The sequence below is a fragment of the Rossellomorea vietnamensis genome (assembly GCF_008180415.1).
In the GTDB taxonomy this organism is placed as follows: Bacteria; Bacillota; Bacilli; order Bacillales; family Bacillaceae_B; genus Rossellomorea; species Rossellomorea vietnamensis_C.
Genome location: NZ_VTEI01000003.1, coordinates 574,425 through 689,767, shown reverse-complemented (window position 1 = coordinate 689,767; position 115,343 = coordinate 574,425). Strand labels below are relative to the sequence as shown.

Annotated in this window: 113 protein-coding genes, 1 pseudogene and 4 riboswitches (2 of these 118 cut by a window edge); of the genes and pseudogenes, 64 read left to right on the top strand and 50 right to left on the bottom strand. The window is 43.6% G+C overall.

Features of this window, described 5'->3' with window-relative positions; all coding sequences use genetic code 11:
- A protein-coding gene (gene bglX / locus FZC78_RS09415) for a beta-glucosidase BglX (RefSeq protein ID WP_148939429.1) crosses the window boundary here: on the bottom strand, window positions 1–1,185 show its 5' portion. 981 nt of this gene lie to the left of the window's left edge; 1,185 of the gene's 2,166 nt are visible here — the first part of the coding sequence; it begins with the start codon at window positions 1,183–1,185; the stop codon falls past the left edge of the window.
- A gap of 320 nt (window positions 1,186–1,505) precedes the next feature.
- On the opposite strand from bglX, the gene FZC78_RS09410 reads away from it, so the two are divergent.
- The 5 genes from FZC78_RS09410 (at window position 1,506) to FZC78_RS09390 (ending at window position 6,395) form a co-directional block, all read left to right on the top strand.
- Complete coding sequence (locus tag FZC78_RS09410) at window positions 1,506–2,735, top strand: sugar ABC transporter substrate-binding protein (RefSeq protein WP_148939428.1); 1,230 nt, start codon at window positions 1,506–1,508, stop codon at window positions 2,733–2,735.
- A gap of 77 nt (window positions 2,736–2,812) precedes the next feature.
- On the top strand, window positions 2,813–3,700 hold the full coding sequence (locus FZC78_RS09405; protein ID WP_148939427.1) for a carbohydrate ABC transporter permease: 888 nt from the start codon (window positions 2,813–2,815) through the stop codon (window positions 3,698–3,700).
- A gap of 55 nt (window positions 3,701–3,755) precedes the next feature.
- Window positions 3,756–4,532, top strand: a complete 777-nt coding sequence (locus FZC78_RS09400; RefSeq protein WP_187444875.1) for a carbohydrate ABC transporter permease — start codon at window positions 3,756–3,758, stop codon at window positions 4,530–4,532.
- 69 nt (window positions 4,533–4,601) lie between these two features.
- A complete protein-coding gene (locus tag FZC78_RS09395; RefSeq protein WP_148939425.1) occupies window positions 4,602–5,387 on the top strand; it encodes an alpha/beta hydrolase in 786 nt (261 codons plus the stop codon).
- A gap of 24 nt (window positions 5,388–5,411) precedes the next feature.
- Entirely contained in the window at window positions 5,412–6,395 is a 984-nt protein-coding gene (locus FZC78_RS09390; RefSeq protein WP_148939424.1) for a LacI family DNA-binding transcriptional regulator, read from the top strand.
- Window positions 6,396–6,775: 380 nt separating this feature from the next.
- Here FZC78_RS09390 and FZC78_RS09385 read toward each other — a convergent pair whose 3' ends face one another.
- Entirely contained in the window at window positions 6,776–8,221 is a 1,446-nt protein-coding gene (locus tag FZC78_RS09385; protein WP_148939423.1) for a DEAD/DEAH box helicase, read from the bottom strand.
- A 243-nt stretch (window positions 8,222–8,464) separates the two neighbouring features.
- Here FZC78_RS09385 and FZC78_RS09380 point away from each other — a divergent pair, with 243 nt between their 5' ends.
- A complete protein-coding gene (locus tag FZC78_RS09380; RefSeq protein ID WP_148939422.1) occupies window positions 8,465–8,911 on the top strand; it encodes a DUF4385 domain-containing protein in 447 nt (148 codons plus the stop codon).
- A gap of 259 nt (window positions 8,912–9,170) precedes the next feature.
- Window positions 9,171–9,641: an inner membrane protein YiaA gene (yiaA, locus tag FZC78_RS09375; protein ID WP_148939421.1), complete on the top strand. Its 471-nt coding sequence runs from the start codon at window positions 9,171–9,173 to the stop codon at window positions 9,639–9,641.
- 404 nt (window positions 9,642–10,045) lie between these two features.
- Here the strand turns inward: yiaA and FZC78_RS09365 are convergent, their stop codons facing one another.
- From FZC78_RS09365 to FZC78_RS09355, 3 genes are all read right to left on the bottom strand, one after another.
- On the bottom strand, window positions 10,046–10,645 hold the full coding sequence (locus FZC78_RS09365; protein WP_148939419.1) for a glycosyltransferase family 2 protein: 600 nt from the start codon (window positions 10,643–10,645) through the stop codon (window positions 10,046–10,048).
- Between the two features lie 920 nt (window positions 10,646–11,565).
- On the bottom strand, window positions 11,566–12,039 hold the full coding sequence (locus tag FZC78_RS09360; protein ID WP_148939418.1) for a DUF4188 domain-containing protein: 474 nt from the start codon (window positions 12,037–12,039) through the stop codon (window positions 11,566–11,568).
- Window positions 12,039–12,596, bottom strand: coding sequence for a PadR family transcriptional regulator (locus tag FZC78_RS09355; protein ID WP_148939417.1), 558 nt, complete (start codon window positions 12,594–12,596; stop codon window positions 12,039–12,041). Before FZC78_RS09355 ends, FZC78_RS09360 begins: the two co-directional genes overlap by 1 nt.
- Window positions 12,597–13,077: 481 nt before the next feature.
- On the opposite strand from FZC78_RS09355, the gene FZC78_RS09350 reads away from it, so the two are divergent.
- Window positions 13,078–14,625, top strand: coding sequence for a malate:quinone oxidoreductase (locus FZC78_RS09350; protein WP_286365484.1), 1,548 nt, complete (start codon window positions 13,078–13,080; stop codon window positions 14,623–14,625).
- 227 nt (window positions 14,626–14,852) lie between these two features.
- The gene (locus tag FZC78_RS09345; RefSeq protein WP_148939415.1) at window positions 14,853–16,424 is read left to right on the top strand and encodes a histidine kinase N-terminal 7TM domain-containing diguanylate cyclase; all 1,572 of its coding nucleotides are present in this window, start codon (window positions 14,853–14,855) and stop codon (window positions 16,422–16,424) included.
- 73 nt (window positions 16,425–16,497) lie between these two features.
- Here FZC78_RS09345 and ahpF read toward each other — a convergent pair whose 3' ends face one another.
- The 3 genes from ahpF to FZC78_RS23600 all read right to left on the bottom strand — a co-directional run bounded on the left by ahpF (window position 16,498) and on the right by FZC78_RS23600 (window position 19,134).
- Window positions 16,498–18,027, bottom strand: coding sequence for an alkyl hydroperoxide reductase subunit F (ahpF, locus tag FZC78_RS09340; protein WP_148939414.1), 1,530 nt, complete (start codon window positions 18,025–18,027; stop codon window positions 16,498–16,500).
- 13 nt (window positions 18,028–18,040) lie between these two features.
- Entirely contained in the window at window positions 18,041–18,604 is a 564-nt protein-coding gene (ahpC, locus tag FZC78_RS09335; RefSeq protein ID WP_148939413.1) for an alkyl hydroperoxide reductase subunit C, read from the bottom strand.
- Window positions 18,605–18,996: 392 nt separating this feature from the next.
- A complete protein-coding gene (locus FZC78_RS23600) occupies window positions 18,997–19,134 on the bottom strand; it encodes a hypothetical protein (RefSeq protein WP_187444862.1) in 138 nt (45 codons plus the stop codon).
- Between the two features lie 568 nt (window positions 19,135–19,702).
- Here FZC78_RS23600 and FZC78_RS09330 point away from each other — a divergent pair.
- Window positions 19,703–20,476: a TerC family protein gene (locus tag FZC78_RS09330; RefSeq protein ID WP_148939412.1), complete on the top strand. Its 774-nt coding sequence runs from the start codon at window positions 19,703–19,705 to the stop codon at window positions 20,474–20,476.
- A gap of 415 nt (window positions 20,477–20,891) precedes the next feature.
- Window positions 20,892–20,981: riboswitch (cyclic di-GMP riboswitch) on the top strand.
- Between the two features lie 44 nt (window positions 20,982–21,025).
- Window positions 21,026–21,895, top strand: coding sequence for an amidase (locus tag FZC78_RS09325; RefSeq protein WP_148939411.1), 870 nt, complete (start codon window positions 21,026–21,028; stop codon window positions 21,893–21,895).
- A 210-nt stretch (window positions 21,896–22,105) separates the two neighbouring features.
- Here the strand turns inward: FZC78_RS09325 and FZC78_RS09320 are convergent, their stop codons facing one another.
- Window positions 22,106–22,861, bottom strand: coding sequence for a DUF1836 domain-containing protein (locus FZC78_RS09320; protein ID WP_148939410.1), 756 nt, complete (start codon window positions 22,859–22,861; stop codon window positions 22,106–22,108).
- Window positions 22,862–23,064: 203 nt separating this feature from the next.
- On the opposite strand from FZC78_RS09320, the gene htpX reads away from it, so the two are divergent.
- From htpX to FZC78_RS09310, 3 genes are all read left to right on the top strand, one after another.
- Window positions 23,065–23,946, top strand: coding sequence for a protease HtpX (gene htpX / locus FZC78_RS09315; RefSeq protein ID WP_148939409.1), 882 nt, complete (start codon window positions 23,065–23,067; stop codon window positions 23,944–23,946).
- Window positions 23,947–24,203: 257 nt separating this feature from the next.
- The gene (locus tag FZC78_RS24560; protein ID WP_286365483.1) at window positions 24,204–24,338 is read left to right on the top strand and encodes a hypothetical protein; all 135 of its coding nucleotides are present in this window, start codon (window positions 24,204–24,206) and stop codon (window positions 24,336–24,338) included.
- Between the two features lie 66 nt (window positions 24,339–24,404).
- The gene (locus FZC78_RS09310; protein ID WP_252183565.1) at window positions 24,405–24,884 is read left to right on the top strand and encodes a YdeI/OmpD-associated family protein; all 480 of its coding nucleotides are present in this window, start codon (window positions 24,405–24,407) and stop codon (window positions 24,882–24,884) included.
- A gap of 107 nt (window positions 24,885–24,991) precedes the next feature.
- Here the strand turns inward: FZC78_RS09310 and FZC78_RS09305 are convergent, their stop codons facing one another.
- From FZC78_RS09305 to FZC78_RS09260, 10 genes and pseudogenes are all read right to left on the bottom strand, one after another.
- Window positions 24,992–25,369 carry a VOC family protein gene (locus FZC78_RS09305; protein WP_148939408.1) on the bottom strand — a complete coding sequence of 126 codons (378 nt, stop codon included), beginning with the start codon at window positions 25,367–25,369 and terminating at the stop codon, window positions 24,992–24,994.
- A gap of 212 nt (window positions 25,370–25,581) precedes the next feature.
- A complete protein-coding gene (locus tag FZC78_RS09300) occupies window positions 25,582–27,072 on the bottom strand; it encodes a glycine betaine uptake BCCT transporter (protein ID WP_148939407.1) in 1,491 nt (496 codons plus the stop codon).
- 912 nt (window positions 27,073–27,984) lie between these two features.
- Window positions 27,985–28,767: an HAD-IIB family hydrolase gene (locus FZC78_RS09295; protein ID WP_148939406.1), complete on the bottom strand. Its 783-nt coding sequence runs from the start codon at window positions 28,765–28,767 to the stop codon at window positions 27,985–27,987.
- 288 nt (window positions 28,768–29,055) lie between these two features.
- Window positions 29,056–29,763, bottom strand: coding sequence for a 23S rRNA pseudouridine(2604) synthase RluF (gene rluF, locus FZC78_RS09290; protein ID WP_148939405.1), 708 nt, complete (start codon window positions 29,761–29,763; stop codon window positions 29,056–29,058).
- Window positions 29,764–29,904: 141 nt separating this feature from the next.
- A pseudogene (locus FZC78_RS09285) lies at window positions 29,905–31,540 on the bottom strand (L-lactate permease).
- A 247-nt stretch (window positions 31,541–31,787) separates the two neighbouring features.
- A complete protein-coding gene (locus FZC78_RS09280) occupies window positions 31,788–33,734 on the bottom strand; it encodes an FtsX-like permease family protein (RefSeq protein ID WP_148939404.1) in 1,947 nt (648 codons plus the stop codon).
- Window positions 33,721–34,485: an ABC transporter ATP-binding protein gene (locus tag FZC78_RS09275; RefSeq protein ID WP_148939403.1), complete on the bottom strand. Its 765-nt coding sequence runs from the start codon at window positions 34,483–34,485 to the stop codon at window positions 33,721–33,723. The genes FZC78_RS09280 and FZC78_RS09275 overlap by 14 nt, the downstream gene beginning before the upstream one ends.
- Window positions 34,486–34,585: 100 nt before the next feature.
- Window positions 34,586–35,590: a sensor histidine kinase gene (locus FZC78_RS09270; protein ID WP_148939402.1), complete on the bottom strand. Its 1,005-nt coding sequence runs from the start codon at window positions 35,588–35,590 to the stop codon at window positions 34,586–34,588.
- Window positions 35,587–36,276, bottom strand: a complete 690-nt coding sequence (locus FZC78_RS09265; protein ID WP_148939401.1) for a response regulator transcription factor — start codon at window positions 36,274–36,276, stop codon at window positions 35,587–35,589. The genes FZC78_RS09270 and FZC78_RS09265 overlap by 4 nt, the downstream gene beginning before the upstream one ends.
- 179 nt (window positions 36,277–36,455) lie before the next feature.
- Entirely contained in the window at window positions 36,456–37,313 is an 858-nt protein-coding gene (locus FZC78_RS09260) for a dimethylarginine dimethylaminohydrolase family protein (RefSeq protein WP_148939400.1), read from the bottom strand.
- A gap of 290 nt (window positions 37,314–37,603) precedes the next feature.
- Between FZC78_RS09260 and folE the strand changes: the two genes are divergently transcribed.
- Window positions 37,604–38,218: a GTP cyclohydrolase I FolE gene (gene folE / locus FZC78_RS09255; protein WP_426898246.1), complete on the top strand. Its 615-nt coding sequence runs from the start codon at window positions 37,604–37,606 to the stop codon at window positions 38,216–38,218.
- Between the two features lie 48 nt (window positions 38,219–38,266).
- Window positions 38,267–39,037, top strand: a complete 771-nt coding sequence (locus FZC78_RS09250) for an SDR family oxidoreductase (RefSeq protein WP_148939398.1) — start codon at window positions 38,267–38,269, stop codon at window positions 39,035–39,037.
- Window positions 39,038–39,487: 450 nt separating this feature from the next.
- On the opposite strand, the gene FZC78_RS09245 is transcribed toward FZC78_RS09250, so the two are convergent.
- Both FZC78_RS09245 and FZC78_RS24260 read right to left on the bottom strand, forming a co-directional pair.
- Complete coding sequence (locus tag FZC78_RS09245) at window positions 39,488–40,084, bottom strand: vanadium-dependent haloperoxidase (protein WP_252183562.1); 597 nt, start codon at window positions 40,082–40,084, stop codon at window positions 39,488–39,490.
- 54 nt (window positions 40,085–40,138) lie between these two features.
- A complete protein-coding gene (locus FZC78_RS24260; RefSeq protein ID WP_252183561.1) occupies window positions 40,139–40,384 on the bottom strand; it encodes a hypothetical protein in 246 nt (81 codons plus the stop codon).
- A gap of 159 nt (window positions 40,385–40,543) precedes the next feature.
- On the opposite strand from FZC78_RS24260, the gene FZC78_RS09240 reads away from it, so the two are divergent.
- The gene (locus FZC78_RS09240; RefSeq protein WP_148939397.1) at window positions 40,544–41,248 is read left to right on the top strand and encodes a Dps family protein; all 705 of its coding nucleotides are present in this window, start codon (window positions 40,544–40,546) and stop codon (window positions 41,246–41,248) included.
- 225 nt (window positions 41,249–41,473) lie between these two features.
- On the opposite strand, the gene FZC78_RS09235 is transcribed toward FZC78_RS09240, so the two are convergent.
- From FZC78_RS09235 to FZC78_RS09200, 6 genes are all read right to left on the bottom strand, one after another.
- The gene (locus FZC78_RS09235) at window positions 41,474–42,937 is read right to left on the bottom strand and encodes a M20 family peptidase (protein WP_148939396.1); all 1,464 of its coding nucleotides are present in this window, start codon (window positions 42,935–42,937) and stop codon (window positions 41,474–41,476) included.
- A 945-nt stretch (window positions 42,938–43,882) separates the two neighbouring features.
- Window positions 43,883–45,373 carry a peptide MFS transporter gene (locus tag FZC78_RS09225; RefSeq protein WP_148939394.1) on the bottom strand — a complete coding sequence of 497 codons (1,491 nt, stop codon included), beginning with the start codon at window positions 45,371–45,373 and terminating at the stop codon, window positions 43,883–43,885.
- Window positions 45,374–45,717: 344 nt separating this feature from the next.
- Window positions 45,718–46,329 carry a hypothetical protein gene (locus FZC78_RS09220; RefSeq protein WP_148939393.1) on the bottom strand — a complete coding sequence of 204 codons (612 nt, stop codon included), beginning with the start codon at window positions 46,327–46,329 and terminating at the stop codon, window positions 45,718–45,720.
- Window positions 46,323–47,363: an ABC transporter permease subunit gene (locus FZC78_RS09215; protein ID WP_148939392.1), complete on the bottom strand. Its 1,041-nt coding sequence runs from the start codon at window positions 47,361–47,363 to the stop codon at window positions 46,323–46,325. Before FZC78_RS09215 ends, FZC78_RS09220 begins: the two co-directional genes overlap by 7 nt.
- Window positions 47,360–48,241, bottom strand: coding sequence for an ABC transporter permease subunit (locus FZC78_RS09210; RefSeq protein WP_148939391.1), 882 nt, complete (start codon window positions 48,239–48,241; stop codon window positions 47,360–47,362). Before FZC78_RS09210 ends, FZC78_RS09215 begins: the two co-directional genes overlap by 4 nt.
- A 275-nt stretch (window positions 48,242–48,516) precedes the next feature.
- Entirely contained in the window at window positions 48,517–48,708 is a 192-nt protein-coding gene (locus FZC78_RS09200; protein ID WP_148939390.1) for a hypothetical protein, read from the bottom strand.
- A gap of 190 nt (window positions 48,709–48,898) precedes the next feature.
- On the opposite strand from FZC78_RS09200, the gene FZC78_RS09195 reads away from it, so the two are divergent.
- From FZC78_RS09195 to msrB, 3 genes are read left to right on the top strand one after another with little or no spacing between them, the layout of a single operon-like run.
- Window positions 48,899–49,723: an aminoglycoside N(3)-acetyltransferase gene (locus tag FZC78_RS09195; RefSeq protein ID WP_148939389.1), complete on the top strand. Its 825-nt coding sequence runs from the start codon at window positions 48,899–48,901 to the stop codon at window positions 49,721–49,723.
- The gene (locus FZC78_RS09190; RefSeq protein WP_148939388.1) at window positions 49,723–50,139 is read left to right on the top strand and encodes a VOC family protein; all 417 of its coding nucleotides are present in this window, start codon (window positions 49,723–49,725) and stop codon (window positions 50,137–50,139) included. The genes FZC78_RS09195 and FZC78_RS09190 overlap by 1 nt, the downstream gene beginning before the upstream one ends.
- 37 nt (window positions 50,140–50,176) lie before the next feature.
- Entirely contained in the window at window positions 50,177–51,139 is a 963-nt protein-coding gene (msrB, locus tag FZC78_RS09185) for a peptide-methionine (R)-S-oxide reductase MsrB (protein ID WP_148939387.1), read from the top strand.
- A gap of 1,189 nt (window positions 51,140–52,328) precedes the next feature.
- Here msrB and FZC78_RS09180 read toward each other — a convergent pair.
- From FZC78_RS09180 to FZC78_RS09170, 4 genes are all read right to left on the bottom strand, one after another.
- The gene (locus tag FZC78_RS09180; protein WP_148939529.1) at window positions 52,329–53,615 is read right to left on the bottom strand and encodes an MFS transporter; all 1,287 of its coding nucleotides are present in this window, start codon (window positions 53,613–53,615) and stop codon (window positions 52,329–52,331) included.
- Between the two features lie 85 nt (window positions 53,616–53,700).
- Window positions 53,701–55,008 carry an ectonucleotide pyrophosphatase/phosphodiesterase gene (locus tag FZC78_RS09175; protein ID WP_148939386.1) on the bottom strand — a complete coding sequence of 436 codons (1,308 nt, stop codon included), beginning with the start codon at window positions 55,006–55,008 and terminating at the stop codon, window positions 53,701–53,703.
- A gap of 108 nt (window positions 55,009–55,116) precedes the next feature.
- The gene (locus FZC78_RS23595; RefSeq protein ID WP_187444861.1) at window positions 55,117–55,278 is read right to left on the bottom strand and encodes a hypothetical protein; all 162 of its coding nucleotides are present in this window, start codon (window positions 55,276–55,278) and stop codon (window positions 55,117–55,119) included.
- Window positions 55,279–55,546: 268 nt separating this feature from the next.
- Window positions 55,547–57,067, bottom strand: coding sequence for a UDP-N-acetylmuramoyl-L-alanyl-D-glutamate--2,6-diaminopimelate ligase (locus tag FZC78_RS09170; protein ID WP_148939385.1), 1,521 nt, complete (start codon window positions 57,065–57,067; stop codon window positions 55,547–55,549).
- An 812-nt stretch (window positions 57,068–57,879) separates the two neighbouring features.
- Between FZC78_RS09170 and FZC78_RS09165 the strand changes: the two genes are divergently transcribed.
- Together FZC78_RS09165 and FZC78_RS09160 are read left to right on the top strand one after the other, a co-directional pair.
- The gene (locus FZC78_RS09165) at window positions 57,880–58,881 is read left to right on the top strand and encodes a Gfo/Idh/MocA family protein (RefSeq protein ID WP_148939384.1); all 1,002 of its coding nucleotides are present in this window, start codon (window positions 57,880–57,882) and stop codon (window positions 58,879–58,881) included.
- 273 nt (window positions 58,882–59,154) lie between these two features.
- Window positions 59,155–59,352 carry a DUF378 domain-containing protein gene (locus FZC78_RS09160; protein ID WP_148939383.1) on the top strand — a complete coding sequence of 66 codons (198 nt, stop codon included), beginning with the start codon at window positions 59,155–59,157 and terminating at the stop codon, window positions 59,350–59,352.
- Between the two features lie 251 nt (window positions 59,353–59,603).
- On the opposite strand, the gene FZC78_RS09155 is transcribed toward FZC78_RS09160, so the two are convergent.
- Complete coding sequence (locus tag FZC78_RS09155; RefSeq protein WP_187444860.1) at window positions 59,604–60,104, bottom strand: DinB family protein; 501 nt, start codon at window positions 60,102–60,104, stop codon at window positions 59,604–59,606.
- Between the two features lie 334 nt (window positions 60,105–60,438).
- Here FZC78_RS09155 and FZC78_RS09150 point away from each other — a divergent pair, with 334 nt between their 5' ends.
- From FZC78_RS09150 to FZC78_RS24555, 7 genes are all read left to right on the top strand, one after another.
- On the top strand, window positions 60,439–60,948 hold the full coding sequence (locus tag FZC78_RS09150) for a DUF4178 domain-containing protein (protein WP_148939381.1): 510 nt from the start codon (window positions 60,439–60,441) through the stop codon (window positions 60,946–60,948).
- A 16-nt stretch (window positions 60,949–60,964) separates the two neighbouring features.
- Entirely contained in the window at window positions 60,965–61,636 is a 672-nt protein-coding gene (locus FZC78_RS09145; RefSeq protein ID WP_148939380.1) for a PspA/IM30 family protein, read from the top strand.
- A 202-nt stretch (window positions 61,637–61,838) separates the two neighbouring features.
- Window positions 61,839–62,441 (top strand): DUF4247 domain-containing protein, encoded by a 603-nt coding sequence (locus FZC78_RS09140; RefSeq protein ID WP_148939379.1) that lies wholly within the window; start codon window positions 61,839–61,841, stop codon window positions 62,439–62,441.
- Window positions 62,442–62,579: 138 nt separating this feature from the next.
- Complete coding sequence (locus FZC78_RS09135; RefSeq protein WP_148939378.1) at window positions 62,580–62,975, top strand: DUF350 domain-containing protein; 396 nt, start codon at window positions 62,580–62,582, stop codon at window positions 62,973–62,975.
- A gap of 84 nt (window positions 62,976–63,059) precedes the next feature.
- Window positions 63,060–64,610, top strand: a complete 1,551-nt coding sequence (locus tag FZC78_RS09130) for a polyamine aminopropyltransferase (RefSeq protein ID WP_148939377.1) — start codon at window positions 63,060–63,062, stop codon at window positions 64,608–64,610.
- Window positions 64,611–64,800: 190 nt separating this feature from the next.
- Window positions 64,801–65,271 carry a hypothetical protein gene (locus FZC78_RS09125; RefSeq protein WP_148939528.1) on the top strand — a complete coding sequence of 157 codons (471 nt, stop codon included), beginning with the start codon at window positions 64,801–64,803 and terminating at the stop codon, window positions 65,269–65,271.
- Window positions 65,272–65,317: 46 nt separating this feature from the next.
- A complete protein-coding gene (locus FZC78_RS24555) occupies window positions 65,318–65,452 on the top strand; it encodes a hypothetical protein (protein WP_262372167.1) in 135 nt (44 codons plus the stop codon).
- Between the two features lie 255 nt (window positions 65,453–65,707).
- Here the strand turns inward: FZC78_RS24555 and FZC78_RS09120 are convergent, their stop codons facing one another.
- Together FZC78_RS09120 and FZC78_RS09115 are read right to left on the bottom strand one after the other, a co-directional pair.
- Window positions 65,708–67,240, bottom strand: a complete 1,533-nt coding sequence (locus FZC78_RS09120) for an FAD-dependent oxidoreductase (protein WP_148939527.1) — start codon at window positions 67,238–67,240, stop codon at window positions 65,708–65,710.
- A 197-nt stretch (window positions 67,241–67,437) separates the two neighbouring features.
- On the bottom strand, window positions 67,438–68,283 hold the full coding sequence (locus tag FZC78_RS09115; protein ID WP_286365482.1) for a bifunctional 5,10-methylenetetrahydrofolate dehydrogenase/5,10-methenyltetrahydrofolate cyclohydrolase: 846 nt from the start codon (window positions 68,281–68,283) through the stop codon (window positions 67,438–67,440).
- Window positions 68,284–68,384: 101 nt separating this feature from the next.
- A riboswitch (ZMP/ZTP riboswitch) is annotated at window positions 68,385–68,473 on the bottom strand.
- Window positions 68,474–69,424: 951 nt separating this feature from the next.
- Here FZC78_RS09115 and FZC78_RS09110 point away from each other — a divergent pair.
- The 12 genes from FZC78_RS09110 to FZC78_RS09065 all read left to right on the top strand — a co-directional run bounded on the left by FZC78_RS09110 (window position 69,425) and on the right by FZC78_RS09065 (window position 77,898).
- Window positions 69,425–70,153, top strand: coding sequence for an SDR family NAD(P)-dependent oxidoreductase (locus tag FZC78_RS09110; protein WP_187444859.1), 729 nt, complete (start codon window positions 69,425–69,427; stop codon window positions 70,151–70,153).
- Window positions 70,153–71,184: an S-adenosylmethionine:tRNA ribosyltransferase-isomerase gene (locus FZC78_RS09105; protein ID WP_148939375.1), complete on the top strand. Its 1,032-nt coding sequence runs from the start codon at window positions 70,153–70,155 to the stop codon at window positions 71,182–71,184. The genes FZC78_RS09110 and FZC78_RS09105 overlap by 1 nt, the downstream gene beginning before the upstream one ends.
- Complete coding sequence (locus tag FZC78_RS09100; RefSeq protein WP_148939374.1) at window positions 71,181–71,543, top strand: VOC family protein; 363 nt, start codon at window positions 71,181–71,183, stop codon at window positions 71,541–71,543. Before FZC78_RS09105 ends, FZC78_RS09100 begins: the two co-directional genes overlap by 4 nt.
- Before the next feature lie 58 nt (window positions 71,544–71,601).
- Window positions 71,602–72,246: a YczE/YyaS/YitT family protein gene (locus tag FZC78_RS09095; RefSeq protein ID WP_148939373.1), complete on the top strand. Its 645-nt coding sequence runs from the start codon at window positions 71,602–71,604 to the stop codon at window positions 72,244–72,246.
- Between the two features lie 269 nt (window positions 72,247–72,515).
- Window positions 72,516–72,677, top strand: coding sequence for a hypothetical protein (locus tag FZC78_RS23590; RefSeq protein ID WP_187444877.1), 162 nt, complete (start codon window positions 72,516–72,518; stop codon window positions 72,675–72,677).
- A gap of 128 nt (window positions 72,678–72,805) precedes the next feature.
- A complete protein-coding gene (locus tag FZC78_RS09090; RefSeq protein WP_187444858.1) occupies window positions 72,806–73,285 on the top strand; it encodes a DinB family protein in 480 nt (159 codons plus the stop codon).
- A gap of 9 nt (window positions 73,286–73,294) precedes the next feature.
- Window positions 73,295–73,456, top strand: coding sequence for a hypothetical protein (locus tag FZC78_RS23585; RefSeq protein ID WP_187444857.1), 162 nt, complete (start codon window positions 73,295–73,297; stop codon window positions 73,454–73,456).
- Window positions 73,422–74,099 carry a DNA alkylation repair protein gene (locus tag FZC78_RS09085; RefSeq protein WP_252183560.1) on the top strand — a complete coding sequence of 226 codons (678 nt, stop codon included), beginning with the start codon at window positions 73,422–73,424 and terminating at the stop codon, window positions 74,097–74,099. The genes FZC78_RS23585 and FZC78_RS09085 overlap by 35 nt, the downstream gene beginning before the upstream one ends.
- Window positions 74,100–74,705: 606 nt before the next feature.
- A complete protein-coding gene (locus FZC78_RS09080; RefSeq protein ID WP_148939371.1) occupies window positions 74,706–75,803 on the top strand; it encodes a PRK06851 family protein in 1,098 nt (365 codons plus the stop codon).
- Window positions 75,804–75,907: 104 nt separating this feature from the next.
- Entirely contained in the window at window positions 75,908–77,089 is a 1,182-nt protein-coding gene (locus tag FZC78_RS09075) for a MalY/PatB family protein (RefSeq protein WP_148939370.1), read from the top strand.
- 177 nt (window positions 77,090–77,266) lie between these two features.
- The gene (locus FZC78_RS09070; protein WP_148939369.1) at window positions 77,267–77,488 is read left to right on the top strand and encodes an AbrB/MazE/SpoVT family DNA-binding domain-containing protein; all 222 of its coding nucleotides are present in this window, start codon (window positions 77,267–77,269) and stop codon (window positions 77,486–77,488) included.
- Window positions 77,489–77,520: 32 nt separating this feature from the next.
- The gene (locus FZC78_RS09065) at window positions 77,521–77,898 is read left to right on the top strand and encodes a type II toxin-antitoxin system death-on-curing family toxin (RefSeq protein WP_353733567.1); all 378 of its coding nucleotides are present in this window, start codon (window positions 77,521–77,523) and stop codon (window positions 77,896–77,898) included.
- Window positions 77,899–78,005: 107 nt separating this feature from the next.
- On the opposite strand, the gene FZC78_RS09060 is transcribed toward FZC78_RS09065, so the two are convergent.
- Window positions 78,006–79,388: a tetratricopeptide repeat protein gene (locus FZC78_RS09060; RefSeq protein WP_148939367.1), complete on the bottom strand. Its 1,383-nt coding sequence runs from the start codon at window positions 79,386–79,388 to the stop codon at window positions 78,006–78,008.
- Between the two features lie 149 nt (window positions 79,389–79,537).
- On the opposite strand from FZC78_RS09060, the gene FZC78_RS09055 reads away from it, so the two are divergent.
- From FZC78_RS09055 to FZC78_RS09045, 3 genes are all read left to right on the top strand, one after another.
- Window positions 79,538–80,566, top strand: a complete 1,029-nt coding sequence (locus FZC78_RS09055) for a TIGR00341 family protein (RefSeq protein WP_148939366.1) — start codon at window positions 79,538–79,540, stop codon at window positions 80,564–80,566.
- A 185-nt stretch (window positions 80,567–80,751) separates the two neighbouring features.
- Window positions 80,752–81,942, top strand: coding sequence for a glycine C-acetyltransferase (locus FZC78_RS09050; RefSeq protein ID WP_148939365.1), 1,191 nt, complete (start codon window positions 80,752–80,754; stop codon window positions 81,940–81,942).
- Window positions 81,943–82,023: 81 nt separating this feature from the next.
- Window positions 82,024–82,962, top strand: a complete 939-nt coding sequence (locus FZC78_RS09045; protein WP_148939364.1) for an L-threonine 3-dehydrogenase — start codon at window positions 82,024–82,026, stop codon at window positions 82,960–82,962.
- Window positions 82,963–83,252: 290 nt separating this feature from the next.
- Here the strand turns inward: FZC78_RS09045 and FZC78_RS09040 are convergent, their stop codons facing one another.
- Window positions 83,253–84,629: a YjiH family protein gene (locus tag FZC78_RS09040; protein WP_148939363.1), complete on the bottom strand. Its 1,377-nt coding sequence runs from the start codon at window positions 84,627–84,629 to the stop codon at window positions 83,253–83,255.
- A gap of 895 nt (window positions 84,630–85,524) precedes the next feature.
- On the opposite strand from FZC78_RS09040, the gene sda reads away from it, so the two are divergent.
- From sda to FZC78_RS09025, 3 genes are all read left to right on the top strand, one after another.
- Window positions 85,525–85,659 (top strand): sporulation histidine kinase inhibitor Sda, encoded by a 135-nt coding sequence (gene sda / locus FZC78_RS09035; RefSeq protein WP_187444856.1) that lies wholly within the window; start codon window positions 85,525–85,527, stop codon window positions 85,657–85,659.
- Between the two features lie 235 nt (window positions 85,660–85,894).
- Complete coding sequence (locus tag FZC78_RS09030; RefSeq protein WP_148939361.1) at window positions 85,895–86,770, top strand: HAD family hydrolase; 876 nt, start codon at window positions 85,895–85,897, stop codon at window positions 86,768–86,770.
- Window positions 86,771–86,996: 226 nt separating this feature from the next.
- Window positions 86,997–88,097, top strand: a complete 1,101-nt coding sequence (locus FZC78_RS09025) for a PQQ-dependent sugar dehydrogenase (RefSeq protein ID WP_148939360.1) — start codon at window positions 86,997–86,999, stop codon at window positions 88,095–88,097.
- 96 nt (window positions 88,098–88,193) lie between these two features.
- Here the strand turns inward: FZC78_RS09025 and FZC78_RS09020 are convergent, their stop codons facing one another.
- Both FZC78_RS09020 and FZC78_RS09015 read right to left on the bottom strand, forming a co-directional pair.
- Window positions 88,194–88,643: an SRPBCC family protein gene (locus tag FZC78_RS09020; RefSeq protein ID WP_148939359.1), complete on the bottom strand. Its 450-nt coding sequence runs from the start codon at window positions 88,641–88,643 to the stop codon at window positions 88,194–88,196.
- Window positions 88,640–88,984, bottom strand: a complete 345-nt coding sequence (locus FZC78_RS09015) for a MerR family transcriptional regulator (protein ID WP_148939358.1) — start codon at window positions 88,982–88,984, stop codon at window positions 88,640–88,642. The genes FZC78_RS09020 and FZC78_RS09015 overlap by 4 nt, the downstream gene beginning before the upstream one ends.
- 408 nt (window positions 88,985–89,392) lie before the next feature.
- A riboswitch (SAM riboswitch) is annotated at window positions 89,393–89,495 on the top strand.
- A 174-nt stretch (window positions 89,496–89,669) separates the two neighbouring features.
- Window positions 89,670–89,775: riboswitch (SAM riboswitch) on the top strand.
- Between the two features lie 90 nt (window positions 89,776–89,865).
- On the opposite strand from FZC78_RS09015, the gene FZC78_RS09010 reads away from it, so the two are divergent.
- The 6 genes from FZC78_RS09010 (at window position 89,866) to FZC78_RS08990 (ending at window position 95,264) form a co-directional block, all read left to right on the top strand.
- Window positions 89,866–90,897, top strand: coding sequence for a methionine ABC transporter ATP-binding protein (locus FZC78_RS09010; RefSeq protein WP_148939524.1), 1,032 nt, complete (start codon window positions 89,866–89,868; stop codon window positions 90,895–90,897).
- On the top strand, window positions 90,887–91,537 hold the full coding sequence (locus FZC78_RS09005) for a methionine ABC transporter permease (RefSeq protein ID WP_148939357.1): 651 nt from the start codon (window positions 90,887–90,889) through the stop codon (window positions 91,535–91,537). Before FZC78_RS09010 ends, FZC78_RS09005 begins: the two co-directional genes overlap by 11 nt.
- A 15-nt stretch (window positions 91,538–91,552) precedes the next feature.
- On the top strand, window positions 91,553–92,380 hold the full coding sequence (locus FZC78_RS09000) for a MetQ/NlpA family ABC transporter substrate-binding protein (protein ID WP_148939356.1): 828 nt from the start codon (window positions 91,553–91,555) through the stop codon (window positions 92,378–92,380).
- A 36-nt stretch (window positions 92,381–92,416) separates the two neighbouring features.
- The gene (locus FZC78_RS08995) at window positions 92,417–93,631 is read left to right on the top strand and encodes a M20 family metallopeptidase (protein ID WP_148939355.1); all 1,215 of its coding nucleotides are present in this window, start codon (window positions 92,417–92,419) and stop codon (window positions 93,629–93,631) included.
- A gap of 173 nt (window positions 93,632–93,804) precedes the next feature.
- Entirely contained in the window at window positions 93,805–94,215 is a 411-nt protein-coding gene (locus tag FZC78_RS24255) for a hypothetical protein (RefSeq protein ID WP_252183558.1), read from the top strand.
- A gap of 11 nt (window positions 94,216–94,226) precedes the next feature.
- The gene (locus FZC78_RS08990) at window positions 94,227–95,264 is read left to right on the top strand and encodes a glycoside hydrolase family 32 protein (protein ID WP_353733566.1); all 1,038 of its coding nucleotides are present in this window, start codon (window positions 94,227–94,229) and stop codon (window positions 95,262–95,264) included.
- 524 nt (window positions 95,265–95,788) lie between these two features.
- Here FZC78_RS08990 and FZC78_RS08985 read toward each other — a convergent pair.
- From FZC78_RS08985 to FZC78_RS08960, 6 genes are all read right to left on the bottom strand, one after another.
- Complete coding sequence (locus tag FZC78_RS08985; protein ID WP_148939354.1) at window positions 95,789–96,286, bottom strand: TetR/AcrR family transcriptional regulator; 498 nt, start codon at window positions 96,284–96,286, stop codon at window positions 95,789–95,791.
- A 292-nt stretch (window positions 96,287–96,578) separates the two neighbouring features.
- Window positions 96,579–97,262: a bacillithiol biosynthesis deacetylase BshB2 gene (bshB2, locus tag FZC78_RS08980; RefSeq protein ID WP_148939353.1), complete on the bottom strand. Its 684-nt coding sequence runs from the start codon at window positions 97,260–97,262 to the stop codon at window positions 96,579–96,581.
- 27 nt (window positions 97,263–97,289) lie between these two features.
- Window positions 97,290–97,637 (bottom strand): YojF family protein, encoded by a 348-nt coding sequence (locus FZC78_RS08975; protein ID WP_148939352.1) that lies wholly within the window; start codon window positions 97,635–97,637, stop codon window positions 97,290–97,292.
- 131 nt (window positions 97,638–97,768) lie between these two features.
- Window positions 97,769–98,287, bottom strand: a complete 519-nt coding sequence (locus tag FZC78_RS08970) for a CBO0543 family protein (protein WP_148939351.1) — start codon at window positions 98,285–98,287, stop codon at window positions 97,769–97,771.
- A 357-nt stretch (window positions 98,288–98,644) separates the two neighbouring features.
- Complete coding sequence (locus FZC78_RS08965; protein ID WP_148939350.1) at window positions 98,645–98,968, bottom strand: general stress protein; 324 nt, start codon at window positions 98,966–98,968, stop codon at window positions 98,645–98,647.
- A 75-nt stretch (window positions 98,969–99,043) separates the two neighbouring features.
- A complete protein-coding gene (locus tag FZC78_RS08960) occupies window positions 99,044–100,489 on the bottom strand; it encodes a phospholipase D family protein (RefSeq protein WP_148939349.1) in 1,446 nt (481 codons plus the stop codon).
- 108 nt (window positions 100,490–100,597) lie between these two features.
- Here FZC78_RS08960 and FZC78_RS08955 point away from each other — a divergent pair, with 108 nt between their 5' ends.
- Both FZC78_RS08955 and FZC78_RS08950 read left to right on the top strand, forming a co-directional pair.
- The gene (locus tag FZC78_RS08955; protein WP_252183557.1) at window positions 100,598–101,347 is read left to right on the top strand and encodes a DUF4230 domain-containing protein; all 750 of its coding nucleotides are present in this window, start codon (window positions 100,598–100,600) and stop codon (window positions 101,345–101,347) included.
- A 23-nt stretch (window positions 101,348–101,370) separates the two neighbouring features.
- Complete coding sequence (locus FZC78_RS08950) at window positions 101,371–102,042, top strand: uracil-DNA glycosylase (protein WP_148939348.1); 672 nt, start codon at window positions 101,371–101,373, stop codon at window positions 102,040–102,042.
- A gap of 470 nt (window positions 102,043–102,512) precedes the next feature.
- Here the strand turns inward: FZC78_RS08950 and FZC78_RS24865 are convergent, their stop codons facing one another.
- Window positions 102,513–102,665 carry a hypothetical protein gene (locus tag FZC78_RS24865; RefSeq protein ID WP_187444855.1) on the bottom strand — a complete coding sequence of 51 codons (153 nt, stop codon included), beginning with the start codon at window positions 102,663–102,665 and terminating at the stop codon, window positions 102,513–102,515.
- Window positions 102,666–102,788: 123 nt separating this feature from the next.
- On the opposite strand from FZC78_RS24865, the gene FZC78_RS08940 reads away from it, so the two are divergent.
- Together FZC78_RS08940 and FZC78_RS08935 are read left to right on the top strand one after the other, a co-directional pair.
- Window positions 102,789–103,085: a YwdI family protein gene (locus FZC78_RS08940; protein WP_148939346.1), complete on the top strand. Its 297-nt coding sequence runs from the start codon at window positions 102,789–102,791 to the stop codon at window positions 103,083–103,085.
- Between the two features lie 26 nt (window positions 103,086–103,111).
- Complete coding sequence (locus FZC78_RS08935; protein WP_148939345.1) at window positions 103,112–103,483, top strand: DUF423 domain-containing protein; 372 nt, start codon at window positions 103,112–103,114, stop codon at window positions 103,481–103,483.
- Between the two features lie 151 nt (window positions 103,484–103,634).
- Here the strand turns inward: FZC78_RS08935 and gerQ are convergent, their stop codons facing one another.
- On the bottom strand, window positions 103,635–104,084 hold the full coding sequence (gene gerQ, locus FZC78_RS08930) for a spore coat protein GerQ (RefSeq protein ID WP_148939344.1): 450 nt from the start codon (window positions 104,082–104,084) through the stop codon (window positions 103,635–103,637).
- Window positions 104,085–104,359: 275 nt separating this feature from the next.
- Here gerQ and FZC78_RS08925 point away from each other — a divergent pair, with 275 nt between their 5' ends.
- Window positions 104,360–104,590 carry a hypothetical protein gene (locus tag FZC78_RS08925; protein WP_148939343.1) on the top strand — a complete coding sequence of 77 codons (231 nt, stop codon included), beginning with the start codon at window positions 104,360–104,362 and terminating at the stop codon, window positions 104,588–104,590.
- Window positions 104,591–104,717: 127 nt separating this feature from the next.
- Here the strand turns inward: FZC78_RS08925 and hemQ are convergent, their stop codons facing one another.
- The gene (gene hemQ / locus FZC78_RS08920; RefSeq protein ID WP_148939342.1) at window positions 104,718–105,461 is read right to left on the bottom strand and encodes a hydrogen peroxide-dependent heme synthase; all 744 of its coding nucleotides are present in this window, start codon (window positions 105,459–105,461) and stop codon (window positions 104,718–104,720) included.
- 726 nt (window positions 105,462–106,187) lie between these two features.
- Here hemQ and pta point away from each other — a divergent pair.
- From pta to FZC78_RS08900, 3 genes are all read left to right on the top strand, one after another.
- A complete protein-coding gene (gene pta, locus FZC78_RS08915) occupies window positions 106,188–107,159 on the top strand; it encodes a phosphate acetyltransferase (protein WP_148939341.1) in 972 nt (323 codons plus the stop codon).
- A gap of 132 nt (window positions 107,160–107,291) precedes the next feature.
- On the top strand, window positions 107,292–108,677 hold the full coding sequence (locus FZC78_RS08910; RefSeq protein WP_148939340.1) for an N-acetylmuramoyl-L-alanine amidase: 1,386 nt from the start codon (window positions 107,292–107,294) through the stop codon (window positions 108,675–108,677).
- A gap of 1,040 nt (window positions 108,678–109,717) precedes the next feature.
- A complete protein-coding gene (locus FZC78_RS08900; RefSeq protein WP_148939339.1) occupies window positions 109,718–110,563 on the top strand; it encodes a lipoate--protein ligase family protein in 846 nt (281 codons plus the stop codon).
- A gap of 158 nt (window positions 110,564–110,721) precedes the next feature.
- Here FZC78_RS08900 and FZC78_RS08895 read toward each other — a convergent pair whose 3' ends face one another.
- Window positions 110,722–110,904: a hypothetical protein gene (locus FZC78_RS08895; protein ID WP_148939338.1), complete on the bottom strand. Its 183-nt coding sequence runs from the start codon at window positions 110,902–110,904 to the stop codon at window positions 110,722–110,724.
- Between the two features lie 391 nt (window positions 110,905–111,295).
- Window positions 111,296–112,090, bottom strand: a complete 795-nt coding sequence (locus FZC78_RS08890; protein WP_148939337.1) for an RsfA family transcriptional regulator — start codon at window positions 112,088–112,090, stop codon at window positions 111,296–111,298.
- 297 nt (window positions 112,091–112,387) lie between these two features.
- On the opposite strand from FZC78_RS08890, the gene FZC78_RS08885 reads away from it, so the two are divergent.
- Together FZC78_RS08885 and FZC78_RS08880 are read left to right on the top strand one after the other, a co-directional pair.
- Window positions 112,388–113,689, top strand: a complete 1,302-nt coding sequence (locus FZC78_RS08885) for an HD domain-containing protein (protein ID WP_148939336.1) — start codon at window positions 112,388–112,390, stop codon at window positions 113,687–113,689.
- 133 nt (window positions 113,690–113,822) lie between these two features.
- Window positions 113,823–114,329 (top strand): YwgA family protein, encoded by a 507-nt coding sequence (locus FZC78_RS08880; protein ID WP_148939335.1) that lies wholly within the window; start codon window positions 113,823–113,825, stop codon window positions 114,327–114,329.
- Window positions 114,330–114,736: 407 nt separating this feature from the next.
- Here the strand turns inward: FZC78_RS08880 and FZC78_RS08875 are convergent, their stop codons facing one another.
- Complete coding sequence (locus tag FZC78_RS08875; protein ID WP_148939334.1) at window positions 114,737–114,925, bottom strand: 2-hydroxymuconate tautomerase; 189 nt, start codon at window positions 114,923–114,925, stop codon at window positions 114,737–114,739.
- A gap of 179 nt (window positions 114,926–115,104) precedes the next feature.
- Here FZC78_RS08875 and FZC78_RS08870 point away from each other — a divergent pair, with 179 nt between their 5' ends.
- Window positions 115,105–115,343 carry the start of a site-2 protease family protein gene (locus FZC78_RS08870; protein WP_148939333.1) on the top strand. The gene runs 424 nt beyond the window's last position, so the window shows 239 of its 663 coding nt (coding positions 1–239); its start codon is at window positions 115,105–115,107; its stop codon lies off the right edge, out of view.

Here is a 115,343-nt window from a genome sequence, read left to right as displayed (position 1 = left end):
AGGTCCTATAAGGGAAATTTTTTGGTGGTGATTAAGAGGAAGGACATTCTTTTCGTTCTTTAATAACACAAGTGATTTTGTTGCAAGCTCGCGGGAAGCTGCCCGATGCTCAGCCGACATGACCACCTCATTTTCTAGTCGTTCATCTGCTCCGCGATAGGGGTTTTCGAATAATCCCAGTTTTTTCTTTAGCTTAAGTATACGAAGGACAGCTTCGTCTACCAATGATTCTGTGAGATTCCTCATTTCAATTTGCTCTTTTAAATGATCAACATAACAAGTGGTCATCATTTCAATGTCGATTCCTGCCTCCAGCGCTTTAAATGCGGCCTCAGCCTCATCCTCTGCAACTCCGTGGGGAATCAATTCCTTTACAGCTCCCCAATCAGAAATAAGGATTCCTTCAAATTCCATTTCTTTGCGCAGGATTTTTCTCATTAAGTACTTACTCCCTGTAGCAGGTATCCCATCAACTGTATTAAAAGCTGACATGACCATTTCAACACCGGCGTCTATTGCTGCTTTATAGGCAGGCAGATATTGTTCATACATTTCCCGTTCAGACATATTGACCGTGTTATAGTCGCGTCCGCCCTCGGGAGCACCATAAGCTGCAAAGTGTTTCACACAAGCAGCTACTCTATTAAAGTCCTTTGTCAAATTGCTGCCTTGGAAGCCTTTGACTTGAGCCTTTGAGAATTCACCATTTAAATAGGGATCTTCTCCAGTAGTTTCCATTACTCGGCCCCATCTCGGATCACGAACAAGATCTACCATGGGTGCAAAAGTCACGTGCACACCTGATACTGCAGCTTCTTTTGCGGCTATTTCCGCACTTTTTTCAGCAAGAGATAAATCCCAAGAGCAACCCATTGCTAATGGAATAGGAAAGATAGTTTCATATCCATGTACGATGTCAGACATGAACAGCAAGGGAATGCCTAACCTATTATTCTTTAGGTGCTCCTCTTGAATAGACTTTGTTTGCTGTGCTCCGGAAGCACCTAATACAGAACCTGCATTCTCAATCACCTTTTGTGTAATTCCCATTTCTTTCATTGGACCCGTTATTTCTCCTTGATCTTTAGAACCTTTGAAGAAAGGGGTCGCCAATTGAGTCAATTGAGCAATTTTTTCATCCAATGTCATTTTGCTGAGTAATTCAGTTAAGTTAACGTCTTGCATGGATTCTCCTCCTTTAAATGATATTAGACTGTTTTATTTAGTGGTTTCTTCGTTTTCATGAGGGATTGTATTCGCTTTCTTACATAACTATAATAGATTTGGTGAAACGTTTCAATAACTCCAGAGCAATTTTTGTTCATTATTTAGTCTTAATAGCACCAAACTCTCTGAAAAATAAAATAAAAAAGTAGTTGAAACCGATTACAATATAAATTATAATAAATTCATTGAAACGTTTCACTAATTCTTCGGCAAGCAAAATCGAGTTCAATAGTTTTTCCATTATGTTACTTTATATTTTTCGAAGGGGTGTTAGAAGGATGAATAAATTGTTTAAATGGAAGCCAATTAGTATTATCTTAAGCCTTACTTTATTATTGGGTGCTTGTTCTTCAGGTGAAAGTTCTGGAGGGGAAAGTGATGACACTCTGAATGTTTGGACGATGTCAGGGGCCTTAGATGAATTTGTCACAGAATTTGAAGATGAAAATGGAGTAACTGTAAAAGTTCAGACTATCCCTTGGGCAAATGCTCATGATAAACTGCTGACCGCAGTAGCTTCCGGGAAAGGTCCGGATGTTTTACAAATAGGAACTACTTGGGTAGCGGAATTTGCAGAAGCAGGGACTTTCCTTGATTTAACAGAACATCTAGATGACTATGAGAATCTAAATCCTGAAAATTTCTATGAAGGTGCCATTGGAACAACAACATTTGAAGAAGAAACCATCGCTATTCCGTGGTATGTCGATACCCGGTTATTATTCTATCGTACAGATCTTCTTGGAGAAGTCGGTTACCCGGAAGGACCGGATACTTGGGATGAAATGACAGATGCTTCAAGGCAGCTGGCTGCTCGTGGTGAAGGGCAGTACGCAATCGATATGCCTAAAAGTGATCCACAATTCCCGTTTATGCTGGCTTGGCAGCAAGGATGGGACTATGAAGTTGGTAAAGGTTCTGAAAACTTCAATAGTGCTGAATTTAAAGAAGCAATAGAGTTACACCACCTATATTATGAAGAAGAATTGTCGCAAATGGAAAAAGGAAAGGAATTCTTCCAAGCATTTGCTGATGGATCAAAACCAATGTTCTTCAGTGGTCCCTGGGATATTGGGACGATCAAGGATAGAGCACCGGAAATTGAAGGACAATGGGATGTACACGTAATGCCTGAAGCTGAAAATAATAAGTCGATGATGGGCGGAGCGCATCTTGCTGTGTTTAATAATACGGAGAAAGTTGATCTGGCACTAGATTTCATTAATTGGATGGCTGACGCCGAGACACAAGTAGAGTGGTATAAAGCAAATAGCGAGCTGCCTGCAAATATGGCTGCTTGGGAAGACCCTGTTTTGGCCGATGATCCAATGGTCAGCACATTTGGAGAACAACTAGAGTCCACGCAGCCTCTTCCATTAATACCTGAGTTTGAAAGATTAGGACAAGAGTTATTAAGCCAGCTAGAGGAGATCAACCGTGGCGGTAAAGATATTGAAGAAGCCATTGCAGATTACAAAGATACTGCCGCTAATGTATTATCAGAATAGAAAAACACAATATGAGAAGTGGGTGCATGAGTACTTGCACCCCTTTTTATCATAGAGGCTAGGAGGGAAGGACCTCGATGAATAAAATGAAAACAAAGCTTACACCCATGTTTTTCATTGGACCAGCTGTATTATTATTAATGCTATTTGCTTTCTTGCCAATCATTATTGCCTTCAGCATAAGTTTTACAGATATGAATTTAGCGGGCTTGGCGAACTGGTCCAATATTGAGTTTATTGGGTTAGGAAACTTTATTAACTTATTTGGAGATAAAGTGTTTCTTCAGTCTATTGGAAATACATTTATTTACGTTATTATCGGTGTGCCGCTCGCCGTGGGAAGTTCTTTTATTATAGCTTTCTTTCTTAATCTGATCGGAAGTTGGTTAGCCTCAACCTTTAGAGTGATATATTACATGCCTTCGATTACAAATATAGTAGCTGTTGCCGTGGTGTGGGGCTTTCTATATAACCAGGAATATGGCTTGTTTAATTTTATACTGAATTCTTTAAATCTAGCTTCTGTACCTTGGTTGGAAGATCCGTTTATTGCGAAGCTTTCACTGATTCTTTTGGCAGTATGGAAGAGTAATGGGGTCAGCATGCTGATCTTCTTAGCTGCCTTACAATCCATACCGAGGACTTATTACGAAGCGGCTGATATAGATGGTGCAAATCGTTGGCAGAAACTGATTTATATTACCCTCCCATCAATGAGTTTTGCGACATTCTTTGTAACAGTGACTACATTGATTGGATGGCTGCAATTTTTCGAGGAGCCTTTTGTTATGACAGAGGGCGGACCGTTGAACGGAACGAATTCTATTGCCTTGTTCATTTACCAGGAAGGCTTCCAATATAGTGAATTTGGATATGGGGCTGCAGCTTCATTTGTTCTATTCGTTATTGTAATTGCCGCCACACTGGTTCAATTTAAATTTAGAAAGTCAGATCAAACGATGTGAGGTGACTGCTGTGTTACTGAAAAATAAAGTGGAGAAATCAATTGTCATCACAATTATGTTAATTGGCGGGCTGCTTGTCGCTCTGCCGTTTATCTGGATGATTCTGAGTTCATTTAAAAATGAAACAGAAGTACTTGCTATACCTCCAACCGTTCTTCCCAATGACCCGACATTTAGCCATTACATCGAGCTTTTCCAAAACCTGAACTTTGATGTTTATTTGGTTAACACTTTGATTATTGTATTCTTTTCGATGATTGGATTGCTGCTTAATACGATGGCGGGATACGGGTTTGGAAAATTTCATTTTAGAGGAAAAGAAATCTGGTTTATGGTTGTCCTGATCACCATGATGCTTCCTGGACAGGTTACGATGATCCCAACTTACCTGATACTAAATGAGATGGGATTAACAAACACAATGACCGGAATTATTCTGCCAGGATTAATTTCCGCATTTAATATCTTCTTGATTAGACAGTTCATGGTAACTATACCTGATGATTTAATAGAAGCTGCAAGACTTGATGGTGCAGGAGAATTTTACATCTTCATGAGATTAATTATCCCGCTTGCTAAACCAATTCTGGCCGTTCAAGTCATCTTGACCTTCATTGCATCTTGGAACAGTTTCTTATGGCCGCTGATTATTGCCAACGATCAGTCTCTTTACACTTTATCTGTCGGACTCTCATTATTGCAAGATGAGAATGTAACTAACTATGGTCTGCAAATGGCCGGTTCAGCATTAATGGTTATTCCTGTTATTATCATCTTCACTATTTTCCAGAAATATATTATTGAAGGATTCAATGTCTCTGGAATTAAATAAAAGGGTAAATGTACGATGGATAATATGTACAGCTTTTCGTAATTTTAATACAAGTAAGGAGTGTTGAATATGCCTCGTATAGAATGCAGCTTTTATTCAGAAGTGCTGTCAAAGGTCGTTTCAATGAGTGTTCTTCTTCCGCAGGAGACTGTGGAATCTTTAAAGCAGAATAGGGAAGTGAAGTATCCTACCCTGTTCCTGCTTCATGGATTCAGCGACCATCATAACACTTGGATTGATAGCACTTCTCTACAGCGGTATGTTGAGGGACGTGGACTAGCTGTTGTAATGCCTGCCGTTGACAATAGCTATTATACTGATATGGTATATGGTGGAGACTATTGGAAGTTCCTAACTGAAGAATTCCTGCTGAAAGCCCGCACGATGTTTCCTCTTTCGGATAAGAGAGAAGATACCTTTGTTGCCGGCCACTCAATGGGTGGATTTGGGGCACTTAAATGGGGATTGAACAAACCAGAAGAATTTGGGGCAATAGCTTCCATGTCAGGAGTCACCGATATGGTGTTCCATCTGGAAAATGTCCGAAAACAAGAGGACGATAAAAAAAGAGCGCTGACTCTTGTATTTGGAGAGGATGACATATCCCGTACAGAAAATGATATTCTTTGGAAACTGGAAGAACTTGGTCTTTCAGCAGAAAAAAAACCCATGATCTATCAAACATGCGGGACGGAAGATTTTTTATACGAACATAATGTAAGATTTCATAATAAAAGTAAAGAATTAAACTTATCAACTACCACTGAGTTCTTATCAGGTGACCATACTTGGGAATTCTGGGATGCTGCCATCCAGAGGGTTCTGACCTGGCTGCCGATTAAAAATTCAAGGTAGATTGTTGTACGGAGGCAAATTGGAATGGCAACTATAAAAGATGTAGCAAAGTTAGCTGGAGTAGCAGTATCGACTGTTTCATATGCCTTAAATAATAGTGAAAAGATCAGTTTAAAGACAAAACAGAAAGTAGAAGCAGCAGCAAAAGCTCTAAATTATCAAAAGAATGGCATAGCATCTGATTTAAAAAGAGATAAAACCAATACAATCGCACTTATATTGAGTGATTTGTCTGGACCATATTATTCTGAATTAATAAAGGGAGTCCAGGATGTTGCTTCTTCAAATGGGTATGATTTGATTGCCTGCAGCTCTGTAGGGGGATCGCAATCTACGGCCGTTAAGTTCTTAAAGGAAAAACGGGTTGATGGTGCTATCATTTTAGCCCACAATATTAGTGACGACATCACTTTGGAATCAGCACGGGAATGCTTCCCGTTGATTGTCTTGGATCGGAATGTAACAAGTGAAAATATTTATCAAGTCGAAGTCGATAATGAGCATGGAGGGTTTATAGCAACAGAGCACTTGATTCAGAGAGGTTCTAAAGAAGTAGCTTTTGTAAGCGGTCCGGCAAACTCATTTGATAATAACAGGCGTTTTGAAGGATATATGAGAGCTTTGAAGCATTATGGGATCGGTTATCATTCCAAGTGGAAAATTTCCGGTGATTTCACAAGGGAGGGGGGATATCGCGCTACCCAATTGCTTATTGCTCAACAGAATCTGCCGCAGTCCATTTTTTACGCTAATGATGAAATGGCAATCGGGGGATTGAAGGCCTTACAAGAGCATAATATTAAGGTGCCCGCAGATATCTCTATAATAGGTTTCGATGATATTCAAATATCCGAATATGTATCTCCTCCACTAACTACAATCACGCAGCCAAAGTATGAAGTGGGAGCCTTGGCTGTACATCTTATTTTTCAAGTTCTTGCCGGCGAAAAAGTGAATCACCATTACACGTTGCCAACAAAACTAGTGGTTAGAAATTCTGTGAAATAGTGATATGTGACCCTAACCGATAATATTGAACTGAGGAAGTCTCTTCCTAAAGCGAGCACCCTCCATTTGCTTATACTCGAGGTATTCAGCAGAGAAGTATAGTGCTGCTCACTACCTGCATTATTGCTCTTCACCATTTTAGTGGTGGAGAGTTTTATTGTGTCCACTGAAAGTTGGGGTGAAATATAGACTTGACTTCTGATGTCACTATTTTTAATGCAAAATGGTATGAATGCCCCGCTGGAAAAGGCTGTTTACATTGAAGCTCGAAGACCATAGAAATGTTTAATCTCACCACCAAAAAGAGTATTGCACTTAGTGCAATACTCTTTTCATTACCTGAAGCCAGTAGCCTATTTAGTTGGATTTAAGATGCTATTTTATTTAATCGCCTTACTAACCTTTAACTTCTTCCCTTTGACAGTCTCATGTTCCATGGCTTGCAGAACCAGTGAGCCCTTACCATTCAGTATATCAACGTAGGACATTTGATCATGGATGGTGATAATGCCGATATCATCTGCAGTGACGCCGGGAATTTTAGCGATTGTTCCGACGAAATCAACGGCGCGGATCTTCTTCTTTTTCCCGCCGGTGAAGTGAAGTTTCATAATATCTTGATTGATGCGGGCGGTCTTGTTATTTCTTACAACGCGCCTGCCGCTGAGTTTTTCTTCGAATGCAGCTTTTCCGGCTGCGACTTCCGGATAGCTTGGAGCTTCTAATTCCGGCAGTTCAAAGCCGATATATCTTTCAATTGCTTTGATGAACTTTGCTTCATAAGGAGTTGAAAACGTTATTGCTTTCCCTTTATTTCCAGCACGGCCGGTTCTTCCGGTACGGTGCACATAGCTCTCTTTTTCCATAGGCACGTCATAGTTGATGACCAGTGTTACGTTATCAATATCAATCCCTCTTGCAGCAACATCAGTGGCTACCAGATAGCGGAAGTTCCCCAATTTGAAGCCTTCCATGACAGAGAACCTGTCCTCTTGTTCCAGACCGCCATGGAGTCGCTCACATGGATATCCAGCTTTATCGAGTTCTGAGTAAACAGTATCGACGTGTTCTTTGGTACGGCAGAAAATCAGGCAGCTGTCAGGATTTTCTACGACCGTTATGTCTTTAAGAAGTGAGATCTTTTCTTCTTCTTTCACTTCAATCAAGGAATGTTCAATCGTATCAGCCGTGACTCCGGTTGATTCAATCTCAATCTGAAGAGGGTTTTTCATATATTTATGGCAAAGGTTTTCAACGTCTTTAGGCAGGGTAGCCGAAAAGACCATCGTTACTCGATCGGAAGGCAGCTTATTGATAATTGCTTCCACTTCCTCGATAAAACCTCGATTAAGCATTTCATCCGCTTCATCAATGATAAGATACTTGATTTTCTCCAGATCCAGCGTTTCTCGTTCAATATGGTCCATGACCCGGCCTGGCGTACCCACGACTACATGAGTTTTTTGTTTCAGTTCTTCCCTTTGTTTTGAAAAAGGTTCTTTACCATAGACGGCCACTGCTTTAATACGCTTAAACCTTCCGATATTGGTTATATCTTCGCGAACTTGGACCGCGAGCTCCCTGGTTGGTGTAAGGATTAATGCCTGAGGCTTTTTCTCCTCCCATTCAATCAGGTCGGAAACAGGGATTCCAAAAGAGGCGGTCTTCCCGCTTCCTGTTTGGGCTTTGACGACCAGATCCTGGCTTTCCATTGCAGCTGGAATTACTTTACTTTGCACTTCTGTTGGCGTTTCATATTTTAAGACAGCTAATGCTCGTTGGATGTCATCACTTACTCTATAATCTGCAAAACCTTTTTTAGTCATTTTATAACCTCAATTTTTTGTTTTTTCATCATATGTATAGAATTCTCTTCAAGAATTATTATATGCATATCTGAATATGGTTCATTATACTTGAAAAGTCGAGGAAATATCGGCTTTTACCCCAAATTAATAAAAGCAATGGCTGTAAGCTGCCAAGGGCAGGGACTCGTATTCACTAAATCATTTTTCTGTGCATACCAAAAGGGTGCCTGGGGTAAATCTCCATTAAAAAGGGTGACAGCGATGGCTTTCGATTATAATTTAGATTTTGATAACATCGATTTCCGCAAGAATCCTGAACTGTACAGGGTTGGGAGGGGAGAACAAGGGGTGCTGATGGTGGAACCTTATAAAAGTGAAATCCTGCAGCATTGGCGATTTAAGACCCCGGAAATCGCAAAAGAGTCCTCTGATAAGATCTATGAGATGTTTCTTGATTATAAGGAAAAAGAAGATTTTGTCGGCATGGATATGGCGAGGAAATTCCTGCAGATGGGCTATACACGTGCCCGCCGGTATACGAATTACAAAGGCGGAAAAAAATATGACGAGAACGGTGATGTAAAGAAAAGGCAGAATGATCCGGAGAAGGCAGAATCAGCGTCCATCTTTATGGAGAAATGGAAGCTGGCCCGCGAGGATAAAGGTTATCTTAAGTGTAAAAAAGAGCATCAGAAGAAGTATGGCTAGGGGAGAAGCAAGGAGGCCCCAAGAGTTTACTTCAGACCTAATAAGGATAAAATGAATTGTTGTCTTTAGCTGCAGCCTTTTATCAGGGGTTATTAAATAACGGATGAGCTGGGAAGTGCGAGTTAAGATATCGTGCTTCTTTTTTATGAAATTTATTAAATGGAAAAATTAACAAACAGACCCGTCAAAAATTGCTATAATAATTCTTAGCAGCAGTGTTGAAACTTGCATTTTTATAGAGAGCGAAGGGGAGCGGAAAATGGCTGAAGTTAATGAAAGTCCATTGGTTTTGAAAGACGAGAAGAAGCCAAAGATCAAGATGGAAAGAAAAGAAGGGGAACCCACTGCCGCTTTCAAAGGAGCAAGCTGGGCAGCATTGACGGCAGGTGTATCTGCCTACTTGATTGGCCTGTTCAATGCAGGGATGGAACTGAATGAGAAAGGGTATTACTTTGCTGTATTAGTATTTGGACTGTATGCAGCTGTTTCACTGCAGAAAGCAGTAAGGGACAAGGAAGAGGATATCCCTGTTTCAGGTATTTATTACGGCCTCAGTTGGTTTGCTGTAATTATAGCCATTTCCTTGATGGCGATCGGGCTTTATAACGCCGGAAGTATCATTTTAAGTGAAAAAGGATTTTATGGCATGTCATTTGTTCTGAGTCTGTTTGCGGCCATCACTATTCAAAAAAATATCCGGGATACGCAAATGGCAAAGGATAGAGATTAATCATTTAGGAAAAGAAAATTTGGAAAACCCCACCTTTTTTAGGCTGGGGTTTTCTGTTACTTATAAAATTATAAAATCAATCTTTGGGTGCAAATTCTAATAATGTTATCCACGTCCAGCTGCAGCGCCTAGCCCCTCGGGGTCAAATAACCCAAAGAGAATAAAAGGGAAGCCCGCCTTTTTTTCTCTTTGGAACATTTGCCTGTCGGGGCTGGACAAGGCGCTTCCGCATTTGATACGTCCAGCTGTAGCGCCTAGCCCCTCGGGGTCAAATAACCCAAAGAGAATAAAAGGGAAGCCCGCCTTTTTTCTCTTTGGAACATTTGCCTGTCGGGGCGGATCGGGGGCTTTGCGCTTTGTTCTGTGGTGACAAACAGCAAATTGCCAAAAGGCTGTGGATGGTGTTATTTTAATCCTCTTAGATGAAGAAAAGATTCCGAGTTTTCCCGAGGATAGTTATACCAATAGGCAAATAGATTGGTGTATTTGCATTTAGGTTTCTTGTCGACCAAAGCTCTGTTGAAATCCCAGTCACCAGCATGTTCCTTTTTTACTGTGAAGTGTGCGTCTCCTATAAAGCTTCTTCTGATGATTTTAAATTGGCCGGACCAACTATAACCATCCGTCTCTCTCTTGATAATCGGATGGCCATCTTTTCTAAGCATATTGTAATAATAAATATCATATTCACCGTCCACTTGCCTCAACACATCTTTAATTGTAGGAAGATACATATCATCACTGTCGATTATTGCTACATAATCCCCGGCTGCTTCCGCTATCAATCGGTTATATGAATGGCTTGCCCCTTTGTTTTCTTCATTGATCAAGATCTTTAATTGAGGGCACCCCTTCCGATATTCTTCTAGTATTTCTAGTGTATTATCAGTAGAACCATCATCACAAATTAGAATTTCAAAGGCATAGTCCTTAGGAATACTATCCAGCATGGTCTTAATCCACTGAGCGCTGTTATAAGCAGGACTTAAAAAGCTGATATTCAATGAAGAATCTCTCCTTTTTTGTTATTTTCAATATTGGCCCTATGAAAAGGTAAGAGACTAAGGAAAATATTAAGCGGCTACCTTCTTCACTAATATATGCATGTCTTAAATCAGGTGTTCACATTCTGTTGGCCTAGTCACGATGAGTATCAAAAGCTCCGAAGAAAGCGGTGTGCAGGGACTCAGATAACAAGAACAAAACCTAGTATTAGGGGATTAGACTATAGAAACAATAGAAAACGGGTCAATTAAAGGGAGGGCACTGAAAATCTACCGGATTTTAGAATTTACATTTTATTTACACAGAAAAAGCCGGTTGACTATCCTTCCTAAATTGGAAGAAAAGTTGGCTTTTTTTCTGAAAAGCAATGAATATGTTGCTCTCTTTACTACATAGCTTTAGAATCCTTTTATCTTTTTTGAACTTTTGCCAGTAGGGGTTGGAAAGGATCTTCCTCAATTAGCGATGTAAAGATGCTGATTTATGGCAGTGACCGGTGGCGCTTATCTATGCGGTTCAGTATGTTGGATAGTAATTAGAGGAAAAAAGTTCCCCTATTTACTAAAAAACATTGAAAAAGGCTAAAATAGGGGAATAAATTTCCCTTATTTAACTTACTACACAAAAAAAAGTACTTTTCGGTTCAAATAAGAGAAAAAGTTTCCTCTATTTATCCCAAAATGATCTTGAATTTAAAATTAAAGGAAAAAGTTCCCTTATTCTTACCGCTGGGCACTTAATTAAGGAACTAACAGGCGCTTTCCCTAAGATTAGGCACCCGCCCAGAGGAGCCGGGTATTTTTGAATGGAAACCAACACTCTTTCATAATACCGGAGAAGGAAGAGGTACATTGCTGCAATTTTAAATCTTTGTTGGGCTTTCCAGAGAACTCATCAATGGACCGGTTCCCTGATTTCCCTAAGAACCTATCCGCTCCCTGGCAGTATTCTTACCAGCTCCAACAGGAGAATGATCCATAGCCTTTCCTAAGCCATAATGAGGCATATTCCCGAAAATAGATTCATAGTTTCCTTTCTTTACTTGGTAGGTTTCATGATAAATACCAACAGCTCCATTGCTTCCAATCTTTTTATTGAATTTTTTCCATGCAGTCAGGTGTTTGTCATTATGGGCATAGGCCAGGAGGTCGTCCATCGAACGCCAGTATTGAATCATAGCAGTGGTCCTTAGTCCGAAGTAGCTTTCCATGGATAAAAAACCGAGTTCATCTTTGTTGGAATAAAGCTCCTGAATCATACCGGGCATTGCTTTTACTACAGGAGCCCATTTATGAATCGCCAAGGGTTTATTGATTCGCATCCCTATTATGAATACAACAATGTCCTCACTGTTATCGGCCGTATAGCGTCCATTGAATATCGGCTTTCCCATTAAAAGTCCTCCATTTCTTCAATCTTCCTCAAAGTAGATTCACACCATTCCACCCCAGCTTTTGTGACCCTCTTGCCGTAATCCAGTGTAAACAGCCAATAGGCTGCATCTCCATCAAGGGAATGGTTGGCGGTAATGGATTGTTCAATAGTTATATAGGTTTGGTAACGTTTTTCTAAATCCCGCATATAATTGTGCAGGAGTACGAGGGTCTTTTCTTTTGACTGGTGCTTGCCGAAAAATAACTTAAGCAAAATTCCGTTTCTTTCAACGGGCAATTGTTCAATTGGTTCCTCCAGCCAGTTCTTTAAGGTTTCTTTGCCTTTCTGAGTAAGGTAGTATTGATTTTTGTCTCTTTTCCCCTGTGTTGAAGTCTCTTTGATTTCCGCCAGGCCTTCTTCAACAATGAGCTTCAGTGCAGGATAGATCTGGCCATAACTGATCTTCCAGAAATGGCTCAAGCTGTTATCAATCAGCTGCTTAATGGCATACCCCGATTTACACTCTGTCGTCAGAATTCCTAAAATAGCGTAGGTCGTATCATTGTATTTTTTCATAAGAATCCACCTATCTAAAAGATATATATATCTTTTAGATATACAGTACAGAAAAGATACTTGAAATGCAAATTGAATTTTAGAATAATAAACTTATATGAGCTGTCTAGTTAAGAATTGCTCAAAAAATCTAGAAGATTATTTGATTCTGGAAAGTGGTCTGACAATTATTCTGGGAAATTTAAACTGTACTTCGCTGAACGGTCGCTTCCGCTTTTGCTTTACCGCCCGCCCCGCAGAGTCGTGCGCCTGGAAAGGAAACATCATTTTCAACAGCCGAGATTCTTGTCAAACCACTCTTTCCTCTCCATCTATAAAGATACAGCTTTTTACAATCGCGTCGGAATAGTCTATAATTATCAGATAACCACTGTTATTTTAATTCTGGAAATTATTTAAATATACTATAAATAAAGTTATAATTGATCTAAAGACTTCCAAGCAGGAATGCCTGCTCTACTATACAAATATAGGGATAAGGATGGGTATTATGAGCAACCTACAGACGAAAACAGACGTTATTTTGATTGGTGCCGGAGTCATGAGTGCAACTTTGGGTTCTATATTGAAAGAATTAGCTCCCCAATGGAATATCAAGGTGTTTGAGAAGCTGGATAGTGCGGGGGAAGAAAGCTCAAATGAATGGAATAATGCCGGGACAGGCCATGCGGCATTGTGTGAGCTGAACTATACGACTGAAAAGCCGGACGGCTCTATCGATATCACAAAGGCAGTCAAGGTCAATGAGCAGTTTCAGGTTTCAAGGCAGTTTTGGTCTTTTCTTGTGAACAATAACCTCATTAGCAATCCTGAAGATTTCATCATGCCGATTCCTCATATGAGCATGGTTCAAGGGGAAAGTAACATCAATTTTTTAAAAAATCGAGTTAAAGCGCTTTCAACTAATCCGTTATTCGAGGGGATGGAATTCTCTGAAGATCCAGAAAAACTTAAGGAGTGGATTCCACTTATCATGAACGGCCGTACGCCGGGTGAGCCGATTGCGGCGACCAAGATTGATTCAGGAACGGATGTGAACTTCGGGGCGCTGACCCGCATGCTGTTTGATCACTTAAAGACAAAAGATGTGGAGATCAATTACAAGCATAGTGTGGAGGATATTAAGCGTACTGGCGACGGTTCTTGGGAAGTGAAAGTACACGATATCGATAACAAGAAGATTGAGTACCATAACGCCAAATTTGTTTTCATCGGCGGAGGAGGCGGAAGTTTGCCATTGCTTCAAAAGACAGGCATTCCTGAGTCCAAGCAGATTGGCGGCTTTCCTGTAAGCGGGCTGTTCCTGGTTTGCAATAAGCCGGAAATCGCAGCGCTGCATCATGGAAAGGTCTACGGAAAGGCAAAAGTAGGGGCTCCTCCTATGTCAGTGCCGCATTTGGACACACGCTATATTGATAACAAAAAATCCCTGCTATTTGGACCGTTTGCCGGCTTCTCGCCAAAGTTTTTGAAAACGGGTTCAAATATGGATTTAATTAGTTCTGTTAAGCCGAATAACGTCCTTACGATGCTGGCAGCCGGAGCGAAAGAGATGTCATTGACAAAATATCTGATTCAGCAGGTCATGTTGTCTCATGAAAAGCGTATGGATGAGTTGCGTGAGTTCATTCCGAATGCAAAGTCCGAGGATTGGGATATCGTCGTCGCAGGGCAGCGGGTGCAGGTAATCAAGGATACCGACACAGGCAAAGGAACTCTTCAATTTGGTACGGAAGTTGTCAGCGCGGCAGATGGTTCAATCGCAGCATTGCTGGGTGCATCTCCGGGTGCTTCCACGGCCGTCACCGTCATGCTTGAGTTATTGGGCAGATGCTTCCCGCAGCATATGAAAAAGTGGGAGCCGAAAATTAAAGAGATGATTCCTTCTTATGGACTGCTGCTTTCTGAAAACCCTGAGCTTTTCCGGAAAATTCATGAGTCTACTGCGGAGACACTTGGTCTTAACAACAAAAAAAGCTCTTTAGTTAAATCCTTGGATAAAGAGACTATTGAAAAAGTGACAAGTTGATTGAATAGAGGCGGGAACCTTCAAGCTGCAGGAGAGCTGAAGGTTCCTTTTTTGCAGGCTTCTCCAGGAGACATGTGCCTATAGGGGATAAAAGCGGCGATTGGGGTTTTGTAACTGTACTGTCGATTATAGGCTCTTGGTCCTCAGAATATATAAAATACAGCACACTTTCATTCCCATATGTGCTAAATTAAAATAAAAAAGCTTTAAAAATGAGGTCCTCGACAGTGAATTCTGAAGTAACAGCTTATATTACTTTGATTTGTACTTCCAGTGTACTTAGCCTATATTTAAGTTTCTTTGTATATTCCAGGCGCCTTCACTATAAAAATATTGCACCTTTATTTATTCTTCACACCATGTTCAACTTTATTTATTGCGTAGGGTCAGCCTTCGTTCTGCTATCTTCCTCGCTTCCAGAAATCAAGTTTTGGACTATTGTTTTATATGCAGGGATGCCTTTTTCTCCTGCTCTCGGGCTGATGTTTATCATGCGCTATTTGGGGATGAAGCTGACTGCTGCAAGGTGGGCGGCACTTCTTACAATCCCTTTTATTAGCTTAATCATGGTCGCCACAAACGATTTTCATCACCTTCATTACAAAATATATGAAATTGATGCTGAATTGGGAGCACCTTTTGTGCACCAGGAAATCGGGCAATGGTATGTAATTCACGGGCTGTACACATTTGGCAGCCTATTTGCGGCTTTGCTCCTGTTACTTTCCCGCTGGAAGGAAACAGCTAAAGCTTACCGGCCGCAATTGATTTCACTTATATTCGCTCAACTTGTTCCGATTATTACTGCTTTTATTTATTTAATCGGCATCACCCCAACGGGCATTGACCCCGTGCCAATGGTCCTGTGGGTGACGTCCCTTTGCTATTTTTGGTCTATTAGTACATCCCGGATGTTTACACTTATGCCAATTGCGAAAGATGCCATCTTTCAAAGTATTAATGATGGAGTAGTGGTGCTGGATGAATCTCAAAGATTAATCGAGTTCAATCAGGCTTCACAAGAAATGTTTCCCGGCTTGTCTAAAGATATGCTTGGAATCGAATTCTTAAGAATTTGGGAAAATTTTTCGGGACAAGCCTTTCCATATGAATTTAATACAGGCTCTTTTCAACAAGAATTACAGTTTACAGTTGATGGCCCCTTGGACCGGGCCTTCCAAGTGCGAGTTTCCCAGCTTCATCAGGCTCATCAGAAGAATGGCATCTTAATCATTTTTACTGATATTACGGAGGTTAAGCAGCTGCAGATGAAGTTAGAGCACCTGGCTTATCATGATGAGCTCACTCAAGTGTATAACCGCCGTGCATTCTTCACACAATGTAAACGAGCATATAAGGAGTCACAGAAGGACTCTTCCCCGTTTACCGTGATTATCATGGATATTGATCATTTTAAAAGCGTAAATGATACTTATGGCCATAATGTTGGAGATCAATTGCTGGTACATGTCGTCAAAGCCTGTCAATCACAGTTGAAGAAAGAAGATCTATTTGCCCGCTATGGCGGTGAGGAATTTGTTCTTGCGCTTAAAGGATATACTTGCTGGGAATCGGCGTCGCTGGCTGAGCGGATCAGGCTTTATCTGGAGACTAAACCGCTCATGGTAAATGATATTAATATTGTGGCCACGATGAGTTTTGGGGTGGCGGAAGCAGAGGCGGAAAATGCGGAAACACTTTTTGATCTTCTGAATAAAGCAGATAAAGCTTTATATTCTGCTAAAGCCGCAGGGCGAAACCAGGTCAAGGTCTACCATGAAGAAGAAATCCTCACTTGAGGAAAAAAGGGAAGGGCCCGGACTAAAAACCCAGATAAAAACCGCTTCCAGGATGCTGGAAGCGGTTTTTGTATTAATTACGGATAAGGTAGTCAAACGCACCCAATGCGGCCGTTGCTCCTGATCCCATAGAGATAATGATTTGTTTATAGGCACTGTCTGTACAGTCTCCTGCTGCAAACACTCCAGGAAGAGTAGTAGCACCCTGCTTATCGATGACGATCTCGCCCATACGGTTACGGTCAAGGACATTGCCTAACCAATCCGTGTTAGGCACAAGGCCGATCTGAACGAATACACCTTCAAGGTTGATATGCTGTTCGGTTTCTGTATCACGTTCCATATAAGTGATTCCGTTCACCTTATCGGTACCGGTAATCTCTTTTGTTTGAGCGTTTTTGATTACCGTGACATTAGGAAGGCTGTATAGACGGTCCTGTAAGACAGCGTCTGCTTTCAGTTCATCATTGAACTCAAGGACCGTTACGTGCTTAACAATCCCGGCAAGATCAATGGCAGCTTCCACACCGGAGTTGCCTCCGCCGATAACGGCTACATGTTTACCTTCAAATAAAGGTCCGTCACAGTGAGGGCAGTAAGCCACTCCTTTATTCTTGAATTCATCTTCACCTGGAACACCGACTTTTCGCCAGCGTGCACCAGTCGATAGAATAAGAGACTTACTTTTCAGTACAGCACCATTTTCAAGCTCAAGCTCGATAAGTTCTTTCTTTTCAAGACGGCTTGCACGCTGCAGGTTCATGACATCGATGCCATAATCCTTCACATGCTCTTCCAAGCTTGCGACAAGCTTAGGACCTTCCGTTTTCTTGACACTAATAAAGTTTTCGATTCCAAGTGTATCCATGACTTGTCCGCCGAAACGCTCCGCAACGATACCCGTGCGGATTCCTTTACGGGCAGCATAAATGGCAGCACTGGCTCCAGCAGGGCCGCCCCCGACGACAAGAACATCATAAGGGTCCTTGCCGGAAAGCTCAGAAGCATCAGGACCGCCTCCCACCTTGCCAAGAATCTCTTCAAGGGACATACGCCCGCTTCCGAATTCTTCGCCATTCAGGAATACAGTCGGCACAGCCATGATTTCCTTGCTCTCTACTTCATCTTTGAAAGCAGCGCCGTCAATCATGGTATGAGTGACGCCTTCATTGAAGATACTCATCAGGTTAAGTGCCTGTACGACATCAGGGCAGTTGTGGCAGCTCAAGCTGATATAAGACTCAAAATGGTACTCGCCCTTAAGGTTCTTGACTTGATCAAGAACACTCTGATCTACTTTTGGAGCTCTTCCGCTTACTTGCAGAAGGGCAAGGACCAACGAAGTGAACTCATGACCGAGAGGGATACCGGCAAAGGTTACGCCGGTATCTTCTCCGATGCGGTTCACACTAAAGCTTGGTGTGCGATCCAGTTCAGTGTTTTCCACTTTAATGTGAGATGACATTGTAGCCAGTTCATCTACTAAAACAAGCATGTCGCGGGATACTTCATCATCGCCCGCACTCACTTTAAGCAGAATGTCGCCCTCAAGCAATTCAAGATATTGGGCTAACTGTGCTTTGATATCTGCATCAAGTAACATTTATTCCAACTCCTTAGATTTTGCCTACAAGGTCAAGGCTTGGCTTAAGTGTGTCAGAACCTTCCTGCCATTTTGCAGGGCAAACTTCGCCTGGGTTCTTTCTTACATACTGTGCTGCCTTCACTTTGCTTACTAGGATATCTGCATCACGGCCGATGCCGCCAGCGTTGATTTCAACTGTTTGGATGACGCCGTCTGGATCGATAATGAATGTACCACGGTCAGCAAGGCCATCTTCTTCGTTTAATACTTCAAAATTGCGAGTGATTCTTTGAGAAGGGTCACCGATCATCGCATACTTGATTTTACCGATAGTTTCTGAGCTGTCGTGCCAGCCTTTATGTGTAAAGTGAGTATCAGTAGAAACAGAATATACTTCAACACCTAGAGATTTAAGCTCCTCGTAGTTGTTTTGAAGATCTTCAAGCTCAGTTGGGCAAACGAAAGTGAAATCTGCAGGGTAGAAGCAGAAAATGCTCCATTGGCCTTTTAGGCTTTCTTCTGTTACTTCGATGAACTCCCCATCTTTAAATGCTTGTGCTTTAAATGGTTTTACTTCAGATCCGATAAGAGACATAGTATGTCGTCCTCCTTCAATATGGTTAATTTTTATAATAATTCTAATCTAATATATATTATTATATAGAATCTATTATACGTCAAGGATAAAACTTAAATAGATTTCAAGATTAGAATTTTTTAAATGATAGATACTTAAACAGTGAACTGTTTAAGAGCTGTTTAGCTGAGAGCTATTATCAGCTAAATTAAAATTAACAGAAAACGGCAGGATTCTCAAAAGAGATGCCTTCAAATGAGAAGGTTTTTTAATTAGTCCTGAAAGTCCACTATTATGCCTAGTAATCTTCATCCATTCCTTATCTCTGGGAAGCCAGTTCTTAATCCGGCTCATTCAATAGGGGCAGGGCGTTTAAATCAAAAAGACTAAAGGCTCTTTATAATCACATATCAATTCAATTTGCTATGCCGCAGCTCTTCCTTCATCTGTTCTTCCTGTTCCTCAACCGTAATCCTGTTAATTTGTTCAACCAAAAAGTGGTTAAGATAATCTTGTTCCTCGCAGCCAGGTTCATTATCTTTTCTCATGGGGATGCTCCTTTTGCGAAACTTTTTTCTTTTGTGAGCCCTTCAAAATTGTTTAATGGAGATATCATTAAGCACGATTTTTTAAATGGATCCACAGCAGGTTCTATCAGATATTCTTCCCAGAACTGCCGGCTGTATTCCAGGAAGCGGCGATTTATTTGTGTTTGGTGGTAACTAGATGAAGTTTGGAAGAAAGATTCTTCCTATCCATATCCTGCATGGAAGTTTCCTGCTCCACGAGGCAGATTGATGCCTGCGGAGTGTAAGGCTGTATGGAACTGCTATTTAAAAATCACCTTTTGAGATTGTTTAACAACGATTGGGAGAAGGAATATATACTTTAGCTGAAGGTAAAGATAAGCGGAGAAAAAACTATCTATAAAAATGACTAATAAGGGAGAAGTTCTTTGACTTTTTTCCTATTTATAAGCATTATATAAAAGTAAAGGGGAGTAGCTGTACAAATAAAGTCGTCAGCACGAGGGTTACCTCCGGCTTTATTGGCAATTCACATTGTTAGCCAGACCTTTACTGCAAATACTTTGTTTTTATAGGAAGGAGAGGTATTTTGGAGTCGATCTGGCTGGAATATGGTTGGGCATTATTAATCTTAATTGGACTGGAAGGTTTGCTGTCGGCAGATAACGCGCTTGTATTAGCCGTCATTGCAAAACATTTACCGGATGACCAAAAGAAAAAGGCAATCAGTTACGGAATCCTGATGGCATTCTTTTTCAGGTTCGGTGCTCTTTTCGCTATCTCATTCATCGCCAATGTATGGCAGGTGCAGGCAATCGGTGCTGCCTACCTTATTTACTTGGGAGGTAAACACTTAATTACCGCCAAGTTTGGTAAAGAGAATGAGAATATAGAAGAGGAAATTGAAAAAGAAGCAAAGGGGAAAGGCTTTTGGCCGACTGTTGGTAAAATCGGATTAGCCGATCTTGCTTTTGCGATCGATTCGATTCTTGCGGCTGTTGCCCTTGCTCTTGGTTTGCCTGATTCAGGCCTCGGCCAATTCGGAGGTATGGATGCTGGTAAGTTCATAGTGGTTGTTCTTGGCGGAATCGCCGGACTGATTTTGATTAAGTATGCTGCAACTTGGTTTGTACAGTTACTTGCCAAACGCCCGGCATTGGAAACAACAGCATATGCAATAGTAGCGTGGGTAGGTGTGAAGCTTGCTGTTATCACCCTTGCCCATGAGGATATTGGTGTACTTGATCACCATTTCCCTCACAGCACAGGATGGACGATCACATTCTACGGAATTCTAGTAGGGATCGCTTTGTTCGGCTGGTTCGCACCTGAGAAGAAGGAATCTTCACAGGGCGGGCATTAATAATAGGATAAATAATTACGGACTCTTTCATTAGAGTCCGTTTTTTGTATTTCAGCTATCCGCATGCAGCTTCAGTGCCAAAGGTTTTGCAACCACTGGACTGGGCTGTGCCCTAAAAGTTAAAAACCAAAGACAATAAAAGGAAAGACCGCTTTTTTCTCTTCGATATATTTTTCTGTCGGGGCTGGCCAAGGCGCTTACGCTTTTGTTTCATCCAGCTTCAGCGCCTAGCCCCTCGGGGTCAAATAACCCTCAGAGAATAAAAGGGAAGAGCACCTTTTATTCTCTGAGGAACATTTGCCTGTCGGGGCTGACCAAGGCGCTTACGCTTTTGTTTCATAAAATTGTTTCACGTGAAACATCCTCAATTGGAATAGACACCAAAAAGGGGAAGGGATATAATAAGAGCAAAATAATCTGAAAAAGGCAAACTTCTCCGAAAGGGAAGGACGCAAAGCCATGAGCCTGTCCGCTTTCAATAGCGTATGGTTGTCAGGCTGCCAGGTGCCTCTTTCTGAGGGCCGCGGCCTCGGAATGGAGGATAATCGGTTGAAAAAATGGATAATGGTGATACTGCTTTTCACTGCTTTAGCAGGAGGGACGGAGGATGGGGTGAATGCATCAATAACTTACGATCACGCAACATGGCTTTGGAATCCTTGGATGATCGTCAATGATGAAGAAGGCATTCTCGACTTTTTGGAGAGTAAAGAGCTTAACAAGGTGTACCTCCAGATTGATAGAAATATCTCAGCATCTATATACCAGAGTTTTATTGAAAAGTCCTCTGCAAAAGGCATGGAAATATATGCACTGGACGGTGCACCGGGGTGGGCAGCACCTAAAGGATACGTCAACCAGGACCAGATGATGGCATGGCTCGGCAGCTATCAAGAAGAGGCTTCACCTCAACAAAAGTTTTCAGGAGTGCATCTTGATGTAGAGCCGTACCTTTACAGCGGATGGAATTCCAAGCGGGCCGCCACAGTAAAATCCTATCAGGCACTATTGTTGAGGGCGAAAAACAGTGCAGAGAATTTAAATCTCCCTCTTGAAGCAGATATGCCATTTTGGTTCGATGAAATTTCTTATAATAATATATATGGCAAAGGATTGCTGGCTGAATGGGTCATAGCAGGAACCGATGGAGTAACCATCATGGCCTACAGGGACAGCGCTGCTTTAATTACGGATTTTGTCAGCAGAGAAATAGAGTGGGCAGGAAGATACTCAAAAAGATTGGTGGTAGGTGTAGAAACCGGGGAGACCAGTGAAGGAGACGCGATTTCTTTCTTTGAAGAGGGAGAAACCTACATGAATGATCAACTTGGTAAAGTGAAAGCGTATTATGAGAACCAAGCCGGATTTCACGGGACAGCGGTTCACCATGTGGGCAGCTGGATGATGATCAGACCTTGATATCATCCCTTATGGGCAATTGTTTTCAGGGCCAGTAGGCTTCCGCTTGATACAAATAAAAAGGATCTTTTCGCTGATTCACTAGTTGAAGAAGCGAAAAGATCCTTTTTTAAAAGGCTGTTTTCTCTAAGATTGTGGCTGGGAAAAAGTAATGGATTTCCACTCCAGCTGCACGACTCCGCAGGACCGATCAGGCCGCTACCGCTTTTTTTACATACCTTTCAGAAATAAGGCGGCACTGGCATACCTGCTGGCCAATGATTGATAATATGCTGCTTGCACGGTAAGAGAAGAGGATATCAGGACATTTAACACAATGTCCAGGTTCTCTTTGCCTACACCATTAAATACAGGCAGGGAGGTCTGGCATTCCTCCTTTATTATTGCAGCGACACACCCATTCATGGAGGATGCGTTATGCAAAGAAGGGGCTGTATGATGGTGGATTTTATCAAAAACCGAAGCGTAGGCAGAATATAAATCAACGGGATTGACCAAATCATCTGTTCGGTCTTCAGGATTATTAAAAATCATGGTAAGAACTTTCCTGATGGATTCAAAGTCGAGAGCCGCCTTCAGATCCTCTACGATGAAGAGGATAGCTGCCTGGTCGACTGTATATTTTCTTCCTATTTGCGGTGAACCTATAAGCTCTTTCACATCTCTCTTAACCCAGTTTTGGACTGCGCTTGGAGAGAGATTCGTAAATTCAATCTGGTTTCCAAGAGACACAATTTCATTGATGGAAAAACCAATTTCTTCACTTTCAGTCTTTATAAATTTTTCGAAAATGGCTGGCATTTCTGTAGAGAGGAACGCATTTAATGTCGTTCCATTTTTTATTTTATCCTCGTGTGACGAGGTCCAGGCATCCTGCAGCACCATTAATGGTGATTGTTCCGTTGCATTGCTCAATGAAAGTAGTAAATCAGCCATATTTTTTCTGGATAGTTTGAAGGCTTCCATGTCCATCACCCCTGATTCTTCCAATTTTGCTCCATATATTCTTTAATCCTAATTGTTGATACCCATACAGTCAATCCTTAACGGGACTGACGCTACAAAGAAGCGTTATTTGGTAATAAAATTAGATTGATATTAAAGCGGAAAGATCATATAATAAGTTCATATACAGGTTCATTTGAACTTGAAAAAGAGAGGGAGATAAAATGGGTAAACGTATTCTATATTTTCTTTTAACGAATATTCTCGTATTGCTGACGATTAGTATTATTTTCTCCATAACTGGAGCAGGTAATTATATTAATAGACAAGGCGGCATCGATTTTGGAGCTTTGCTGATATTCAGTGCGATGATCGGTTTCTCGGGATCCTTCATCTCGCTGGCAATGTCACGCTGGATAGCGAAAAAGATGATGAACGTCCGAGTGTTGGATCCGAACCAGCCCCTGTCTGCGATGGAGCGAGAAGTGGTGGAAAAGGTTCATCGCCTGTCCAAAGCTGCTGGATTAATGCACATGCCTGAAGTCGGTATTTATGATTCCCCTGAAGTCAATGCATTTGCTACTGGCCCGTCCAAGAAACGTTCCTTGGTTGCTGTTTCAACAGGCCTGCTGCGCGAAATGGATGATGATGCCGTAGAAGGTGTCATTGCCCATGAAGTGGCCCACATCGCCAATGGTGACATGGTCACTATGACGCTGCTGCAAGGTGTCGTCAATACGTTCGTCGTGTTCCTGGCAAGGATTGCTGCTTGGATCGCATCACGTTTCGTCAGAGAAGATATGGCTCCAATCGTCCATTTCATCGCCGTAATCGTATTCCAGATAGTCTTCTCCATATTGGGAAGCTTAGTCGTTTTCGCGTTTTCGCGATACAGAGAGTTTCATGCCGACCGAGGTGGAGCAGACCTTGCCGGCAAGGATAAAATGGTCCACGCCCTCCGCATGCTTAAAGCCTATTCTAACCGTGTAGTAGAGGAGCAAGACACATCTGTTGCCACTTTGAAAATCAGCGGCAAGCGAAAATCGCCGCTCTTCTCGACGCACCCTGATTTAGATGATCGAATCAACAGGCTTGAGGAAAGATAAGAATTTATTATAAAGATGATAGAAGGACACACCTTGTAAACTGGTGTGTTCTTCTTTTTTTAGCGAACACTCTAATTCATCTTCCTTTATAACAGGATCTTTTCCGTGGAAATTGGATCAAAGAGTAATTGACTAAATTTTTGCTATAATATCGTAGAAAAGTAAGAGGATACCATGCAAATTAACAGCAGCATTGAAAAATGCACAACAGTCACCCTTCGTTTTCTTCAACCCAAACACTAAGAAAGGAGCCATTAATGAACACTAATTCGCAGAAAAGCATTATTGAGAAGTTGAATTTACAGAAGTTTTCTTCAAGGGCAGTCCTTAACCTTCCTAATAAATTTCAGGATTTCAAGGACCTGGCCTATGACAGCTCCATCAAGGAATAACAGTATGATTTGGTCTTTATTTTCATTTTCTCCCTGGAGGAATTCAGAAAACATTTGAAGGCTGCGGTGGAACAACAGCTGATAAAGGATAATGGCTATCTTTACTTCGCTTACCCTAAGAAAAATAATCGGGAGTATGACCAGTACATAGAGCGGGACAGCATTTATAATGAGGATTATTATAATGAAGAAGGTTTTGTTCACGACAGCAATCTAAAGTTCTCCAGGGTGGTCAGCTTAAATGAAACATATACAGTTGTCGGAATGAAAGCCCAGCCTCAGAAGAAGAAAGCTTCTGTAAAAAGAAGCCAGTGTGTGGATGACTATATCGAAAATATTGAGGAAGTAAGGGATTTCTTGAAGGGCAGCCAAGAGATCCTTGCTATTTATAACGGGCTGACATTTGGATATCAAAAGGATTGGGCCCGCTATGTCTACAGCGCCAAAAGAAAAGAGACACAGGAAAAGCACTTGAATCAGGTGGAAGAGGTATTATCAGCGGGATATAAGTCTATGGACTTGTATAGGAGAGATCAGAAGAAATAACAAAAGAGCGGCGGGTCCATGAGAGGATCCAGCCGCTTATTAAACAGATACCCTTATGACTGCAGAGTGGCAGTTGGCGGGCACATCTGCATTAATGAGTTCATGCTTCAAGCAAATACTTCACTCATCAGCGCATGAGTGTTATCCTCTGTGTCTTTGAAAAAGGTCATCCAAGTCTCTGTCTGCCCCATCTTAGCGACTACATGTGGTTCATCTGTAAAGATTACCCCTTTTTCTTTCAACTGTTGATAGGATGCCTTAATATCATTAACTTCAAAATAAATGACTGAACTCGCTTTGGCAAATTCCTCTTTTTCCGGCAGTGTCAGCATAAGCCGCAGCCCGCTGCATTGAAGAAAAGCCATGCTGTCAGTGTTAAAGAGAAGGGTCAAGCCCAGCTTTTCTTTATAGAATTCAACAGCGCGGTCGATGTTTTGTACAGGTATCCCAATTTGTCCAATCTTCTGTATAGAGTTCTCTTCCATTTTGTCATTTCTCCCTTCATTTTCATTTTTTATAAAGCAGAACAATGATCATACAGGTCATTTCATAGCCAGCTTTATCCGGCCAGCCACATTTAATGGTTTAAGTATTCTGATAACTTCATTATACCTTATTTTCATATGATAATAGAAAAGCACTGCTCCATTGAAGGAACAGTGCTTGTATTGGATACTCTTAGATTGAATTTCTTGATTCACTTCCGCTGGGATTTCACTTCTTTCTGTATGTCTTTTAAGAAAGAGAAGCACATGAGAATCATGACCACTGCAAACGGCAGGGCCGCAATGATCAGCATATTCTGCAGACCTTGTGTACCGCCAAAATAGACTACGACTGCAGCAATAGTGGATTGAATCAATCCCCAGCCAATTTTCACAGAGTTGCCAGGGTTCAGCTGTCCGTTTGTGCTCAGCATGCCCAGTACGAAGGTTGCCGAATCTGCAGAGGTAATGAAGAAAATCGCAATCACCACAATGGTCAGGATGGACATGAACATTCCCAAAGGATACTCTGCAAGCACTCCGAATGTAGAGGTTTCCAATGTGAGGTCAGAAATGGCTGCTGTACCAAGCTGCTCAAGGTTCAGGGCAGAAACCCCGAACACAGCGAAGAAGATGAAGCAGACCAGTGATGGAAGCAGGAGTACACCAAAAAGGAATTCCTTTACAGTCCGGCCTTTTGAAATACGGGCGATGAAGATGCCGACAAATGGTGCCCAGGAAATCCACCAAGCCCAGTAGAAGATGGTCCAGCCATCAATCCAGCTCCGGTTGTCTTCACTCAAAGGAGCAAGTCTCAGGCTCATATCAAAGAAGTCAGAGACATAGCTCCCCAGAGTATGAGTGAACATATTGAGGATATACATCGTCGGTCCCACAATAAACAGAGTGATCAGCAATAATATCGCGAGTCCCATATTGATATTACTTAAGTATTTGATGCCTTTTCCGATCCCGGACCAGGCGGACCAGATGAACAGCACGGTGGCAACCGCAAGTATGGTCAGCTGTACAGCAAAAGTGTCAGGAACACCAAATAGATAGGAGAGTCCTCCGGTAATTTGTGCAGAACCGAAACCCAGTGTGGCTGCTACGCCGATGACAGTCGCAAATACAGCCAGAACATCGACCATTTTTCCGAGCGGTCCCCTCATAAGTTCTTCTCCAAATAATGGAGTAAGAGTGGCACTAATTAATCCAGGTGCTCCTTTGTTAAATTTGAAATAGGCCAAAATCAATCCGACGATTGCGTATACGGCCCAGGCGTGGATGCCCCAGTGAAAGAAGGAATACTTCAGCGCTTCTTTTATTGCTTCATTCGATCCTTCTTCACTAGTAGGGCTGCTGATAAATGCGTGGGAAATAGGCTCAGCGGTTGTCCAAAAGACAAGGCCAATCCCCATTCCGGCACTGAAGAGCATAGCAAACCAAGAAGATCTGCTAAACTCGGGCTCGTCATCCTTCTTTCCCAGTTTTAACTTGCCAAATCGGGAAAACATCAGGAAAACACAGAAAAGAAGAATGGCGATAACAATCAGCAAGTAGAACCAGCCAAAGTCACTTAATATACGGCCGGTCAATTCAGAAGAAAAACTATTCAGATGTTCAGGAGCCACAGCTCCCCAAATGACGACTATCAATGAGATAGCCAGTGCAAACCAAAATACATGTGTCGCTTTTTTCATACTTCACCTCTCAAAAAAATTTTGAGAGTATCCAACTCTTTAATGATACCATAATTTAAAAATTAATGCTTTTCACCTAAAGAGCGGAAGCGCCTCGTACAGTCCCGGCAGGAGAATGTTCCCTGGAGAAAAAAGGCGGTTTTCCCTTTTATTCACCAGGGGTTATTTGACCCCGAGGGGCAGGGTGTTGAAGCTGGATTGGCTAAAAAGCGGAAGCGCCCCGTTCAGACCTGACAGGAGAATGTTACATGGAGAAAAAAGGGCACTGAAAAAGTTCAACAATATGTAAAAAGGCAGAATCGCTCACTTCAGAGAGTGATTCTGCCTTTTTCATAAACGCTTTATGAAAGAGTGCTGGTTTTTTGTAGAGGAGGCCCACTCCGTTTGGTTGAATAATGGAATGGGCTTTAGAGAGAAATCGTTCAGTCATTCCCTTAATTGGGTACTAATCCGTAAATAAGGGAACTTTTTTCCCTTATCTGCAATTTCAAGCTTATTAAGGGGAAAATAGAGGAACTTTTTTCCGTTATATGATAAAAAGTACAGTTTTTCTAGCGTATTAAGCTAATTAAGGGAAATTTATTCCCCTATTTTAGCTTTTCTTAGAGTTTTCTAAGAAATAAGGGAATCTCTTTCCTCTATTTACTATCCAAAACACTGAACTACATAGTTAAGCACCACCGGTCACTAGCTTTAATTAGCACCCTTCTATCTTTTCAGCGGTGGCAGGCAAATAAAGAATACCAAAGGATGCTAACGCTGATGCAGGATAGAGAGCAAGAAAAAAGTCAACCTTTCTTCCTCTTTAAGGAAGGATAGTTGACTTTTTCTCAGGTTAAAGCAAGTAGACTATAAAATTTCGGTAGATTTTTAGTCCCCTCGTCTTTAGGCAGAGGACCTTGTTTATACCCGCTAGATATGATTGTTCAGCACTTCGAGAGTACCCCTGGCATAGTTCCTGTTTGAACTTTGAATGGTGATATGATCATCCTGGCTTTCAGGAGCTTCTCCGTCTCCTACCCAAAAGAAGGTAACATTTTCAGCTCCGCATTGGCGGGCCGTTTCGGCCATGATGAAATCCCCATGGCTGTCGCCGAACACATAGACGGGTTTTCCTTCTGCAGAAGCTTGGCCGAAAACCCACTCGGCACCGACCTTTTTGGAAAGATCAGGAGGTATAACGTCCACTCCGTAGGTAGAGACAACAACCTTTTTATCATATTTATCCGCTACTTCTTTGGCTTCTTCGGAATAAGCCTTTAACGCCTTTTGTGTTTCCTTGAGGTGTTCCTTGTCACCTGGATCTCCATGAACTGATTCTACTGTTCCCATAGACTCCTTTGTTTCATCCCATTCAATCAAACCATCATAATTCTGCTTTTGGCTGATTTTGAGCAGTTCCTCTTTAACCTCGTCGGGCACAACAAAGTCTTTATCAAGTTCCCATTTGTCAATATCCGGCCCTTTCCCTTTAATGGCTCCGTGTTCCGCGACACAGAAAAGACCGGACCAATCTTCATCCTGATTCAAGGAAGAGAAGATATGATCAGCAAGCCACTTCCTCGAGCGGCCGGTGATGAACGCCAGCTGCTCGTTCTGTTTGTGCAGTTTCTCGATTGTATGTAAAACCTCTTCACTGGGACGTGCGTGTTCATCCGTCAAAACACCGTCCACATCAAATATATAGAATGTCATAATAGCCTCCTTTTATAGTAATATGTATACCCTTTATTCGTGAAAATACAGTGGATTTAGTTTAAAAGAACTTGTTTTTTATGATGTACCTCGAAAGGTCAGCGGAGTACATCAAAATCAAAAAAACCAAAGATGATGTCCCTCGAAGCAAAAGCAAGGGACATCATCAGTGAAACATATCTAATTAAGCCTTTCGTACAGAAACGTATCTCATACTGAAATAAGCTCAGAAACCGCCGCTTCCCAATGCTGGCAGACAATCACTCAGTCTTTTTTACAAACCACTGCTTACCATTCCTTCGGTTCGTAATCAAGATCACTGAACAACTGCTTTTTCTCTTTTTTGGAAAGGTCGCGCCACTGCCCTACAGGGAGATTTCCTAAGTGAATATTCATGATCCGCACTCTTTGGAGCCGCAGCACATCGTAACCTAGAGCTTCACACATACGGCGGATCTGCCTGTTAAGCCCTTGTGTCAGGGTGATTTTAAAATCAAACTTGGAGAGCTGTTCTACTTTACAAGGAAGAGTCTTGGTCCCCAATATCTTCACGCCTTCAGACATTTGCTGTAAAAACTCGGGAGTTATGGGCTTGTCGACCGAAACGTTATATTCTTTTTCATGCTCATTTTCAGCACGGAGGATTTCATTGACGATGTCTCCGTCGTTGGTCAGCAGAATCAATCCATCCGAATCTTTATCAAGACGTCCGATATTGAAGATTCTTAATGGATGATTAACGAGGTCGACGATGTTGCCTTTCACATTTTTTTCGGTGGTACTGGTGATCCCTATCGGTTTATTCAGTGCAATATAGACATTGTTACGGGCAACGCGCAGCTGCTGGCCGCTTACCCTGATATCGTCACCTGGTTCAACCTGATCACCGATTTTGGCTTTTTTACCGTTGATGGTAACCCGGCCTTCTTCAATCAGTCTGTCAGCTCCCCGCCGCGATGCTTTGCCGGCTTCACTGATAAATTTATTTATACGCAATTCGAACACACACCTTCATCTGGGTCATTGTAGCTTAAGAATACCCAATTACAGCCTTGTTTTCAAGAAACGCCTCATGCGGTACCTAGTAACAACCATTAATAAAAAGGCTCCCTTCCGATAGGAGAGAGCCTGAAGACGTTACATCAGAAGCAGAAACCCAATGATACCGGCAAGTAAAGCATAGAAGAGCATGGGAATGAGTGTCATCCGAATAATGGTGCCCTCCTTGCCGCCGAGGTTCACAACAGAAGCAGCTGCAACCACATTAAGGACGCAGATCATATTGCCGGAGTTCGCGCCAAGTACTTGCAGGGCAAGCACCGCTTCTGTGTTTGCTCCGATACTATCCGCAACACTGAATTGGAACAAGGAGAACATCATGTTACTGAAGGTGGCGCTTCCTGAGATGAAAGATCCAAGGGCCCCTATGATGGGTGCAGCCAGCGGCCAGTTGCCGCCGATCACTTCGGAAACCATTGCCGCCAGTTCCATTGGCATGCTGCCCAAGTCAGCCAGGTTTACACCAGAATTGATGAAAATCCTGACCATCGGCACAGCAGTTCCAAGGGCAATGATGCTTCCCCCCATAGTTTTAGCAGACTGACTGAATGTTTTTCTAACGAGAGAAGCATTCATTTTATAAAGGAGGATTGTCAGAACCACCACAAGGATAAAAATAGATCCCGGGAGGTACAAGGGTTCAAAGAAGGTACTGATTTCTGTGCCGAGAATGGACGCCCATCCAACTTTCACTTTCCTGAGCCATCCTTTCAGAGGAAGGATATCCAGTCGTGTTAAGACCAGGAATACCGCAACCAGCAGATAGGGTAGCCACGCGAGCCATAGAGGCATTTTTTTATTTCCGGTCACGGGTTGAGCGATTACCGATGGAGTCTCAGAGAAATTCCAAGGCTTGTCAGGCAGCAGGAATCCTCTTTTAGCAGCAGGCACTACAATCGCCATTCCAACCAGTCCCCCTATGATGGAAGGGAATTCCGGGCCGAGAAGGGTCGCTACGAGAAAGGCAGGAATGGTGAAACTCAAACCTGCAAAAATAGCAAACGGGAATAATTCGAACCCCTCTTTCCAAGACCGGTTTTCACCGAAGAATCTGGTCAGCATCACTACTAGAATCAAAGGGATGAACGTACCTATGAACAGATCAATGAATACTGCGGTGCTGGCCACTTCCTGCAGAAACTGGCTGATGGACATACTTCCCAGACTATTCTCTACAATTTGAGCCAACACCCTCGTTAAGTCCCTGTTTGACCCCTACGATCATGGGGGTTCCAACGGCTCCGAATGAAACGGCTGAACTATCCGCTATCAAAGCCAGGGAAACGGCTGCCAAAGGAGGAAATCCCAATGCCACAAGCAATGGCGCCCCTATCGCAGCAGGTGTACCAAAGCCTGCTGCGCCTTCAATGAAAGACCCGAAAAGCCAGGCAATGATGATGAGCTGGACACGCCTGTCCGCCGAGATCTGTGTAAAACCGTTACGGATGGAGTCGAGGGCATCGCTGTTGGCAAGAGTGTTCAGCAGTAATATTGCGCCGAAAACAATCCATAAGATAGAAACAGAGATTAAGATTCCCTCAATTGCTGCAGCCGTAATCTGGACAGCCGGCACCTTCCAAATAAAGAAAGCCAACAGTGCTGTAGCAGCCAAGCTGACCGGCATTGCCCGGGAAGCTGGCATGCGCAAAATGACAAGAAATATGAATACAGCTAAAACCGGAGTCAATGCGGTAAGAAGTTCAAATATATTCATAGTTGTTCATCCCTTTTTTGAGGTGATTTATTATATCTCTAGTATACGATGGGGCGGTAGAAAAGTATGTGAAGTAATTGTGAAATATTTCACAAACTATAAAGTGATTATAATAGAACTATTCCCGAGGTGCTTAATAAAAGAAAAATGATGATTTTCTCTTCCTTTTTACAGTGGTGTTGCATCCCTTTTTGCCGAGCTTATGTTACAAACTAAAAGCCCCAGTCAAAAAGACTGGGGCTGCAGTTTATAAGGATTCTTTTATTACTTTTTTATAGTACAAAACAGACAAGATCCCAAATATCGAATAGAGTGCCGTGTAGAGGCCCATCACGAGGAGCATGGGTGTCCATAATTCCGTTCCGAATAAAAACCAGCCTGATTTGATGGCAAAATAGCTGTGAAGCAGTCCTGTAACAAGGGGGATACCGAAATTGTACATCTGCTTCAGCTGGATGCCCTTAAGGAGGTCGCCTTGAGTGTAGCCGAGTTTTCTTAGAATCGTATAGTGTTGGCGCTCACTTTCGCTTTCGTCCATTTGCTTGAAGTAGAGGATGCACCCGGATGTAATCAGGAAGGTTAATCCCAAGAATCCGACAATAAACATGGTGACACCCATAGTTTGTTTCTGTGAGGTACTCATCGCCAGTTGAGAATCATTACCGCCATTTTCAGCTAAATCGGTTTCGCTGAAAAGCTCGTTTGCCTTCTCTAGCTGCGCTTCATCTTTAATATTGACTCCGATGTAAAGAGAAGAAGGCTTCTGGATTTCTGGATCAAGCTCGTTTTTTAGGCGTTCAAAGATGGATTCATCCACCACGGCTACAGGAACCCCGCCGGCTGTGAAATACCATGAGATGTAATACTCTTTTTCTATTCCTAGATATTTTTGCGGAATCTCACTGGAATTGCTGAGTAAGGTCACCCTTCCTGAATCTTTTAAGGAAAGGAAGGACTGGAACATATCATTATATCCAGTAAACATAAGCTCATCTTCCTCAAGCTCGATTCCTTCTGCCGATCTTTCACTAATGACAGAGAATGTCACTCTCTCCGGATTCATATTCACCTGATCCATCTTAGTCTCCATAATGTCAGAGGCATCCAGGTTAACTTGGAGAACCTCGATCTTTTCCTCTGTAAAAGAAATTCCATTCTCCGCCATCAGGTCTTTAAACTGCTGAGCCTCCTCTCCAGTTGTAAAAGTAAAGTCTTCCGGCACACTGTTTTGAGCTGATTTTTCTGCAGAATAATACGAGATATAACTCAGTGAAAGAAGACCGATGGCGAGCGCAGATACAGTGGTGATGATTGTCAGAAGAAGAGCGTTTGATTTCATCTGGAACATGATGGAGGAAAGAGACAGCACCTCATAGATGTTCAAATAACCGTTTTTTCTGTTTCTGATCAGGTTGGCTATGAACCGGACAGATCCTTTATAAAAGAAGTACGTTCCAATGATCACACTGGCCAAGATGAAGGCCATCGCAAAGAATAATTGATTGATTGTCGTGAAATCTCCACCGAATAACTTGGAAGAAGTATAGTAGCCAGCAAGAATCAACAGCAGACCTAGAACACCCATGAGCACTTCCCATATGGAGATTTTCTTTACCCGCTCTTCTGTCGAGGAGGTCACTCTGAATAACGAAAGAATGCTCTGCCTCTTGATGAAGATATAGTTCATCAGCATAATCAGCAGATAGATCCCCGCAAACACGATCAAGGTCTGGATCAGCGCTCGTTGAGAAAAGTGAAGGGTGGCGATGGCATCGACTCCGGTCACTTTGAACAAAACCATGATGATCAGCTTTGAAAAAGAAAAGCCTATGAAGACGCCCGCAATAATGGAGCCGAAATAAAGGATAAAATTTTCAGCGCTGAGGAGGCGGAAAATCCGTCCCTTTGTCATCCCGATCAGTTGGAAAAGGCCGATCTCTTTGCTGCGCCTTTTGATAAAGATGTTATTGGCATAAAGCAGAAAAATGGAAACGATGGCCACAAGTAAAATGGATGCTGTCCGGACTGCTGCTGCGCCTTTTATCGTCCCTTTTGTTTCATCCATCGAAGGATCGAACTGCAATGTGACGAACGCAAAGTATAAGGCAACACTGAAAATCAAGGCGAAAACATACAGATAATAGTTCTTTAGATTTTTCTTCAGGTTGCGGAAGATAAGATCATTCATGCTCATACTGAACACCGCCTAGTACCGCCTGGGTCTTGATGATATCTTTGAAAAAGCTTTGCCGGGACTGTTCCCCTTTAATGAGCTGGGTATAAATCTGTCCGTCTTTTATGAAAATGACTCTGCTGCAGAAGCTTGCGGCAGTCGGGTCATGAGTGACCATTGCGATAGTTGCTTTTCTTTTCTGATTAAGATCGGAAAGCTTATTAAGGAGGTCGGAAGCGGACTTGGAATCCAGTGCCCCGGTCGGTTCATCGGCAAAAATGATGCTGGGTTCATGGATGAAGGCCCGTGCAGCTGATGTGCGCTGCTTTTGTCCGCCTGAAATTTCATTTGGATACTTATCCTTAATATCGTAGATTCCAAGCTCTTCCCCTAAAGCTTTGAATCTTTGCTCGGCTTCCTTCCGTGGTGTTTTTGTGATGGAAAGAGGCAGCAAAATGTTTTCTTTAACGGTCAGGGTATCGAGCAAATTATACTCTTGGAAGATGAACCCTAAGTGATTCTTCCGGAACTGAGCAAGCTGCTTTTCCTTGAGGGAGGTCATTTCATTGCCGTTGATGGTAATGCTGCCGCCGCTGACTGTATCGATGGATGACAAGACATTGAGCAGCGTTGTTTTTCCAGAACCAGAAGCGCCCATGATGCCGACAAATTCTCCTTCCCCGATGGAAAGGTCGATTCCTTTCAATACTTCTTGTTTATTGAATTTATTTCCGTAGCTTTTATGAACTTTGGCTGCTTCTAAAATATTCATCGCTTCAAACTCCTTTTGGTTGATACCTTCATTATAGAAAGGGGGAAGAGGAAATTCCTTCGAATCATCTAACAATAAGCAAAAGCATGTGACAGTTTTGTCACATGCTCCTGATGGTGGTGAAATCATTTTCCTTTGGGAAGGTGAGAGTGAAAGTGGTCCCCGCCCCTGGTGCTGATTTCACATGCAAATCTAAATGGAGCGGCTCGGCTGCCTTTTTGGCAAGGTAAAGTCCCATTCCGGTCGAAGCACTGTCTTGATGGTCAGTCGTAGAGGTAAACCCTTTATCATAAATCCTTGGAAGGTCTTTTGGATTGATCCCCCTACCTAAGTCCTGAATGCTCAGAATGATAGTGCCGTTTTCAAGATGACTATTAATCCTGATGTCTTCTTGATCACTGTATTTTACGGAATTGGATAAAATCTGCCTCAGGATGAAAGCAAGCCATTTGGCGTCACTTAACACTTCGCAAGCCTTTAAATCGATGTCAAACCCGATTCCTTTTTGAATGCACCAAGATTGAAGCATCTTGATTTCTCCATAGAGAAGTTCTTCAAGATCGGTCTTTTCTATGTAGAGATCATTTTCAATAAAGGAAATTCTTTTTTGATGAAGCTGCTGATCGAGAAGCATGTGGATCCGAAGCCATTCGTACGTCAAAGCGGATTTCAGGGGCTGATCCCCGACCCTGCCAATGATCAGATGCATGGCGGTAAGAGGTGTTTTCACTTCATGTATCCATGACAGGAGATCATCTTTTTCCTGTTCAAGCGTTAAATGGTTTTGAGAGGCTGATTTTCGCAGCGTTTCGCTTTGTCCAGCCAAGCTTTCTTCGACGATTTTTTCAAATGGGCTGCTGCCATTGACAAGGGTGGAAGGATCGAGGTCGTCCTCACGATCAATCAATTCTTTATAAAACTTGGTTTCTTTGTTGAATCGGATAACAAGAAAGATAGAAAAAATGAGCAGAGCCAGGAAAGTGAAATACATAATGGGCTGGAGCGGAATGGACGGGTCAATATAAGAGACAAAGATAAGGAATAGCAGGAAAAATAGATAGAGGAAAATCCAGCTGAGCCTTTCTCTTAGAAACAGCCGGATCATCTGTTATCCTCTTCCTTAGCAATATAGCCCTGGCCTACCTTCGTTTGAATGAAGCTTCCCAGCCCGATTTCCTGCAGGCGCTTCCGGAGACGGTTGACATTGACGGTGAGGGTGTTATCACTGATGAAGCGTTTATCATCCCATAGGCTTTCCATTAACTTTTCCCTGCTGACAATTTTATTTTTTTCTTCAATCAGAAGTTTCAGGATGAAGATTTCGTTCTTGGTCAGTTCTATGGCTCCCGACTCATTGGACACCATGTTTTTTTCATAATCCACTGTTGCTCCGTTCCATGTCTTAAGGTGGACGCTATCCGTATTATAGTTATACACCCGCCGCAGAGTAGCCTGGATCTTGGCAACCAATACTTCAAAATGAAAGGGTTTTTGGATGAAATCATCTGCTCCGAGCTGCATGGACATGACCATGTCTGTGGGATGGTCGCGGGAAGATAAAAAGATGATCGGCACATTGGAATGCGACCTTATCAGGCGGCACCAGTGAAAGCCGTCAAACTTGGGAAGCTGGATATCAATGATGACCAAGTCGGGTTTAAGTTCAGTGAATTCCTGGAGGACCATTGCAAAATCGCCGATACCATGAACTTCATAAGACCATTGAGACAAACGTTCTTTGATTTCTTGAAATAAGGTTAAATCGTCTTCGATAACGAGAATGTTAAACAATGTTTACACCACACAGTCGCCCGGATTTTACATTGATTATAACAAACTTTTCCGAGCAGCTATACATCAAATCAGGACCACGAAAAGCAGGGATGATGGGGGATCCCTGCTGATGGTTCGTGTTGAAAAGTTATGTGCCTGCCCAGAGTCCGAATATATTTCGTGGCAGAAGTGAGCAGTCAAATCTCTCTCAAAATCGGAAGTGAACAGCATCGGAAAGAACCGCCTGATTTAATAATCTCGGTGATATCTACTTCTATTACATCAAAGCCTCGATCGCGGAGTTGTTTATTCACTTCTTTATTGACAGGCAAGCTGAGAATTTTTTTGCTGCCTATTGATAGTAAATTTGTTCCCAGGGTGAATTGTTCTTCTTTAGAAACCTCGATCAGTTCATATCGGGAACCGAAAAATTCGATGTCCTGTTCCGTCAAGGCTTCGCGGAAAATAAGTGCTTCTGTGGGTGAAATAACATTGAAGACACAATCTAAGTGCAGGTATTCGGCTTTGAACTTGATTCCCTTCACTTCATAATGCGGCAGAATGCTCTGCAGGTGATCAACCGAACTTTGCGTAGTTCTGTCGCTGAGGCCTACATAAACGGTACCTTGATCAATGACAACATCTCCGCCTTCGATTCTGTCTTCTGCAAGATTGTAATAAGAAAGATCCTCATCCTCAAGCCATTGCTTCAATACAGTTTCTTCGCCTCTCCGGATATCACTGGCCATTCTGGCGACGAATACTGTCTGTCCCAAGGTGAACCCGATGTCACGGGTGAAAACCTGCTCATGGTATTTTTTATGATAAGGAAGAAGAGCCACTTCAACGCCATTATCTCTCAGGGTTTTAACAAACTGGCCGTGCTGTTCGACGGCTTTGTCAATATGTATCCCCTCATCCTTGAATTTCCTCTGAGTCTCATTGATGACATCACGGATTGTCATATAATGAGGCTCGCATAGAATGACCCGCTTTAATGTATCATACTCACTGCCGCAGTATGTTCTGTATTTCTCTTGAGAATCTGTACTCATAAGAACTCTCCTCATAAATGAATTTACCCTTAGGATAGACTGAACAGGGAGATAATATTTATCCTTTTTTGGCATTCCAACACACTACAGCACTAAAAGGGACTGTCCCTCTAAGTGCTTTAACGTGCTAAAATGTTTGGTAATGTTTTTCAAGAGTATACTGATTATCAAAGGTTGCAGGAATTTGTGATATAGTATGTATAACATGAAACCGTAAGTTTGATGCTTAAGGTTTTATTTCATAATAGAGAGTGGAGAGATTTATTATGTTGATGACCGAAGATCAATTCATGCTTCAAAAACTCCAGGATTTGTTTAAAGGCACTTCTGGGGATATAGATAGAGATATAATTAAGGCGCAGCAATATATGGATGGAATCAAGAATTTGATTGAGATATGCGGTGATGATCCGGATCGTGATGGTCTGCAGGAAACACCCTTCCGTGTACTAAAAGCATTCCTGGAGTATACAGAGGGCTATCGTGAAGACCCGAAAACGCATTTGGAAAAAGTGTTCGATGTTGACCATAAAGAATTAGTGATGGTAAAAGATATCGAGTTCCATTCGATGTGCGAGCATCATTTCGCTCCTTTCTTTGGTGTCGCCCACGTAGGCTATGTACCAGACAAAAAAATTACGGGCTTATCCAAAATCGGCCGCCTGGTTGAAGGGTATGCCAAGCGTTTTCAGGTACAGGAAAGACTGACGAATGAAATCGCTCAGGCGGTCGAGGAGGTTCTTGAGCCGCAAGGTGTGATGGTCGTGGTTGAAGCTAAACATATGTGCATGTGCGGCCGCGGCATCAAGAAGTCGACTGCTTCCACGACGACTACGGCGGTCAGGGGAATTTACTCAGAGAAGACGGAGAACAGGATGGAATTTCTATCCCTTTTGAATAGATAGCAGGGCCGATAAACCTAAATGATAATGTCGATAGTGCAGGTGAGAAAAATGAGACACGCAGTGATCACTGCCGGTTCCAAAGGGCTTGGGAAAAAAGTGACCGAGCAATTCCTTAAGCGGGGCTGCTCTGTGACGGTCAATTTCAGGAGCGATATTGAGAGGGTTGAACAGTTAAAACAAGAATGGGCTCCCTTTCTTGAGCAGCTTCAGTTTGTTCAAGGCGATATTACCAAAAAGGAAGATATCAAAAACATCATTGATCAAGCTATGGGCCGGTTTGGCCGCATTGATTATCTTGTCAATAACGCCGGTCCTTATATTTTTGAGCGCAAAAAACTGATTGATTATGAGGATCATGAGTGGGAAGAAATGATCAACGGGAATTTGACGGCCGTTTTTCATTTTCTGAAACTCGCTGTACCGATCATGAGAAGGCAAAAATTCGGCAGGATCGTCAATTATGGCTTCCAGGATGCCGAGCACTCACCTGGATGGATCTACCGTTCAGCCTTCAGTGCAGCAAAGGTGGGACTGGTTTCACTAACAAGATCCATTGCTTTGGAAGAAGCCGAGTATGGCATCACAGCTAATATGATATGCCCAGGCGACATCAGGGGTGAAATGAAAGAGTCTTCCATTGAATCTGCCAGGGGTCTGAAGGACGATCGGACGCCCATCGGCAGGTCTGGCACTGGGGAGGATATTTCACGTCTCGTCGGCTTCCTGTGTGATGAGAACTCTGACCTTATCACGGGAAGTGTCATCTCAGCCTCTGGAGGCATCAATGTTGTCAGCCGCAATGGGCTGCTGCATTCCTGAATTGTAAAAATCCCGCACTCTAACTTGTGCGGGATTTTTTGGTATGGAGCGAGGTACATCTGAAGCTGAAAAATGAAAGGTAATGTACCTCGCCCGGCAAGCGAGGTACATCAAATCGGGAAAACCAAAAGATAATGTACTTCGCCCGGGAAGCGAGGTACATCAAATCGGGAAAACCGAAAGATAATGTACTTTGCTCGGCAAGCGAGGTACATCAAAGTGGGAAAACCGAAAGAAGATGTCCCTCGCTCGGCAAAAACAGCGCTCCCCCCAACAAACCACTGCCCGGTCTATCTCACACTACCCGGCTCAAGAAACAGGCGCGCTCCAATCCTCAAGTCAGGCCGCTATATTTCATGATTAGCCGAGGGTGATGAGGACACATCCATATACTTAGCGCCCAAGCATGAAGTGAACAAAAAAACCTTCCCGCGAGAAGGTTTAAAAAGCTTAACTCAGTTTCTTAAGAAAAGGCTTTGGTGCATCAAGATTCTGCAGCGGCTTCTTCCGTCGGCTATCTTCCTCTCCGATCACTAAAGATGAGCAGTCGAGTGGAAAATCATATGGAATGAATTGACGGTAATCTTCAGGAAGCAGGTTAGCGTTTTTATAGCTGTGAGATACCATATGCGGATCAAATCCAGGCTGGCGTTTAATATGGTTGATGACCACTTTGCCAATTGTCCTGCCTAACCGGAGGCCCTCGCTATTGTCTGAAGGAAAATGAACGCCTCCAAAGAGCCTGCTGTCGGCATCATCTTCTGCTACTTTATTCAACTTGCGTGCCTCTCGTGGGAAGAAATAACTTAAAACAGTTTCTGCGCATCCGGACATGACGGCATGCCCAGAAGGATAAGTTGGGAAACGCGGCGTACAAATCAATGTTTCCAGTGTTTGGTCATACTGATTGGGCCTCGCCACATCCCATTTATACTTCAGATCCCAGGTGACGACCATGGCATCATTAACAGCTCCGTGGATGTAACCCTGTATCTGGGCTGCAGCAGTAGGGGAGACGTTATAGGTGTCGATCAGCCGGTCTATCACGGGTGTCCATTGTTTAGTAGGAACTCCGCTTCCATAATAGACAGCGATTTTTTTTTACGTTTCAGTCAGTGTATTCAAGGTCTTCTTGACCACTTTGAGCTCTCTTTCAAAATCGATCATATTCGGATGTTTGAGAAACCGCTCAACTTCCTTTCCTTCGGGAGTAACAATGTCCCCATCCAGCTGCCGCTTCAAGAAAAGAAGGGGCCATGAACCAGCAGAGGGTGTAACGGGATTCCCAGGGGGCCCGCTTTCCCCGGCATAGGGGGTTTCAGACCATAGTAAATAAGGTTCTCTCATATAAATTCACCTCCTTTCCTTATAGTATGAAGTTGGAGGGGCTGGGGAGTAGGTGGGAGTAATGGGGTTGACGAAAGAGAGTGAAAAATCCTGAATAACTTACACAGAGTATATGGACAATAAAGAAGTAAAAATTCCCCCGAAAAGAGGTAACGACAAATGCAGACCCATGATAATCAAGGATTCTCCCATGACGAATTCAAGCTATCGAAGTCAGGGTTTGACCCGAACATGCCCGGCCACATGAACCAGCATTCAAATGAAATGATCCTAAGACAGGAGCCTCGAACAGCCAGAAAGGAAGGAAGCGGAATAAGCCTTCCTTATGAAACCAGGCTGGAGATGGGATTGATGCTTGATGAACATTTGTGTGCTTTAAACGTGGCGTTACATCAATACACCAAGCATCATTGGCTCACAGAAGGTGCCGAATCATTTGGAAGTCTTCATCATATTCTGGATGAACATATCGATGTAACTGAGAAGCACATTGATATGGTAGGTGAGCGTGTTGCAAGGCTTGGTGTCGTGCCTACTGCCCATCCTGTTACACAGCATGAAATTTCCTATATTAAACACGAAGTGGAAGGCCGTTACACAATGAGGGATTACCTTCGCAATGATCTGGAACATGAGATCAAAATTCAGGGTATGATGAGAAAAACAATCAAGCGTGCGCACGAGCTAAATGACTTTGGTACAGTTCAGGTTTTGGAAGAAGTTCTTTTGAAAAGAGAAGACTTTGGATATCACCTCTGGAGCCTTCTTGAAGATGATACCCTGGTCCGCGGCATGACGCATCTTTTGGACGGCAAGGAGGATATCGCTAACAACCGCCATCTTAATGACAACCTTCCAAATTGACCTTGAATTGACAGGGTACTTTTCTTAACTCTTAGAACCCCTTTTGAAAAGGCTCTTTTCTTTGGTACTACTTCTGAAGAAATATCAATATTTGGAAATGGGAATCCTGATCTTGGGATTTTCCCGAAAGCAGCAATATACGAAAACAGGTTGTGAAAAGTGGTGACTCCCCATCACTTTATAAAAATCAAAAACCTGCTTCCTTGTCTGGAAGCAGGTTTTTATTTAGTATCGGTTGCTTTCTTTAACAAACTCCACATAAAATTTTACGGCATTAAGGTAATTCTCTGTGCTGACATGCTCATTGGTGCCGTGCATCCGGTTAAGGTCTTCGGAAGTGATCTGGACAGGGAGAAAGCGGTACGTATTATCGGCAACACTGTCATAATGTTTAGCATCCGATCCGGCAACCATCAGGTAGGGGGCGATGACAGCCTCGCTGTAAACATTCCTGGCTGCCTGCTGTATGGCATTGAACGGCTTGCCTTTCAATGAAGATACCTTTGTTGCTTCGCTCCCCGTCACTTCAACGGCTATGGCATCATCCTCAATAGTTTTTTCAATGAATTCTTTTACATCTTCCAAAGAGTCACCAGGCATGAGGCGGAGGTTGATGATGGCACTTGCTTCCTCAGGGAGGGCATTGTATTGTTCCCCGGCCTGGAAAATCGTTGGAGCGATTGTCGTTCTGATTAGTGCTGCAGAAGCAGGCTCATTTAATAAAACTTCCTCAATGATTGGTTCAAAAATAAATTTATTAGAAAATATATATTTCATCCCGAAATTCATTTCGGGGGCCGCATATTCAAATAAATCTTCTCCCGGCCCTTTAAGGTCCTCTGGGAACTGGGTTTCCTCCAATTTGGCTATGGCACCGGCAATTCTGCCGATATTGGTCTGGCTCTGCGGCTGGGAGGAATGTCCACCGCTGCCCTCGATTGAAAGTTTTGCAGTCGCCGATCCTTTTTCCGAAATGCCTACTACACCAACGGGAGCCTTGACACCCGGTACCATGTTTTCCACTATGGCACCTCCTTCATCGAGGACAAAATCAAACTGCACGCCTCTTTCCTTCAGTAACGCTGCAATGGCCATTGCCCCTTCTTCTCCGCCGATTTCTTCATCATGCCCGAACATGAAGTACATATCTCTTTCAGGCTGAAACCCTTCGTCTATCAGATGCTCAAGGGCTTGCAGAATTCCGATCACCCCGATTTTATCGTCGAGAGTGCCCCGTCCCCAGATCTTATCCCCCGAAACCGTGCCGCTGAAAGGGTCATGATCCCAGTTTTCCTCGGTACCTTGCAGGACAGGAACTACATCATAATGGCTGGTCAAGCCGATCGGTTTTTTCGAAGAATCATTGCCTTTCCAGGTATATAGGAGTGCATAATCATTGACTCTTTCCAGGTCCAATTCACGATGAACAGAGGGATAGGTGCGATCTAAAAAATCGATGAAGCGCTGGAACTCTTCAAGTTCAAATTTACTGCGGTCTTGATAAGAAATGGTTTTGTAGGTTATGGCCTCAGAGAGGTTTTTAATAGCTTTTTCTTCATCAAAGTTGATTTTTTCAGGATCTGGAACAGGTTGTTTAGATTGAATGGTAAAAAAGTTGAAAGCGGTTACAATCAGAAAAAGCGTAATGAGACTGCCAATAATTAAAGATGCTAGCTTCCAGATTTTCATTGGGGAACCTCCCTTTTAACTATAGTTTAATGCAGTTGCTGAGGATTGGAAATGGAATTCTGCAATAGAGTTTTCGACAGAGTTCTTTTTTAAAGGCTGTTTCCGCAAGGCTCTTTTCGTAAACATTGTTGCTATTTTAAATGAACACTGAAAAATAACACTATTATTTACAGGGAATATCCTGTGGTAAGCAAAAGTAAATGTTGCTTTAACGGAATTTCACCTTCAACTCTCTTTACGTATGAGGATCTTCGCTGCAGGCGGAAGATCTCATGCGGGACTAGCGGGCATCTATTTGCAGCGCCCAGCCCCTCGGGGTCAAATAACCCGCATCGAAAAAAAGGAAAGACCGCCTTTTTTTCGATACGGAACATTTACTTCCCTGACTCCTCCTTGCGATAAGTCATCATCGAATCGCTGTCGCTCTCCGTGATTCCTTTATCTCATGCGAGTGTCCTAAAATCTGTACGCCGCTGAGCGGGGCCTTTCCCCTTTATATAGATAAGTCATCTAGATCATTTCCTTACAAATTGAGAGGCAGTTATGAGAAAAAGTCGGGTTCTGGACTTTTTCTGTGCTTAATTGAATTCCAATTTAAATCGCTATTTTTAATTATAGGGAAATGATCATCGAATCGCTAACGCTCTTCGTGATTTCTTTATCTCATACGAGAGCCCATAAATCTGTACGTCGCTGAACGGCCGCTTCCTCTTTTGCTTCACCGCCCGCCCGGAGCGGAAATCCATTACCTATCATTTGCAGCAATCTTTGCGGAAACAGCCTTCCGCAAAGATTGAGCCTATTTTAAAATAATGGATTTCTGCTCCAATCTTTCTACTGGAAATGGGGAGGAGGATAAAGTAGCATTCAAAAGCAACAATCCCTTAGAAAAGTGCCTTTATAATAGAAAAAAGCCTGAGGAATCCTCAAGCTTTCTAATTTGTACTATTTAATGCCCCTCATAAACTTTTGGATAATAGGGGCGATGACGAACAAAATGATACCCAGCAGTATGGCTGCGCCTCCGATGGACCCAAAGTAAAGGGTTTCGTTAGCGGGGGTATAGAACTTAACAAGCTGTGCGTTCAATGCTTGTGCCGCAGCGCTTGCCAGGAACCAGACGCTCATTGTCTGAGCTGAGAAGGCGACGGGCGCAAGTTTAGTGGTTGCAGAAAGTCCCACTGGTGAAATAAGAAGTTCACCCAACACAACGATAAAGTAGCTGAGAACCAGCCATAAAGGACTTACAAGTGCATCTCCGCTGATGTAGCCCGGGATAAGGATGACTAGGAAAGAAAGCCCGGCAAACAATAATCCCATAGAGAATTTTTGCGGAATATTTGGCTGGCGGTCACCCAGTTTCACCCACATCCAAGCAAAGACAGGTGCCAGAATGATGATGAATAGGGGGTTCAAAGATTGAAACCATGCTGGAGAAATCGTGATTCCTGCAAATTCAAGATCCGTTCTTTTATCAGCATAGCTGGCCAGGATGGTTGAGCCCTGTTCCTGGATTGCCCAGAACATCACAGCTGCAATGAACAACGGGATATAGGCGATGACCCGTGAGCGCTCTACTTCCGTTGTTTTTGGGCTGAAGTACATAGCTAGGAAATAAAGAGTCGGAATCAAGATCCCTAAGAATCCAATCAGGTTAATAAACATATTGACCGTGAACAAACCGTTTGGAATCAAGTACGCCAGCAGTCCACCCACAAGAATAACCGTTATGGCAATGATAGTGGAGTACTTTTTCTTCTCAGAAGATGTCAGCGGGTTTCCGACATACGTTCCTGCCAACCCTAAGTTTTTCTTCTTTGTAATAACAAAAACGATTAATCCCAGCAGCATTCCGACTGCTGCAGCTCCAAAGCCCCAGTGAAAGCCGTAGGAATCTGAAAGGGCCCCTGTAATCAGCGGAGACAGGAAGGCCCCAAGGTTGATCCCCATATAGAAAAGGCTGAACCCGGCGTCGCGCCGGCTGTCGCTTTCTGGATACATTTCACCGACGACACTGGACACGTTTGGCTTTAACAGGCCTGTACCAATGACAATGAACACCATTGACACAAAAAACATGGAAAGGCTTCCAGGGATCGCTAAAGCAATATGACCGAACATGATCAATATTCCACCGTAGAATATTGCCTTAGATGTGCCGAATACCCGGTCAGCCAGCCAGCCTCCGATGACACCGGACATATAAACCAAAGCACCATAGATGGACATAATGGAAAGGGCAAGGTTTTCATCCAATCCAAGGCCGCCTTCTGATACCTCATAATACATGTAGAATACAAGAATGGCTCTCATGCCATAGTAAGAAAATCTCTCCCAGAACTCTGTGAAAAATAACGTGAAGAGTCCTTTAGGGTGCCCGAAGAATCCTTTTTGCGGGACACTCTCGACAATCTTCTGTTTATCTGATTTAGACATATGTGTACCTCCTCTGAAAATACTTTACTATAATAATTACTTTTTTTGTCATTGTCAAAATACTTAAAAGTATGACTAGTGAAAGTATTGAGAATAAAAGAAAATTATAGGTAATTGATCATAGTTCTCTTCTGTTATTTGATAATTATTATTATTTTTAAATAATGATTCAGGGGAGTATACACCTATATATTCATAAGGGAAAATCAGAATAAATCAAAAGATCCCTGGTCCTAAGCCGGCCAGGGATCTTCTGAAAATTATTCTATTTTAGATAAAATGCTTCTTTTGTAGGTTTTTTAATCGTTACTAAAAATGACCTTACATAACAGTACTTATTAACCTCACCAAAAGGGCTTTGCCTTGGAAGGGTCAGAATTAAGCTTCATCTTACCGCTATAGAAGCCGTGATCGGAAGGCATAGGTATTGGTGCAAATCTGATGATGCCTGTATAGGTCTTTCCGTCTTTATCGTATTGGTAAGCACCATCACTGTCCCCGATATTTTGCCCGTATATGCCGTATTTCTCTTGAACGGCGGGCGGCTGTAAATCTGCAGGAAATTCAACGATGAGCTGATACCTTTTTTCAGTATCTCCTCTTTTGAGAACGATTAAGAAGGTACCGTCCTCTCCAACTTCCCCTGTGTCAGTCAGTATGAATTCTTCTAAGGGTTGTGCTGTGGCATCCATAACTTGTTCGATTGCAGCGGCATCTGGATATTCCTTCAGGCCAGCCTGGATGACGCTTCCCTCAGGCAGGTTTGTTTGACCGCGGACCACCATTCTTTTATCAAAACGCACGTTAGACTCCATGATAATAGTTTCGTTTCCTGACGCGATTTGAGGTGCCTCTTCTTCTTCGGCCAGGGCTTCATCCACCAGGACCACCCGGCAGCCGGCCGCCATTAGAAGAACAGAAACCAACACCAAAAGGGATACAGCTTTTTTTAACATGCCTGTTTCTCCTTATCAGCAAAGGAAAAGTCTTCTCTTTGAGGCTGATGAGTGGCAGCTGGCGTGCTTGTCCGTCTGTTTTTCTTCCTTAGGCGCTTCAGGCCGACAGTGTTGCCTTCAATAAGTACAGACCTTAATACTGAGCTGATCTCATTTACACAATAAATGGATACTGCAAAGAAAAGGAGCGGACCCAATACGATATAAGGTTTGATGAAAACCTGCTGGATGTTGATACTGATTGTGGCAGCCCATTCATTTATGGCTGAAAAATATACAGGAATGCTTTCCATGATACCGAACTCTGCGGTCATCAGTCCGCCCAGACAGATTTTTAAGATTCCAAGCTGGATCAAAAGAAGAAGAGTTTGAGACAGCTGTTCAGAAAATAGAACAATAGAGTGCCGGCCGTAGTGAGGCAGTAAATGTTTCTTGATCAAGTGAAAGCGGCTGGCCCCCATTTGTCTTGAAACATCCACGAATTCCTGCTTCATGAAATCATTCATCCCCTGTCCAACATACATGCCAAGGGAAGGAATGACGATGAGGGCAATGACGACTACTTCAATAATCAAAAAGCGCATGCTTGTAAGTGCCTGTGCTTCGTAAGCCGCTTGAAGCGGGTACAGCAGGATGTAACCGACAATGGCAAGCGGAATGAAATTGAATGTATCCCAAAAACCTTTAAAACCGGATCTCAGCCATGACGGCATGAAAGCATACAGAAGTCCTGTCGCAAAGCCGCCTGCCATCCTCAGCAATGCGATGGCCAGGGCACCAAGCAAAGTATACTTCGCACCATCGATAAGCAGCAGGAAAATATTTCTTCCCAGCCTGTCACTTCCCATAGGAGGCATTTCTGAAGGAGAATAAGGCGCTGCAGCAATGACTTTAGAGGTTTCAGGATCTGTTATATATGGCGGTCCTTCAGCCTGTAGATCCGGATAGATGACAGGAACGATAAAGCTTCCTGCAATCATGCCCGCCAGGATGACAAAGGGTATCCAGAACCGGAAAGATTTGAAAATACTCATACCTCAACTTCCCCTCCAATCGTCTTGGTTAAAAGAACCTGCCCTATGCTGAAGATGATGAAAAATGGCACGTAAATCATCAGCATGCCAATGAAGAACGCACTTGGTTCTGCAGTAGCTGTTTTTAGCAGAACAAACATAAATCCATTAATATTAAACAATATTTCGATGATGAGCAGATTAGAAAGCATCAATAAGAAAATCGGTTTGATGTGATAATAAAATTGAACCCAGACGTTCCGAAACAAATGAACCCACAAAGTATAAGCCTTTGAAAACCCTTTGGAAAATGAGTATTCAACGTATGGCTTGTCTTCTTCCTCTCTTATCTGAAAAAGGAAATGTTTTGTAAGAAAGGCAATTGGCAGGACAGCCAGGCAGACAATCGGCAGCACATAGATTTTGTCTTCGCCCAGCTTGTAGATATCAAACATGAGGATATCCGTCTTCTTGAAAAGCCAAATGATGAATAATTGCAGAAGTACAACAATCATCACATCCGGAAGGGAATCAAATAAATCAAGAATACGCATGCATACCCGTTTTGCCCAACGTGGCAGGAACATGATCAGATAGCTGACGACAGCCGAAACGACGACAGCGATGGAAAAGGCTGTTACCAGAAGAAGGAACGAGTACCCGAACAGTTGTAACAGCATCGGGAATATCGGATAACTTTTTCCGTTATCATCAACGATAATGGAAATGGATCCGGGATTCAGTACATCATGGAAGATTTGCTTCAGCGTATGAAGGTACTTGGCAATATGTATGACGAGTTCATGATCATAGAAAAGCAGTGAACCGGCTGCACTAAATAGAAATAACCCTGCACATGTCAGTAGGAACTGAACAGGCAGCCACAATATTTTACTCAAGGGAAAGCCTCCTTTTTTATCGATAAGGCAGTGGATAACTGCCGTTTCTAAATGCGTAGAAAATTTTAATATTCACTTCCATGGTTGACTTTAACTATGCTCTTTCCTCGTCGAGCTTCAGCGCCCAGCTCCTCGGGGTCAAATAACCCGCAGAGAATAAAAGGAAAGACCGCCTTTTTTTCTCTGCGGAACATTTGCCTGTCGGAGCTGGACAAGGCGCTTTCGCTTTTGATCCGTCGAGCTTCAGCGCCTAGCCCCTCGGGGTCAAATAACCCTCAGAGAATAAAAGGAAAGACCGCCTTTTTTTCTCTTGAGAACATTTGCCTGTCGGGGCTGATCAAGGCGCTTACGCTTTTGAGGCGTCCAGCTTCAGCGCCTAGCCCCTCGGGGTCAAATAACCTCAAGAGAATAAAAGGAAAGACCGCCTTTTTTTCTCTTGAGAACATTTGCCTGTCGGGGCTGGACAAGGCGCTTACGCTTTTGATGTTACGATAACATTTCAAATTTTTCAGAATATTTCACTCTAACTATAGCATTTTCTAAAATATGGTTCAACAGTGAGTATAAATTACCGAAAATTGAAAAAACATAGCAAAGTGTACATAATAAAAGGTAAATATAATTCAATTTTAATTAGAGAGTAAGGGGACGTTCTTCATGAATGAAAAAGAAGCGATTCAGCAGTTAGAGAATCCAAACACGACTGCAAGTCTGGTTGGGGATTTTAGAAACATGGGTATCGAAAAGGGGATGGTTCTCATCGTACACTCTTCTTTAAGTTCCTTAGGGTGGGTATGCGGTGGTGCTGTTGCTGTAGTAGCTGCCTTGATGGAAGCAGTAGGGAAAGAAGGGACGCTGATAATGCCTGCTCAATCTGCAGATAACTCTGACCCGGCAGAGTGGGAAAACCCGCCTGTTCCGGAGAGTTGGTGGCAGATTATCAGGGATGAGATGCCTGCCTATGATCCGGACGTGACTCCTTCAAGAGGAATGGGGAAAATAGCAGACGTGTTTAGGGATTTCCCTGGAGTAAGCAGAAGCAGCCATCCTGTGTACTCCTTTGCTGCATGGGGAAAACACGCAGGGTACATCCTAAGCGAGCAGCCGATAGAGGAAGGATTTGGCTCAGATTCACCTCTGGCAAAAATCTATGAATTAAAAGGAAGTGTGCTCCTGATCGGTGTTACACATGAAAGCAATACATCCCTCCATTTTGCAGAACACAGTATTAGCAACCGGCAGAAGGTCAAAAAAGGGACTGCGATGATGGAGGGTGGAAACCGTATATGGAAAAACTACGAAGAGATTTTATACGATTCCGATCCTTTTGATGAACTCGGAAAGGAATTCGAGGGAAAGTATACTATTAAAACATCAGTGATCGGGAAAGCTGACTGCAGGCTTATGGAGCAGCGTGAATTAGTTGATTTTGCACGAAGATGGCTTCAAGAAAGAAATGAAAAGAAGGGAATGGAAGAGTGATGAATGAAAAATTAGTAAGAGTTGGGGCTACTTATCTTCCTGTGCAAAACCCAGCATCATCTGCTCAGTGGTACTCTGTGAACCTTGGAGCGGAAATAAGCTATCAGGATAGCGATAAAGCCATTTTAAACCTAGCCAATCAGAGCTTTTTTCTTGTGAAGGCCGGCGGTAACCAATCGGCGGGTTTTTTTGATAAGAATGGAGAGGAACACTTTTCATTAACATTTGAAGTGGACGGTCTGTCTGCATTGGAAGAACTTCACCACAAATTCAAACAGCAAAAAATTAAGACTGGGGACATTGAAGATCGGGGCCATGCCGGCCGGAACTTTGTCTTTTGGGATATGGACGGCAATATGTTCGATGTATGGAGCGAGCTTAGTCCTGACTTTAAAAAGAGATATACAATAGATTAAAATGTTTCACGTGAAACCTTTTAAAAGGAGGAAAACGATGACAAAACCGCAATATGAAAAAGCAACCTTTGCCGGCGGATGTTTCTGGTGCATGGTTTCTCCTTTTGATGAGAGGGAAGGCATCAAGGAGATAGTATCAGGATACACGGGGGGAGGTACTGAAAATCCGTCTTATAAAGAAGTAGTATCAGGGCAAACAGGTCACAGGGAGGCTGTTCAAATCGTCTTTGATCCTGAGGTGTTCCCATATGAAGAACTTCTGGAGCTGTACTGGCAGCAGATTGATCCGACAGATGACGGAGGACAATTCAGTGACAGGGGAAGTGCTTATACGACAGCTATCTATTACCATAACGAAAAACAAATGGCTGTAGCGGAAAAGTCGAAGCGGGACCTGCAGGAAAGCGGGAAGTTCCAAAATCTAATTGCAACCGAAATCCTCCCAGCCCAAGCATTTTATCCGGCGGAAGACTATCATCAGGAATTTTATAAGAGAAATAATTTCAGATACGAACTTTACCGCAGGGGATCCGGCAGGCAGGAGTTTTTGAAAGAGCACTGGCCAAAGGACACATCACATCTCAAAGAAAAACTCACAGAGATTCAATACCAAGTCACACAGGAAAATGGTACAGAGCCTCCTTTTGAAAATGAATATTGGAATAATGAAAGGGAAGGAATCTATGTCGATATCGTTTCCGGGGAACCACTTTTTACGTCAAAAGACCAGTATGACAGCGGATGCGGCTGGCCCAGCTTCACCAAGCCTGTTATGTCTGCAAGCGTAAAAGAAAAATATGATTTGAGTCACAGAATGACCAGAGTCGAAGTGCGAAGCCGTGAAGCTGATTCCCACTTGGGACATGTTTTTGAGGATGGTCCGGGTAAAAACGGGCTGCGGTACTGCATCAATTCAGCTGCACTAAGGTTCATTCCTGTGAAAGATTTGGATAAAGAGGGGTATGGAGATTTTAAAATCCTTTTTCCAGCACATTCATAAAAGATCCGCTCAATGTCATGGATACTCTTGATTCTCCTGATAGCGCAAAAGTGCATTGAATCAGCTATACCAGGCAAATATTCCAAAGAAAAGTCACCCGAAAATTTTATAAAAGTAATTGGCATTGTACACTAAGTAATAAAAAAACGTCCTGGGAACCCTCACAGGACGTTTCATTTTGATACCAATGGTTGTATGAATGGTAAATCGCTGCTGAAGTAGGGTGATTAGTCGTTAAACACCCTACTAAAATGGGAAATCACCGCTGAAGTATAGTGATTAACCTGTAAACACTATACTAAAATGGTAAATCGCTGCTGAAGTAGGGTGATTAGTCGTTAAACACTATACTAAAATGGGAAATCATCGCTGAAGTAGGGTGATTAGTCGTTAAACACTATACTAAAATGGGAAATCATCGCTGAAGTATAGTGATTAGTCGTTAAACACTATACTAAAATGGGAAATCATCGCTGAAGTATAGTGATTAGTCGTTAAACACTATACTAAAATGGGAAATCACCGCTGAAGTATAGTGATTAACCTGTAAACACTATACTAAAATGGTAAATCGCTGCTGAAGTATGGTGATTAGTCGTTAAACACTATACTAAAATGGGAAATCATCGCTGAAGTATAGTGATTAACCTGTAAACACTATACTAAAATGGGAAATCGCTGCTGAAGTATGGTGATTAGTCGTTAAACACTATACTAAAATGGGAAATCATCGCTGAAGTATGGTGATTAGTCGTTAAACACTATACTAAAATGGGAAATCATCGCTGAAGTATAGTGATTAGTCGTTAAACACTATACTAAAATGGGAAATCACCGCTGAAGTATGGTGATTAGTCGTTAAACACTATACTAAAATGGGAAATCACCGCTGAAGTATAGTGATTACCTTGTAAACACTATACTAAAATGGGAAATCACCGCTGAAGTAGGGTGATTAGTCGTTAAACACTATACTAAAATGGGAAATCACCGCTGAAGATAGTGATTAGTCGTTAAACACCCTATTAAAATCAGAAATCGCTGCTGAAGTATAGTGATTAGTCGTTAAACACCCTACTAAAATGGGAAATCGCCACTGAAGTATAGTGATTAGTCGTTAAACATCCTACTAAAATGGGAAATCACCGCTGAAGTATGGTGATTAACCAGGCAGTGCTTTTTGAGGCATTTACATCTTCAGGTTGCCTGCATCTATAGGAGCAAGATGCTGTTTCGGTTCAGGAACCCGGGATAGAATAATGATGCCAATGATGAATAGAATGACTAGACTGAAAACACCTGTACTGGAATCGCCTGTCACCTGAGCAGTCACCGCGACAAGGAGCGGTCCCATGATGGAGGCGAATTTTCCAAAGATATTATAAAAACCGAAAAATTCATTGGAGTTTTGTTTAGGAACCAACTTGGCAAAATACGATCTGCTTAAAGCCTGAATCCCTCCCTGAGATGTGGCAACAAGCATCGCGAGTATCCAGAAGTCTAGCGTCGTTTCCAGGAAATAAGCATAGATACAAACAAAGATATAAATGATGATGCCGACATAGAGCATTTTCTTTCCCGTGAATTTTTCAGAAAGCCTTCCGTAAAGAATGGCAAATGGAGCTGCCACGACCTGGGTGACAAATAAGATGATGAGAAGGCTTGTGGATGATATGCCAAGGTCCGACCCATAGGCTGTCGACATAGTGATGATGGTGCCGACACCGTCAATATAAAAGAAGTAAGCAAGCAGAAATAAGAATAAGGCACGGTATTTTTTGATTTCTTTAAATGTTTTCGCAAGACGCTTGAAGCTGTTGACGACCGGCTTAGGCTCCGGCTCAATATAGTAGCGCTGATGGACATTTTTAAACATGGGAATGGCAAACAATCCCCACCACAAAGCAGTTATAAGAAAAGCGGTCTTACTTGCGATCGTGGTTGAAAGGGGAATGGTCCCGCTCTGCGACAGTACAATGATGGCAATACTGATGAGGAATGGAATGGTGCTTCCGATATATCCAAGTCCAAAGCCTCGCGCAGACACTCTGTTCATTCTCTCATCCGAGGTCACATCGGTAAGGAAGGCGTCATAGAATACATTTGCTCCGGCCGAACCGACTGCAGCGAAGGTATAACAGATTAAAAGGATGAGCCATTGGTCACTTGGAATGAAAGCCAGCACGGCTGTAGCTGTGATTCCCAAGCCAAAGAAGAATGTGAAAAACTTCTTCTTGAACCCTTTATAATCGGCAATAGTTCCAAGGATCGGACCGAGCATAGCCAATATAAAAGTAGCGATGGCGATCGTGTATCCCAAGTAAGCAGTAGAATCGGATGCGCTTACTCCCGCATTGGTGGCGGCTGCCTTGTAGAACAATGGAAAAACCGCCGTTGAGATTATGATGGAATACGCCGAGTTAGCCCAATCATAGAACATCCAGCTGTTTTCTTCTTTCGAAAAACTTTTCATCAGCATTGACCTCCTGGAAACGATTTCAATTTTATTGTACAAGAAAAGCAGTGAAGAAAATGAAAAGCCCGTAAACTTTACATAAGATTTACAGTTTCAGCAGGTCTTGGACGATTTGCCCGTCTGTTTCTCCCAAGTGAATCCCCAGCAGCCTGGCAAATGTCGGCCCTTCATCCACAAGGTGCATGGCCGGGATGATGGCCCCCTCGCGTATCCCTTTACCGGAAGCCATCAAAATCGTATGATAATCCGGCTTGTTCGGTGAATACCCATGGGAAGCATACGTATATTTTCCAGATTGGACATCTTCAGGAGTGATTTCATCCAGATAACTTCCCTCGAGCCCTTCTTTGATGTAAAAGCCTTTTAGAGCTTCAATCATGAAAGCACAGTTCCCGTCAGCTCCTTTTTTCCGGGCTTCTTTACCGGTTATGATATGTTCAATACCGTTCTTTTCATCCTCTAAAAGACCCCGCAAAATCCCTTCTGCGGCTTTCAGTGTTTCGTGATCATGTGGGTCTTTAACGTATATATATGCCGAGCCGTCGCAGCTTTTGCAATAAGCTTTCCAATCAATCACTCGCCCGGTGTCGTTTACGCTGATCAAGCCCTTTTCCTTCAATAGGACATTAGGTTTAATTGCTTTGGATTCATCGAGAGCGCTGTGGTCGCCAAGGGCTATAATGGTTGAATTGTCATATATGCCGGCATCTTTCAAGGCTGACAGGATTCTGCCCAGACGCTCGTCATGTCTTTTCAAAGCCGCATATGCCTCCTCAGAAGAGAATCCATGATAGTGTCGGTTGGAATCCAGGTCGGTAAAATGGATGAGCATGAGGTTGGGTTTTTTCTTGCAAATGGTTTCAACCGTTGATTCAAGTACAAAGTCGTCCAGCTCCGGCTGAAACAGCCCATTACGGATGTGGCCGAAGCGCCGGTTCATTTCCAGCTGAAAAGAAGTGCTGCCATTCCAGAGAGAGACGGCTACTTGGTGATGCCAGGGCCGGTTGGCGAATATTTCAGGCATATTGTAGTCGATATTCGCCTTGGCGGTTACAGGCCATAGTAAGGCAGCAGTCGTAAAGCCTGCTCGTTTTGCCTCATCATAGAGTGTAGTCCCTTTGATATGATGTCTGTGCCAATACCAGTCAGGAGAGGCGCTGCCAGGCTGCAGGTGAGTATTGTTGATGACTCCATGTCTGTTCGGGAAGTTGCCGGTCACGATAGTGGCGTGGCATGGATAGGTGACGGAAGGATAAATCGTTTCGACAGCTTTGCAATAGGCTCCTTTCCTTAAAAATGCTTTAAAGTTAGGGAGTTCGGTCAGTGTGGGAAAATCCAAAGAAGAAAGACAGTCGAATGAAATAACAATCAAGTGGTCAGTAAGTTGTTCCATGAAAGCCTCCGCAATCAAAATATTTAAAAAATTCACTATATGTATTAAATATAACAGAAAACCTGGATTAGACCAGAAAGGATTTAAATGGAAGCGAAAACTTTACAATCACCATTCTGCATAGCATCCTGCCGGCTTGGGGTCCAGGGATACGGGGCCGTGAAGCGGATTTACGGCTTTCATTTTTCCATAGAGAATGGTGTTCTTTGATGCTTTTTCACTGCTGCTCTTTAAAACGGCCGCAAACTTTGCAAAAGGCTGTTTTCGCATATATTGCTGCTTTCGGAAAAATATCAAGAGCCGGATTTTTCACCGGTTACTAAGAGTTTTATCTCTTAGCGGGGGAGATTAGCTTTTTTCTTTTCTTGATATTGATCTTTCTTCGGAATAGTATCAATAGCAACAAAGTTTACGAAAAGTGCCTTGCAACAACACCTATAAGAAGAGTAATTGAAAAAATAAAGGGCGAAACCATTGCCGGTTTCGCCCTTTGCCAGCTTCAGTCTTCCCTGAAGCCGGACAAGCCATTGTTCCAATATCATGCCTGAATATAGTCGTAATCGTAATCCGTTTTATCGTCCTTGAAGTATTCCGCGATCACCTCTTTATCCGAGTGGGGAATTTCTTTTCCTTCGACGATTTGGGCTCCATTGATACAGCCGCTTGTCAGCAGAATGAGGTCCTCTTCGTTGCTGAGTGCAAGGGCGGACAGCACTCCTTCTGCTCTGGTCCTCTCAGTGTAAATATTTTCAGCAGAGGGATCAGAGAAGCCTTCAAGAACATTGCTGATGATCTCATCAGGATCATTAAAGTCAGGGTGATCAACGGAAACAACAATCTCATCTGCTTTTCCGTCAATCGTTTCTGCCATTAGCGGCATTTTGGATTTATCCCTGATTCCTATTCCGGTAATCAGGACAATCAATCGTTTGTACTCAAGTTTTTTGACTTCCCTAAGCAAATTGTCAAGGGCAGCCGGTGTGTGGGCATAATCAAGAAGGATCTTTCGGTTTCCGTACTCTGTCAGAATTTCAAACCTTCCTTCAGGCCCTTCAACCGAAGGCAGAGCCAGCAGGATCTGATGAATCGAATAACCTGAGTGCAGGGCTGTGCATATAGCAGCAAGTATATTGGCTACGTTATAGTTTCCGATGACCGGCACTCTGACAATATAAGACTCATCGTGAACCTTTAGTTCAAAAAAGGTCTCGTGGCCGATGGTTCTTAAATTGGACGCTTTTACATCCGCTTCAGACCTTCTATCAAGGCTGTAAGTAAGTACTTCCCCGGGATACATGTCCAGGATATCCTTGCCCATGCCGTCATCATCGATATTTACCACTGCTTTTTTAGCCTGCCTGAATAGTTTAAGTTTGGCTTCTTTGTAGTTTTCAAATGTTCCATGAAACTCCAAGTGTTCAGGAGAGAGGTTGGTATGTATGGCGATATCAAACTCTATTCCTTCCACCCTTTTTTGTTCTGTGGCAACCGAGGATACTTCCATGGCAGCAGCCTGATCACCGCGCTGATGGAACTCATCAAAAATGTAATGTAAATCAGAAGATTCCGGAGTAGTCGGCGTACTTTTCTTCAGATTGATTTTTCCAGAGGAAGAAATAATGCCGGTCGTCCCGATTGAGCCGGTCGGTGTTCCGAGCAAGGTCATCAAGGATTTTACATAGGCAGTGACAGTGGTTTTCCCGTTCGTTCCCGTCACCCCGATAGTGGTCAGCTTTTCGTGGATACTTTTATAAAACACAATTGACAATTGCGCAAGGAATGCCCTGGCATCCTCTACAAGAAGAAATGTCCGGTCCGGATACTTTCTACTGGCTTTTTCAAACACCTTAGCGTTTTCCCCGGCCAGTACAACTGCTCCATTACGGATCGCATCTTCAAGGAAGGAATGCCCATCGTGCTTTTCACCGCTTACACAAACAAACGCAGCATTCTCCTGCACTCGTCTAGAGTCATAATTGACATTTGAAATTTCTCTCTTCTCTTTTCCCCAGAGGCGGTTGATTCCTAACTGTTCCTGTGATGTAAAGTCAATATTCATGGCTCTCTCCCTTTGATATGAAAGTCGGTGATCCCAGCTTCATATATAGTTTGACCGTAACAGCAGTGAGCATATACAAGAGGAGTAAATGCTAGTCATTCTCTTTCAACAGACTGTCTCAATTTCTATCCGTCTTTACCCGGATTTCAGAAAATTATTCTGGAAAAGATTTCTTGCAAAGGAAAATGTAATAGTGGCCACTGCTTTTGTGAAGAAAATGAACTGTATGAAGTTTTGGATGGTTCTGAGAAGATTTTCCATTAAATTTGAGATATACTCTAGATAAAATTCAACAGTCAAAAGCTCGGAGGAAGGTATGGCCGGAAAAAAATCAAGGGGCTTTTTTTAACTCAATCAATTTCAGCATCATTGGAATAATGAACGCATTTATTGATATATTTTCATTAAATTTGTTCTTACTTCTATACCCTGCAGAACAAGGGGCAGTATTGGTCCTTTTCAATACAGCCGCCTATACCCTGGCTGTGTTCAAACAGTTATTTTTGGAATTCGCGTCTGACTTTTAAAGAGGGCAGCAGGAAAGGCCGGTAAAACTTACCTTCGTGATACAGGCGATGATCAGCAATGCCGTATTCTTTGGGTCAGTTCAGTTGCTGGGTCTTACATCATTGCAGCTGTTTCTGGTACACAACCTCTCGAAAGCCCTGGCCATGCTCCTGTCTTCGGGGGCAAGCTTTCTTTTTATGAAATATTTGGTCTTCCGGACAGAAGGGGAATCATCTGTAAAAGGGAAACGCAGCAGAATCAGATAATCGTTCGTGCCATAATTGACTAAAGGAGGAGAAGAAGAAATGAGCACTGTAAAATGGGGAATTATGAGTACAGCCAATATCGCCAAAAAGGCTATCATCCCAGCACTCCAAAGTTGTGGAAATGCCGAGGTCACAGCAATTGCAAGCATCAGCGGCAAGGCAGAAGAAGCCGCAAATGAATTTTCCATTCCGAAAGCATATCAGAGCTATGAAGAACTTTTAGACGATCCTGAGATTCAAGCGGTCTACATCCCGCTGCCCAATACCATGCACAAGGAATGGGTCACGAAAGCGGCAGAGAAAGGCAAGCATGTGCTGTGTGAAAAACCAGCAGCATTGAACGCTGAAGACGTAGAGGAAATGGCCGAAGCCTGCCGTTCAAATAATGTCCTTTTCATGGAGGCCTTCATGTACCAGTTCCATACACAGCACAATCGGGTCAGGGAACTGATTGCAGAAGGTACCATTGGAGAAGTGAGGCACATGAGGTCGGCATTTACCTTTAAACTGGATCTTGAAACAAACAAGCAGAATATCAGGCTGGATAGAGGACTTGGTGGAGGAAGCATCTGGGATGTCGGCTGCTACTGCATCCATTCCACCAGGTATATATTAGGGCAAGAACCGATAGAAGCCTATGTGAAGGCGGATGTTCATGAGGAATTTGAGGTAGATACGAAAGCATCAGGCCTTCTCAGTTTTGAAAAAGGGGTGACCGCAAGCTTCGAGTGCGGATTTGATCAGCCTATGAGGGATTACTATGAAGTTTCCGGAACTAAAGGAACAATCAAGGTTCCATTTGCCTACCGTTCAGACCGCTTTCCTAACGGAGAAGTCAGCATCATCATACTGGATGAACAAGGAACGGAGAAAAAGGAGGTACTGGAGGGAAATCAATATGAGATTCAAACAAACCACTTCAGCGAGTGCATACTGAATGGGAAAAAACCTGTTTACTCCCCTTTAGATACCATAAGAAATATCAAGGCCATTCAAGCTTGTTACGAGTCCTTAGAAAAAAGTGCTCCTGTACGATTATAATCAGAAGCTGTTTTCGAATATATTCTTGCTTTTGGAAAAATCCACAAGAACAGTCAGTATCAAATAGCAGCAAAGTTTAAGAAAAGAGTCTAACTAGAATTTCAAAATCGTCTCTCAGGAGGCGGTTTTTTTTGAATAATAGGTACTTACCTGAGATAGACAAAAACTAAACAAAAATTAAACGAAAATAATACAGTCGGATGTTTTATCAAAAATTTTTAGGGCATATATTTAGCAAGAAAGTGAAATAAAACCCTTTAAGGAGGAGGAGCCATGAAAGCATTAGATTCAATTGCACTGATACTATTAATTGTCGGAGGCCTAAACTGGCTGCTTGTCGGATTATTCGAATTTGACCTAGTGGCAGCCATCTTTGGCGGACAGGAAGCCATTCTTTCTAAAATTGTTTACATCCTTGTTGGTCTTTCAGCGATTTACTGCATCAAACTTTTTGGCAGAATCAAAGATTAATATAAGCTGCTTTATCAGCAGACTAAAGCCATTCCAGCTATCTGGAATGGCTTTTTTATTGTTTAGGAAATTATAAATTAACCCTCTATGGATAACTTATAGCAGCATCCTCCACATCTAGCTGCAGCGCCTGAGGATCCGTACCCACTGGAACGGATTTAGCCCCTCGGGGTCAAATAACCCTCAGAGCATAAAAGGAAAGAGGACCTTTTTTTCTCTGAGGAACATTTGCCTGTCATTATAGATGGCTTTTATGCATGAACAGGCTCCCATAAGTTTTCAATCCCCTGCACACGTTTGATGGTGGTGATGGCTCCTTGATGAAGGCCTTCATGCCAGTTCGCGAAAGAAACCACTTCGGCTAACGTTTCAAAAGCAATTTGCTTTGTCATTTGGAAAGGCTTTTCCCCTTTCTCCGATAGTCTTCCCATGAAAGAGGCCTTTAACCTTTCCGGCTGTTCAGACAAGAGCCGTCTTAACTCCTTAAGTGAAGGAGGCGTTCCTTCCCAGGAAGCAGGACTTGTATTGAAGCCAAACATTTCAGCAAAACCTTCGGGGATTTGTCCTTTTTCTCCTGCGAAAGAATGGATAAGGTTTTCATGGCTTAAATATATATGGCCCAAATTCCAACGGATGGAATTTTTGAAGCCGTCCGGCACAAAGTCAGCCATTTCTTCCGTTGTGTTGTCCAATGCGGCAATCGTTCTCATACGGATGAAATCCATTTGCTTAAAAAGTTGTGTATCTTCCATCATCTTTCCTCCTATAGCATTTTCCTTACTACTTCTGTATATTTGGAGAAAAACCCTTTTATTAAATATTGAAGGTTTAATGTTAGACTTATAATGGATAGGCAGGGATAATTAGATTTGAAACAATGTGGAAGTACAGCTTGTTAGTAAAGTCTCAAAGTTCATAAATCAAGTGAAAAAATAAAGGATTCAGACCAGATGGGTTGAAGTAAGTAAGATGATATTTAAAAATATATAATATACATACAATAGAATTGGCGTAAATCTGAAACTTTTTGATTCGCAGTGCGTATAAGTTAGTAAGAACATAGAGAATCTGGACGGAGGTGAAAACATGAGCATACTAAAAAGGCTGTTTGGCAAAAAAGAAAAAGAGGTGCCAGTCGTAAAAGAACGAAATGTTTTCACAATTGAAGTCGGAGATATTGTAGCATATGATCTTGAGGACTATGAAGTGGTCAGCAAGCTAACATACAATGACCATGGCTTTGAATGGATAGGATATCAATTAGAAAGCCCGGGACGTACAGTGTGGCTGAGCGCTGAGATGGATGATCAGGTGTATTTAGGGATCTATGAGAAAGTGAAGCTGAAGCTGAGTGAACCGATACCGGAAGAAATCGAGTATAACGGAACACGTTATTACTTGGATGAATCCGGAAGTGCAAGAGTAAAAGGAGAAGGCCGCGGGAAAAATGTGAATGACATAAATTGCCGTTACTTCGACTTTGAGGATGAAGAGGAAGAAAGTTATTTATCCGTGGAGATTTGGGGCAGTGAAATCGAGGTCAGCAGCGGATATGAAATTAATGAATATGAAATCAAAATAATCGCAAGTAATTAATCAGGAGGCTGAAATCATGTTTCAATTATTTAAAAGAGTAAAAACGGTAGTAGGTTCAGAGTTGAATGCCATGCTTGATAAAGCGGAAGATCCGGTGAAGATGCTTGATCAGTTCATGCGTGAGATGGAAGCGGATATCCGTGACGCAGAGGCGGCGGTAGCGAAGCAGATCGCGAATGAAAAAATGCTTCAAAGAAAATATGAAGAAGCAGACAAAATGGCGGAGAAGAGACAGCAGCAGGCAGTCAAAGCACTGGAAGCCGGCAATGACGATCTTGCCAGAAGAGCACTAGAAGACAAGAAAACCCACAGTGCACAGGCTGATACAATGCGTGAATCCTATGAGAGAGCCAAAGGCGATGCGGACAGCCTGCGCAAGAAGCTTGATGAAATGAAGAATGAATACAACCAAATGAAGCTGAAGAAGGATTCATTAAAAGCGCGCGCTGAATCGGCAAAAACACGTACAAAAATGAACCGGGCCATGTCTTCTATTGGCGGGGACGAATCCAGAAAAGGCTTCGACCGTATGGAAGAGAAAGTCCTGCAGTTTGAAGCAGAAGCTGAAACAAGCGAGGATATGAGATCGTCGAACCGAAGCCTTGATGATGAACTTGATGCATTAGATAAGAGCAACGGTGTGGACGATGAGCTGGCAGCCCTAAAGAAACAACTAGGAAAAGAATAGATCTGCAGCTTCAGGAATCGCCTCCTTGTGCGGTTCCTGCTTATGTATGTCTTCTTGGAAGCAATGCACTTGGAAGGTGTATTCAGGCAGTCTTCTTGAGGACACGAACTTGAGGAGCTAGTGGAGAAGATGTATCCAAGCAGGCCGCTTGGGAACAAATCAAATCAATTTGAAGTATGAGCAAGTGAAAGCAGGTGAGTTAATGAAGAAGTCGTTAGCGGTCTTGATTATTACAATGATTATGCTGGCCGCCTGCGGTCCTGGCCCTGGTTCAGGGAGCGGTTCAATATTCAAGGAAGGTATAGTCGACTTTATCAACAATCAATATACCTTTACCGATACGGTGGCAAGCGGGGCGGATGACAGCAATTATTCAGAAGTTTACATAGCAGAAAATCAATCAATTGATGAAGTAGCACAAGCTATCCAGAATCACGTGGAACCCGAAAGAATCAGTGATAAGAAGGACAATAAGCAGGTGCTTGTCTATGACGAGTTGTTTGTCATCCTTACAGAAGATGAGGAAGACAGTGCGAACACCATGATTGAGGTAGCTAATGACCGGTTTGTGCGCAACAACTACAGCCCTAGTTTCTTTGAGGGTCTGCTGCTCTATTCGGTTTTGAATAGTTTACTCGGTACCAATGACTGGGACAGAAGTCAGCGCCTAAAATGCAGAAATAACCCTGAATTGTGCTACGGCGGATATAGCCGATCAGGCGGAACTTTTACAGGCTACAATAAAGCACCTATCCGCGGAGGATCATCTTCTGTCAGGGGCGGGGGTCCTGGTGCCGGAAAATAAAAAAATGGAAGCGCACTGTTCACCTCCGGCAGGCAAATGTTCCGAAGAGAAAAAAGGACGTTCATTCTTTTCGGACGCATTATCCGGGGATCCTGTGCTGCAAACGGTGAATAAGGAATTTAGAAGGGAGACTGAGGCATGGAACCATTTATTTTAACACTTATGTACTTTGCAATAGCGATAGTAATTGTAATAATTGGACTCTATATTTTTGAATTGTTGACAAGTAAATACAAGGATTGGGATGAGGTACTGGCAGGGAATCAAGCGGTTGCCCTTTCTATAAGCGGAAAAGTGATCGGAATCTGCATCGTCCTGGCTTTTTCGATATACCATAGCTCCGTACTGACCGACACACTGATCTGGGGCGCTTTTGGGGTCGTCCTGCAAATGGTCGCATACTTGCTGTTTGAACTGTTGACAAGAAAGTTTTCAGTTGAGGAACAGCTGCACAAGGGCAATATGGCAGTTGGAATCATCACCTTTGCCGTATCTGTCGGATTGGCATTTGTCATCGGGGCTTCAATTACGTAATGTGAATTCTCCGTTCGGCTTCACAGCTGGGCGGAGACAAGAATCTCAATTTAACCCGAAGGCTTTCATAAAGGGGACTTATCAGTGGAAAATGAAGGAATTCGAAAAACGAAAGCAATTTATTGGGCTTCAGGGATTGTCTCGATTTGCGGGATTATCTTTGAAGTCCTGTTTGGTGCCGCGGGATCTTATATTCTGGGTGACGGTGTGAAGCAATATACCTTAACGATTTCGCTCTTCTTGACGGGTATGGGAATCGGCGCTTCTATCAGTGAAAAAGTAACAAAGAATCTTATCGTCTCTTTTATCTGGATCGAGTTGCTCATCGGTCTGATCGGCGGTCTGTCCATTTTTACCTTGTTCGGAGTAACCGCCTTCTTTGGTGAAGGGACGGACGCCTTTTTCCTCTATGCTGTTACAGCTATCGTGGGAGCGCTGACAGGGGTTGAACTGCCGATTTTGATTAGAAAAGCTAACGAGATTGGAGAAACGTTAAACCGCAGTACAGCAAGGGTGCTTTTTTCAGATTATGCGGGAGGTTTAATTGGCGGTCTGCTGTTTGTCTATCTTCTGAGGCCTCAATTCGGCCTGGTCAAAACAGCTTTTATTGTCGCCTTAGTAAATGTGGTCGTGGCTCTTTGGCTCATTGTGTATTTTAAAGATGAGATCCGATCCTTGAAAAAACATGCCTCTGCCGGCATCGCAGTATTTATCTTCTTGTTATCGGGAGTGTTTTGGGGAGAAGAAATGGCCTTTTCGTTTGAGCAAAAATTGTACCGTGACCCTATAGTCCACTCGGAGAACACGAATTATCAGCAAATCATCCTTACGAAAGAACAAGGCGACCTGCGGATGTTCCTGGACGGCCAGCTGCAATTCAGTTCATCGGACGAATACCGGTATCATGAAACCCTGGTTCATCCAGCCATGGCCGGTGCGGACAGAAAAGAAAATATCCTTATCCTTGGGGGCGGGGACGGGCTCGCCGTCAGGGAGTTGAGAAAGTATGATGAGATCAGACACATCACACTCGTGGATCTTGACCCCCGTGTTGTAGAGCTGGCCAAAGAGAACCCTTCCATAGCCGAACTGAATGGACAAGCTTTTGAAGATGAGCGTGTCGAAGTCATCAATGAGGATGCGTTTAATTATATGGAAAAATCCACAGATCTCTATGATGTCATCTTAGTCGATCTTCCTGATCCTAATAACGAGTCATTAAATAAACTCTACACATTGGAATTCTATCAGCTGCTCCGCAACCATCTCCCACCGGGAGGCACGATCATGGTGCAGAGTACCAGCCCGACTTTTGCGACCGAAGTGTATTGGAGCATTGATAAAACCATCCAGGCAGCGGGATTGAATACAGCGAACCTTCATGTTGATGTACCAAGCTTCGGAGACTGGGGATTCGTTCTGGCTTCACGGGAAAAACCATCTCTATCGGAGCTGGATATAGAGGTGGAGACAAAGTTTTTAACGGACGAAGTGCTGAATGGCTTAGGTGCCTTTGGAAAAGACATTGATTCCTCGATAACAGATGAGAATGGTAAAGAAGTGAAGCTGGAAATCAACACATTGATCAACCCGAATTTGATCCAGAAATATGAGAAAGCATGGACCACGTATTAGACGACCGGGCTTGCCTGTCTGTCTAATACGTTTTTTTGTGCCCTAAACCGGTTATTGTAATAAGAATGTGGCGATAAAGAGAGTAGGGGCTTTTGACCGAAAAGATTCATTTATGATTGGGAGATGAATATAATGGGGTGTATGGATTTCTGAAAGCCAATTCTTAAAAAAGGTGTGTTTGGATTTGGAAATGGATAGTAAATTGCAGCAAATCACAAGTACCTTGCAAGCGAGAGCGGGCAGCAGCGTCAATGTGATGCTGGCGAAGGACTTTCCAGGTAAGCGGATTGCCGGCGGAAAATACAATATGGGCACTCATACAATTACGATGTATATCGATGAAATCAAAAGACAGTGTAAAATCCTGTTTTCGACACTGGATCATTTTTATGAATACTTTACTGTGGTTTTTGCCCACGAATTGGGCCACGCGGGAGATAATGAACTCGAGGAACTTGCAGACAGGCTGGATTCCTCCGATGAGTATGAACGAAAACGAATTGCCCTGCAGATTGAAGAAAATGCCTGGTGCATAGCAAAAGATCTGATTCCGGAGATAGACAGAAACTTTACAAATCACATCATACAGGAATCCCTGCTTTCCTATCGCGCCCAGGTGAAAACGGAGACAGTCTCTGTGCCGGCCTGCATAATTCCATAGGGCTCTCTTCATACTATGATTGTAAGACCTAAAAGGAGAGATGAACATGGGACGCACAAAGTCAGGCAATGGAAACGCACAGCGCAACGACAACCAGAAAAAAGGTAACCGGACGAGCACCGAAATGGTCGAGTTCACTACAGGCGACGCAAAGAAGAAAAAGAATCGATTTCAGGATTAATAATGGAAAGGGGCATCTCTTGGCTGAGAGATGCCCCTTTTTTATTTCTTATGAATGCGGGAGGGTGTTTGGTCTGTTGAATTGGTTGTGCCGATAAATTGAGGTTTTCCGCCGATAAACCTTGGAAAAGCGCCGATAAAAAACTTTTTCCGCCGATAAAGTTGCTGAAATTGCCGATAAACGGCTGGTTTCCGCCGATAGGCTGACCAAACCATTATCCTCGAGGCAACGCCCCCCCCCCGAATAATAGCATCATTAATACTTCAGCTTCTTCAAAGGCTTATTCGCCGGCCCTTCCAGCACATCTCCATCAATCGAGAACCGTGACCCGTGGCAAGGGCAGTCCCACGTCCGTTCTCCGTGGTTCCAATTTACCTCGCAGCCCATATGTGTACAGGTTGTATCTACGATATGAAGAGTGCCATCTTCATCTTTAAAAGCCCCGCCTTTTTGTCCATTGACGGAGACATGAGCTCCTTCTCCCTTCTCCAACTCTGCCGGAGACTTCGAGGCAGGAGTGATCTTGCCTTTGATCAGGTGCTTCGCGACATCACCGTTGTATTCCAGGTAATGTTTGATGCTTGGATCTGCGACAAAGCGGGAAGGACTGAAGATTTCTTCATAAGGGCTGGACTTCTTGATGATAAGGTCTGAAAGAATCATTCCAGCTGCTGTTCCCGAGGTCATTCCCCATTTTTTAAAGCCTGTCGCAACAAAGATGTTTTTATGGTTTGCCGTCAATTGACCGATATAGGGAACTTTATCAACTGAGATTAAGTCTTGTGCGGACCATCGGTAAGAAAGTTCTTCGATCCCGAGAACAGATTCAACGTACTCCTCTAATGCCTCATAATGCTTGACGGTATCTTTCCCTTGGCCGGTTTTATGGTCCTCGCCCCCAACGAGAATGAGTTTCTCGCCGTTGACATCGGTAAACCGGAGAGAGCGGGTTGGACTTTCCGCATTGAGATACATGCCTCCCGGAAATTCTTTTTTTGCCTTCACTCCGAGGATGTAGGAGCGGCTGGCATACATTTTCGCGAAGTAAAAGCCTTTTCCGTCAAAGAAAGGAAAGTGTGAGCAGATTAAAACGTTGCTGCAATTTACTTTGCGGCCTTCTCTGGTTATAACCGTTGGGCTGCTTCCTTCCTGGATATCAACGGCCGTTGTATTTTCATAAATTGTGCCGCCGTTTTTAGTGAACTCTTCCACAAGAGCTTTTAAATATTTCAAAGGATGGTATTGGGCTTGTTTTTTCATTACGACAGCCGATTTGATATCCAGGTCGATAGGAAGCTTTTCAACCAGTTCGCCATCGATACCGAGTTTGTTATAGGCAATGAACTCCTGTCTTACCTTTTGGTCATACTTCTCTGTATTGCTGTACACATACGCATCCTCTTCGGTCAAATCACACTCGATTTGCAGGTCTCTGACATTCTGTTTTATGTATTGAAGAGCATCATCATTTGCTTGATAGTACGTTTTCGTCACATCCACTCCAAAGTGCTGGATAAGCTCATCATAAATAAGCCCGTGCTGAGCGGTGATCTTCGCTGTCGTATGGCCCGTGGTCCCGTTAAGGATGCTTCCTGCCTCAAGGATGGCTACCTTTTTCCCTTGTTTGGCGAGCTCATATCCCGCTGTAATACCCGCAATACCTCCTCCGACAATCGCAATTTCCACCTCGGTGTCCTGAGAAAGGGGCGGGTAACTGTCAAAGCTGACAGACTCTCTCCAATACGGCTCCGGCTGCTCATTCATAACTTTTTCATTAACTGATGTCATCATAATCCTCCTAAACTATACTGATAAGCCTATAGTTTCCAAAATGAGGATAAATATGCTCTTGGTGACAGTCACCACCCGGTTAATGTCAAATGGGCAAAGTTGAGGGTGGTTCTTGTTGTTGGTGTCTGGTGCATCTGGAAGAAAGGAGCTCACAGTAAAACAAAAAAGCCCCTGCATTCGCAGAGGCTGGAATATTAGATAAGTTTTTCCGCCGCTTCAACGGTTTGCTTCAGCAGCATGGAAATGGTTACAGGGCCGACACCGCCGGGAACCGGTGTGATGGCGTCCGCGCGTTCAAGGCACTCTTCGTAGTCGACATCGCCGACATTGCCTTTGTTGTACCCGGCATCCAGGACCATGGCTCCTTCTTTAATCCAGGAGCCTTTGACGAAGTTGGGTTTTCCGACAGCGGCTACGACGATATCCGCTCCTTTAACGATGTCTTCCGGGTTTTCAGTATAGGAATGACAGGTTGTCACGGTTGCGTTCCGGTTCAGCAGCATCATAGATACAGGTTTGCCAAGGATTGGACTTCGTCCGATTACGACAGCATGCTTCCCTTCGATCGGCAGTTCATAAAAATCCATGATTTCCAGTATTGCTGCCGGTGTGCAGGAAGGATACGTTCCGAAGCCAAGAGAAGTCTGGCCGAAGCCAAGCGAAGTGACTCCATCTACGTCTTTTTCAATTGCGATCGCTTCAAAAGCAGCCCGCTCATCTATTTGAGGGGGAACAGGATGTTGAAGAAGGATTCCGTGCACGCCTTCATCTTCATTCAGTGAATGAATCGTTTTCAATAATTCTTCTGTTGTAGTGTCATTGGGAAGGGTGATTTTTTTAGAAAGGATGCCGAGGCGCTCACACGCATTCCCTTTCATTTTGACGTAAGTGGCCGAAGAAGGATCATCGCCGACTAATACAGTGGCAAGACAAGGGGTGATTCCGTTTTCTTTCAGATTTTCCACTCTTGACTTCAGTTCCTCTTTTACTGCAGTTGCGACACGGCTGCCATCCAGAATTATTTTTTCTTTCACTGTCATTATATTCCCTCCTGGTTATTGTTGAATTGGCTGATTTCAGAACAAGAAAAGAGGCTGATTCAAAGGACATACCTCTGCCTAAAAAGGTGTCCAGAAAAATCAGCCTCAGCCCAGGCGAACGGCTAGTAGCATTTAAAAAAGCAGCTCCCTTGTGGTTGGTTCCACAGCTTCGCCAGTTACTGCTTTCGTCGTTTAAATTGTTAGCTTTAGTATAACACGAATATAAAATAATAATCTACCTTTAATGTTCGTTTTTTTATAGTGAGAATGCTTACGCATATAGTGTGGCTATCAGAAAAAGCTAAAAGCTGGATTTTCCCCCATGAATACTAAGATTTTTCGCTCTAAACGAAGAGAGACGTTCTTTTTTTCCGCTTAGGGCGTTTTAGAGAAAGAGTGTTGGTTTCCATTCAAGATACCCGGCTTAGCTGGACGGGCGTCTGATGGAGCAAATTTTATAGTGAAAGAGGCCTGTCATTTCCTTAATTGGTACCCAGTGGTAAGAATAAGGTAACTTTATTCCCTTAATCGCTAGTTCAAGCTCATATCGGGGTGAATAGAGGAGTTTTTTTCCCTTATTCTATAAAAAAGCCACACTTTTTTAGTTATTAAGTCTAATAAAGGAAATAGATTCCTCTATTTTAGCTTTATACCGTGTTTTTTAAGTAATAAGAGAAAATTATTCCTCTATTTACTATCTAAAATATTGAACCATATTGATAATTACCACCGGTCACTTGCTTGAATCAGCATCTTTCTATTGACTGATTGGCAAAGGATCCTTCCAGCTCCAGCAGGCAAATGTTCTAAAAAACCATAAAGGATTTTAAGCTTAGAAAGTAAAGAGAGCAGCCTGTGCATTGCGATCAAAGAAAAAACTCAACTTACCCTCTATATAAAGGAAGGATAGTTGACTTATCTTTGTTCATATCCAATAGATTTTAAAATTCGTTGATTTTCAATGCCCTTTTTTTAGACAGCTCATCGCATCCGGGTTGAAGCGGGTAAAGATGTTTCAGTCAAAAGTCGGAGAGGAGGCTCAGGCGAATTAGGGAAGGCCCTCTCTTTCTATTACCCGATTTGCCGGCGGCTGGCCATCCATATAATGAAGGTAACAACAGAAACGAAAGGGGATTTTAGAATGAGTAAAGAGAAAGTGGTCATGATTACCGGGGCTTCAAAGGGATTGGGGAGAGAGCTGGCATTTGCTTTTGCCAGGCAGGGAGCTAAGCTGGCGATTTGTGCACGAGGAGAGGAGAAGCTGAAAGAAGTACAGGATGAACTCGAAAAGACGGGGGCGGAAGTGGTGGCTTTAGCTGCAGATGTGTCCGACCCGAGGGATGTTGAACGGTTTGTATCGATTACGGAAAGTGCGTATGGAAGAGTCGATGTTCTAATCAATAACGCTTCCGTGTTCGGCAAGGGACCTTGCCTCCTGCTGGATTACACGCATGAAGAATTTCAAGAAGTGATGAGGGTCAATACCATGAATCCACTCTTGATGACTAAGCGGGTTCTTCCAGGAATGCTGTCACATAAAACAGGATCGATCATCAATCTGACTTCAGAAGCGGGTAAAACAGGGTTTGCGGAATGGGGAGCTTATGGAATCAGCAAATTTGCAGTGGAAGGGATGACACAGACATGGGCAGATGAACTCGAAGATACAGGGGTACGGATAAACATGGTGGATCCCGGCGAGATGGATACCGAGATGCATGATAAAGCCGTGCCTCAATGTGATTATGAATTGGCTGATCCTGCAGACGCAGTTGATGTCTTTCTTTACCTGGCCTCAGATCAATCATCAGGAGTGAATGGGCGAAGATTCGAGGCTCAAAATTTCAGCTCTGATGAGGAGGTAATCTGATGGGAGCGATCTCAAGTATATTTGAAGTCCCTCAGTCTCTTAATGCAAAAGTACCTGCCGAACTACGGGGCAGGGGCAGAGACGATGTCCGATTGATGGTCATGGAGGGGGAAGAGGTGTATCACGAACGTTTCTCTTCTCTTCCTGATTTCCTTAAAAAAGGTGATCTTCTTATTTTTAACAACAGTCGCACCATCCCTGCAGTCCTAAAGGCAAAGGCTTGTAACCGGGAAGTCGAAATCAGGTTGTCAAGGCAATTGGATGGGAAGACGTGGGAAGCCCTGATCTGGGGCGGCTTGTTTACAGCCGGGTATGAATTGAGCTTAGAAAATGGAGTGAAAGCGGTCATAACCGGCAATGCTGCTGAAAAGCCGTTAGTTACTCTTTCCTTTTCCAAAGAAGATGCTGAATTGATGAATTATATTTATACCCATGGCGAACCGATTCGTTATGAGTATATTGAATCTGACTGGCCGCTGGATGCTTATCAAACTGCCTATGCCTCTGTTCCCGGCTCTGTCGAAATGGCATCAGCAGGGAGGGCTTTTTCCTGGAAGATGTTCGACAGACTGAAAGAAAAAGGAGTGGAGACAGCATTTCTGACACTTCATACCGGATTGAGCTACTACGGAAAAGACCGCTGGCCGGACCCAAACAAGCACCCTGAAGCTTTTCATATTCCCGAGGAGACGGCTGAATTGATCAACTCTGTGAGGGAGGCTAAAGGCCGTGTCATTGCAGTTGGAACCACCGTGGTAAGGGCTTTGGAAACAGCAGCAGATGACGCTGGCCGCCTGACCGCGACAGAAGGAATCACCAACCTTTATATTAAAAAAGAACATAAACTAAGAGTGGTCGACGGTTTGATAACTGGACTGCACGAACCGGAAGCGACCCATCTTGAAATGCTGTCAGCGTTCACCTCTCCACATCGATTGTTTGCGGCATATAGGGAGGCATTAAAGAAAGGGTATCTGTGGCATGAATTCGGTGATGTGAATTTGATTATGTCAGAAAGAGCTCATTCATGAATTGGCATCATGCGGGGATAGAGGTGGAGAATCTGGAACGATCCTCTGCCTTCTATGAAAAAATATTTGGATTCAAGGCCGGAACCTGCCTTAAACTGGGGAAGGAAAAGATCGTTTTCCTGGCCTGTGGTTCCATTGTTATTGAGTTGATTGAGAATAGTGAGCAAAACACAGGTTCTAATCTTCATCTTGCCTGGGAAGTCGGGGACCTCTTCTATTGGATGGACCACTTGGAAGAATGCGGTCTGAAACCACTGGAGGGTCCATATAGTTTAGATAGCGGCTCAACTGTCATTTTTTACAAAGGACCTGATGGAGAAGTGATCGAGCTCGTTTCCCAAAGAACAGGTGTTTATTAAACTATCAATATATGATAAAGTATTTCGGGTGGCAAACTAACATTTAGGATGGGATAACATGAACAGAGAATACGGGTTGCGCTGGTCGTTCTTCACCATCGGACTATTAGTATTGGCATTCGGAATTACGTTGACGATTAAAGGAAAAGACCTTGGCATAGGGCCTTGGGATGTTTTCCACTATGGACTGTTCCTTAAATTCGGTCTGACGATTGGAACGTGGTCCATCATTGCTGGGCTTATCCTCCTGCTTGTAACCGGGCTGGCGACGAAGACGTTTCCTAAAATCGGTGCATTCCTCAATATGCTGTTAATTGGTTTATTTATAGATTTTTTCAACTTTATCATACCTGACACTTCTTCCATTATAGTGCAGAGCATCTTATTTGCTGCAGGAACCATCATTATCGGTTACGGCATCGGGCTTTATGTTTCAGCAGACTTTGGGGCCGGCCCGCGGGACAGCTTGATGCTGCTGATTGTAGAAAAGACCGGCTGGAAGATTCAATGGGTACGAAACGGAATTGAAGTGGCAGTATTTGTGCTGGGCTGGCTGCTTGGAGGTCCGGTGGGAATAGGAACCGTCATCATTGCCTTCTTCCTTGGATCGGTTGTCGGCTATGCGCTTCCGCAATGCCAGCGTTTCATGCGTGGTTTGATTGCAAGAGGAGCCCGTGCTGAAACAGCTTCATCAAAAATATAGCGAGTTTTGTCTTAACCTGAACCTGCCGTGGTTCAGGTTTTTCTTTTTTATTAGCTGCCTTGAATGGGAGACTGGCTGATAGAAAGTGAAAAGTGGCTGATAGAAGTGGCAAACTGGTTGATAGACTGACAAAAGTGGCTGATAGAAAGGAAAAAGTGGTTGATAGACTCCACAGCATTCAATATCGCAATGTTGAAACTTTTCAAGGGATATAAACGTATATACTTATATAAGCAAAAACTGAAATATAAGAGTGACCAAGGAGGGACATGATGAAAGTAAAAACGATTACCGGCTGGACGGAAGACAGTTTGGATAATAAGGTGAATGAATTTCTGAATGATCCTGCAATCGAGGTAGTAGAACTCAATTTTTCAAGCACCATATTTTCTTATAGTGTTATGATTTTGTATAAAAACAAGACATCATAGAGTGGATGATTGACAAAACCTTGGATTGATTGAGATCCAAGGTTTTTTAAATCTCTGTTTTCTAATTTTCAAAGGAATACACCTCCTTCATGCAGAAGCAGTTATTGAATACGTCTATTGGAGGAAAAATGATGATAAGTATGGCTAAGTTTTTCAATTATCATGCATGGGCAACTGATAAACTGCTAAGTTATATCGAAACAGAAGTGCCGGATAGCTTTTCGGCAGAAATCACTAGTGTATTTCCGTCCATAGCAGAAACATTTCAGCATCAGTATGAAGTGGACTGCTTGTGGTACGGGAGGATGAACAAGAATTATTCGATAAAAGGGGAACATTTCTCATCTCCGCAAGATTACCGGAAAGCTTTCCAGGAACTGCATCAGGAGATAGAAAGCTTTATAGCTGAAAGTCCTGATTTAAACAGGAGAGTCTGGTATAGCACTTCAACAGGTGAAGGGTTCATGAATGATGAGGAGGAGCTGCTTCAGCACCTTGTGAATCACGGTACTTATCACCGGGGAAATATAAGTGCCATGCTGCGTCAACAGGGATATCCCGGGTGTTCAACGGATTATATCTATTATCTGAGAGAGATGGAAGGATGAAAGAATATATTGGAGATTGCAAGAAGTGTGGAAAACGGCTCTACTGCCTGGATGGTTTTTTCAATGGCGTCCATGATCCCGCTTCAAAAACGATTATATGTTTCCAGTGCACATCTAAACAGGAGGAGGCTGGCAAGTGATTTATTCACAGAAGCTGATCGCTTATTTTAAAGGACATGCAAATGAAGAAAATGCCGGACCCATGAAGGCCTATATGCGGAATCAATTTGATTATTTGGGAATCAGGACACCGGAGCGCAAGATATTGCTGAGAGACTTTCTAAAGGAAAATGGTGCACCTTCGCTTGAGGAACTGCCTGAACTCGCAAGGACACTTTGGGAACAGCCGGAACGTGAATTTCAATACCTGGCACTGGCTCTGCTGGATAAAAATCGAAGCAGGCTCCAGCCGGTTCACCTTTCGTTAATCGAGGAGCTCATTGTCATGAAATCCTGGTGGGATACCATTGATACGATTGCATCGCGGCTCGCCGGTTTCATGATTAGAAAACATCCGTTGGAGGGGGCAGTGTTTCTGGAAAAATGGATTGCCTCGGACAACTTCTGGCTCAACCGGACGGCCATCCTTTACCAGCTGAGTTATAAGGGAGGAACAGATGAAGAAAGATTGTTCTCTTATATTAAACAGCATGCTTCCTCCAAAGAGTTTTTTATAGAAAAAGCTATTGGATGGGCACTGAGGGAGTATTCCAAAACCGCTCCCGACAAGGTTGCCGCCTTTATAGAAAGCGAAGAGTTACGGCCGTTGAGCAAACGTGAGGGGTTGAAGCACTTAAAGAGAGTAAAGCAATAGCCGTGAACAGAAGCCGGTTCGAAACAGCCGCTTCCGCTTTTTTATAGGCTGTTTTCGCAATGATTTGCAAATTATAGGTAATGGATTTCCGCTCCAGGCGGACGACTCCGCGGGGCGGGCGGTGAGCCTCCTCGGCTGCGGCCTGCGGGGTCTCACCTGTCCCGCTAGTCCCGCAGGAGATCGTACGCCTTCCGCTCCAATCCTCCTACGTATAGGTGCATTCTAAAGCATCAATCATTTTAGAAATAACGTGTTTTTTAGTTTAAAAGATTAGGAGGCGTTTCTGAATCCAGCTCTAAGTCCCCAGCAGCTATCAGATTTCGGTCTCTCCTTGCGATAAGTCATCATCAACTCACTTTGTTTGTTGGGATTTTTCTTGAGAGACCTACAATTTGTAGGCCGTAGAGCGGGACCTTTCCGCTGAATCAAGATCCGGGTCAATTAACCCAAAGCGAATAAAAGAAAATCCCGCTTTTTCCCCTCTGGTATTTGTCTGTCGGGGCTAAAAGGGCCGCTCCCACTTTTTTTCACTGGGCATTCACCCAAGTGGACTCCCCGCATAAGATATAGAGTGTTCTCCTATATATCGGAAAAGGAGTGGTTACAATGAGCGGAAAGGTTCGCCATTATTATGCGGGAGGAAATACAGCCCGCGGCTTCCATAGTTTATACGCCTCGAATTTGCAGGGGCTTGATCGTTTATTTATCTTGAAGGGCGGTCCTGGAACGGGAAAATCCTCTTTGATGAAGGCAGTCGGCAGTCATTGGAGCAAAGAGGGCTGGAATATTGAGTATCTTCATTGTTCGTCTGATAACGAAAGCATCGACGGAGTGATCATTCCCGCGTTAAAGGCAGGCATTGTAGATGGGACGGCGCCGCATGTCATCGAACCGGAATTGCCGGGTGTGGTCGAGGAATATATCAATTTGGGTACCGCTTGGGATTCAAGAATCCTAAGAGCCCACCGTGATGAGATTGCGGTCCTGACTACGGATATTTCCGCTGCCTTCAAATCGGCATACAATACGTATGCACAGGCTCTGAAGATCCACGATGATTGGGAAAAAATCTATATTGAGAATATGAGCTTTGAAAGCTGTGATGCTTTGACAGCAGAGTTAATGGAAAAGTTATATTCCCACATATACTTAAACAAGCAGGCCCAGGTAAAGCATCGTTTTCTGGGTGCTGCCACACCAGAGGGCCCGCGTGATTTCATCGGCAACCTGACCGAAGAGCTTCCCAAACGTTACTTCATCAAGGGACGGCCTGGAACAGGGAAGTCAACGATGCTGAAAAAACTGGCCGGGGCTGCAGAAGACAGAGGACTCGATGTTGAAATTTACCACTGCGGTTTTGACCCAAACAGCCTTGATATGGTAATTGTACGCGAACTCGGTTTTGCCATTTTTGACAGTACAGCACCTCATGAGTATTTTCCTGAACGGGCCGGCGATGAAATAGTGGATGTTTATGAAAAGGCAGTGGAAGCTGGAACCGATGAAAAGTATGCTAAAGAAATTGAAGTCATCAGCAGAAACTATCGAGATAAGATGAACGAAGCTACCTCCTATCTGGCAAAAGCCAAAGCCCTGCACGACAATCTCGAAGGCTACTATATAAGCGCGATGGATTTTAATGTCGTTGAAGAGCTTAAAAGCGAAATCCAAGCAGAGCTGGCCCGCTTGTCCACACAAGAATAAGGAGATACAGGGGATAATCCGGAAGGCGGGTTATCCTTTTATATTTCATGATATAGTAAACGTGGGAGATAATTTTTTTACTAGAGTCAGAAGGGGGAATAAGGATGAATTGGAACGATTGTGTGGAGCGCCATAATACACACTCCGTGAAGTGGTCATTCTCAGATGAAGAAATTATTCCGATGTGCATTGCTGATATGGACTTTCAAGTGTCTGAAGCCATCACGGAGGCTATGAAAGATAAAGCAAAGCATGGAATCTATGGATATACGACCTTCAGCGAGCGTTATTTCCATAATATCCAGATGTGGTGGGAAAAACGGCATGGACTGAAGGTTGATAAAGAGTGGATTTCATTCAGTCCGGGAATCATTCCGGGGATGAATATCCTGCTCGGAATTTTAACAGAACCAGGGGACGGTGTCATTGTGCAGGATCCCGTTTACTATCCCTTCTACAGCACGATTGAAAATCATGGCTGTACAGTTATGAAAAATACTCTTACATATGAAGAAGGAATCTATAGTATGAATTTTGAAGATCTGGAGTCGAAGGCAAAGGATCCAAAGACCAAGGTGCTGATTTTGTGCAGTCCGCATAATCCGGTCGGCCGGGTATGGACAAGACAGGAGCTGGAAAGGGTTGCAGAGATTTGCCTTGAGCATGATGTCTGGGTGATTTCGGACGAGATGCATGGGGATCTTGTTTTTGAAGGGACGGTTCATCATCCAATATTCAGTATTGATGAAAAGCTCCAGCAGCGAAGCATCCTTTGTGCTGCCCCAAGCAAAACCTTCAACATTGCCGGATTGCAGACGTCTATTTTAATGATCCCTAATAAAGAACTGAGAGAAACATATGAAGCAAAGCTGCTGAGCTTTGGGTTGTCGAGGCCGAATGCCTTTGGGGTGGAAGGAACCATTGCGGCTTACGAACAAGGAGAACCTTGGCTTAATGACCTGCTTATGTATTTGGAAGAAAATCTGCGATTCGCGGTGAACTACTTAAAGGAAAATATTCCTTCGGTCAAACCGGTCGTGCCGGAAGCGACACATCTTATTTGGCTCGATTGTTCAGATTTAGGGATGGAGCATGAAGAGTTGTTCGAGTTCTTTTTGATGGAAGCCAAGATTAAATTTGATGAAGGCTATAAATTTGGTCCAAGCGGAAGTAAATTTGTAAGGATGAATATTGCCTGCCCGAGAGAACGGCTGAATTTGGCTTTGAGAAGGATGGACGAAGCGGTATTGCGGAAACGTGTGGAGGACAGGGCAAGTTCTGTTTGAGTGGCTGGGGGGATTTAGGCGCCTCTGTTTCAGGAATCCATGTAACCACAAGAGGAAATTTGATGTTTACCAAGTGCAACAAGAGTTATAATTGTACTAACGGTTATAACATATTAACCGAGTGATTTACATGACTAAAACGGTGGTGGAGAAGAGAGTGGAACGCAAAGTAACTAAATTGGAAATAGTTTAGGAGTTACATTTCCAAAAGAAGTTTTGGATCATTTAGGAATACAGCATGGAGATGAAGTGAAATTCGATTTGCAAAATGGTTCTGTGGACATTAAAAAGAAAGCGCAGTTGAAACTTCCTAAAGGTGTCGATGCGGACTTCTTAGAGCAGATGAATGATATGATGACGGAATACGATGATACGTTCAAAGGCCTTGTAAACAGGTAATATGGATGACGATATACCTTACAGAACATGGAGTGTTTTTTTTGATTACTCACCAAATCAATGTCTATTCTCCTCTGGAACAAAGGGGGATAAAGTTTCCCCATCTTCTAAATAGTGGGGTTAACCGCCCAAAACAAAGTGCTTTTGGGGAAGACGCTTATCCTGCTATTTTTCATAAAGCGGCTGCTCTTTATGAAAGTTTGGCTAAAAATCATGCTTTTAATAGCGCAAATAAACGAACAGCCTTTGCAAGTCTTTATATGTTTCTTCGTCAAAACGGATATAAACTCATTGTAACTCCCCAAGAAGCAGAAGACTTCACTGTTCTGATGGAAGAAAAGAAAAACCCTTCTATTCCGTTTGAAGATATAGTGGGGTGGATTGAAGATAACTCTATCTTGTCCTCCTAGCAGGACCTCCTTGCTGAAATATGGTTGGTACACATCAGCAATTAAATAAAAATCGAGAATACCTTATATAAAAACCCGGCTGCCCATTAAAGGACAGCCGGGTTTCATTATGCGCGCTTCTGCATCTCCATCAGCACCTGCTGATATGCTTTTGCTTCATTGGCCATCCCTTTTTCTTGATACAGGCGGGAAAGCCACTTGACGGGAGCGGGATCATTAGGGCGCAGTTCCATATCCCAGCTGAAGCAGTCAATCGCCCGGTCGAGAATATGGAATTGGTAGTAATACTCTCCCAGCTGTGACTGCTGCTCCGGGTCATCCAGCAGGGCGTTCATCTTTTTGATTTTTTCCGCGACAGGCAGCGAAATGTTCTGGGTTTGCAGCGGCGAGATCCATTCTGCTACAAAGGGCAGGTCGTGCCCTTCTAGAAGAGATTGCACACAGGATTTCATGATTTTCTCCAGTTTGGTCGGATGTCCTTGAAGGACAGAGATAATCAGAGTGTTCAGTTTTTCAATCGGAATGGTTGTCTGCTGCCAGTTCACCCCTTCGAAAATCCGTGACAGCATCGCTTCATCCATTTCGCCTGCGGCTGCAGGGGTATCGCCCAGCAGTCCCAGAGCTTTGTCATAATCTCCCGACTCTATCAATTCATGAAGAAGCTGCTGAAGGATCTCCCTGTTTTCCGGTATTGCTTTTGAAAGGGCATATAGAAGATCAATTTCATCTTGTTTATCCAGGTGGGTGCGTATCCATAAGGTCAAGGGTTGGAGAGTTTCATGGCAAGGGTTCTGAAGCACGCTTTCAACCATCAGGGCGGTGATAGTCAGCCGTTGTTTCTGCTGAAGCAGATGCTGTTGAAGGACCTCGTTATTTTCTTGTTCATGCCTGCTCTTCCAGAGGTAGGAAGCGGCATGGAGCGGGTCTGTTTCGAGAAGCTTGAGAGGGTTCTGTTTATACGTTTTTTCATAGGGCTGGAAGTGAAGTTCAGCTGATGTCTGGCGGACCCAGGAGTTTTGCGGTGCGGTTTCGGCCAGAATCCTTAGGATTTTGTAAGCGTGGAGAAATTGTCCGTTTCGGCGGTACTGGTAATAGTGGTTACGGATAAGGTGAAGAAGCTTTTCGGGTGCGAGGAAGGAATCCAGCGCCCTGAAAATATAGGCGGTCTCCTGAAGTGTCCTGCTGGCTTTCAGTTTTTTATGAAGGTCATTGAAGCTGATGATCTTTAATGGTGAGTTCTGCTCTATGAGTTGGCCGGCTAGAGGGTGAGGGCATAAAAAAACAATTCCATCTTTGAAAGCCTGTTCAATAAACGAGCTCCGTTTGAGCTTCAGGGCTTTTTTGCAAGTCAGGAATTGTTCTTTATAGAAAAATAGGTAATGAAGTTCATTCTGTGAATTCACAGCTTCGACAAAAGCGATATCTCTGTAAAATGCAATCCGTTCCGGGGTAAACTCCCCATGCTCCATCAGGGCTTTATTCGTGGTCATGCATACCGCCTCCTTTTGTCTTCAGTATAACACAGATTTCTTGTAATAAACATGAATGGGAAAATGCAGCTTCCTGTACTGAGTAAACTTTCCGGGATAAAGCAATACTAGATAAGAAGGAAAGTTTTGCCGATTGAGGGTGAGTGTACATGTCATTGCAGCTGATTGAAGCCTATATCCCGAAGAAGCATTTTGAAAAAGTAGATGAGAAGCTTAAGAAGTTCGAGTCAACCTCCTATGTGGTGCGGGATCATTCAGAAGAAAAGTTCCTAGTCAGGATGATTGTAAAAACGACAGACTCGGAGGAGATCCTGAACTATCTGGAAAGCATCATCAATGTAGTCGATGGATTTGAAGCGACATTATTTCCGGTGCAGAGCCATATTAGGCGGAAAACGGAAGTCGAAATAGAAGAAGAGAATAGGGAAAAAGAAGAAAACCGCAATTCAATTCAGAGGGCAAGCAGACATGAGTTGTATGTCAAAATCGAATCAATGAGCAATGTCCATATGAATTATCTTTTATTTGTGGTGCTTTCATCCATCGTGGTGACTATAGGAATCATTAAGAACAGCTCAGCCATAGTCATTGGCGGGATGGTGATTGCGCCTTTGCTCGGTCCGGTGATTGCATTGGCTTTTGGTTCGATCCTTGGAGATTTCAAACTGGTCAGGCAGGCGTCACTTACAGTATTTGCAGGTGTCGGCATCTCTCTGCTGATAGCCATTCTGTCAGGCATCGTGCTGCCGGTTCCTGTTGAAAGTGAAGAGTTTGTCTCAAGAATGCAGGTTGATTACATGGATGGGATTTTGGCCCTTGCCTCTGGGGCAGCCGGAGCACTGGCCATCCTTAGGGGGTCGCCGAGCTCCCTGGTCGGTGTCATGGTTGCAGTTGCCTTGCTTCCGCCCACCATCGTCCTCGGAGTCACAATTGGAGCGGCTTTATGGGAGCATGTCCTTCCTTCCCTGCTTTTGCTGTCCTTGAACATTAACAGCATTCTCCTTTCCGCCGCAGTGGTCTTTAACCTGTCCGGCATCCGGCCGATCAAATATGACGAGATTCAGAGGGCCAACAACTCCCGTAAGTTCGCTTTGATTTTTGTCAGTGTTATTTTTCTGATCCTGCTTGTTACCATCTTCTTTAATAATCATGCCTACTCTACTAAAGTGGTGGGATAAGGTCCCTGATGTTATAGAGGCGGGTTAATAACTTTGTCCGTCACACGTAAACATGTTAAAATAAACAGGAATGGATAGTTAGCAGGAATAACATTTAACGACCCGAAAAGTGTGCGTTTGACACGCACAACTGTTTGTGAAGCGTTTACAAATTCTCACTATTATACATGGAGGGATTACACTATATGACTAGTAGAAAATTAGATCAATTTTTGCAAGAAAACCTAAATGACCTGAGAGATCGGGGACTATATAACGAGATAGACCCGGTTGAAAGTGCCAACGGACCGGTCATCAAGATCGGTGGAAGAGATCTGATAAACCTTTCTTCCAACAACTATCTTGGTCTGGCAACAGATGAGAGGCTGAAAAAAGAAGCAATCGAAGCGGTTGAAAAATATGGTGTCGGTGCCGGTGCAGTCCGTACGATTAACGGAACCCTTGATATCCATCTTGAATTGGAAGAAAAGATCGCCGAGTTCAAAGGAACAGAAGCAGCCATTGCCTACCAATCCGGTTTCAACTGCAACATGGCAGCCATCTCGGCCGTCATGAACAAAAATGATGCCATCCTTTCCGACGAATTAAACCACGCTTCCATCATTGACGGCTGCCGCCTTTCCCGTGCTAAAGTCATCCGTTTTAACCACTCGGATATGGAAGACTTGCGGGCAAAAGCGAAAGAAGCAGTAGAATCCGGTCAATATGGTAAAGTCATGGTCATCACAGACGGAGTATTTTCCATGGATGGCGACATCGCAAAGCTTCCGGAAATCGTCGAAATCGCTGAAGAATTCGATATCATGACATATGTGGACGATGCTCACGGTTCAGGTGTACTCGGTAAAGGATCCGGTACGGTTAAGCACTTCGGATTGTCCAGCCGTGTGGACTTCCAAATTGGTACTCTTTCTAAAGCAATCGGAGTCATCGGCGGATATGTAGCCGGTAAGCAGAACTTGATTGACTGGCTGAAAGTGGCTTCAAGACCATTCTTGTTCTCCACAGCGGTGACACCGGCTGATGTCAGAGCTACAACGAAAGCTCTTGAATTGATCATGAACAGCACAGAGCTTCAAGATAAATTGTGGGAAAACAGCAAGTATCTGAAAGAAGGCCTGAGTAAGCTTGGGTTTGATATCGGACATAGTGAAACACCAATCACGCCATGTATCATTGGCGACGAAAAAACGACACAGCAGTTCAGTAAGCGCCTGAACGAAGAAGGCGTTTATGCGAAATCTATCGTCTTCCCGACAGTACCGCGCGGAACAGGCCGTGTAAGAAATATGCCGACAGCAGCACATACAAAAGAGATGCTGGATAAGGCTCTTGAGATCTATGAAAAAGTCGGAAGAGAAATGGAATTGATCTAAACAAAGATTCGGGCGGAGTTAAAGCTTCGCCCCTTTTATAGAGAGACGCAGGACGGGCAGAAATTGGGAGGTTGTAAAAAGATGAAGAAGATTCTTGTAACAGGAGCTCTTGGGCAAATCGGTTCAGAGCTTGTCATCAAAATGCGTGGAATTTATGGAAAAGACAATGTCATTGCGACAGATATCCGAACGATTGACAGTGAAGTCGTTATGGGAGGGCCTTTTGAAATCCTGGATGTGACGGATTATGAAAAGATGCTTGATATCGCCAAAAAACATGAAGTGGATACCATCATCCACTTGGCTGCACTTCTGTCAGCAACGGCTGAAGCTAAGCCATTGCTTGCATGGAACTTGAACATGGGCGGGCTGGTTAATGCCCTTGAAACGGCAAGAGAACTGAACTGCAAATTCTTTACACCAAGCTCAATTGGTGCATTTGGCCCTTCTACACCAAAGTACAACACCCCGCAGGATACGATTCAGCGTCCAACTACCATGTATGGAGTCAACAAAGTATCCGGTGAGCTGCTTTGTGACTACTACTTCAACAAATTCGGCGTAGATACCCGCGGGCTGCGTTTTCCTGGATTGATTTCCTACACAACAGCACCAGGCGGCGGTACAACCGACTACGCGGTGGATATTTATTACAAGGCAATTGAAAATGGCTCCTACACTTCTTACATAGATAAAGATACATATATGGATATGATGTATATGCCTGACGCATTGAATGCCATTATTAACCTGATGGAAGCAGATCCTGCCAAGTTGAAGCACAGAAACTCATTCAACGTAACAGCTATGAGCATTGAGCCGGAAATGGTCGCGGAGGAAATTCGCAAACATATCCCAGACTTCAAGCTGGACTATGATGTAGATCCAGTCAGACAAGGAATTGCCGAAAGCTGGCCAGACTCCATCGACGCCTCGGCAGCGTCAGAAGAATGGGGTTTCAAGGCGGAATATGATCTTGCTCGTATGACCAAAGACATGCTGGAAAAATTGATGAAGTAACAAGAAAGAGCGGATGCCTGGTGCATCCGCTTTTTCTTTGAGGAATGGGTGAAAAACGTACTAATAACTTAAGACTAAGATGGCACTGGCGGGTTTGATGGGAAAACACACCATTAAGTCATTGGGTGAAAAAGATAATGCCATGATTAGTTGGAAAATGTACCAATAAGTCAGGGAGCCATGAAGATAAGGGTATGATTAGTTGAAAACTGCCACAATCTTTGAGAATGATTAACTTACAAATAAAAGAACCCGCAAGCCTATTTAGACTTGCGGGTTCCTTAAAAGAATTAGAATACAAGATGTCCAATAAGAACGATAATTGGTAATGTAATAATAGTTCTTTCTAGAAAAATGATAGCCAGGTCTTTAAAGCTGACTGGGATTTTCGAGCCAAGCAGCAGACCGCCGACTTCTGATAAATAAATCAGCTGAGTCACGGACACACTGGCGATGACAAAGCGTGTCAATTCACTCTGAATTCCTTCAGCAAACAGAGCGGGAAGGAACATATCTGCGAATCCGACGAGAATACTCTCTGAAGCCGCATTTGCTTCAGGGACTTGCAGGAGTTCAAGGATGGGGATAAAAGGCATGCCGATCCAGCTGAAAACGGGCGTATTCTCCGCGATGATTAAAGCGGTTGTACCGATGGCCATGACGATTGGCGCCACTCCCAGCCACATATCCAGTACATTTTTGAACCCGTCCTTGAAGAATTTCACGACATCATTATTCTTCCGGGCTTGAACCAGCGCCTGCTCAAAACCATACCCGATGCGAGAATACCCCTTAGGAATGACATCCATTGTATCCTGCCCATCCTGCCCGTTATAGTATGTGTTCGGCTTCCGGGAAAGAGGCGGGATGCGCGGCATAATTAAGGCAGCGATCACCCCTGATAGGACGACAGCTCCATAAAAGGGAAGGAAATAATTCCCGAGTCCGACTTCAGCAATTACAACAAGGCTGAAGGTGATGGAAACAACAGAGAACGTTGTCCCGATGATGGCAGCTTCTTTCTTTGTATAGTATCCCTCTTCGTATTGTTTGCTCGTTAAAAGAACCCCGATCGTTCCATCACCAAGCCATGATGCAAGAGCATCGATGGAAGATCTGCCAGGAAGGCCAAACAGCGGTCTCATTACTTTGGTTAAAACTGCACCAAGTAATTCGAGCAAACCGAAGTTAAGCAGCAGCGGCAGGAATAGGCCTGCAAACAGAAACACGGAAAAGAGAATGGTCAGCAGCCCATCAACACTTAGCAGCGTACCGCCAGTGGCAGGGCCCCAAACCATTTCCGGTCCGATTTTAAACAAGGTCATTACAGCAAATATTCCACCGAATAAACGTATGATCAACCAAATAAGGTTTACAGCAAATAAATTATTTAAAAAGGCATTATTCATAATGAAATCCGGTTTGAAAAGTTTGGCAATGAATGAGCCAAGCACTGTGATGATGATTAGTCCGGTCATAATAGCGGGAATAAATTGACCTATATGATCCTGCAGAAAACCGGACAGCAGAGCTATCGGAATCGTTACACCCTCACCCTGCGGGATGGGAGTCATAAAAAGAAATATACCTAAAAGAGACGGGAGCAGAAATAGAAGTACATTTCCCGTACTTGCTTTTACTTTTACATTAGATTGTCCATTGTCCATAGTGGCTTCACCTCAAAAACGTAATAAAATACATGATAATTTATATTTATTCAACTGTCCAGACATACCTTAAAATACCAAGCTGCCAAGCAAGCTTTCCTCCCCTCCTTTTCCCCTTTCTTTGCTCATGAAAACAAAAGAGATTATATTCGAAATATTAAAGCAAATCAAACAAATTAGACAGAGCCCTGCCTTGTACTTATTAAAATTTCCATTTAATAGAGTCCAATAGACGATACTGGGATTAGAAATCGATTTATTTAACAACAACATTCTTTGCGAGAACAGTATTTAAAAGCTGTTTGCTATAGGATCTTTACGTAAACTTTGTTACTATTTTCCAGAAAAACGACCTTAATTCACCGGGATAACCTGGTTAGCATGAAAAGAGAAAGAGCTGCTATCCCGATTAGAGAGAGAACCCTTAGTATCCGGGGATAAATCCGGCTCTTGGGATTTTTCCGAAAGCAACAATGTATGCGAAAACAGCCTTGCTATAAGACTGCTGCTTTTGCAAAGCTGTTTTACCCTCCTCCCCTATTCTTAAGGAGGATCTTCGCTGCAGATGTACGAATCTCCTGTAGGACTAGCGGTCGTCTAGCTCCAGCACCCTAGCCTCTCATTCGCTAACGCTCTTCGTAATTCCTTTATCTCATGCGAGAGCCCTAAGATCTGTACGTCGCTGAAGGGCCGCTTCCGCTTTTGCTTTCACCTCACACCCCGCGGAGTCGTCCGCATGGAGCGGAAATCCATTTTGGGTAACCCACAATCTTTGCAAAAAAATTCATGTTAAAAAAATGCTAAAAAAAAACAAAGAAATATAGAAAAAAGGTTTATTAACACTAATAAAGGGAAAACAGCCAAGTATGTCAGTTTAGAACAGTAGGTGAGCGGTGTGGTATCTCTTTATGAGCTTACAGATGAACAGATCGTGGAAGTCTATCAACGGTCAGTGGAAGAGGATGTAGTAATCGAGTTTATAGATATGGTTGAACAGGAATTGAACAGACGCGGTCTGTTATCGGCATAAGGGGCTGCCTAGAAGGTGAGCTTCTTTTTTTTTTGGTTGGTTTTCTGTCATGCTGCTTTTAAAAAGGAAGAGTTCTTCAGTAACTTTTTTTATAGCCCTTATAGGATAGGGCAGTATAATCCCAAGCCTATCTTTACAATAAATTAGTATTAAGGTGTTAAAATGCCCTTAGGCAGGAACAGCCTGCCGTGTTCATCAAAGAAATAAATCTCCTTATATGAAAGAAGGTAATAGAATGATTACACTGATTGCGAGTGATATGGATGGCACACTTCTGAACGGAAAACAGGAAGTAAGCGAAGAAAACCGCAGAGCCATTTTGGACGCACAGAAAAAAGGTGTTGAAGTGGTAGTGGCGACTGGCAGGTCTTATGAAGAAGCAAGATATGTCCTTCAGGAATCAGGGATAACTTGTCCAATCATTTGTGTGAATGGTGCTGAAGTCCGGAATGAGGAAGGACAGATCATGCAGACAAACGCTATAGATCAGGAGAAGGCTTTAGATGTGATGCGCATCCTGAAAGATCTTGGCATTTATTATGAACTATATACGAACGAAGGTGTATATACAGCCGATTATGAAAGAGGAATCCAGTCTATAATCGACATATTCAAAACGGCCAACCCGGAAACGTCTGAACAGGCTATCAGGGATTCAGCTCAGGAACGTTTTGAAAAAGGACATATTAAAGTGGTCGATGATTACAGTGAAGCTTTTGAAAATGGCAATGTTGTTTATAAATTCCTGGTATTTTCATTTGACGATGCCCTCCTTGCTAAGGCTAAAGATCTTCTAAGCAATGCCGGCGGATTGGCCATCAGTGCTTCAGGACGTGAGAATCTGGAAGTAACAAGCGAAAATGCCCAAAAAGGAATTGCCTTGCTGGATATGATCAAAGAAAAAGGCATGAACCCCGAAGATGCCCTGGCAGTTGGCGATAATCTGAATGATCTTTCCATGATGAAGGTTGTCGGAAGGCCGGTAGCCATGGGGAACGCTGCAAAAGAAATTCTGGACTTTTGTAAGTATAAAACTGTCAGCAATGAAGAAGACGGTGTGGCAAGAGCCATATACGATGCTATGGAAAATAAGTCTCCTGTCATGGATTAAACTCGTATTTACGGGTACATAATGGATAGCACCATACACCTCTGAATAAAAATTCAGGGGTGTTTTTTATAAGGATTATCAGCAGTGCCCACACTTTTAGCGGGCATTTGTATGAAGCTGCTGACCCAAGTGCAGGCTGTTAAATTATGCATACAATATTTTTAACAAAGTAAAGCGGCATAGCTCATGGATGCTAGTAAATTCATTAATCGAAAGGAGAAGCAAAATGAAAAAACAAATGAAGTTTGCTCTTAGTCTCTGCTGTTTGCTGCTCGCCTCCTGCTCTAATTCTCCATCAGAACAGCCCGGAGAACCTGAAACACAGGAAACAACGTCAAGGGAAAATCCTGATGTGGAAGTGGCTGCGGAAAACCTGGAAGTTCCCTGGTCGATCAATAAAGCTGGAAACACAATCTATATTAATGAGCGGACAGGGGGAATTATCGAGCTGAAGGACGGTGAGGCAGCCAGAATGGATGTAAGTCTGAAAGAGCCTCTCGCACAAGTCCCGGAGGCTGGGTTTCTCGGGTTTGTCCTGCATCCTCAATTTCCAGATAATCCGTCTGCTTTTGGTTATTATACATACCAAAATAGCAGCAGTCCTCACAACCGGGTAGTGGTGTTAAATCTGGAAGGAGAGGAATGGAAAGAAGGTGAGACCCTGCTTGATGATATTCCGAGCGGTCAGTACCACCACGGCGGCCGGCTGGAAATTGGACCCGATAATAAGCTGTATATTACAACAGGAGACGCGACTGAGGAGGACATTGCCCAGGATCAACAATCACTCGGCGGGAAAATCCTCAGAATGAATCTGGACGGGTCGGTTCCAAAGGATAACCCGTTTGGAGATTCCTACGTGTTCAGTTACGGCCATCGAAATCCTCAAGGTCTGGCATGGACTGAAGCTGGCGAGCTCTACAGCACAGAACACGGTCCTTCGGCTATGGATGAGATCAACCTGATTCAAGCGGGTGCCAATTATGGCTGGCCGGTCATGACAGGTGATAAAGAACGTGACGGCATGCAGCCGCCGGTAATCCATTCCGGAAACGACACGTGGGCCCCATCCGGAGCAGCTATCCATGAGAATCAACTGTATTTTGCGGCTCTGAGAGGACAAGGGGTGAAAAAGCTATCATTGGATTCAGGAGAGGTTGAAGATGTCCTATCAGGCTTTGGCAGAATAAGAGATGTGTTCATTGAAGAGGAAATTCTTTATTTTGTCAGCAATAATACGGATGGCAGAGGAAGTCCCGCTGAAGGGGATGACAAGCTGTACAGAGTGCCGCTGTCCCTGTTGAGCAGCACTGCCGCTGAAGAGTGACAGGCAGCGGAATTAAGCTGTTAAACATATACACAGAAATGAATATTTTTGCAATAAAGAGGTTGTCGAATGATAGGGGGATCATTCGACAACCTCTTATTTCATAGCTTCTCTTTCTACTAATTCAATAAAATCCTGGACGACTTTGTGATTGTTTTTATTTCCTCCAAGCTTCAGCATGGCGCGGCCGACAAAGTTCCTGCCTTTATTATGGCCTTCATAGATAAACCGTGTTTGTGTTTCAGTGACTTTTTCTAAAGTGAAAGATAGATTCACTTCAAAGGCTCTGGCAATCACGAACTCTAGGCGCTTGTACTTTTTAGTTTCAGTGTCTTGGTACCCCAACGTTTCGACAATATACGTTTCGACTCTTTTTCCTTCTTGATATTTCTGCTGATACTTGGAGCCAATGACTTCTTCAGTAAGGTGGACCGGCTTGTTCTCGATCACCTTAGGCATAATCCGGGGCATATTCTCTTCCCGAAACAGGTTCCATACTTTTTCAATATTGGCAGAAATGATCGTTTCCTCTCTCCATTGAATCATTCTTGTTCCTCCCTTCCCGATCGTATAAATACATCAATTTCGACAATCCTTTCCTGCAAATCTTCCATTTGTTTTACAATAAGTTTTCTTTTTTCCAGCAGCAGAGCCTCAAGGTTGAAGAAAGATTCGTCATTCATCACTCCCTGCATTTCCTGGATGGTGAGCCCGAAGCTCCTCAGTTTGACAAGCAGGGCAGCCAGAAAAAAAGAACCGTCATCATAATAGCGGTAATGATTATGTGGATTGATGTAAGCGGGCTCCAGCAGTTTAATCTCTGCATAGTAACGGAGAGTTTCCTTGCTGAGCCCTGTAATTTCCGCAAACTCACTGATCTTGTACATAACGCCCCCCACCCCCCCGATATTTAAATCATAAACTATGGGGTGCACCCCCTGGTCAATAGTTAGTATTAATATATCATTTCCTGAATAGACAGCTCCTTTTCATTGTCTTGTGCCATGAATTGGTTACAAGGGCCGGCTAAGGGACCACTTCGAAGCGCCCTGTGCCATGTTTTGGTCCTGCCCATTTTTACAGGGAAGTTTAATTTTTTTATTAGATAAGGGGAGTCGTGCGCCTGGAGCGGCAATCCGTTACGTTCAAACCGCACCACCTATGCTTAAAACAGCCCCTTGGAAAGAAAACGCATACAATAATTTTTATTTAAAAATTTCAGAAAATGTATTGACACTTAAGATTTGCCGTTGTAAAGTGTAAATCAAGTTAAACAACAGAATAAATTTCCATACTTCTTATCAAGAGAGGCAGAGGGACTGGCCCTTTGAAGCCTCGGCAGCGGACTACCTTGTAGTACCGTGCCAAATCCAGCAAGCAGCGCTTGAGAGATGAGAAGAGGACGGATTACATAATCATGCCCTCTTCGCTTTCAAGAAGAGGGTTTTTTATTTGTTTATGAAATTATCATATCCATCATGGGTATAACAAAAAAAATAAAACAGACAGCAGGGAGGGAAAGTTGTTACTGTATACCTATAATTCTGAGTAATCTTATAGATATAATCATAATTCTTATCGAGAGAGGCAGAGGGACTGGCCCTATGAAGCTTCGGCAGCGGACTCCTATTTGGAGAACTGTGCCAAATCCAGCAAGCATAAGCTTGGGAGATAAGAAGAGTCCTTTTTGCCTGCGGGCATAAACCTCTTCCTCCCTCCGGAAGAGGTTTTTTATTTGGATAATTCATCAATGGAAAGGAGCAGCAACATGATTGAATTCAAGGGACTGACTAAGACGTATGAAAGTGGAGATGTGCCGGTCCGGGCATTGGACGGCATCGATTTAAAAATAAACGAGGGAGAAATATTCGGGGTAATCGGATTCAGTGGAGCGGGGAAGAGTTCTTTAATCCGATGCGTCAACTGGCTGGAGAGGCCGACTTCCGGGAGTGTGATTGTAGACGGCAAAGATCTTACAACGCTGTCTCCAAAAGAAATCCGGGCTGTAAAAAGAAATATCGGCATGATTTTTCAGCACTTTAACCTGCTGAATTCCAAAACGGTTTTTGCTAATGTCGCCATGCCGCTAAAGCTTGCCAAAGTCTCAAAAGAAGCTATAAAGGAACGAGTAACGGAGCTTCTCGATTTTGTCGGTCTTGCCGATAAAGCGGACTATTATCCAGACCAGTTATCCGGCGGGCAGAAGCAGAGGGTAGGAATTGCACGGGCACTTGCCACCAGGCCATCCATACTGCTATGCGATGAAGCGACTTCGGCATTGGACCCTCAGACAACCAATTCGATTTTGCAGCTGCTGAGAAAGGTGAATAAAGAATACCAAATCACTGTACTGATCATCACCCATGAAATGACAGTCATCCGTGAGATATGCGACAGGGTTGCGGTGATCGAAGCTGGAAAGATCATTGAAGAAGGCTCGGTATTCAACGTTTTCTCCGCACCCAAGACGACTACAGCGAGAAACTTTGTGAGTACAGTGATGAATGATAATTTACCAGAATCAATAAAGGAAATCGTCCGGAACAATGCAGGGGCGCAGAAAATTTTCAGAATCAACTTTGTAGGCGAATCAGCGGGGCAGCCGCTTCTATCAAAAATCGCTAAAAAGTTTGATATCGATACGAATGTATTATTCGGCAATATCACAGAGCTCCAAGGAGTGCCTTTTGGAAATCTGATCGTTGAATTCATCGGCAGTGAGAGTGAAATCAACCGGGCGCTGATGTACATCAACCAGGAAAAAGTCGCAATTAAGGAGGTCGAAGCAAATGCTAGTTGATCAGGAACAGATTATTGAAGCACTCATCGAGACGGTACAAATGGTCGCTTTTTCACTGCTGTTCTCAGCGCTTCTCGGTTTGCCGCTGGGAATCCTGCTGGTTGTGACCCGAAAAGGACATCTGCTGGAAAATCTGCCGGTATTCAATGTGTTGAATGGAATTATCAATGTGTTCAGGTCGATCCCCTTCATCATTCTCATGGTCGCCATCATCCCGGTGACAAGGCTGATCGTTGGTACATCGATCGGTACAGCAGCAGCGGTTGTTCCGCTGGTCTTCTATGCAGGGCCTTACATTGCAAGATTGATAGAGAACTCGCTGCTGGAGGTAGAGCCGGGCGTCATTGAAGCAGCAGAATCGATGGGAGCCACACCTTGGCAGATCATCATCAAATTTTTGATACCGGAAGCTTTAAGTTCCTTGGTGCTGGCTTTTACCATTGCAACTGTCGGACTGGTCGGTGCATCCGCAATGGCAGGTGCAGTCGGCGGGGGAGGACTTGGAGACCTTGCCATCACCTACGGCTACCAGCGTTTTGATACAGCCGTCATGCTGATCACTGTCGGTATATTGGTCATCATGGTCCAGGGCCTTCAAACATTCGGAAACATTACATCCAAAAAAATCAGAAGAAGATAACAGGAGGAATCATTCATGAAGAAAATTTTATTGGCGTTACTCATTTTAGCAGCGGCAGTGACGGGGGCGGGTTGCTCTAATTCAACAAGCGGGGAAGAAACAAAGAAAGTGAAAATCGGTGTCAGTGGATCCGATAACCGCATCTGGGATTTTGTTTCGGAGAAAGCAGAAAAGGAAGGAATTGAAGTGGAAATCGTCCGTTTCTCTGATTATGTCCAGCCAAACATTGCCCTTGCGGAGGGAGAACTTGATGCCAACGCTTTCCAGACTATCTCGTATTTCAATGCTTTCAAGAAAGAACATGACTTGGACTTAGTTCCGATTGCAACAACGGTCATTGCGCCAATGGGAATTTACTCTGATAAGTACAAATCAGCAGATGAAATTCCGGAAGGCGGAAAAATTGCCGTACCTAACGAAGCAACCAACATGGGAAGAGCGTTGCTGCTGCTTCAAGAAGCTGGATTGATCACCCTTCCGGAAGACTTTGACGGAAATGGTGCAGTAGACAAAATCGTCGATAATCCTAAAAATCTTGAAATCGTCCCTGTAGTAGCCGGCCAGACGCCAAGGGTGCTTCCAGATGTAGCGGCATCGATCATTAACAACGGAATCGCAGTAGATGCCGGTTTCAATCCGACAGAGGACTCCATTTTCCATGAAAGCGAAACAGCCACACCATACATCAACATCATTGCTGTCCGCGCAGAAGATAAGGATAATGAAACACTCCAGAAACTTGGTGAGCTTTATCAACAGGACGATGTAAAAGAATTTATTGAAAAAGAATACAAAGGAAGCACGATCCCTACATTTGTTCCATTGAGTGAAATTGGAGAGTAATAGACTTACAAAAAACCAATAACAGGAGGAACCGCCATGACTTCAACAGCAGAAATTAATACGAATCTGAAAAGTGTGATTATCGAGAATGTAGAAAGTCAAAGGGAAAAGTACATTTCCACGAGCCACAGCATCCACCAGAGGCCGGAAATCGGGAATGAAGAGTTTTTCGCTTCAAAGCTTCTTTCAGATATCCTGGAGGAAGAAGGGTTTACAGTAGAAAGAGCTGTTGCAGGTCATGAAACAGCTTTCCTGGCAAGAAAAAAATCAGAAAAGGCAGGGCCTGCCATCGCCTTTCTCGCAGAGTATGATGCTCTGCCTGGCATCGGCCATGCCTGCGGCCACAATATCATTGGAACAACCAGTGTGGGGGCAGCTATTGCGCTGAGTAAGGTTCTGGATACAACCGGAGGTGAAGTGGTTGTTCTCGGCACACCAGCAGAAGAAGGCGGACCAAACGGCAGCGCAAAAGGAAGCTTCGTGAAACACGGTTTGCTGAAAGGGATTGATGCAGCCATGATGATTCATCCGGCCAACTCAACAAGAGTGACATCGACTTCCCTTGCCGTTGATCCGCTGGACTTCGAATACCGCGGAGTCCCTGCCCACGCTGCCGCTTCTCCCCATGAAGGGGTCAACGCCCTTGATGCAGTCATCCAGTTATTTAATGGAATTAATGCGTTGAGACAGCAGTTGAAGGATGAGGTTCGGCTCCATGGGATCATCACCCATGGAGGGGACGCACCGAATATCATCCCGGAATACGCGAAAGCCCGTTTCTTTATCCGGGCAGCTACAAGGACCCATCTGGACGAAGTAACCAAAAAAGTGAAAGCTGTGGCAGAAGGAGCGGCTCTTGCAACCGGAGCCAAACTTAAGGTCATTGCTTTTCAAAATGAAGTCGATAACCTTCTGTTGAATAAGAGCTTCGACCATGTCTTCAAGGGAGTCATTGAAGAGTTCGGGGAAACGGTCGATTTAAACGACAGGGAGGGACTTGGTTCCACGGACGCGGGCAATATCAGCCAAGTGGTGCCGACCATCCATCCATTCATCAAAATCGGGCCGGATAATCTGGTTGGTCATACAGTACCATTCAGAGAGGCTGCTGCTTCTCCTCAAGGAGACGAAGCCCTGATTAAAGGGGCCAAAGCTCTGGCACTGACCGGCCTTGAGCTGCTGACAGACCATCAGACGCTATCGGCGATTAAAGAGGAATTTTTGGACAGAAAGCTCGAGCAGGAAGGTTGATAGTATACGTTGAAAGCAGAATCTTATGGGTTCTGCTTTTTTATCGTTCATTCCAGCCGGTTAAAGGTAATCGTTCACAGGAAGAAAACCTTCAAGAGAAGGGGCAGCCTTGTTTATAAACACAGCGTTATTTATGATAGAAATAACATAGTTGATTAATCAGGAGGGTTACAATGAATCACCAAAAAAAGGTTGAAGAGGCTGAGGCCTCTGTCAACAAAATGCGCGAAAAGGTCAGTGGAAGTCCCTGGAAACAGGCTTACCACATGTCACCGCCTGCTTTCTGGATGAACGATCCGAACGGCTTCAGTTGTTATAAGGGAGAATACCACCTTTTCTATCAGCATCATCCGTTTTCACCTGAGTGGGGCCCGATGTACTGGGGCCATCTTAAAAGCAAGGATCTTGCCCATTGGGAAGAGGCACCAATTGCATTGGCTCCGAGTGAAGAGTATGACCGTGATGGCTGTTTTTCCGGCAGTGCAATAGAAAAAGACGGGAAGCTTTACCTGGTGTATACCGGAATCAATGGACAGGCCTGGACCACGATACCGATCTATATCAAACGCAATGTCTGGCCGTAAGTGAGGATGGAATGACTTTTGAAAAAATAAGTGAAAATCCCGTCATTGACCCTGCTCCTGAAGGGGATATCCATCCTTATCATTTCAGAGATCCAAAGGTTTGGAAAAAAGGGGATCACTATTATTGTGTTCTCGGTTCGCGGACTAAAGACCATGTCGGACAGGTCCTCTTATACCGCTCCGAAGACCTTATTAAATGGGAGTTTATCAACGTAGCAGCGAAAGGGGAAGGATATTTTGGGTTTATGTGGGAATGCCCTGACCTGTTTGAAATGGATGGCCGGACCATCCTTGTGATGTCTCCTCAGGGAATGGAGCCGGAAGGGAACCTTTATCAAAACCTGCACCAGGCCGGCTATGTGATCGGAGCACTTGATTACGAATCAGGCCAACTTCAACATGGTGATTTTGAAATGCTCGATTACGGTTTCGATTTCTACGCGCCGCAAACGATGGCAGACCCAACTGGGAGAAGAATCATGATTGCCTGGATGAATATGTGGGAGAGCCAGATGCCGGAGCAGGATGAGAACTTTGCAGGGGCAATGACCATTCCGCGTGAACTAATTTTGGAAAACGGTAAACTGAAGTCCAAACCAGTTCCTGAATTGGAGAAAAGGCGGAAGAATCATAAGCAATTTAAAAGTGTGACCGTTGAAGGTGAAACGTCACTTCCCGGCGTAGAGGGAAATACTGTGGAACTGAAGGTCACAATTGATGCAAAAGAAGCTACACAATTCGGTATGAAACTAAGAGCCGGACACAAAGAGGAAACGGAACTTCTTTATATTAAAGAAGAGAGAAGCGTTGCGCTCGACCGCAGCCTTGCCGGGAAAGGCCCCGGAGGCGTCAGGAAAGCCGAGGTTGAACTTGATGAAAACCTTCTGAAACTTAACATTTTCATAGACCATTCTTCTGTTGAAATATTCATCAATGGCGGTGAAAAAGTCATGACAGCCAGGATTTACCCGCAAAAAGACTCGTCACAAATCAGGTTCTTCTGTGATGATTCGATTGAATTGCTGCAAGTGGATAAGTGGGATTTGTAAAAGGCTCTTTTCGAAACTTTGTTGCTATTTGATATTAATTCCGAAAAATATCAATCTTAAGAAGGAAAAAATACGGTAAAATCGAAAAGAAAAGAGCTGCTCTCCTCCATTGAAATAAAAACTCTTAGTATCCGGGGATATCCGAAAGCAACAATACATGCGAAAACAGCTTTGTAAAAAGAAGTTATTTTCACCTGTACATGACAAAGAGGGATGCCCATTTAAGGGGCATCCCTCTTGAATTTGATGCCGCGGTCCGCCAGCGAAGTACATGATCTTGAGAATTACCTCTTTTGATGTACCCCGCTCCGCCAGCGAAGTACATCATCTTAAGAATTTCCCCTTTTGATGTGCCTGGCTCCGCCAGCGAAGTACATCATCTTAAGAATTTCCTCTTTTGATGTACCTCACTCAGCCAGCGAAGTACATCAATCCTCCTACATCAATGATTAATCGAATTTTGAACCAATTCCCGCTATGTTCTTAAGATTTTCCTCTAACCACTTCCGCTAACTCCTGTGCTCCTATTCCATAATCATATGAACAATCATATTGATCTCTTTTTCATCATCCCATTTCGCCTCAGGCAGGAATATATGCCGGACGAATACACTGGAAGCAGTGAAGCGAATAACAGCTTCTGTCGGCAGCTCAATGATCTGGCCTTTTTCTTTATAGAAGTCAACTAAGTGCTGAAAACGATGGAAGACCTTTTCAGCAATATGCTCCTTGAATTGTTCCTTCAGTTCGGGATGAAAAGGAATTTCCTGTATCAAGATCCGGAACGCACTCATATTTTCCCTCAAGAAAGCCTGGCGGTTCAAGATCATGGCTTTCAAAAAATCCTCATACTTTTCATGTTTTGTATTCAGGACTTTATTGACATCACGCATGACAAAAGGTGCAATTAGCTTAGCCATAGTCGGTGCAATAATCGAAAGTAATAAATCTTTTTTCGTTTTGTAATGGCGGAAAATCGTCCCTTCTGCCACGTCTGCTGAGGGGGAGTCTTTTGCAAGCACCAATAGAGATACTAAAGATTTGGAGAAAATTTGATGGTTTCCCGATGGAGACACTTACCAAAGCGTGGCTTCAACCTTTTAATTGAGTGGACTGCCTAGTTTAATTTCATGTCCGTTATCTCCAGCATGCAGTCGGTTCGTTGGCCCAAAAACTTTACTAGAAGCCAATTGATTTCCCCAAAACAAAAGTAGATAAGAATAAAGAAAAGACCAAATCATTTGTGATTTGGTCTGCTGGCTGGCGTTCATTCTTTTGATCTTCTATTTCTCAATAGAGAATGTAAGACATGGTTTATTCCACGCTGTCATTTTCCCACTGATAGGTCCAGAAGTGCTCAGTAGTAACCCACTTCAATGCTTCCGGATCCTGTGCAGCAATGCCTTCTTCAATCTGCGGAAGCATCCAGGCTGTCTGGGAGCTGTGCGCTTTCATGGCCGCTATCTTTTGATCTTTTACAGAAGTAATGTCATAGACAACATCCGGTTTCCCGATGAATTCCTGGCAATTATTTGAGAAAGCCAGACAGTGAAGCTTTGGACGAGCTGCTTTGGGAAGGCGGCGGACTGCCCTGACAACTGCCCGTGCGGTTGCTTCATGGTCAGGGTGGACAGAATATCCTGGATAGAAAGTGATGATCAGGGAGGGTTTTAATTCCTGTATCAGTTCTGTCACCATGTTCGAGAGTTTTTCATCATTTTCGAACTCAAGGGTTTTATCACGATACCCCATCATACGCAGATCTGTGATCCCCATCACTTCTGCCGCTTCTTTCAGTTCTTCTTTGCGGATGAGTGGAAGGGATTCTCTTGTAGCAAAGGGTGGGTTCCCTAGGTTCCGGCCCATTTGCCCGAGTGTCAGGCATGCATAGGTAACAGGGGTGCCGCCTTTAATAAACTTTGCAATCGTCCCCGAAACCCCGAAAGCTTCATCATCTGGATGAGGAAATATAACGAGAACGTGATTTTCTTTTTGCATACTGTAACCTCCTAAAAATGGCTGTGCCTACTCAAAAGGTGTTGGACTGATCTGCAGAGCCACTGCGAGCTTGCCATCATGGTCGTGACCTGCCATCAGCAGCTGGTTCTTGTCTGTTTTTTCAAAATGGGTGAGGCCTTCCGCGTAGATCCAGCCGATATCAAGTTTCAATCCTGCTCTGAAAGGGCCGTCGCCGACAATCTTTCCGTGCTCATAATTTACGAATGCGTTCCGTATGTATGCTCCTGCAGAGAAGAAATCTTCTTTGAAGTGTGAGGCATATGCTCCGTTGGTCGTTTCTAAATGTATATAGACATCTTTTCGGGCGAATTCATTGATCAGGCCCTGAACCTTTGCCAGCGTTATAGGTTCCATACTCTGCCTCCTTATCCGATAAATCAATCTGATTACTTTCCATTTTACTAAAATCATCAATAGAATGCGAAAACAACGCCTCTGATATTCTTATCACAGAAAAAATCAGCAGAGTCAGCCGGGCAAATCATTCATTTTAAAATATCAATAGTCAAACCGAAGACGTTCCAAAGGAAAATTAAATTCAGTAGAGATAAAAACCAGGCAAGTGGCGGATTTTTATAATGTATACTGAGAACGACAAAGATCACGATATCCAAATAAAAGGACCAAAGCAGGTTCCAGCCATTATGGTGGGTGATCATTCCTGCTTCAAAGGCAATAACTTCTATACCGAAATAAATAAGTACCCACAAGCCAATCCAGAGAATTCTCCTGGATTTGTTCTGGGGAAGACGGCCTAGAAAAATAAGCGTCGTTGCCCAATACCGTATGATCATTTTGATCAAAGAAATGACCGTATGATTAGGGAGGTAGCTGCTATCAAATGAAGGCTGAAAAAGCCACATTGATTTGTTGTAGAGCAGGTATTGATACAGCAGGTCGCCCACCAAGAAGAAGAGGAAGGTCGGATAATAATCCCTCCAGTTCCTCCAATCGCCCCATTTAATGACTGCAAGTAAGAAAGTGAAAAATAATAAGGTGTGCATTCCGGCTTACTTCCTTTTTGGTCTTTTTTACATTTTTTACCTTGAGTTGGGTTTCTATTCATTTTGGGGGATAAATGAGTCTTTTTCTTCAGGGAGCGGGTAATCAATAAGGCTTTATGTGACATTAGTCAACTTTTTAAATGTGTCCTTGTTGAAAGACACCTTAGGTTAAAGAGAGCAGTTTTATAGAAACTTTTTGTCATTAACAGGTGCAAGAGTCCTTAAGGGGTTTTTTTAAAAAGCCACTATCTTTAGTGATCAAAAAAATGACCCCCAATAGGGAGCCATTTTCAGGTTAAGATAAAAAGTTTTTCCAGGTTAAGATAAAAGTCAGTTGTGTTGCATTCAGGGTTAAGATTAATCTTTGCTGCCGACGACAACTACTTTGCCTTTATCGAGTTCTTCCTCGTAACGATCTGCTTCTGCATCCGTTAATCCAAGGGAGCTCATTTTGGAACGCAGCTCGTCTCCACGCTTTTTGAACGTGTTGCCCAGCGAGTCAAATACTCCTTGTTCGCCCATACCGACACTTTCCGTATGTGTTCCTTCTGTAAGGTCTTTTGAACGTTCTTTGTCATGAGCAAAGATATAAATATCGTCTTTCTCGTAACCTTCACGATTCAGACCTTCAATGACCTTTGTTGCCTGTACTCCGTTTTCAACTGTTTCTACTTTATACATTGTTACAGCCTCCTCTATAATTTTGATGAAGCGGTATATCTTCTATTTACCCGGTTGCTGGAAGATTAAACAATCTCAATAGGTGGTGAAATTTAGCAGTTTTTGAATTCTGTAGCCGATATATTTCAGCCATGGAATTCCATATTCCTTTTCACTGTACTTTTCAGTGTATAGTGCGTCTTCGTTGCTCCATATTCTGTTGAAGTAGGTTGAAACTTCCTGGTTGACCTCTTGATCAAGAGGGGTTTCCATCCATAGATTGGTTTCAAGGTTGAGGTCCTCGAAGTTCCTTGTCGTATAGTTTGTTGAACCGCCAAGGATGATGGCTTTGTCTGGCTTTTTTATATATAGAAGCTTTGTGTGGTATTGTTCCATTTTCGTGTTATACCAGCGGATACGAATATTTTCTTCGCCGCGCTCTTCCAGTTCAGCTGCTACAGGGATGTTGGGCAGCCCCATTTTTTGGCTTCCGAAAGCATTTTGATTAGGATCGAGGATAATTCTTACATCCGCCCCTCTGCCGGCAGCCTCGACAAGCCCGTCGATGACTTCCCGTTCGGCTAGATAGAACATGCCCAGCCAGATGGTATCTCCTTTGCCAGCCTTGTCCAGCTCTGCCAATGCCCTCTTATATATTTTTCCTTCTGTCAGCACCTGTACCTTTATGCTGCCGCCCGATTCTTTGCTGCCTTGAAAATCCGGAAGCTGTGGTCCGTCCGAGTACCGGGCAGCCGCTTTTTCAGTCTTGAGTATATCTCCGGTGATAGGCCTTCCAACTTCAAAGGCAATATTGGAGTGAAACCCGCTCGCATTATGAGGGTTTGCCGAAGTGATGAGAGCAGACTGGTCTGTGACCACCACTTTTCGATGGTTAGCCTTTATATTCAATAATTCCAGATAGGAGCGGATTGTCACATCGGGTGCGGTAGAGGCCAAAGGATTTGGAAGCCAGCCCTTATCTTCCGGCTCTGACTGGAACCATTGGAAAAAGGTTCTCCAGACTGCACTGTAAACATAGTTGGAGTCTCTTAACGGTTTCAGGTCTGTATACATCACCTTGATTCCGTTTTCCCTCAGGCTCTGTACTTCAGGAGCAGGATGCGACCCATAAGTGGTATTGATATGATCAGTAATAAAGACGATTTCCATTTCAGGGTTGCTTTTCTTCTTTTTAATAAGAGCATTCGTCAGGTTACCTGCTAAATCAGGCATCTCATGATCTCCATCATAATAACTGTTAAAAAGGAACATATCGATGACGACGAAATCTTCTGCCTCCGCAATCATTTCATTGATTCTCTTAAATATTCTTCCTTCATGATGGAATTCTCCGGAATGATCTTTAAAAGAAAGGTCATAGAGGAAATCCACGTCGTCCGTCTGAAAGACCTGTCCTTCATAGGAGGTACCCTCGGGAAGAGGCTTGTGAGTCTGGTAATACACGATCGTACCAAAAAATACCAATACAAGGAGCGCTGCGGAGACATTCCACTTGTTAACCCGATTCATCAAGTGTTTCATGGGTTTATCCTCCAATAAGTAGTAACTACTCCTTTACCCTCTTTTGAAACTTTATATTCCAACTTTCGGCAATATTTTCTATAATATGAACAGAGGAAGGTGAACTAGTTGAAAAGTGATGAAAATAGAATAAGAGAGATAGAAGCTCTCTTGGCAGAATTGAAAAGCAGCAGCCAGCAGACAAGCGCCACAGCGGTTTTAGATAGAGGGAAAGTCAAAATGCCTTTCTTTAAGGCGGGAAAGGCAATCTTCAGTATATGGAAAAGCAAGTTTCTCATCATGCTTCTTATTGCGGTCCTTGTGATATCAGGACTCTCAATTGGCATGTATTCCTGGTTAGCCGGCAGTACATTTCAGGAAGAACAGGGATCTTTTGTCGAGCAGATCAAAGACATGAATTCACTGGCAACTGCCCAAGCTTTTACAAAGGCAGTCATTGAACAGGAAGATAACAAGATTTTCGGAAAAGAAATTTCAGCGGATGTGCCGGGTACAAAACGAAAACTATTGCTGGTGGTTCCGGGAACCGTACTGGCCGGTGTTGACCTGCAAAAAATATCAGAAAGTGATATTTTGATAGATGAAGAGGGAAAAGAAATGACGATAGAACTGCCAAGGGCCGAAATTCTGCAGTCTCCTTCTCTAGATACGGAAAACATCAAAACATTTTCCGTAGAAGGAATCTTCAGAAGCGAAGTGGATTGGGAAGAAGGATTCGGTCTTGCCCAAGCGGCCAAAGAGCTTATCCAGCAGGAAGCGATCGACCAGGGATTGCTGCAAACGGCCGAAAAAAACGCCGAAAAATCCCTGAAGGAATTTTTCGGGCAGCTAGGCTATAAAGTAACAATCGTATATTAAGGGTAGCATGAAAGGGTGTTATCGTGGCTGACAATTTTACGAACGATTGGAACGATGTACTGAAAGAAGAAATGGAGAAAGCTTATTTTGCCAGCATGAAAGAGTTTCTTGAAGAAGAGTATCGGACCCAAAGAGTGTTTCCGGAGAAGCGTAATATTTTCAATGCAATGAATTCTACTGCTTATAAAGATGCGAAAGTCGTTTTGCTTGGCCAGGATCCTTATCATGGGGAAGGACAAGCCCACGGGCTGAGTTTTTCTGTTGAAAAAGGGGTGAAAGTTCCCCCTTCACTGAGAAATATCTATAAAGAGCTTCAAAATGATATCGGATGTGAAGTGCCGGAACACGGAAATCTGAGTAAATGGACGGAGCAGGGAGTACTTCTCCTAAACACTGTTCTGACAGTCAGGCAGGGCAAGGCCCATTCCCATAAAGGAAAAGGTTGGGAAACCTTCACCGACAAGGTAATCGAACATCTTAATCACCGGGAAAAACCGCTTGTCTTTATGTTATGGGGAAGACCGGCGCAGGAAAAGCTGAAACTGATCGACACTGAAAAGCACTTTGTCATACAATCGCCGCATCCGAGTCCATTCTCCGCAAGGAAGGGTTTCTTTGGAAGCCGGCCTTTCTCAAGAGCCAATGAGTGGCTGAAAAGAAATGGAGAAGAAGAAATCGACTGGTGCATCGAATAGAATTAACATTTTCAGACAGCATCATCCATGTTTCACGTGAAACAATGAGGAAGGATGGCGAATCAAAGCGAAATCTGGCTTTGGTTCGCTTTCTTTTTTTGAAAGTCTCTTAGTATCCGGGGAAAATACAGCTCTAGGAATTTTTCTGAAAGCAACAAACGAAGTAAGCGAATGGACGCAGAGGTTTTACCGGGGATGATGGGAACGTAAGATAGGATAGCCCTCCATTGCTATAAAGGATATCCGTCTCAAGCTGCCCGCCCCGCGGAGTAATCTGCCTGTAGCGGAAATCCATTACTTCTGAATAGCCCATGATTGGGAATAAAGCGCATGAAAAAGAGTGCCACCTACAATTAGCACAGGATAGGCAAATCCTCGATAAGTTTGATAGAATAGGGAAGAATGCTGGATAGGGAGACGAGAAAGTTGCCAGAGAAAAAGAAAATCAATTGTTTTCAATGCCAATACTTTTATACAACATGGGAACCGGCCCATCCACGGGGCTGTAAAGCATATGGATTCAAGACGAAAGCCATGCCCTCCCTGGTCGTCTTTCGTTCTTCAGGAGAAAGCTGCCTGAAGTATACTCCGAAAGGCAGACAGGGGAAGTAATCTTTCTTCATTAACACAGCGTGCTTATGCAGGGGCCCCATTCAGACCTGGTAAGTCCTCTTACGGTTGCAAAACAGTGTCTTGCAAACCCATTGAGAAAGAAAAATAAAGACCTACATGTAAGGAGGGACACGATGAATATATCTCATGTCTCATTAATCAATAAAATGGAGCAGGAACTCCATAAAGCAAAGCAAGCGGAAAGACCGCAAAACATCAGAGAGCACATCAATTCCATCAAGGCTTTATGCGAAGTGATGCTGGAAACGGAAAGTGTTGGCACCAGTCAGCATTCTTTTTCAAAAGAACTGCCGGCTCAGCAGATGACAATGCCTGCTGTTAATCAACAGTCCCAGACAGTGAGGATTTCAGAAGAAAGCAAGCTGGAGACGGATGATGGAGCCAACGGTGACTCGCTGTTTGAATTTTAATATGTAAAGTGGGAGTGGTAGAGGGTATGAAGACGTTTATTATTATTGGAGCAATTAATGCATTTCTTTCTGTAGCGTTCGGCGCGTTCGGCGCACATGCGTTGGAAGGGAAGATTTCTCAGAAATATATCGATACATGGAACACAGGGGTACTTTATCAAATGTTCCACTCAATGGGAATCCTGATTATTGGCGTGCTTATGGGGAACATAGCTTCCAGTTCATTGCTTAACTGGTCTGGCTGGCTGATGTTAATCGGGATTGTGTTATTCTCCGGAAGCTTGTACATATTGAGTCTGTCAGGGATCAAAGTGCTGGGGGCCATCACGCCTCTAGGAGGGGTAGCCTTCCTGATCGCATGGATCCTGCTCATCATTACTGCTGTTAAATCCATGTAATTAGGATCTGATCGAAGTAAAGGTTCTTCCGTTACCAGCCTCAGATGAATGCCGGGTTGCGAGAAGGGAAAGTACGATAGTATATGTGAATAGCAGCAAAAGACTGCGGGCCGGTTGGCACGCAGTCTTTTGTATGGCTGGATTCAGCCTTTTACCTTGGTGAATAAGAAACACTCGGAGCCCCTGCACCAAACGGATATTCATACTCGATTTCTTCATCAAATGTAATGTAGTCCAGGTAAATCATTGGCAGAAGATAGCGCATCCCTGTTTGAGGATCGCTGATGACAAGGTGGTCACGCCCCGCTGCTTCAATGATTCCTTTAAAAACCTTGGCATTCCATTCTCTGTTATTTTCAAATGTCATATAAACTGTAGCGACTTTCCCCTTGTTTAGACGAAGGATGTTCTCGATATAAGATTCTTCTACAGGCAGCTGGCCGGGAAAATTCTGTGACGGACTCTGAGCGCTGATCGGCTGAGGGACCTGCATCCCTTGGCCGCCGTAGTACTGCCCACCCATATAGTTCTGGGGCTGGCCGTAATATGGGGGCTGAGTATAGCCATATCCATAGGGATTTGAGCTGGTTGATTGTTTCACAATGTAGACCTCCTTGAGTAATCATAATCCTTCATGTTGAAGGTGGTTCACTTCTCGTTCACAAAGCACCGTAATCTTCACTAAAGACTCTCTTTATATAAAAATAAAGCGGATAATGATAAAGAGAGTATGCTCTGATTTCACTATTTCATTTTTATGTTGGCATGGGCCGGAATATTCCAGGTGGAAGGCAATTGTGCACGGACAAATTTTAGATTTCTTCAGGGCTAATGAATTTGCTAAGGAAGCCATTGGCGGTCGGAGGTTGAAAAGCCATGCATATTTTGACTTTAGTTGAGCATGTCATCAAAGGCATTTTAGTTTCCCAGGGGACTGGGTTTCAAGAAAATAAAACCGTAGAGAGGAGGGTGATGGATTCAAGCTGTCAGCAGGGGTATGAGAAAAGCGGAAAAAAGGCCAAACAGCTGAAGTCTGTTTGGCCAGAGCGTACTATTGTAAGGCTGTTTTCGCATATATTGTTGCTTTCGGATATCCCCGGATACTAAGGCTTTTCACTTCCATCTGGGATAGCAGCTCTTTTCTTTTCATGTTAACTAGGTTATCTCGGTAACTTAAGGTTGTTCGTTTCTGGAATTAGTATCAAATAGCAACAAAGTTTACGAAAAGATCCTATTATACAGATAAGAAATGGGAAATCTTTTCTTCTTCAAGAAGGTTTCCTACGAAGAAAGTGCCGAAATCGCCGTAGCGGGCGCTCACTTCGTCAAAGCGCATTTCGTATACAAGCTTTTTGAATTGAAGGACATCATCCGCAAACAATGTAACTCCCCACTCATAATCATCGAAACCGACTGAGCCGGTGATGATCTGCTTTACTTTTCCTGCGTATTGGCGGCCGATCATGCCGTGGCTGCGCATCATGCTGCGGCGTTCTTCCATCGGCAGCATATACCAGTTGTCGTTTCCTTGGCGGCGCTTGTCCATTGGATAGAAACAAACATGCTTGGCCTTAGGAAGGATTGGGTAGAGGCGCGCGCGAACATGCGGGTTCTCATAAGGATCTTCGCCATCGGCAAGGTAGTTGCTCAACTCAACAACTGAAACATATGAGAACGTAGGAACAGTATATTGAGCGATCGTCAATTTATTGAATTCAGTTTCAAGTTCATTCAGTTCTTCCATCGTCGGACGGACAATCATCATCATGAAGTCTGCTTTTTGGCCGACAATTGTGTAAAGCGCGTGGCTTCCTTCTTCTTGTGCTTGTGTCTTGTTCATTTTTTCAAGGAAACCATGAAACTCATTGATTGCGTTTTGCCTTTCGTCACTGGAAAGCATTTTCCAGGAAGTCCAGTCCATTGCACGGAAGTCATGCAAAGAATACCAGCCATCTAATGTTTGTGCCGGTTCACTCATGTGTATCACTCCTTATAAACTTGTATGCACCCTTACTATATCATAGTTTGGCCCAATAACCTGAATAAGAATCTTGACATTAAAAATGCGCAAGCGCCTGGATCAGCCCCGACAGGCAAATGTTCCCTGGAGAAAAAAAGGCGGTCTTTCCTTTTATTCTCTGGGGGTTATTTGACCCCGAGGGGCTAGGCGCTGGAGCTGGATTGCAAAAAAAGCACAAGCGCCCCTTTTAGCCCCGACAGGCAAATGTTCTCTGGAGAAAAAAAGGCGGTCTTTCCTTTTATTCTCTGGGGGTTATTTGACCCCGAGGGGCTAGGCACTCGAGCTGGATTGCACAAAAAGCGCAAGCGCCCCGCTCAGCGGCGTACGAACTGTACCAGCCCCGCATGAGATAAAGGAATCACGAAGAACGAAGTGATTCGATGATGACTTATCGCAAGGAGGGGATGGGCAGTACGCTAGCCGCTGGGGCCTTGGAGCTGGATTCAGAAACGCTGCCTAGTTTGGACTTTCTTATTCTTTGAAAAAGGACAATTTCATCCTCAGTCATTGCGCGAAAACTGCATACTCAGTTAAAGAACAGGGAACAATAAAGCAGGTTAAAAAGGATGAAATTTTCTAAAAACAAAAACAATTACATTGGAAACGCTGCCACTGTCCATTATTCTTGAAATCTCCCGGCAGAAGAGTATGCTGAAAGTGGATAAATGAAGGAGGGCTTAATTTATGAGCAATCTATTTGAAACACTACAAGCGAAAGTTAAAGGAAAAGACCAGAAAATTGTATTTCCAGAAGGGCAGGATGAAAGAATTCTCAGCGCCGCGTCACGTCTGGCTGCAGAGGGAATCCTGACACCTGTCATCATTGGAAATGCCGGCAGTGTCCAGGCGAAAGCACAAGAGGTGAATGCTTCCCTCGAAGGCTGTGAAATTATGGACCCGTCTGACAATGAATTTATGGAAGAACTTGTACAGGCATTTGTCGAAAGAAGAAAAGGAAAAGCGACTGAAGAAGACGCTAAAAAAATCCTTCTGGATGAAAATTACTTTGGAACGATGCTCGTGTACACGGGTAAGGCCCATGGTTTGGTCAGTGGTGCGGCACATTCAACAGCAGATACTGTCCGTCCAGCACTTCAGATCATCAAGACAAAAGAAGGTGTGCGCAAGACTTCAGGCGTTTTCATCATGGTCCGTGAAGAGGAGAAATATGTCTTTGCCGATTGCGCGATCAACATCAATCCTGACAGCCAGGACTTGGCTGAAATCGCTGTGGAAAGTGCGAAAACAGCTGAAATGTTCGATATCGATCCTCGTGTGGCGATGTTAAGCTTCTCTACAAAAGGTTCAGCAAAGTCGCCTGAAACTGAAAAGGTTACAGAAGCAGTAAATGTTGCGAAGGAAAAAGCGCCTCATTTAACATTAGATGGAGAATTCCAATTTGATGCTGCCTTTGTGCCTTCTGTGGCAGAGAAAAAGGCACCAGACTCTGTCCTGAAAGGTGATGCCAATGTATTCATCTTCCCTAGTCTGGAAGCAGGGAACATTGGATACAAGATTGCACAGCGTCTTGGAAACTTTGAAGCGGTGGGGCCAATCCTTCAAGGGTTGAATGCTCCGGTCAACGATCTTTCCCGCGGCTGTAATGAAGAAGATGTGTATAAGTTAGCACTGATTACGGCAGCACAAGCGCTATAATGGCAAGTTGACGGTCTCCATCATGGGGGCCGTTTTTGTGAAAATCCCCCAATAAATGTCGTATTATAAGGGCTTTTGTTGGTGCGGGTTATCCCTTTTCGAATAGATTAGTGAGTAGGAGGGATAAAACTTATGAAAACTATTATTATCGATCCAGGGCATGGAGGGAGTGATCCCGGAGCAATTTATGGAAACGCAATGGAGAAGACCTATAATCTCACCATCGCATTGAGGGTACGTGATTACTTGCAAGCAAATTTCGATGGCAGCTTCTTGATGACCAGAACGAATGACACCACGGTGTCACTCAGCGAGAGGTCTAACTTCGCAAATTCCCGGAATGCAGACTTCTTTCTATCGATCCACAACAACGCGGCTGGTGGAACAGGCTTTGAAAGCTATATCTATAATGGTACTGTCCCCGAGCAAACCAAAAACTATCAAAATAGTGTTCACAATGAAATCATGTCCTCGATCAAGCAAAAATACGGAATTAAAGACAGAGGAAAGAAACGGGCCAACTTTCATGTCCTCCGTGAAACAGAGATGAGTTCTATATTATTGGAGGTCCTGTTTATCGATAATCCGGATGATTTGAAACTTCTAAACGATCCACTCTTTATCCCTGACGTTTCGGCAGCTATTGCCAAAGGAGTTGCCAAAGCGCTGGCTCTAGCTCCAAAAAATCAAGATCCATCTGGAGAAGTTCTTTATAAAGTCATTGCGGGGTCTTTCACTGAGCGGAGAAATGCAGAGGAACGGGTTAACGTTTTATCCTCAAAAGGAATAGCATCCTTTATTGTCCCCGCTATGATTTCAAATAAACAGACTTATAGAGTTCAGGTTGGTGCTTATAAAGAAAAAGAAAATGCGGACGCCCGAGTAGATGCTGTCAAACAGCTTGGCATGGGAGCGTTCATCATCACTGAAAATGAAGGCGCATCCCCGCCTAAAACAACCGCACCTCCATCCCCAGAAGAACTTTTTACAATCAGTGGAGATACACTTCTTACTCCTCATCAGTTAGATGCCTATGTCAGATCGGTTAATCCTGAGGCCCCTTCACTTGGTCAATATTACGAAGCTTATGGAAAACGGTATGGTATGAGAGGGGATGCTGCCTTTGCCCAGGCGATTTTGGAAACAGATTATTTCCGCTTTACCGGATTGGTGAAAAAAGAGCAGAATAATTACGCAGGAATCGGTGCAACCGGTCCCGGCAATCCTGGTGCAGTCTTTTCAACACCGGAAATAGGGGTTCATGCACATATTCAGCATTTGTACGCCTATGCTTCTACAGATAGTATTCCAGCAGGTCTTCAGCAAGTCGATCCAAGGTTCAATTTAGTAACCAGAGGAATCTCCGAATATTGGACGAGTTTAAATGGAAGATGGGCTGTTCCGGGAACAAGTTATGGACAGGACATTCTAGGCGTTTACAGAAGAATGATAAACCTTACAATCGGAGAACTGGATAAACAGAAACAGGAATTGAACAACCGGCTCGAGGAATTATAAATAAACAGGGGCATCCACGAGGGCACTGAACAAGTCCGACCATTAGTTTAAAGGCAGAATCGCTCACTTCAGAGAGCGATTCTGCTTTTTTCATAAAAGCCTATGAAAGAGTGCTGGTTTTTTGTTGAGGAGGCCCACTTTGCTTGGTTGGGTGAATAATATAAAGGGCTTTAGAGAGAAATTGTCCAGTCATTCTCCCTTAATTGGGTACTCAACCGTAAATAAGGGAACTTTTTTCCCTTATCTTCAATTTCAAGCTTATTACGGGGAAAATAGAGGAACTTTTTTCCTTTATATGATAAAAAACACAATTTTCCTAGCGTATTTAGCTAATTAAGGGAAATTTATTCCTCTATTTTAGCTTTTTTTAGAGTTTTGTAAGAAATAAGGGAATCTCTTTCCTCTATTTACTACCCAAAACACTGAACTACATAGTTAAGCACCATTGGTCAGTGCCTTTAATTAGCACCCTTCTATCTTTCCAGCGGTGGCAGGCAAATAAAAAACACCAAAGGATTTTAAAGCTGATGCAGGATAGAGAGCAAGAAAAAAGTCAACCTTTCTTCCTCTTTAAGGAAGGATAGTTGACTTTATCTTAGGTTAAAGCAAGTAACCTATAAAATTCGGTAGATTTTCAGTGCTCTCGCATCCGCTCCTGTTTTTCTAGTGCTTGGCAGGAAATTATAAAATCAACCACTGCGGATGACTTTTTTCTATGTTATTCACATCCAGCTTCAGCACCTGAGGTTCAAATAACCTCAAGAGAATAAAAGGGAAAAGCGCCTTTTATTCTCTTGAGAACATTTGCCTGTCGGGGTGGACAAGCCGCTTTTGCTATTGATCCGTCGAGCTTCGGCGCCTAGCCCCTCGGGTCAAATAACCTCAAGAGAATAAAAGGGAAAAGTGCCTTTTTATCTCTTGAAAACATTTGCCTGTCGGGGCTGGACAAGCCGCTTTTGCTTTTGATCTTTTCAGGCTTAGTCTTGGCAGTTTGAGGTGTGATATAATATTCCCCATGAATGATCGAAGGAGAACGAACGATGGAAATACAGAAAAATCAATCATTGTTAATACAGCCGGAATGGAGGATCATTGATCAATCCAGCCTGGGACCTATATTCAATGCTCTGCAGTCATTTGCAATCGATGATACCCTCTGCACTTCAGTGGGAGCGAAAACATCACCAGCCACAGCGAGATCGTGGGTTCATCATGACACGATTGTACTGGGAATCCAGGATGCAAAACTTCCCGCACTGGAAGAAGGGTTGAAGGTCCTGGAAGACCGCGGATACCGGTATATCGTGCGGAATTCGGGTGGATTGGCGGTCGTCTTGGACGAAGGAGTCCTTAATCTTTCACTCGTGTTCCCGGATTCTGAAAAAGGGATTGATATCAATCGCGGGTACGATGCTATGCTGCAGCTGACAGAGGATATGTTCAAGGATTTCGCTGTCCACATTGAAGCGAAGGAAATCGTGAACTCTTATTGTCCAGGCAGCTATGACCTCAGTATAAGCGGCAGAAAGTTTGCTGGCATCTCGCAAAGAAGGATCCGAAATGGCGTTGCTGTCCAGATTTATCTTTGTGTAAGCGGAAGCGGATCGGAACGGGCTAAAGTCATCAGGGATTTTTATTCAGCTGGAAAAAGAGAAGAAAGCAGCAAATTCATCTTTCCTGAAATCCACCCGGAGGTCATGGCCTCCCTTTCAGAACTTCTTGGTGTGGAATTAACGATTCAAGATACAATGCTCCGGTTTTTTCAGTCCCTGAAAGGGTTCAGCGGGAAAATCTACGCAAGCCAGCTGGAGGGCACCGAAATCTCTTTATATGAAGGCTATTTAGATAGAGTACATCAGAGAAATGAGAAAGTATTAGAGAGATAGAAATCGGCGGTCCAGTGGGCTGCCGGTTTTTCTTTAGCGCTTTAAAGTGGCATCCTTTATCCAACGATTACAATTATCAATCTTTAACAAAAAGCACTGGCCGCCGCCAGTGCTTTTGTTTTAAAATATATGAACGAATAAAATTTTCAGGTCGAGAATTAGGCAGCGTTTCTGAATCTAGCTCCAGCGCCTAGCCCCTCGGGGTCAAATAACCCAAAGAGAATAAAAGGGAAGACCGACTTTTTTTCTCTTTGGAACATTTGCCTGTCGGCGCTGATCAAGGCGCTTGTGCTTTTTGTGCAATCCAGCTCCAAGGCCCCAGCGGCTAGCGTACTGCCCATCCCCTCCTTGCGATAAGTCATCATCGAATCACTTCGTTCTTCGTGATTCCTTTATCTCATGGGGGGCTGGTACAGTCCGTACGCCGCTGAGCGGGGCCTTTCCGCTTTTTAATGAATCCAGCTCCAGCGGCCAACCCCTCGGGGTCAAATAACCCCTGGAGAATAAAAAGAAAGACCGCCTTTTTTCCTCCAGGAAACATTTGCCTGTCGGGGCTGAACGGGCCGCTTCCGCTTTTTAATGAATCCAGCTCCAGCGCCCGAGGGTCCGTACCCACTGGAACGGACCTAGCCCCTCGGGGTCAAATAACCCAAAAAGAATAAAAGGGTAGACCGCCTTTTTTTCTCTTTGGAACATTTGCCTGTCGGGGCTGATCAAGGCACTTGCGCTTTTTTATTCAGCTACTTTTTCAAGGTTACCGTTTCGGTCCATTTTGAATCTTGGGGCTTTTCCTTCTTCATCCTCAAATAATACGAGCTTTCTTGCACGGTTCATGATCTGCATCATGGTTTCGTAATCTTCCTGCATGGTCACTGTATTCTTTTCAAGTTCGCCGATTTTCTTTTGCAGATCGGCATTCTCACGTCTGATTTCAGCATTTTCATGTTTCAATCTCTGATTCTCACTTTTTAAAATATCTGAGTGGAAGTTCGAATGTGCCAGGTTTTGCAAATACATAATGACTTTTTCAAGAGACATTTCCATTCTGCCTTGAACAGGTTCGCGCTTGGCAGCTGGTGCAGTGAAGACCGGTGCTCCCGCAGAAGGATTCACTTCATCAGCTTGGACTGTTTCTTCTGCAAATTCTGTATCGGCTTCCATAACCGGACTAGTATACTCTTGTTCTTCTTCGCTCATTTCAGAAGACATTGATAGAGACATCGCGTCGATTTCATCATAAGATGGTGCCGGGGGCTGATATAACAGCTTCTTCTTGCCGCCCTGGTCTTTGCCGAGCAGGCGCTGTCTCTGTTTGCGCTGTTTCTTCGCCAGGCTCAAGGCTTTTTCATATTGATGGCGGACCACGGCATTCCAACGAAACCCGCATGCGGCGGAAGTGCGGTTCAGTTTGTCCCCTACCTCTTCAAACGCGTTCAGCTGTGTGCTGCCTTCTCTTACATGGCGTAAAACGGTTTCGGCTAATAACAAATCATCTTCTTCTGTCCAGGCATCTTGTCTAGATTTCATTTATTCCAACTCCCTTATTTTAGTAACTTTACTTACTAGAAGTTTGTACAAAATAAACAGAATCTATACGAATATGTTAAAATTAATTTTTTCTAATAGTTTCGTTGTTCTTCTGCCTGGGAAGGGTACTTTGAGTCTGTCAAGAGCCGTTTTTGGAGCAAAAATTTTTTAGGGCATTTTATCCTTGAAGTATAAACAATTTTCAGCAATTCTATTTATTTTTCGACACGCTTCGAGATGTTTTTATAAAAAAAACCGTCTATAATGGATATATGTTAGACAGGAAGAGGGTAAAGAATGGAATATTCCAAATTGAAGTTGCATGAGGAAAAAGTTTTCAAAGACCCTGTTCATCGTTATGTACACGTGAAAGATCAGGTCATATGGGATTTAATCGGGACAAAGGAGTTCCAGAGGCTGAGGCGGATCAGGCAGCTCGGAACCACTTATTTGACGTTCCATGGCGCGGAACACAGCCGTTTGAATCATTCCCTCGGTGTCTATGAGATTGTCCGCCGGATTGTAGACGATGTCTTTCAGGGCCGGCCTGAGTGGAGCCAGGATGAGAGGCTTTTAAGTTTATGTGCTGCACTGCTTCATGATTTAGGTCATGGACCTTTTTCCCATTCATTCGAAAAGGTCTTTCATCTCGATCATGAGCATTTCACACAAGAAATCATCCTGGGGAATACTGAAGTTAACCAGGTCCTTTCAAGAGTAGGCAGTGAGTTTCCCAAGCATGTTGCGGAGGTTATAGCGAAAACCTATGCGAACAAGCAGGTGGTCAGCCTGATCTCCAGCCAGATCGATGCTGACAGGATGGATTATTTGCAGCGCGATGCCTATTTTACCGGGGTCAGCTACGGCCACTTCGATATGGAGCGGATCCTGCGCGTGATGAGGCCCAGGGAAGACCAGGTCGTCATTAAGTCGAGCGGGATGCATGCGGTTGAGGATTACATAATGAGCCGTTATCAGATGTACTGGCAGGTGTATTTCCATCCTGTTACGCGGAGTGCAGAAGTAATTCTGACAAAAATCCTCCATCGTGCGAAAGACCTCTATCAACAATCGTATGCTTTCAAATATGATCCTCTCCATTTTTATTCCCTCTTTGAAGGGGACGTATCGCTTGAGGATTATTTAAAGCTGGATGAAGCGGTGATCATGTTCTACTTCCAGACTTGGGAAGAGGAGAATGATCCTGTGCTGAGCGACCTCTGCCGCCGTTTTATGAATAGAAATCTATTTAAATACGCTGAATTCGATCCAGCGAAGGAATACAGGAAACACAGTGAGCTGGAAACGTTATTTAAAAAAGCCGGCATCGATCCGGAGTACTATCTGGTCGTCGATTCATCATCGGATCTTCCGTATGATTTTTACCGGCCGGGGGAAGAAGAGGAGCGCCTGCCGATTCATTTACTGATGCCGGGTAACGACTTGAAGGAATTGTCCAGGCAGTCGGATATCGTGGATGCAATCTCAGGTAAAAGAAGAACAGACCACAAACTCTATTACCCTGCCGATTTTTTATATGATGAAACATCCAAGAAAACCATCAAAAGACAAATCCGTTCCATTTTGGAACTCGATTGATTAATAGTGAGGCTGTCTCATAAGCCATAGCGGAACCGCGTTTGCAGAATGGGGTCCGGAAACTTCTGAGACGGCCTCCGTGCACCTAATGGCGGGACACCGAGTAATTTTTGAAGTAGGAGATGAAGTAAAAGTGTTAAAGGATCACACGAAATTAATGAGTGCATTTTTGGCTTCCGGGGAAATCACCGGCAGAAAAAAACTCCAGAAAATGATATATATTGCCAAGAAATTATCGTTCCCTTTTCAAGAAAAGTTCCAGTTTCATTTTTACGGTCCTTACTCAGAGGAGCTGACCCTTCGAGTGGAAGAACTGTGCAACATGGGCTTCATCAGCGAGCTCAAGGAGAAGAAAGGCGGCTACTACCAATACCGGTACACCGTGACAGAAGAAGGACAGGGCTTTTTGAACATGTATGAAACGGATATCCCGTTCCTGAAGGATTGCCTGGAGGCCATGAACGAGCAGCCTTCCCGCTTCCTTGAACTCGTATCAACGGTGTTATACTTCGATAACCTGCCACGTGAAGAAGTGGAAGAAAAAATCTTTACCCTGAAGAGCAAGCAGAAGTATACGGTAGAAGAAATCGATACTGCCTATGAATATATCGAATCACTGAAAGAGAAGATTGTGCAATAATCTCGGAGCCTGTCACTGATGTGGCGGGTTTTTTTGTTATACGGAGACCTTTGGTGAGGAAGGATCGGGCTGTACGATTTTCGAACGGGATGGCTGGGTTTTAGAGACCCCTGGGAAGTGAGATGTACAGGGAAGAGGTTCTCAAGGAAGCTTCTAGGTGCCCAAATGGTGGTGGGAAAGCGAAAAAGATATCCAAGACATCCCCTAAGTGCCCAAACTAAACACTAGTGGCAAAGCAAGAAAAGGACATCAAAGAGACACAAAAGCAATGAGATTACAGAGAGGAGGTCTCAAGGCAGCTCGCAGTTACTCAAGAGCAGATATAGTGAAATGGCGGCGAAGCTCAAAAAAAGCCGCCAGTCACAATGGACCGGCGGCTTTTCTGCTGAAACGGGAAAACAAATTGACTATTCTTCGTCACTTAAACGCTTTCCGCCCACAGCATAATGGTTCTTGCTCATTTCCTCTATGAATACGACGACTTTGTCTTCAGGGGCACCTGTCGTTTCGCTGACAGCTGCAGTTACTTTTTCCACCAGGGCTTTCTTTTGGTCCTCACTGCGTCCTTCGATCATTTTAACGGTTACATAAGGCATGGGCTTCGCTCCTGTTCTATAATTTTGTTACAATCATTATGGGGATATTGAGAAAAATATCTTCCAGTTAAAAGTTTATCGTATTTTCCAGAAGGAGCAAGTCTGGTTGATAGAGAATATTTAGATAGACATGTTACCTATTTTAAAAAATCACTTATGTATATGAAGGAGAACAGACATTGGACTTTTTAGCCTTTAATTTAGAAGAGCTTCCATTCGTGATCATTGCTTTGATCCTGGCATTCACGTTTCACGAATATGCACACGCTTATGTAGCACACAAATTCGGGGATGATACCGCGAAGGATCAAGGAAGGCTTACCCTTAATCCGATTCAGCATTTAGATCCGATCGGGACCCTCTTCATCTTGATTGCCGGCTTCGGCTGGGCAAGGCCTGTTCCTGTGAACCGTTTCAA

What these genes read in the sequence shown, in the direction of transcription:
- FZC78_RS09410 (WP_148939428.1), top strand. Translation starts at nt 1,506, where the DNA reads ATGAATAAATTGTTTAAATGGAAGCCAATTAGTATTATCTTAAGCCTT.
- FZC78_RS09405 (WP_148939427.1), top strand. Translation starts at nt 2,813, where the DNA reads ATGAATAAAATGAAAACAAAGCTTACACCCATGTTTTTCATTGGACCA.
- FZC78_RS09400 (WP_187444875.1), top strand. Translation starts at nt 3,756, where the DNA reads ATGTTAATTGGCGGGCTGCTTGTCGCTCTGCCGTTTATCTGGATGATT.
- FZC78_RS09395 (WP_148939425.1), top strand. Translation starts at nt 4,602, where the DNA reads ATGCCTCGTATAGAATGCAGCTTTTATTCAGAAGTGCTGTCAAAGGTC.
- FZC78_RS09390 (WP_148939424.1), top strand. Translation starts at nt 5,412, where the DNA reads ATGGCAACTATAAAAGATGTAGCAAAGTTAGCTGGAGTAGCAGTATCG.
- FZC78_RS09385 (WP_148939423.1), bottom strand. Translation starts at nt 8,221, where the DNA reads ATGACTAAAAAAGGTTTTGCAGATTATAGAGTAAGTGATGACATCCAA.
- FZC78_RS09380 (WP_148939422.1), top strand. Translation starts at nt 8,465, where the DNA reads ATGGCTTTCGATTATAATTTAGATTTTGATAACATCGATTTCCGCAAG.
- yiaA (WP_148939421.1), top strand. Translation starts at nt 9,171, where the DNA reads ATGGCTGAAGTTAATGAAAGTCCATTGGTTTTGAAAGACGAGAAGAAG.
- FZC78_RS09360 (WP_148939418.1), bottom strand. Translation starts at nt 12,039, where the DNA reads ATGGGAAAGCCGATATTCAATGGACGCTATACGGCCGATAACAGTGAG.
- FZC78_RS09355 (WP_148939417.1), bottom strand. Translation starts at nt 12,596, where the DNA reads ATGAAAAAATACAATGATACGACCTACGCTATTTTAGGAATTCTGACG.
- FZC78_RS09350 (WP_286365484.1), top strand. Translation starts at nt 13,078, where the DNA reads ATGGGTATTATGAGCAACCTACAGACGAAAACAGACGTTATTTTGATT.
- ahpF (WP_148939414.1), bottom strand. Translation starts at nt 18,027, where the DNA reads ATGTTACTTGATGCAGATATCAAAGCACAGTTAGCCCAATATCTTGAA.
- ahpC (WP_148939413.1), bottom strand. Translation starts at nt 18,604, where the DNA reads ATGTCTCTTATCGGATCTGAAGTAAAACCATTTAAAGCACAAGCATTT.
- FZC78_RS23600 (WP_187444862.1), bottom strand. Translation starts at nt 19,134, where the DNA reads ATGAGAAAAGATAATGAACCTGGCTGCGAGGAACAAGATTATCTTAAC.
- FZC78_RS09320 (WP_148939410.1), bottom strand. Translation starts at nt 22,861, where the DNA reads ATGGAAGCCTTCAAACTATCCAGAAAAAATATGGCTGATTTACTACTT.
- htpX (WP_148939409.1), top strand. Translation starts at nt 23,065, where the DNA reads ATGGGTAAACGTATTCTATATTTTCTTTTAACGAATATTCTCGTATTG.
- FZC78_RS24560 (WP_286365483.1), top strand. Translation starts at nt 24,204, where the DNA reads ATGAACACTAATTCGCAGAAAAGCATTATTGAGAAGTTGAATTTACAG.
- FZC78_RS09305 (WP_148939408.1), bottom strand. Translation starts at nt 25,369, where the DNA reads ATGGAAGAGAACTCTATACAGAAGATTGGACAAATTGGGATACCTGTA.
- FZC78_RS09300 (WP_148939407.1), bottom strand. Translation starts at nt 27,072, where the DNA reads ATGAAAAAAGCGACACATGTATTTTGGTTTGCACTGGCTATCTCATTG.
- FZC78_RS09295 (WP_148939406.1), bottom strand. Translation starts at nt 28,767, where the DNA reads ATGACATTCTATATATTTGATGTGGACGGTGTTTTGACGGATGAACAC.
- FZC78_RS09280 (WP_148939404.1), bottom strand. Translation starts at nt 33,734, where the DNA reads ATGAGCATGAATGATCTTATCTTCCGCAACCTGAAGAAAAATCTAAAG.
- FZC78_RS09275 (WP_148939403.1), bottom strand. Translation starts at nt 34,485, where the DNA reads ATGAATATTTTAGAAGCAGCCAAAGTTCATAAAAGCTACGGAAATAAA.
- FZC78_RS09270 (WP_148939402.1), bottom strand. Translation starts at nt 35,590, where the DNA reads ATGATCCGGCTGTTTCTAAGAGAAAGGCTCAGCTGGATTTTCCTCTAT.
- FZC78_RS09260 (WP_148939400.1), bottom strand. Translation starts at nt 37,313, where the DNA reads ATGAGTACAGATTCTCAAGAGAAATACAGAACATACTGCGGCAGTGAG.
- folE (WP_426898246.1), top strand. Translation starts at nt 37,604, where the DNA reads ATGCTTCAAAAACTCCAGGATTTGTTTAAAGGCACTTCTGGGGATATA.
- FZC78_RS09250 (WP_148939398.1), top strand. Translation starts at nt 38,267, where the DNA reads ATGAGACACGCAGTGATCACTGCCGGTTCCAAAGGGCTTGGGAAAAAA.
- FZC78_RS24260 (WP_252183561.1), bottom strand. Translation starts at nt 40,384, where the DNA reads ATGAGAGAACCTTATTTACTATGGTCTGAAACCCCCTATGCCGGGGAA.
- FZC78_RS09240 (WP_148939397.1), top strand. Translation starts at nt 40,544, where the DNA reads ATGCAGACCCATGATAATCAAGGATTCTCCCATGACGAATTCAAGCTA.
- FZC78_RS09235 (WP_148939396.1), bottom strand. Translation starts at nt 42,937, where the DNA reads ATGAAAATCTGGAAGCTAGCATCTTTAATTATTGGCAGTCTCATTACG.
- FZC78_RS09225 (WP_148939394.1), bottom strand. Translation starts at nt 45,373, where the DNA reads ATGTCTAAATCAGATAAACAGAAGATTGTCGAGAGTGTCCCGCAAAAA.
- FZC78_RS09220 (WP_148939393.1), bottom strand. Translation starts at nt 46,329, where the DNA reads ATGTTAAAAAAAGCTGTATCCCTTTTGGTGTTGGTTTCTGTTCTTCTA.
- FZC78_RS09215 (WP_148939392.1), bottom strand. Translation starts at nt 47,363, where the DNA reads ATGAGTATTTTCAAATCTTTCCGGTTCTGGATACCCTTTGTCATCCTG.
- FZC78_RS09195 (WP_148939389.1), top strand. Translation starts at nt 48,899, where the DNA reads ATGAATGAAAAAGAAGCGATTCAGCAGTTAGAGAATCCAAACACGACT.
- FZC78_RS09190 (WP_148939388.1), top strand. Translation starts at nt 49,723, where the DNA reads ATGAATGAAAAATTAGTAAGAGTTGGGGCTACTTATCTTCCTGTGCAA.
- msrB (WP_148939387.1), top strand. Translation starts at nt 50,177, where the DNA reads ATGACAAAACCGCAATATGAAAAAGCAACCTTTGCCGGCGGATGTTTC.
- FZC78_RS09175 (WP_148939386.1), bottom strand. Translation starts at nt 55,008, where the DNA reads ATGGAACAACTTACTGACCACTTGATTGTTATTTCATTCGACTGTCTT.
- FZC78_RS23595 (WP_187444861.1), bottom strand. Translation starts at nt 55,278, where the DNA reads ATGCGAAAACAGCCTTTTGCAAAGTTTGCGGCCGTTTTAAAGAGCAGC.
- FZC78_RS09170 (WP_148939385.1), bottom strand. Translation starts at nt 57,067, where the DNA reads ATGAATATTGACTTTACATCACAGGAACAGTTAGGAATCAACCGCCTC.
- FZC78_RS09165 (WP_148939384.1), top strand. Translation starts at nt 57,880, where the DNA reads ATGAGCACTGTAAAATGGGGAATTATGAGTACAGCCAATATCGCCAAA.
- FZC78_RS09160 (WP_148939383.1), top strand. Translation starts at nt 59,155, where the DNA reads ATGAAAGCATTAGATTCAATTGCACTGATACTATTAATTGTCGGAGGC.
- FZC78_RS09155 (WP_187444860.1), bottom strand. Translation starts at nt 60,104, where the DNA reads ATGGAAGATACACAACTTTTTAAGCAAATGGATTTCATCCGTATGAGA.
- FZC78_RS09150 (WP_148939381.1), top strand. Translation starts at nt 60,439, where the DNA reads ATGAGCATACTAAAAAGGCTGTTTGGCAAAAAAGAAAAAGAGGTGCCA.
- FZC78_RS09145 (WP_148939380.1), top strand. Translation starts at nt 60,965, where the DNA reads ATGTTTCAATTATTTAAAAGAGTAAAAACGGTAGTAGGTTCAGAGTTG.
- FZC78_RS09140 (WP_148939379.1), top strand. Translation starts at nt 61,839, where the DNA reads ATGAAGAAGTCGTTAGCGGTCTTGATTATTACAATGATTATGCTGGCC.
- FZC78_RS09135 (WP_148939378.1), top strand. Translation starts at nt 62,580, where the DNA reads ATGGAACCATTTATTTTAACACTTATGTACTTTGCAATAGCGATAGTA.
- FZC78_RS09125 (WP_148939528.1), top strand. Translation starts at nt 64,801, where the DNA reads ATGGATAGTAAATTGCAGCAAATCACAAGTACCTTGCAAGCGAGAGCG.
- FZC78_RS24555 (WP_262372167.1), top strand. Translation starts at nt 65,318, where the DNA reads ATGGGACGCACAAAGTCAGGCAATGGAAACGCACAGCGCAACGACAAC.
- FZC78_RS09120 (WP_148939527.1), bottom strand. Translation starts at nt 67,240, where the DNA reads ATGACATCAGTTAATGAAAAAGTTATGAATGAGCAGCCGGAGCCGTAT.
- FZC78_RS09115 (WP_286365482.1), bottom strand. Translation starts at nt 68,283, where the DNA reads ATGACAGTGAAAGAAAAAATAATTCTGGATGGCAGCCGTGTCGCAACT.
- FZC78_RS09110 (WP_187444859.1), top strand. Translation starts at nt 69,425, where the DNA reads ATGAGTAAAGAGAAAGTGGTCATGATTACCGGGGCTTCAAAGGGATTG.
- FZC78_RS09105 (WP_148939375.1), top strand. Translation starts at nt 70,153, where the DNA reads ATGGGAGCGATCTCAAGTATATTTGAAGTCCCTCAGTCTCTTAATGCA.
- FZC78_RS09100 (WP_148939374.1), top strand. Translation starts at nt 71,181, where the DNA reads ATGAATTGGCATCATGCGGGGATAGAGGTGGAGAATCTGGAACGATCC.
- FZC78_RS09095 (WP_148939373.1), top strand. Translation starts at nt 71,602, where the DNA reads ATGAACAGAGAATACGGGTTGCGCTGGTCGTTCTTCACCATCGGACTA.
- FZC78_RS23590 (WP_187444877.1), top strand. Translation starts at nt 72,516, where the DNA reads ATGATGAAAGTAAAAACGATTACCGGCTGGACGGAAGACAGTTTGGAT.
- FZC78_RS09090 (WP_187444858.1), top strand. Translation starts at nt 72,806, where the DNA reads ATGATGATAAGTATGGCTAAGTTTTTCAATTATCATGCATGGGCAACT.
- FZC78_RS09080 (WP_148939371.1), top strand. Translation starts at nt 74,706, where the DNA reads ATGAGCGGAAAGGTTCGCCATTATTATGCGGGAGGAAATACAGCCCGC.
- FZC78_RS09075 (WP_148939370.1), top strand. Translation starts at nt 75,908, where the DNA reads ATGAATTGGAACGATTGTGTGGAGCGCCATAATACACACTCCGTGAAG.
- FZC78_RS09060 (WP_148939367.1), bottom strand. Translation starts at nt 79,388, where the DNA reads ATGACCACGAATAAAGCCCTGATGGAGCATGGGGAGTTTACCCCGGAA.
- FZC78_RS09055 (WP_148939366.1), top strand. Translation starts at nt 79,538, where the DNA reads ATGTCATTGCAGCTGATTGAAGCCTATATCCCGAAGAAGCATTTTGAA.
- FZC78_RS09050 (WP_148939365.1), top strand. Translation starts at nt 80,752, where the DNA reads ATGACTAGTAGAAAATTAGATCAATTTTTGCAAGAAAACCTAAATGAC.
- FZC78_RS09045 (WP_148939364.1), top strand. Translation starts at nt 82,024, where the DNA reads ATGAAGAAGATTCTTGTAACAGGAGCTCTTGGGCAAATCGGTTCAGAG.
- FZC78_RS09040 (WP_148939363.1), bottom strand. Translation starts at nt 84,629, where the DNA reads ATGGACAATGGACAATCTAATGTAAAAGTAAAAGCAAGTACGGGAAAT.
- FZC78_RS09030 (WP_148939361.1), top strand. Translation starts at nt 85,895, where the DNA reads ATGATTACACTGATTGCGAGTGATATGGATGGCACACTTCTGAACGGA.
- FZC78_RS09025 (WP_148939360.1), top strand. Translation starts at nt 86,997, where the DNA reads ATGAAAAAACAAATGAAGTTTGCTCTTAGTCTCTGCTGTTTGCTGCTC.
- FZC78_RS09020 (WP_148939359.1), bottom strand. Translation starts at nt 88,643, where the DNA reads ATGATTCAATGGAGAGAGGAAACGATCATTTCTGCCAATATTGAAAAA.
- FZC78_RS09015 (WP_148939358.1), bottom strand. Translation starts at nt 88,984, where the DNA reads ATGTACAAGATCAGTGAGTTTGCGGAAATTACAGGGCTCAGCAAGGAA.
- FZC78_RS09010 (WP_148939524.1), top strand. Translation starts at nt 89,866, where the DNA reads ATGATTGAATTCAAGGGACTGACTAAGACGTATGAAAGTGGAGATGTG.
- FZC78_RS09005 (WP_148939357.1), top strand. Translation starts at nt 90,887, where the DNA reads ATGCTAGTTGATCAGGAACAGATTATTGAAGCACTCATCGAGACGGTA.
- FZC78_RS09000 (WP_148939356.1), top strand. Translation starts at nt 91,553, where the DNA reads ATGAAGAAAATTTTATTGGCGTTACTCATTTTAGCAGCGGCAGTGACG.
- FZC78_RS08995 (WP_148939355.1), top strand. Translation starts at nt 92,417, where the DNA reads ATGACTTCAACAGCAGAAATTAATACGAATCTGAAAAGTGTGATTATC.
- FZC78_RS24255 (WP_252183558.1), top strand. Translation starts at nt 93,805, where the DNA reads ATGAATCACCAAAAAAAGGTTGAAGAGGCTGAGGCCTCTGTCAACAAA.
- FZC78_RS08990 (WP_353733566.1), top strand. Translation starts at nt 94,227, where the DNA reads ATGACTTTTGAAAAAATAAGTGAAAATCCCGTCATTGACCCTGCTCCT.
- bshB2 (WP_148939353.1), bottom strand. Translation starts at nt 97,262, where the DNA reads ATGCAAAAAGAAAATCACGTTCTCGTTATATTTCCTCATCCAGATGAT.
- FZC78_RS08975 (WP_148939352.1), bottom strand. Translation starts at nt 97,637, where the DNA reads ATGGAACCTATAACGCTGGCAAAGGTTCAGGGCCTGATCAATGAATTC.
- FZC78_RS08970 (WP_148939351.1), bottom strand. Translation starts at nt 98,287, where the DNA reads ATGCACACCTTATTATTTTTCACTTTCTTACTTGCAGTCATTAAATGG.
- FZC78_RS08965 (WP_148939350.1), bottom strand. Translation starts at nt 98,968, where the DNA reads ATGTATAAAGTAGAAACAGTTGAAAACGGAGTACAGGCAACAAAGGTC.
- FZC78_RS08960 (WP_148939349.1), bottom strand. Translation starts at nt 100,489, where the DNA reads ATGAAACACTTGATGAATCGGGTTAACAAGTGGAATGTCTCCGCAGCG.
- FZC78_RS24865 (WP_187444855.1), bottom strand. Translation starts at nt 102,665, where the DNA reads ATGAAGAAAGATTACTTCCCCTGTCTGCCTTTCGGAGTATACTTCAGG.
- FZC78_RS08940 (WP_148939346.1), top strand. Translation starts at nt 102,789, where the DNA reads ATGAATATATCTCATGTCTCATTAATCAATAAAATGGAGCAGGAACTC.
- FZC78_RS08935 (WP_148939345.1), top strand. Translation starts at nt 103,112, where the DNA reads ATGAAGACGTTTATTATTATTGGAGCAATTAATGCATTTCTTTCTGTA.
- FZC78_RS08925 (WP_148939343.1), top strand. Translation starts at nt 104,360, where the DNA reads ATGCATATTTTGACTTTAGTTGAGCATGTCATCAAAGGCATTTTAGTT.
- hemQ (WP_148939342.1), bottom strand. Translation starts at nt 105,461, where the DNA reads ATGAGTGAACCGGCACAAACATTAGATGGCTGGTATTCTTTGCATGAC.
- pta (WP_148939341.1), top strand. Translation starts at nt 106,188, where the DNA reads ATGAGCAATCTATTTGAAACACTACAAGCGAAAGTTAAAGGAAAAGAC.
- FZC78_RS08910 (WP_148939340.1), top strand. Translation starts at nt 107,292, where the DNA reads ATGAAAACTATTATTATCGATCCAGGGCATGGAGGGAGTGATCCCGGA.
- FZC78_RS08900 (WP_148939339.1), top strand. Translation starts at nt 109,718, where the DNA reads ATGGAAATACAGAAAAATCAATCATTGTTAATACAGCCGGAATGGAGG.
- FZC78_RS08895 (WP_148939338.1), bottom strand. Translation starts at nt 110,904, where the DNA reads ATGGGCAGTACGCTAGCCGCTGGGGCCTTGGAGCTGGATTGCACAAAA.
- FZC78_RS08890 (WP_148939337.1), bottom strand. Translation starts at nt 112,090, where the DNA reads ATGAAATCTAGACAAGATGCCTGGACAGAAGAAGATGATTTGTTATTA.
- FZC78_RS08885 (WP_148939336.1), top strand. Translation starts at nt 112,388, where the DNA reads ATGGAATATTCCAAATTGAAGTTGCATGAGGAAAAAGTTTTCAAAGAC.
- FZC78_RS08875 (WP_148939334.1), bottom strand. Translation starts at nt 114,925, where the DNA reads ATGCCTTATGTAACCGTTAAAATGATCGAAGGACGCAGTGAGGACCAA.